Below are 115,343 nucleotides of genomic sequence, written 5' to 3'. Positions count from 1 at the left end.
AGAACTGCTCGCCGCCTCCCCAAAGCAACTGGTCTTTCTTGATTTTGGAGGTTTGCTCACCAATTCGTTCCCACTGATGCTCATCCCGACAGCTGCGGAATTTGCCGATGGAAGCATGCAGCTTCTCTACCTCGACCTCCTCAAGCGGCTAGGCAAGCTGACTCCGCCGAAGTACCCTGAGCGAGAGCAAGACGTGAAAAAGCGTCGCGGCCTCGAGAAAGAGTACTGGGCATTCTATGCCGAGCACTTTTCCGAGATTGACGCCATTGAAGTCGTTGAATCGGCCTCAACCAAACTTGGTAGGATCCAGTGGATCGACTACAGGCTCCCGCTCGATGCCGATGGCAACACGCTCCACATCCATGTCGTCCCGGATGGTTCGTACGACACGGGCACGTTCGCTTACCAGTTCATCCGACGCGGGTACAAGCATGGCATCCGTCTCGTGGGCACGCTAAAGTCTGGGCCAGCTATGGACGTGTTGGCAATATTCGAGAAGTGAACGGTTGCCCCCCCAAATGGGGGGTACAACATTGTGGCGCAGTGGAAACGCTATTGCAAGGTACACTGTATCCGACCGCAACGGAGGCCCAACGTGCGGCGACTCGTGGTGCTCGGATGCTCGGCGACCAAGCGTGAGACCGGCGGGAAGCTGCCGGCGATCGACTTGTATGACGGGCCGATGTATCGCGTGATGCGTTCGTTCCTGCGGACGCACGCTTGGCCCAAGGACTTGTCGGTCGCCGTGCTGTCAGCCGAGCACGGGCTCATAGGCGGGCTCACGCCGATCGAGACCTACGACAATCGAATGACACGTGCTCGGGCTACTCAGTTGAGCCAAGGCGTCGGTAAGACGCTAACCCAATGGCAGCCCGAGCACGGCCGTATCGAGCTGGTCCTCGGCAAGAATTACATGGGTGCCATCCGTCCGTCCGTGGATCGCCTCTGGCCTAACGTCAAGACCGTGCAGGTCGCCGAAGGTCCCATCGGCATGAAGCTCAGCTACTTGAGCAAGACGCTTCGGACCTCGGCCATCGAAACAGGTCCCCGTACTGTTGACTCGCCAAGCTATCCGGGCCGCCCGGCCTACTTCCTTCCAGACTGGGACGACTTCGTCGATGCGGAGTTCGACTTCAACCGAGACGAGTTCTCCACGAAGAACCGAGCGGAGCGCAACGAGGTCCACTGCTCGCAACTCGTCGCCCCCCACCGCCTTGCCGATGGCATCCTTGTCAGCCTCGCACAGAGCTTCGGCACGAAAGGCATTCTTCGTGCGCTCGAACCCGATTCGGCCGAGACGCTCTCGCCCAAGCAGGTCCGCGAGCACTTCGGCTTGGCCGAGGACCAGTGGGCGTTCGGCGATTGCGGGGCCTTCAGCTATGTCAATGAGGACAACCCGACCATGTCCGTCGAGCGGGCCGTGGCCACCTACGAGCTCTACGGCTTCGACCTCGGAGCAAGCGTGGACCACATCCCCGTGCCGTTCATCATGCGAGACGGCAAACGCGTCGAGCTGAGCGAGAGCCAACGCCGCCGCCGCGTCCGGATCACCAAAGAGAACGCCGAGGCATTCCTCGCCGCGTGGCGCGTGCGAGAGTGCCGCTTCCATCCCGTTGGCATTGTCCAAGCACTCTCGCCTCGCGGATACGCCGAAACGGTGGCCGAGTATGCCGAGATGGGATACCGCCGCGTCGCCCTTGGTGGGCTGGTGCCAAAGTCGGATGCGGAGATCGAGGCCGTGGTCAAAGCTGTCGCCAAGAAGATGGGAGAACTGCGCGATCCACCTTGGTGGCACCTCATGGGCATCTACCGACCCAAGCTCCAAGCCACGTTCCGCGAGTGCAACGTCAACAGCTTCGATAGCGCGACGTACTTCCGTAAGGCTTGGCTTCGCTCGGATCAGAACTACATGGGTGCCGATGGCAACTGGTACGCCGCTATCCGCGTACCGCCCTCGCACGATCCACGGACCGCCAAGCGCCTCGAAGCGTCGGGCGTGCCGATGGACGAGGTCCGCCGGCTGGAGAAACGGGCACTCACGGCCCTGAAGCAGTACCAATCGCGGCGGGTCGGTGTGGACAAGTGCCTTGACGCCGTGCTGGAGTACGACGAGCTGTTGTCAAGGGGGGAATACTCGGCTGGCTCAATGGAGCCAGCGTATCGCAAGACCCTCTTGGCACGGCCGTGGGAGATGTGCAACTGCGGCGTTTGCACAGACATTGGCGTCCATGGGCTGGTGTTCCGGGGGCTGAACCGGAACAAGCGGCGAGGAGCGCACAATACATTTGCCCTCTATCAGAACATTGCTATCTGCTCCTGCCGACCATGACTATACCTTTAACATCAACAACCGCTACGTCGCCGATGCACCACAGTGCAAAGAACACTGTGTCACGCTCCAACTTCTTCTCGCTGCTTGATTCCGTGCTAGTCGAAGCCGGTCGCACTCCGCTTCCCGATGATTCACCTCAACGTCGCATCATTCACATTGACGAGGACGACCGCGTACTGCAAATACTGGCGGGCCCTGGATCGGGAAAAACGGAGATGCTGGCTTGGCGTGTGCTGTACGACCTTTTTGTTCGCGGCACTCCTGCAAACACGCTCTTAGTCACAACCTTCACGAAGCGGGCAGCTACCGAACTCCAGGTTCGGCTCGTTGAACGATGTGATCAACTTTTAAAGCATGCTCACGCGAAGTCAATTCCGGCAGCCGATCCAAGAGTACACGACTTACAGATTGGCACATTGCACAGCCTGTGTCATCGTTTGCTCGCAGAGTATGACGCGGCTTACATGGCCTCTGGCACTGAGTTGATGACCGACCTTGAAACAAAGTCTCGCTTGATCAAAGACCACCGACACAGTCTCGGCTTCAGCGGAGGGAAAGGCCCACCTCGTGTGTGCGACCGCCTCATTGCTTCGGAACCCTTGCTCTCGCTATTCCGCCCGCATTACCTGTCGCCGAAGCAATGGCCAGCACAAACGATTCAGAAGGCTAGGTTTCTGCAAGAACTACTAGCTCAACACACCGAAACTTGGATTCCACGCTGTTCGACTACTGGTTCATTGAACGGAGTCGAGCAGACCGCCGGTCCTAATGGGTTGACGCACGATCTATCACAATTGCAGAAGCGATGGGAACAATATCTCGACCAACAGGATGTTCTAGACTTTCCCACCATTCAGAAACGGTTCCTAGAACGACAGGCTTCACTTGCTCCTCACTTCACACACGTATTTGTCGACGAGTTTCAAGACAACAATCCCATCCAATTTGCCATCCATACTGGATGGCTTCAAAGTCCATCGACTCTACTCACTGTCGTTGGCGATGACGACCAAGCTGTTTACCGTTTTCGAGGCTCTGATCTTTCTTGCTTTCAAGACCTTGAGCCGCACTGTAGAGCCCGGAATGTACCATTTCGACAGGAGAAGCTCCAAACCAATTATCGTAGCAGCGCCACCATAGTTGACTTTAGCGAGCAGTATCGTAACTCGGCCAAACTAGGCGCGTTATCACTCTCGAAGACCATTGTCGCGGAAACGTCCGCGCCAAAGGGAGCACCAGTACGCCTGCTCACCGGCCCATGGCCCGAATTGGCGGCCGTAGTAGCAAGTGAGGCAGTTGCACTTGCTGATGATAACGGCCATTTATGCGGAAGTGCCGCAATGCTCATGTTTAGCACGAGCGAACTTGGGTCGTCAGATAACCCTCGCCCCGCATCCATGATACGGGACGCTATTAACAACCGTGGTTTGCGCCTCTACAATCCGCGCAGCAAGGTCGCTGGTCAACCAGATAGCCCTTTTGGCATGCTCTTTGGTATCTTGTCGTACTTGATTGACCCGATTACCAAGGCACCGGCAGGAAAAGATGGGAGGTCCGTGATGGTATGGGCGTCCCACGACAACTCCGGACACGCCACTCACGCCTTGTCTGCGCCTCCACCTTTTCCCATTGCAAATGGTCATCAGGATTATCAGAAAAAATTTCGTAATAATGGCGGCGCCGGCATCGGACCTACGCCGCCAGATCGACAAGCGGTACTTGATTACGTCGATAGCATACGGAACAATTTGATTGCGCAAGGTTCAAAGGCTCGGCTCTCGCTTCACAGCCTCGTGTCACGACTGCTGACTCTGCCTTTTTTCCGTGCCAGCGGGTTTACCATTGATTTGTTCCGTCAGGCGCTCTTTACGCAGTTATTAGAGGACTACACAGCACCTACTAGGCGGACAAGATCGCCACTTGATGGCGCCATCGACCTCAAGCTTCAGCATGGCAAGTATCTTTGGCCGGGTCAGTATTGGAATTTCCTGGGCACGTTCGGCGCAATCTTGAAAAATACGACCCTTGATGACCCGGAGGTAGAAGCCTTTGAGGACGGTTCACTTCCGCTGCTTACATTTCACCAAGCTAAGGGATTAGAATGGGATTCGGTCTATGTCGCTGCGACGGGGCGTGATGTTGACGTAGGGCCCGTCCTCAGAACCGAGGTTTTTAGCGGAAGGGTACAGCCCTTCACAGTCATTGACGGGCACGCCATGACGACAACGCAGGCGACACTTGATCTTGCGGAGGCTGATCGTGATCGCGAGGTGTACGTGGCAATCACGAGGGCCAAACGACAGCTTACGATTCTTCTGGACCCCGCAAGCGAGAGGGACGGCAAGCTGCATCCTGCCATTCACCGATTATTTTCTGGTCTACAGGGTGTTCGCTACCCAGATTTTCCAAAGATCATCGTTAAGGAGTACTCGAATGAATGAAGTACTCCAGATCTCGTACACCGGAGATTTACTGGCTCATCGACGTTGCCCCCGGTCATGGGCTTATGAGAAATACGCAGGATTTCATCCGTATGAGCAGTCTCAGGCGATGGAGGGAAGACTAGTTCATCATGCCATGGAGTGGCTTGCTGCGTTCTATGACACTGAGGGACGTCACGCTACTGCAACTGAGCTCGATGCGCAATTGCGTCGACACTTTAGAGTGCTGTGGGCTCGTGGCATCAGAACAGCCTTTGCTAGCAAGGACACGATTGTCGGCCGTGCACTGTCGAACATCTATCCAAGCGGACAGATCCATGCTACCGTTAAAGCCGCAATTGAAGGGGCTCAACATACGGAGTATGAGCTTAGGGCGATCAGAAAACTAGTAGCAGCTGACTTCGCTGGAAAGACCAAGATGCTGCTAACCGGCGTACTTGACCTTGTTGTTCAGCAGCAACAGCCGCTCACCTACGATAACACCTGGAAGTGGACTGATCTGAATGCTTTCAGCGGACATGCTGAAGAACGCACCGTAAGGGCTGCGCCGGGCGACCTCGAGGTCTGGGATTATAAGGGTAGCCGGGCTGCATCCCAATATTCGGAAGCATTTGTTCTTCAGCTCTTGACATATGCTGGCCTCTACGCTGAACGCGCCGGGACCCTTCCAAAACGCTGTGTCATTTTCTTTGTCAACGAGCCAAAGCCATCCAGACAGTTGTTGGCGATTGAAATCACTGAGGCATTGGTGCGCCGTGCCCATGATTGGACGCTTGCCCAAGCTCGCGCAGTTCGTTCGACTATGCTGGCCTTTGAGGCCGATCCTCAGAGTTTAGAAGGTGGCGACGCACGAAAGCAAAGTCTCCCTCTGGCGAAGCGAGTCGACAAGGAGCTTGCGAAACAGTGCCTAGGGTGTGGGCAGCGATTTGATTGCCCTTCTTACCGTGCGCACTTGCACGGCGAGGAACGTGATATAGACCGTACCAACGTCCGAACTAATTAGCGTAATCGACCGGTATACTCGCACCCTGAAGTCGCATTCTCCCACAACCGAAGCCGACTTAGGTGCGGCAGGTCCGGCTTGAGACGGTCCCAGATCCACACGATGACGCTTTCGGTCGTTGGCTGCTCCAGCCCGGGTACGTCGTTCAGCATCCGGTGATCGAGCTGGCCGACGACGCCCTGGGTGATCCGCTTTAGGTCGGCGAAGTCCACGATCCAGCCCATGACGGGGTCGACCTCGCCCGCCACGTACACCGTCAGCCGATACGTGTGCCCATGCACGCGGGCGCACTTGTGCCCCTCGGGCAGGTTCTCGAGCCTGTGGGCGGCGTCGAAATGGAACTCGCGGAAGACTTCCAGCATCGTTAACGTATCGGACATTGCGCACAGAACAATCAAAAGTGGGCAGAGGCAATTCTACTCTCCCACAACTGCAAACCGTTTGGGCATTGCCTTGCTTCTGAAAATACTTGACCGGTGGTTTGTAGTCATGTGTTCTAGTTGTCGGAACTGCCGGAGCGGGATCGCCGTCGGGGCCTCACCCCCGCGTGGGCCCCGATGCGATCACGCGCAGGCGGCATCGAGTGTCTCATCCCCATTCGATCACCCCGTCGATCGCGGAGCCTGACCGCCACCTGCCGGACGGGCTGAGCCCGAGGGGCCTCTTTTCCATAGATGGCATTCCGAATCCACACGATCGAGCCGCCAATCGAGTTCGGTGTGCTATCGCATGTAACCTGATTCCATATCCCCCCTAAATAGGGGGTATTGGCCTATTATTATGATCCCATGAAGAGGAGCGACCGCTTGCCCAAGACCAAAAAGAAGACCCGACGCCAATCGAGCCTGAAGGCCGCGACGACTTCGAGCCTGCTGGGCGAACTCGATCGCCGCCGCGAGGTCCTCCAGCACGAACGCGACGACCTCCTGGCCCAGCTCGAGGAGATCGATGCCCATCTGGCCGACCTCGAAGCCTCACCCGCAACGCCACGCAAGGCCCGCCAACCAAAACGTAAGACCTCCAAGAAGCGGGCACGCCGCGGCCGTCCCGTCCTGGCCGATGTCCTGCAGGATGTCCTCGGCGGCCGGGAGATGTCAGTCACCGACGCGACCGAGGCCGTGCTGAAGAGCGGGTACAAGACCAAGTCCACGCCGCAGAACTTCCGCGTCATGGTGAACCAGACGCTGACCAAGGACAAACGCTTCAAGCGGGTCGCCCGCGGCGTCTACACCGCCGGGTAGCACCACCCGCACGCTTTCTTACGCCCCCACTCTCCCTGCCGCATCGGGTTGGCAACGCCCGGTTGAGTGCAACCGCGAGTTGCGGTATCTCGCGGGTATGAAACTCGCAGACTATCTCTACCAGAGATCCATGACGCCGTCGCAGCTCCGACGGATGCTCGGCGTCCAACGCCGCTCGACGGTCTGGCGATACCTGACCGGCGAGCGGATCCCCCAACCCCAAACCCTCCAGCGCATCCAGGACCTGACGGACCAGGAGGTTGTCCTGGAAGACTTCCTGGATCCGTCCCCGCCCAGGTGCGCCCGGACCATCACCGGTGCCGATGGGTGCCACCGGATGGTGCTGCCCTGGTCGCCGGACTATCCGGACGAGGATCCCACCGCCGCGAACGACCAGGGGCCGCTGAGCCTGCCGGTGCTGCGGGCCCTCGATGTGCTGGGTGCCCGGGCCCAGTTCACACGCACGGGCGTGTTCCTGCTCGATGGCCGATCGAGCGACGTCCGCCGCATTGTCCGAACAGCGAATGAGGTCCTCCGCCGGCGTGGCGAGCCGACTATCGCTTACCCCGGCGTGGAGGACCCATCATGAGGTGGCGCGATGTGAGCCGGAGCGCGGACTTCGCGCAACAAAAGAACACAACCGAACCTGATACGGCACGGTTGCGATTGACTCCGGGCCACGAACATGCGCGTCATGGCGAAAACGAAAGGACACACGACCATGACGAACAAAAGCTACAAGGCCGAGCAGGAGTTCGACTTCCTAATCGGCCAACGCCTGATCCAGGCGAGGGAACTGCTCGATCTCGACCAGCACCAGGTCGCCTCCATGCTGGATATCACGACGGACCAGCTCGACGGCCACGAGACGGGGATGGACCCGATGACGGCGGGACGGATGGTGAGGCTCGCCGAGGCCCTTCGGATCAAGCCGGAGATGCTGGTGGCCGGGCTGATCCCACACGCGGGGGCCCATCCGAGCCGAACAAGCCGGGCCTTCCCGAACTCCTGACGGCCACCGAAGCGGCGAAGGTGCTCCGAGTCCACCGCAGCACGATCGACCGCGAACGCCAGAGCGGCCGCCTGGGCTGCCTCCGGATCGGCTCTCGGGTTTTCTTCACCGAGGCCATCCTGAACCGCTACCTCGAACAACAGCAGGAAACTCCGACATGTTCTACGAGCCCGTCTGGGAGTACCAGGGCCACAAGCTGGTCAAGCGACCGGACTCCAAGAGCCTCTACATCACCTGGTGCCGGCCGGGGTCACGCAAGTGGCATAGGCGGAGCACCAAGACGAACGACCTCGACCTGGCCAAGGAACGACTGGTCGAGTTCACCCGGGCCCGGATCTCGCTCGGGCCGACGCCACCCGAGCGGCTCGACCTGATCGGGCTGCTCACGTCCTACGTCAAACGCACGAACCGCGGCAAGCGTCGGGGGACCGCCGAAGCAACGGCCCTCAAGCACTGGACGGCCTTCCTCACGAGCCACGACATCGCCTCGGTGGCCGAGCTCACCCGTGCGGCCCAGGATCGCTACATCGAGTGGCGGCGACGCGACCTGCGGTCCCGGGGGTACGCGGCCTCCAACGGCACCCTGTCCCGCGAGCTCCGCGTGATGCGGGCCGCACTGAACGACGCCTGGCGGGAGGGGCTGCTCACCCATCCGCCGTACGTCCAATCCGTGATCGAGCCACCGCCGAGGCAGCACTTCCTCTTCCCGGGGCAGGTCGACCGCCTGATCGGGGCGTGCGAGAAGGACCACCTCTTGCGGTTCGTCATGGTCGCGTTGCACACGCTCCAGCGGCCCGGGGCGATCCTTACGCTGCACGCCAACCAGATCGACTTCGAGAGCAACAGGATCGATTTCCTCGCGACCGGCGGGCTCCAGACTCGCAAGCACCGGCCCGTGGTCCCGATCACGCGGACGCTGCGGCCCGTGCTGGAGGAGGCGATCGCTGACTCCTACACCGGGCACGTGATCGAATACCTCGGGCGGCCAGTAACACACGTCAGACGGTCATTCGCCGCGGCGTGCAAGGCGGCGGGGCTCGAGGACGTCAGCCCGTACACGCTCCGTCATACCGGTGCGACGCTCATGCTGGCCATCGGCGTGCCGATCCGCCAGGTCGCGGGCATGCTGGGGCACTCCGAGCAGCGGACCACCGAGTTCTATGGCAAGCACCACGTCGCTTTCCTCAAGGACGCGACGGACGCCCTCGACACGCTGTTCGGTCCCGATCGGGATGTACCCGCAGGGTGGGATGACCCGAAACACGATCACTGATGGGGCTTGCAGTCTGAGCGGCTACATTTTCGCCGCCCCACTCCTTCGCGTCCGAGGCACCGATCATCTCCAACGCTCATCCAGAACGAACCCCGGCACCATCGTGATCTGTCTTGCCGATGATCTGGTACGGGCAAGTGTGCTCGTATTGCCACACTACACCAACTGGCAACACCCGAACGAGGCTGGAAACGCACGTTCCCAGCGAGGTCGAATACCTGGAGACGTGATCGGCGTCGCGTCTCCGGGACACCCCTGCGCGCCAAACGCGCGCCAGAACACGATCGAAGGCTCTGTGGGCACCGCTGCGGGTAATCGCACGGAGTCCTTGCAATCCGTAGTGTTGCCGTGTATACCTAGCCGTTTCCAGCCGCCGTAGCTCAGTGGTAGAGCGCACCCTTGGTAAGGGGAGGAGCGGCGTGCATAGCTAGGTTTTGAGCCCTTTCTCTTGTCACCATGACGCCCAATTCCGCAGTATTCGGCATGCTTTGTGCGCCAATGCGCGCCAAGATCAGCTGGCATGCTCAGCGGTGTATCAATCTGCCAAATCTCGGGCACGATGGGATACCCCGAACACCACGCTATTGATTTCTACAAGAAGCACCACAATAGACTCCCTGGGCAAAGCCAGGACCAAGTTGGACGAGTTGTTCGCATCAACAAGCTCTCGGAAGTGCAGGGGCCTCGGCTCAAACCAAACGATACCACTCTGTTCTGAACATGGCCCAGCTTCGGCTGGTCCACACTGCTAACTAGGTCGCGCACAGTCCGATACGCAAGATATGATTCCCACCGCAGATTTTTCCAACAATCCTCTGATCAAGGACCATCAATGGGCGCCAATGACTTTGCTCACAAGCAGCTCGAACAGCTCAACACGCATCTGCGAACTGTACTCACCACGTATTTCACGTGGTATGCGTTCTTCTGGACGCTGAACGCTGGCCTGTTGGCAGTAGGCTATTTCGAGAAGAGTGATTCAGCCGGAATCACGGCTTTGCTCGCTGGCACTACCGTGCTCTTTGCTGTGCTTAGTGCTTTTGGTGTTGCCGTGACCATGTTTGTGTTTGACGATCTGTGCTAACATACCACTCGAATACAGAAGCTCTCAGATGCTCTCACGAAATCTCTCTCTGTCTCTGATGCCCTGTCTGCGCCAATCGCGGCTTCTGTTGCCAAAGAGACACATACAAGCGAAGCGTACAAAGGGGGATTAAAACTCTGCGGTGTGAGCCTGGGTCTTCTGTGCCTCCTGTGGTTCTTCCTCTTCGTGATTGTGCTGCGGTACTAATGTTTGCCGAGCGTCTGCGTTGCCAAAATCTCTCTACATCAAATGAGAAGTGGATTCGTCCTCCTCCGCGATGAGCCTGCGCTCGAGCAACGGGATATCGTGCAAATCTGGGTTGTCCTTGTGCAGCTCATCCACGATCTCACGAGCGATCGGAAGCACATCGCCCAGCACCGAAAGCAAATACTGAGCAAACTCCTCGCTGTAGGTGCGAGACGCCGAATAAATCGCATACGCAGCGTCGGCCGCATACCGCAACTCCGGGTGGCCGAGCACAATCTGCTCGATCGTCGTGACCCAAGCCGTCATCCGCTCTCCCAGTGATGCGGAACGTGTGTTCGCCTGGTTGACATAGCAGCGGACAGCGTGTTCTGCTGTAACACCAATCTCAACGGCAGCAAAGAACAATCCTCCGGAAAGCAACGTGAGCGTATCGTCGGGTTCGTCGGTGCCCTTCAAGCTCCTTGCGGATCCGGGGCAGCCCCAGAGAGCGTTCATCGCAAGCCGATCGGCATGCACCTCGGTGTCCTCTCCTTCAAGCGATGGAAACACCTCGCTCAGATGATGCCCGACCTCGTGCGCGATCGAGAATAGCATCGCAAGCGAACACCTCGACAACTGGACATCGATAACATCAACACGATTTCGCATGGAACTCGCACGCTGGAGCTGTGGTACCTCTGCAACGAATCTCTGTACACAGAGCGGGGTCAAGAGCTCATGGCAACCGAGTTCGGTCGCGAGGGCCCTCGCGAGGAGGGCATTCCATGACGGGATCGCATCTTCGGGCGAGAATGCTGGATCGGCGACTGATCGGACCACAACCACGTCTTCGGGCATCAAAGAGGGCGAGAACGCCATTAGTCCGTCGAGGGCGATGTGGAGGTGCTGGTCCCAGCCGAACGGGACAATCACGAATCGCACGCCATCCTCATTTCTGGCCTTCGGCGACGTGCTGCCGACTCCGCCCCAGAGGCGCGAATAGCGAGCCATCAAGTCGCTGAACGCTTCCGACTCACGATTCTCGGGCGGACACGCGTCCCAGAGCGTGGCCGCACAGTCGATGACATGCAACTGGTACAGAGACTCCGCCGCTGGATGGTAGAGGTCTGGGTGCGGTTCGATTATCCAGGAGTAGTCGAACGCTTGGGCAAAGTCCGTGTGAATCTCAGAGAGTGCCCGGCCCAAAGCATCGACGAGTCGCTGGAGCGACTCCGGGTCATGGATCTCGCGCTTGTAGAACTCGTTTGCGGCGTGGATCGCCAGCGAACGATCCGCATCCGGAGCGATACGTCGCCATACCGACAGCAAGTAGCTTGCCGTTGTTCGCTCGCTCAAGGCATGTAGGTCTCAGAGCAGAGGCGGATGACTCCGATCTTCGCGACCAAAACGGCGATCACTGCGACCTGGGTGCCAGGATACTGCTGGTGGAGGAGCACGCCGGCCAGCACGGTCGCTAGGTCAATCTCCTTGTCGAGGGCCGGATTATGAACGATCGCACGGATGCTCGGGTTCGCGCAGAAGATCGCTCGTAGCTCTTGCAGCCTTCGCACAAATGTCCGCTTGCCTGTGTCAACGGGATCTTCACCCGTCGCCGAAGCACCCTGCGTGAGGCCGTACAGGTGCCAGACGTCGTCAAGCGTCTCGGTATCCGCCAGCATCTGAGAGACGCTCTGGGCCGTCTCGTGATCGACCGCGGCCCGAAAGGTGTTCTCGCTGATCTCAGTCATTGGCAAGCCATCATACGTCGGCTTCAAAGGGCTGGACATCACGGACGATGTGTGTTCGTGTGGTTTCGCGTCTAACCACGGATCTCGGCCAGCCCGACGACGAAGCCTTTGCTCAACATGTCTATTTCCCTCGACCCTAAACCCGGCTCAAATGATCGGATGGCACGGAATTCAGGAGGCCGGACACAGCCACGACGCGTCATTGGGGAGAGGAACCTGCATGGGTATCAGGGATCAGGCGGGAAGGCACGGTCTCGGCGGCCACATCCGGTCAGTTACATGCCAGCCCCAATTCCGGCAGGAAACGCTCGACCGGCTCCCCCAGAGTGACCGCCAGCAGCACGAGCCGCTCGGCGGCGATGCGGCTCTGTCCAGATTCGTACCTGTGGATCGTCTGGCGGCTCACACCCACGCATTTGGCCAGTTGGGCACGTGTGATCCAGTGGGATTGCCTGACCTCTCGCAAGCGTCTACCGATCGTCTTGCGGACCTCATCCTCGAATGATGCGTGGTCGTAGATAGCGTCTTGCCGATCCGCCATGCGTCTGGTTTCCTCACTCCGGTGGCCGGACGCTTCAATCCCCATACTGAACGCGGGGCGCAGTGCCTTTAGACGAAACGTCCTGGACATAGCGACTGCCGCCCGGCCTCAACGGCGGGTTCAGTATGGGGATTGAAGCCCCCGAATGCTGAAGTGCATAGCACAACCAGCTACGCCGTGCCAAGCACAAAGTGCATCGCAACTCTCGAGCGATCTCTTCCTCCAAAGCCCCGCTTCGGAGAGACGCCTGCAGGATTTACTCTTCTCATGCGGAGAATCTCGTGGGACTCAGAGCACGGTCAGATTGCAGAGCCTTGGGTACGGATGCATGTGTTTCTCTCGGAATATGAAGAGAATCTGGCGGAACCCACTTGCTGCTGAGATGGCGACTTGGCCTTGATCGGGTGGCAGTCTTCGGTGATGATCTGGCGAACCGAATCTTGTTCTCCATCAACGCTTGAGACATCTCGACATGCTGCGGATGACCACCATCGTCTCCGCCGAGGGAGCGAAGTCGTACTTTCGTGAGGCTTTGTCCCGCGGCGAGTACTACGCCGACGAGAAGGTCCTCGACCAGGAGGTCGTGGGCGAATGGGGCGGCCTGGCCGCCGAGCGGTTTGGGCTCTCGGGCCTGGTCACCCGGGACGCCTTCGAGTCGCTCTGTGATAACCGCATCCCCCAAACGGGGGAGCCGCTCACGCCCCGCACCAAGGACCAGCGACGCGTCGGCTACGACCTCACATGGAGCGTTCCGAAGTCGGTGAGCCTCGCGATGGATCTCGGCGGCGACCGACGGATCGCCGAGGCCTTCCGCGAGTCGGTGCGGGAGACCATGCGGGAGCTGGAGGCGGACGCCGAGACGCGGGTGCGTCGCGGCGGCGCCGACCACAACCGCCCCACTTCCAACCTCCTCTGGGCCGAGTTCACCCACTTCACCGCACGACCGGTCGGTGGCATCCCCGACCCCCAGGCCCACGTGCACTGCGTGGTGTTCAACGCGACGTGGGATCAGGAGGAATCCCGCTGGAAGGCGGCCGACCTCGGGAGGATCAAGACCGACGCCCCGTACTTCCAGGCCGCCCAGCAGGCCCGTTTGAAGGAGAAGCTGGTTGGCCTTGGCTACGACGTCGAGCGTCGCGGCGGCGGCTGGGAAATCGCGGGGATCCCCGAGGCGGCCATCCGGGCCTTCAGCCGGCGGACCGACGAGATCGAGAAACTGGCCAAGGAGCGTGGCATCACCAACGCCGAGCAGAAGGCCGAGCTCGGGGCCCAGACGCGGCAGCACAAGCTGGCGGTCGCGTCGATGGAAGATCTCCGGCAAGCGTGGCGGGAACGATTGCCCGGTGAGATCCGGGAGCAACTGGAACACACGAGCGATACGGCGAAGGACCAACCAACCGATCGTGACCGACCAGTCGAACTCGACACCGCGTTCCGCTCAGCGACCGAGCACCTGCTTGCTCGCCAATCGACCGTCACCGAGCGGGCGTTGCTCGCGGCGACGATGGAGCGATCAACCGGCGGGATGACGCCCGAATCGGCCCGGGCCCACCTGGAGGCCCGCGTCGCCGAGGGCGAGGTGCTGCGTGGCAGCATCGATGGCACGGCGATGGTGACCACACCCCGAGTGCTCGAGGAAGAGCGGGCGATGCTGGAGACCGTCCGCGAGGGCCGGGGACGCTTCGATCCGCTCGCGAAGCATCACGAGTGCCAGGACACCGAGCTGAGCGAGGAACAACAACTCGCCGTGCGTCACGTCCTTGAGTCGACCGACGGCGTCGTCGCCATCCGCGGCCGGGCCGGCGTCGGCAAGACCCGGCTGATGCAAGAGGTCGTCTCGGCGATCGAGGCGCTCGGGCTGCGTGTCCAGCCGGCGGCCCCCACCGCCATGGCGACGCACGAGGTCCTGCGTGGCGACGGATTCGACACCGCCCAGACCGTCGCCAGCGTCCTGCAGAACACCGACCTGCAGCACCGCCTCAAGGGCCAGGTCGTCTGGGTCGATGAGGCGGGCCTCCTGAGCACGCCGGACATGGCGAAGCTGGTGAGGATGGCCGATCGCCTGGACGCACGGCTCCTGCTCACCGGGGACACCGCCCAGCACAGCAGCGTCGCCCGCGGCGACGCGATGAGGCTGCTGGAAGTCCATGGCGGAATTACACCGGCCGAGGTCAGGACCGTGCGTCGCCAGCAGCACGAGGCGTACCGCGAGGCGTGCTCACGGCTGAACGCCGGGGATCTCGAACGAGGATTCGCGGCTCTGAAAGACATGGGGGCCATCCGCGAGGTCGGCGACGACACTCGGGCCACCGAGCTCGCCGGCACCTACCTGGACACGGTCACCAGCGGCCGCACGGCCCTGGTGGTCTCCCCCACGCACGGCGAGGGACGGGCGGTCACCGATCAGATCCGCGAGCGTCTCCGGGACGAGAAGCTCATCGGGCAACGCGACTCCGTGATCGAGCAACTCCGCCCCCGGCAGCTCACCGAGGCCGAGAAGGCCGACGCGACCGTGTACCGGCCCGGCGACGTGGTGGAGTTCCACCAAAACATCCCTGGCGGGACGCGGCGATCGGATCGGGTGATGGTGACGGGCGTCTCCGCCCGGACGGTGACGGCGACACGGCAGCGTGATAGCCAGGAGATCACGCTGCCGCTGAAGCTCGCCAAGCGCTTCGAGGTGTACGAGAAGCGATCGCTGGGCATCACCAGGGGCGACCAGGTCAGGATCACGAAGAACGGCCGCACCCACGATGGCAAGCACCGCCTGAACAACGGGACCATCTACGGGGTCACCGGTCTGACAAGAGATGGCAAGATCAAGCTTACCAACGGCTGGACGCTGCCCAAGGGCTTCGGCCACATCGCCCACGGCTACTGCGTCACCAGCTTCGGCTCCCAGGGCCGGACCATCGACCACCTCATACTGGCCCAGTCCAGCGATTCGGCCGGGGCGGCGGACAAGAAGCAGTTCTACACGTCGGTGACCAGGGGCCGCAAGGCGGTCACCGTCTTCACCGATGATGCGAACCGACTGCTGAAGTCCGTCTCGCGTGATCGATCGCGTGTGAGTGCGACCGAGCTGGTCGGCGGCCCCCCACCCCCACTCACACCCCCACTGCCGGACCGACAGCTCTCGCACTCGCAGAACCAACAGCGATCCCTGGCCCTGTTCGCCAGCGTGCGGCGGGGCACGAAGATCCGGGCCGCGTTGAACGCACGGATTGAACGCGTCCGCAGCCGCCGCCGGGCACGCTCGCGTCAACGCCAGGGACCCGGTCAGGGACTGAGCCGTGGGCGATAGCCGTGACCTGATCGAGCGGTACGCGGGAGCATCATCCCGCGTCGCCGTCGAGGACGAGCAGCCGTCGTTCGACGCCGGCGAGCGGTACGCCGCCATGCTCGACTGCGTGCTGGCGGGCGGGGATCGGGCCGCGTTCCCGTACTCGATGCTCCTGAGGGCCATGTTCGATCCATCTAGTGGAATCGAATTGGTGTTCTCCGGAGCCGTTGTCACGATCAAGGGACGCAAGCTCGGTGAGCTGTACCGGGCCATCATCCAACACCGGGCGACGAGCGTCCAGGCGAAGGGTGAGCACGGGATGTTTGCGAGTGACTGCACGGTCGACGCGATCGAGATCGAGATCTTGGAAGGATGAAGGGCCGCCCGCAGCTGAACCGCGGGCGGCAAGGGACTCCTAGAACTCGTGCAGGAGCTTGAGTGCGAAGAGCATGTCGGATACACGCCGTGATGCTTGCTCCGGGTGCTCGTGATCTCGGTCGGCCTCGGGCACATCGGTCAGCACGACGTGGAATTCTTCCGTATCGGTCACGCGGTGGACGACGCACGTGAAGACGCCCGACCGAAGGACGAGCCATGGTGGCTCATGCCATGCTTCATGGCGGAGATCGTTGTCCCAGTTGATCGAGTACTCGTTCGGTATGACCGTCTTCGAGGGATCGATCAGCTCGAACTCTGCGTTCTCCAATAGACGCTGCTGCACCTCGTGATCCGAGAGGTCGAATCTGCCGGTGCCACGGCCAGCGAGTTCCAGAAGCACCGACACGCCATAGATCTCGGGCTGGCCGGGTTGCAAGGGCGTTGGGATGTAGTGCCACTCGGCGCAGTAGAACGGCAGAATCTCAACGGCGTCGGCCTCGCTCGAAACAAGCACGATCTCGGGGTACTTGGATACATTGCTGGTCATGGCTACCTCCCATCGCGTGCGTGTGGAAGCGAGACGTCGAGGAGTTCGAGCAAGTCCCAGTGGCTGAGCGATTCCTGGTGCTCTTCCCGCAGCGTCGTGCCCTCGTAGTGGGAGCACAGCTCGTCCTCGAAGATGTCGATCGAGTCGCCCTTGAGGTAGCACTCGAAGGCTTGATTGTCGTCGATCGCCTCGACCACATGGGTCTCTCGAGTGGTGCGGACCACGCTGACCTCCCAGGTCAGCAGGTCGTCGGGTGAAGGTCTGGTTCGGAGAGTCATATCGAAGTCCTTTCGTTGGTGTGTTGAACATGCTCGCCGCCACGGCACCGCCAACGAGCCGGGCGGGCAAGGGCCGCAGAGGGGCGCAGCCCCGGCGGGGCACGGCTCGACCCTTGACCGCACGGCGGGCGGTGCCAGGATTCGCGAGCGTTGGATCACACCGGCGTATGGACGCGAACGATCGCGTGCAGAACGCCACACGATCGCGTGTGACAACGAGGATCATCGCGTGCGCTGCCTCGACTCGATGGTCGCTCGTGCGATCGACGGGGCGGCGTTGCTCTCGATCGACGACCGATCACCGGGGCCGATGCCCTCGATGATCGAGCACGCCGCCCGCTGGATGCGGTCGAGCGAATCGGCCAGCGTCCGCGAGTCACCGCGATACAGGCGGATGTAGTCCGACGAGGATGTGCGGGTCTCGAGCCCGATCGCCCTTCCCACGACGTGTGCCACCGCCTCGGCTTCGGTCTCCCTTACCGTCTTGTCTGGGCGCTCCACGCCCTCGCCTTGGTGCAGGATCTCATGGGCCATCTCATGCACCAGCACGGAGAACCGCTCGGCCGGCGGCAGGCCACGCTTGATGCGGATCATGCCACCGCTGGAAGTTCCCTCGGCAGATCCAAGATCATCGGCGTACTCCAGCTCGATTCCCGCCTGGACAACAAAGGTCTCCAAACGATTGAGGTGTTCGCGTGGATCGCCGCTGACTCGCTCGGGCTCGGGCAACGGCTCCCCCTCGGTCTGGCTCATATCGAACACGTGCACCACGCGGAACCGCAGGATCCGCTCGGGATCGTCACCGTCGTCGGTTTCCTTCGCGTGCCCCGTCTTGCGAACGAGCATGGGTGCGAGGATCGCGATCCCCTTCTCGCCCTTCTTCACCTGACGGCCCAGCGTCTGCCAGGTGCGAAAGCCCGCGACACGGGTCGCGTCGGGTTTCTGGCTCAGGATGAGGAGGATGTTCCGGCTGCTGTAGGCGTGGAACCTCGCCATCGCGGCCAGGAACGCGTCGAGTTGCTCGGAGTTGCCAGCTTCGAGTGCGTTGGCCAGTTCATCCAACGCGTCCTTGGCAACCTGTTTGGTCCGCTCGGCCTTGCTGGGCGTCGCGGACGAAGCGAGACCGCCGGCCTGAGCCGGCGGTCCGCCAAGGGTTGGTCCCTCGGTCATCGGCTCGCGGTGCGTTGGGTCGCGGCGGCCCGAGCCACGTCCTGTTGCTCGGTACCCTCGCCAGAGTGGTCCGCGTGCTCACGGTCCTCGGTCTGGATCTCGTGGATCCGGGTGTTGGCCAGGTCGGCGACCTTGGCCAGCGTCAGCAGGTCGTCGCGGCCGTAGGACGTGCTCGACTGCCAGTCGCCCTTCTGATTGACGTAGCCACGCTCGAAGGTCACGTTGTACCGGCTTCGGCCTTGCGAGTCGGTGTTCCGCCAGATCGCGGCGCGGATGGCCCCGAGCCGGACGTGGTCGATGGGTGGGTTGGTTTCGTTGGTCATGGATCGATTCCTTTCGTTGGTGTTGAACATGAACCCCGGGAACCACCGCGTCGTTGGCGGGTCAAGCGATAGCCGCCCGGCTTAGCCGGGAAACCGGCTGCACAAGGCGAGCGAGCGCAGCTCGATAACGCCGCGGAAGCCGGCGGCCGCTTGCACCCGTCCAAGGGCGCGGTGGCAGGGTTCGGGTCAGTTCAACAGCAGCGAGAGGAAGAGTCCAGGGGGCGTTGCCAGAGCGACACAAACCACGGACGCGATCACGGCATGGATCGGCATCTGGGGAGCGGAACACCCATGATCAGACGATATGCACTGAATGAACGCTGGGCTCCTCGGCCCCACATAGCCAGGAGGGGCCCGGCCGTTCTCGTGCGCAATACGCAGCTTGGAGGTCAGATTCTTGTCCAATTCCTCACCCCACAGATGGATCAGGAAACGGGTACGAGCGCACTTGTTCGGTCCCTCACCCTACGTATAGACCAGGAAGCGGTTACGAGCGCAGTAGATTCGAATCCAGGGGATATCTGGATGGGCCTTTGAAGTTCTGCAAACGCGGCATGTGCTTTCGCAGCAAGTGCTTGCACATTCTGGACGGTTACTGTTGTTTGCTGATCTTGAGCCGCGCATTTGGAACTCACCTTGGAACTCAGGGCGAGGCGTAGTTACCCGCATGCGACAAGATCCGTTGAATCCTGGTATACCCGTCTTTTCACTTCAAAATCCAGGCTGGGGGTCGGATTTGAGCTCGAAATTCCGCTCTATCAAGATGGTTGTGAAACGGGTATGAGTGCCCCCTATTTAGGGGGTATCATTCTGCCGGTGATGGCACCCGAGGTGTGTTAGCCCTTTGGCCATCGCATCGGCGGCTAGGCTTCGGCCGGGCCGCCGTTTCTTGTTCCTTGAGTACCAATCCGCTGCCATCTACTTTGGGGCCTGATTACGCCTAGATGGTGTCGATATTTACGCGCACAAAGCTCATTTTCACACGGCGAGCGACCGAACGAACCCCTTGTTCGGAGCTATACATGTCACGCGCGGCACCATTCCAACCGGATCTCAAGTTTCCAACCGGCTCGGCCGTATGGCCCGATGGCTCGATCTCGTTCGAGCAAGCGGTCGCGGTCTGTGTGTCTATGACCCAGATCCCGCTGGTTCCTTCGCTTGGCATCACCAATGTCCTGGCGTCAACACTGAGCGAGTTGTCACCTCACGCGCCAAGTACGATCGCAGTAATCGGAACACTGACGGACGAAAATTCATGGTGCCCGATGTGCGCGGGCGCATCAAAGCCCGAGGGTGATAGTAATCCCGAGCGAATCGAGTTTGCTCGATCGACAGTCATCCCGCTGCGTGCCGCAGGTGCGATCCAAGCCGGAGGTACTGCTGCATATGCTCCGGCAGGATCTTCAACGGACAGGGCCAAATTCCTTGAGCTCATTGCGAGTACGGAGGGTTCATTCGAATCCTCGATGTCGATGGCGGTGGTGTCATCCGGGGCTGCTGGCCATGTGCTTGCGGTCTTATGGGACGGAGAAGCTAGTTCACTGACTCCATTGGCAATGTCCTATCTGCGATGCGTGATGTTCAAAGCGATCGGAGTCGTTGATGCCGCCTTCCCACTTGGAATCACAAACACATCTATGTTCACGACGAGAGAGCTGCGCACCATGCGGTTGTTGCTGATGGGCAAGACAGTGCCGCAAATTGCTCGTCATTTCGATTGCAGCAAGTACACTGTGCATGACCACGCGAAGAACATCTACCGCAAGCTCGGTGTCCATTCTCGGGGCGAAATGTTCTATCGAGTCGGGCTACTCGACACGGAGATGCTCATATAACAAGGCTGTCGCGATCAGCAGTTCGTTCACAACGTAGCATCATCCCCATACGCCAGGGACACGCCCACGATGGCAATGGTGATACCGCCGATCACGATGTCGGGCGACACCGTCGCGGTTCCAGAGGGATCGGTCAACGCGAAGTCTTCGTAGCACACGCGTACCCATTTGCCGGTGTTGCTGTCATACTCCCATTCGTAGTACGCTCCGGCCGCGCCGTACGGGATGGCTTGGAGGGATGTTGATCCCCAGCCGCCTGGCACGGGATGCGGCAGCCCCGTGCCATTTGATGTATCCCAGCCGTTTCCAGTGTCCACGCCGTACAGAAAAAAGACTTCCGAAGCCGCTAACGCGTACGCGGTCTGGAACGTCGCCGGGTCGTACTGCCCGCCGCCATTGGCCTGGGCGACCGCCCAGTCGTGGTGGGCCTTGAACGGTACATCCAGCCAGAGCGGTCCCTTGGTCAGGTTCGGGTCGAACGCGAGAATAAACTGGCGGAAGTTCTCCATCACCGTGTCCGAGTGCTCGGCCATTGCTTCGGGGTCGAGGACCCGGAGACAGAACGACAGACTGGCCTTATCGACTTGGGGGATCGGCATGGTACAACTCCGCGATGTTTGGGTTAGGGCACGATACTCTTGGCACAACGAAACCCGAGGCCGACGATGCGGTCGGACACGGGCTGTTCGGGGATTGAAATACTGGTCAATTCCGTGGACCGGCGGATCGGCATCTCCCAGGCGTAACCGCACGTCAGTCGCGCGGTGTAGTTGGGTTCCTCACCCCAGGGCGCGACAGACTCGGTCCACTCACGCACGTTCCCGTACATGAAGTGCAGCCCCTCTGGGGTCAGGTCGTCCCGGTGCGCCTCGGAAAGGGCGCCTCTGGTAGGTGCCGCAAACTGCAGGTAGTACGACTTCGCGAGGGGTGACGTCGCCAGCATGTAGCCCGCGGTTTCGGAACCACGAGCGTCAACAAATCGCACGCCGAGCCGTGGTGGTTCGGCTGCGGCTGCTCCGGCTGGGTAGGCGCGTCCGGCAGGCCCACGAGCCGCGTACATCCATTCGCTGGCCGTCGGCAGCCGCTTGCCCCTCCATTGCGCGTAGGCCTGCGCTTCGGCATAGGTAACACCAACAACAGGCAGCTCTCGCAAGGCCAGAGGGCATCGTGGCCCTTCCCACAGCGGGGGTGGTGCGACCGGCGTATCGGACGCCAGGACGAACGCTTCGTACTCGGCATTCGAGACCTCGTAGCGATCGATGAGGAACGGACCGAGCGGTTGGGTTGCTGACACCAGGCTCGCTTCGGCTGAGCCTGGTTGGAATGGGTTTGCGACCGGGTCGAAGCGAACCATGTCCTGCTCGACGTCGGCTGGGCGAGAGGCTCTGGCCGTCAACCGCTCCGTAGAATTGTGTTCGAGCAATAGCGTGAATTCTGCGGTTTCGCCTCCGGTCCCAATTACGATGATCCTGTAGAATCCTGGTTCGATTCGAAAGTTCCCATCGACCAGACGCCGCTCGGTATCAACAGCGCCCGATCGGCGATCAATCGCACTGATGTACACCCTGGCACCATCCGGGAGGTTGCCGATTCGAACCTGTGGCCGCGTGTCGGCAAGGTGCGATGCGAGCGATGCAGCACCACCCGCGGCGAGGACCACCGCTACGACTGCCGTTGCGACAGTTCGACGCCGACGAAAATGGCGTTTGGCTTTGTCGAGCAGCGGTTCGGAGCGGGCCAGAATTGGGACCCCGTTCAGCCAGCACCGCAGGTCGGCCCCAAGATGGGCGGCGCTCTGGTAGCGCTCTTCGGGATCCTTTTCGAGGGCCTTCTGGCAGATAACTTCGAGATCGTGCGGTGTTCCCGGAGCGAGCCGTCGCACCGGTGTCGGATTGGATCCGCGAATCGCATCGATCACAGCCTCGTGGTCCTTACCCTTGAATGGCAGGGTCAGTGCCAGAGCTTCATACAGCACGACCCCGAGCGAGAAGACGTCGCTGCGTCCATCGATCGTGGTGCCCTCGACCTGGATGTGCTCGGGGCTCATGTAGGACACGCTGCCGGCACCGAGCGGCGAAGCCAGCAACGGGCTGGCCGAGCTGCGAACGGCGATGCCGAAGTCGAGCAGCCTGGCTGAGCCCTCCGTGGCCTGCATGATGTTGGAGGGCTTGATGTCGCGGTGGACGATGCCCACGCCGTGGGCCTCGGCGATGGTCGCGAGCGTTCCGGCGACCTGTCGCCGCCACGATCGATCATCTTCGGGCTGGAGATCGGATTCCTTCTGGCTCTGGATGCGTCTATCGATGAGTTCCCGGAGCGTCTGACCTTCGACGTATTGGGACACGATGAAGTGCAGGCCCGCATCCCGGCCGAACCTGTACACAGGCACGATCGCGGGGTGCTTCAGGCGGGAGACGTGGACCGCTTCCTGTTGGAAGCCAGCGAGCAGCCTCGCCGACTTGGCCATGTTTGGGGCGAGGGTCTTGATCGCCACCTCGCGTTTGAGGACTGTGTCCTCCGCAAGGTACACGATGCTCATCCCTCCGCGACCGAGTTCTTTCGTGATCTTGAACTCATCGAGCTCGAAGGGCGGCTCAGGTTCGACGGCCTCGTGGTCTAAGTCGCTCTCGCGTTCCTGGAGGAAATCGATGGTTCCCTCGTCGTGCCGGGCGAGCAGGGCGTCGATGCGTCGTCGCAGCTCAGGGGATTGGCAAGCCCCGTCGAGGAAGGCCTCGCGATCGTCCCTGGGCAGAGCCAGGGCGGCCAGAAATATCCCGCGTTCGTCGTCGTGCTGTGCCATTTAGCGCTGTGAACTCCTCCGCCTTCAGATACACACGCCACCCCGCCGCGGGGTTTGGATGGTTGTGCGCGATGGATTCCCAAAATCAGGGGATTAGGAATCAAGCGAACCGTTCACCCGTTCTCCGAGCCAGGCCTTGGCATAGCTCCAGTGAGCCCGCACGGATGCAAGGGTGATCCCTAAATCTGAGGCTGTCTGTCGCATCGATCGGCCCGCAAAGTACCGCAGTCGCACGACTTGGGCCGCATCTGGGTCCACTTCGTGGAACTCACGGAGGAGGTCCGCGAGCTTGGCGAGCGTCAGGGTGGTGCGGTCGAAGTGGACGGTCTGGGACGATGGGAGGAGCTGTCCGGGAGTGGGCGTACGTTTCTTCGCCGTTGCGCGGCGGGCTTCCTCGACGACCACGTCGTGCATCGCGCGTCCGAAGATGAAGAAGAAGTGCCGCCGGTCCTCGGCGTTGAGCTTTTCGGTTGCCAGAAGCCGTTCGCAGGCCGCGTTGACGAGCGTGGCCGGGTTGAGATCAGCCCTCGCGGGTACGTCCAGAGTCAGCCGTCGCGCGATCTGCTGGAGTTCCTCGTAGACCCGATCGAAGAGATCGTCCATCGCGGCAACATCGCCACGCTTGGAGGCGTCCAGGAGGCGGGTGATGGTGCCAGAATGGATGAGCAAGTCCGTGGACATCCAGTTCGCAATACGCCCATGGCCGGCCTTGGGTTACGCCTTGGCTGGTCTTCAACATCACCCATAGATCGCATCATTCGTGCGGAACGCGACTACGGCAGATCCTCGTGTAGCGCGAGTTGCTCCTGAGCCCATGCTCGCCACTTCGTGTTCTCGCCCTCCAGGCTCAGCACACGGAGCCGATCGAGCGTCTCGTCGGTGGTGCGGCCAGCCCGGACCTCCAGTCGGGTCAGCGCCTGGACCGTCGGACGATGCCCGGGATGGACTTCCAGTGCTCGTCGATACTGGGTGATGGCGTCGTCGGTCCGGCCGGCCTTCTCAAGGGTCAACGCCAGGTTCATGCGGGGGTCGGGATGGCCGGGCATGAGCCGCCGGGCCCACTCGAACTCGTTGGCGGCCTCGTAGAGTTTGCCGCGTTCGAGCAAAAGGACACCCAGGTTGTTGTGGGACGGGCCGTGGTAGAGATCGGCGGCAAGAGCGTCACGGAAGAGTTCCTCGGCGGCCTCGGGATCGTCCTCCATTCGTTCCACCGCACGAGCGGCGAGTTGCTGGGCCCGTTCGGTGTTCCGTTGGATGGGGGGCTGCTCGACATACGGGCTCGGTGACGCGTTCTTGCAACCCACAAGCCCGGTGCCGAGCACCACAAGCAACAGAACCGTCCAGATCACTCGGTATGCGTTGCTCATGGCGAGCCCTCCACTGGTTCGGGGCGACGTTGGCGGGGTTGGTACGTGCGCACCATCAGCACCGTCGTGTCGTACGAGTTCCCTTCGGCTCGACTCGGCCTGTTCAATTCGACCCGGGTGACGGTCCAGTGCGGCCGATCGGCGTGCAGGCGAGCGAAGAACACGCCCAACTCTCCCGGTGTGATCGAGGCCAGCTCGAGCCTGAGCGTCTGGCGGCGCAGGCCCGCCTCGGCCAGGTCCACATCATTCTGCTCATCCAGGGACCGAAGCGCGTCTTCCGGTAGGCCCGAGGCCGCGATCGTGTCGGCGACCTCGGCCAGGGCGTTGGCCCGGCGTCCGGCGGCCGAGATGCGGTTGCGGCGGAGTTCGGCCCGCAGGGCTTCGAGCTCGGACGCTTGTTCTCCAACGCGCACGAATGTCGCTTCGGCCCGGTCGCGGACGGTCGTGGCCGCCCCCCATCCCACGAGGAACCACACCGCGATCCCGATGGATGCGAGGAGCACGAGCCCTGTTGTGATCCGTAGCTTGCCGGTTCTCATCGCGCACCCCGGGCTTTTCGTTGCAGCGCCAATTCGAGGCGCGTGACGTCGATGCCTCGGCGTGTTTCTGTTCTCACACGTGGCAACTCGGCCTGGAACCCCGTGAGTTCGGTCAGCACGCCGGCCAGTTCCAGCGCCCGCCTCCGGGTGGCCAGGTTGGCATGCAGGTTGACACGGCCCCCGGCGACCTCGATCGACTCGACCTGCATGGTGATGTCCCCGGGCCATTGCTCGAACAGGGCGGTCATGGTGTACCGGCCATCGACGGGGACGGTGATGCGGTCGGCGTCGGCGATCGCGGTCAAACGGCGGATCTCCCCGGTCAGGGCGAGCTGCGGGTCCATGCCCGGGGTCATGCTGGGCAGGGCCTGCTTGACCAACGCCGATGACGCCGCGTCGAAACCCTTCGCCTCGGCCACCATCGCCTCGCTCCGCCGGTGCGCGCCCCATGCGACCAGGCCCGCAAGGCCGACCGCGACCATCATTACCAAGACACGCCTGAGCCGGCGTTGCGCGACGATCTGGGATGGCAGGTGCCGGCCTCGGAGAAACTCGAACCGGGTGTTCTGTACGCTCGGGTCATGCTCCAGCACCGATGGGGGCAGCGTGGCCGGTTGGGCGCTCGCGGCACCCTGAGCAAGCCATGCCTGGGCGTGCTCGCGATCGATCGCGAGGACGATGAGCGAGTTCCCGGCTGGCTTCCACGCCAATGCCAGTTCGTCCAGCGGGCGGGGCAGCAGGCCCTCGGCCGCGTAGATCACCACTCGGTGGGTGAGTCGTCCCGGTGGACGCGGCAGGGTGGCGGTGTACAGCATCGTGGCCGGCACGCTCACATGGGATTGGGTCGGTTGTGCTGTTGGGGGAGCGGGGCTTGTGGCGGTATCGCTCATGGCGCTTCTTCCACGAGCGCAAGCCGCCGGGTGCGGCCAGCCAGTTCCAGCAGGACGGATCGGTCGGTGACCTCGCGGACGAGCACGCCGGCGACGCGATCCCCGGCGGCCGCGAGCACGAGTTCCTGCTCCCCCGGATCGTACAGAGCCACGTGCCACTCGTCCCCGTTCTGGACCATCGCGATGAGCGTGAGCGCGATGTTCGCCGGGGCAGGCGGTGGCGGAGGAGGTGGCGGAGTCGTCCTTGTCGGTTGCTCGGGTTGCGCGGTGGTAACCCTCGGCGCATGCCACAGCCCCTGGTCGAAGACGGAAGCGTCCAGCGGGATGCGCGGCGGGAGATCGGCGTGCGGCGCATCGGCCAGCAGCTGCGCCGTGGGTGTTCGTGGCGGTATCGGCCGCGTCGACCACCACCCTCCGGCGAGGAGGATGCCGATGCCACCCACCGCGATGATGGCCGTGCCGGTGCGCTCGCGGAGTGGGCGGCTCATTGCATGTCCCTCGGATGCGGCTCCCACAGGATTGGTGTGTGGCGTTGGAGCATCCAGTCGCCGCTGATCCTCGTCCACTGGGTCCACCACGAGCGGCGGGTGGCGCCCGAGGTGATGTCGACCCTTATACCCCACGCACTGCTCGTCGAGGTCAGCTCGACGCGTTGGCCGCGCTGGGGTTCGGAGTCGCCCAACTGGGGTACCCCGGAGCGTTCCCCGCTGGTCCGCTTCTGGATGAGCTGGTCGAGTCCGCCCCGCCCGGCCAACCGCATCGCCTGTGTCAGCAGCGGGATCGGCGTTGTGTTGACATTGAGCCGCGCTACAGGCTGGCTTCTGGTGCGACGGCCGGCGTGGACCAGAGCGCCAAGTGCGGGATCGGATGAGCCCGGTGTCGGGAAGACCAATCGCTCCCGGGAAACGCGGGGGATCGCGTCGAGGCCGCTCGGATGATCCGGCAGCGCGTCGATCCGCTGTCGGGCGTCCTCGGGGAGTGTCAGGCTCATGGGTGAGCCGGTGCGTGCCACATCGATCGGAAGCATGCCCCGCAGATCCCATGCCGTCAGGCGTACCCGAACCAGTGTCTGGTCGATGAGTATCGTGTCGTCGAGCAGGGCCACCCGTGGCTGCGCTGCTTCGGGTGGCAGTACGACCTGGGCGCTCTCTCGTCGCAACCAATCAAGGATGGGGAGCATCGACGCGTCCATGAGATCGTTGGCCAGGGCAGCGTCGTGGTGCGAGTTGTGCCGCTGCGCCGCAATCGACACGCGCGTGGCGGCCAGCGTGACCAGGGGAACAACCGCCACGACGAATGCCAGGACGAAGAGCAGGGCTGCCGCCCGCCGGGATGGCGCGGTCACGATCATCGCAGCACGTACTCCTGGTGGACGTGGGTCGCGCTCGATCCTGGATCGCGTGCGCGGAGCACGAATCGGACCGACAGCACGCGGCCATCCGCTTCCAGGGAGGCCGTGAAATCCTCGATGGCGTCGATGCGGATCGAACCGCCATCCTGCCCGATGACCAGGCCCCGGGGTTCCTGATGGTAGAAGCGTTCGGTCCGAGTGCCGTGCTCGCGGGTGACGATCGTGAGCGTCTTGCGTTCGATCGAGACCCGCCGGCGTGGCATCGACTCGTGCTCGGCCTGGAGTTCCCGGCCAATCTGCTCCAGGACGCGGCCGGCAATCAGATCATCCTGGGCCTGCTGGGCCATCCTGGGCACGCTCGATGCGAGCGGGAGCATGAAGGCCACGCCGCCCCCGAGTGCGAGCGTTGTCAACGCGAGCGCGAAGAGGATCTCGAGGAGCGTGAATCCACGGGTGGTCCTCATGGCTGGGCCTCGGGGAGCCGGATCCATCGTGCGGTCGTTTGGCCGTCGAACGAGAAGGCGAGCCACGCGCCGTGACCGCTGCGCTGGAGGAAGGTGATTTCGAGTCGGATTGGCTCGCCGGTCTCGTCGATGGCGATGGTGCCCGACCCATCCGCTGCAATCTTGATTGGATCGAAGCGGAACACGGCGGGGTTGCTCAGGACGCGGTCGGCCACGCGGGCGACTCCCGAAGGGGGTTGTGTAACCCCGAGGTCCGAGTTGGACCTGGTGATTCCAGCCATCGCGGTGGCGATGCCCGATGCGGCGATGGCCAAGAGGGCCGTCGCCATCACGACTTCGAGCAGTGTCATCGCGCGGCGGTTCATGGCGTGCCTTCCACGCGCTTCGCGATGCCGGTCGCGCCCTGGATCGTGATGGCAATCGAGCGCCCATCGCTCACGAACTCAACCTCATGATCGAGCGAGCGGCCCAGCCGGTCGATGTGGAGCCCATCGGGCATGCCCTTGATCGCAACCGACTCGGGCCAGGAACGGCTGACGGCAAGGGTGCCGTGGCCGTCGAGCACGTCCAACCGGGTACCGCGACGGACCATCATCGCGGGGCCGTTGGTCAGGGCGGTCAGGCGTGCCATGCCGTGCGCTTCGAGGAACGTCTGCTCGGCCCTTGGCAGCGGATCGCCGGCACCGCTGAGCATCGTGGCACCCAGGGCCATCGCGAGCGCCGCCAAAGCGCACGTAGCCAACATCTCGATGAGCGTGAAGCCCTTGGGCCGTGCGGCCGATCCGCTTATTGCCATCACCATCGCTCTACCCTTGCCCTTCGCGCAGATCGAGCGAGCTGAGGTCGGCGTCCTCGCCATTGCCACCGACGCGGCCGTCGGCACCCAGACTAATAATCTCGAACGGATGGCCGCTCGGACCGGGCACGACCAGTTGCATCATGGTGCCCCAGGGGTCGCGGGCCGCGTCCACGGGCAGGTAATGCCCGGCCGAGGGCTGGGCGTCGACCAGTTCCTGCAAACTCTCGGGCCAGCGCCCCGTTGAGACGTGGAAGAGCTCGACCTTGGCCTTGGCACCGGCGACTGAGGTGCGCGCGAGCTCGCGCTTGCCCTGGCCGAAGGCCGAGGTCAGGCCGACAGTGAGCGTCGCCGCCAGGATACCGAGCAAGACAACGACCGCCAGGACTTCGACGAGTGTCATGCCGTGCCTGGCAGGTTGACCTTGAGCATGTTCACGGATGCCTGTAGTTCTTCCGCCCATTACAACACCTCTCTCAGCTTGAGCAGCGGCAGCACCGCCGCGAGCACGACCACGCCGATCATCGCCGCCAGCATGATGATGGCCGCCGGCTCGATGAGCCCGGCCAGCCGATCAGTCAACCGCCGCGCCTTCCGCTCGGCACGATCGGCTAAGCGTTCGAGCAGGTCGGGAAGTTCACCGGCGCTCTCTCCCGCTTCGATCAGGCGGCGCATGTCGTCCTCGAACCAGTACGGATCGTCGAGTGTCTTAAAGAGCGGCTCGCCCGCTTCGACACGTTGGGCGGCGCGTTCGAGGCCGCGCTTCAGGCTGGCCGTCAGCGGTCCGCCGAAGGTCTGGGCCGTGGCGCGCAGGGCATCGGTGAGCGGCACGCCAAGGCGGGTCATGGACTGGAGTTCGCCAGAGAACCTTGCCAGGGCCATGCCTCGGATCGCCGAGGGCACCAAGCGACGCACCGGGCCGGGCCAGCCACGCTCGCTTGCCGAGACGGTGGTAACGAGCCAGCCAAGAACCACAACACCCGAGATGCCAACCGCGATCCCGATGGGCCACCAACGAGCGATCAGTTCGCCGAGCGTGATGATCGCGCTCGTCAACGCCGGGGGGCGAACGCCCGCCTGGTCGAGGATGCTCACGAGCTTGGGGAGCGGCCCGAGCGCGAGGAACACGACGACCGCCACGCCCGCGACCGACACGATCGCCGGATATGCCAATGCGGAAGCCAGCTTACCGGTCAGTTCACCGGCGCGGGTGTATCGGTCCGAGAGCGACCGCAGCGCGTGGGCCAACTCTCCTCGGGCTTGTCCGGTCCGGACCACGGCGACCTCGGTCGCGTCGAACCAGCCCGCGTGCTGCTCGAACGCATCGGCTAATGGTTCACCCGAGCGCACGGCGTCTTCGAGCTGGAGCAGCAGGCGTCTGAGGGCCGTTCGCCGCCCACGCGAGCCGGCGAGTGTTTGCAAGCCATCGGTCAGCGGCACGCCCGAAGCCAGAAGGGTGGCGAGTGCGTCGAGGAGCTCTGCTTTGGTCTCGCGCCGCCTGCCGCGGAGTGCTCCGTGGACGGAACCCGCGACCGATGCGGGGATAACAAAACCCTCGCCCGTGACGGGGCGGACATCGAGAACCGTCAGGCCCACACGCCGCAGGGATGCGCGCGCGGATACGGCCGAGTCGGCGGTCAATTCACCGCGCCGTGACGTTCCGCCGGTGGTCACCGCCCTGTAGCGCCACAGCGTCACGACACTGCCCCTTCTTTCTCAGTATCCAGCCCGCTATTTGGCCCAGGTACTGTATCAAAATCTTCATCACCCACCGATGCCACGCGCGCCACTTCGAGCGGTGTGGTGATCCCAGCTTCGATGAATCGACGCCCCTCGTCCTGGAGCGTGCGCATGCCGGCGGCCCTGGCCTCGCTTCGGAGAGCACTGGCGGTGATGCCCGCCGCGATGCGCTCGCGCAGGGTTTCGTTCACAACCAGCAACTCGAATAGTCCCACCCGACCCAGCAGGCCGCTGCCAAAGCACGCCTCGCAGCCCTTGCCATCGCACTCTTGATGCACGCGGCGCACTAAGCGCTGCGCGAGCGCCGCCGAGAGCGAGGCCGAGACGAGGTAGGGCTCGACGCCCAGGTCCACGAGCCTCGTCACCGCCGTAGACGCGTCCGAGGTATGCAGCGTCGAGAGCACCAAGTGCCCGGTGAGGCTGGCCTGGATGGCCACCTGCGCCGTTTCGAGATCGCGGATCTCGCCGACCATGACGATGTCGGGGTCTTGCCGCAAAATATGTCGCAGCCCGCTGGCAAAGGTGACGCCCTTCTTGGTGTTGATCTGGGCCTGGCTGATGGCCACGTGCGGGCCCGAGAGGTCGTACTCGATCGGATCCTCGATGGTCATGACGTTCAGGTCGCGGGCCGAACGCTTGGCGGTCCAGCTCAGCGTGCCGTACAGCGTGGTCGTCTTGCCGCTGCCCGTCGGACCGGTCGAGAGCACGATGCCGCTTGAGTGAGAGCACGCCGCCAGCCACCGGCGTTCGACATCCGGTGGCATGCCCAGGCCCGAGAAGTTCTCCAGGTCGAGCGCACCATCGGGTTCGAGCAGACGAACCACCACGCGCTCGCCGAAGGCCGTGGGCAGCGAACTCAATCGCAGGTCGATCGTGCGGGCGGATTCGCCCGTGCCGATGGTCACCGTGGCCCGCCCGTCTTGGGGCACGCGCCGCTCGGCCACGTCCATGCGGCCGATGACCTTCAACCGGCTCGCCACGGGCCCGCTCAGTTCGCCGGGCAGGGCCCGGACTTCGCGCAAGGCTCCATCGATGCGCATTCGGACAAGGACTCGATCTTCTAAGGGTTGCACGTGGACATCGCTCGCACCATGCGTCGCCGCGTGGAAGAGCATCCAGTCGACCATGCGGACCACCGGTGCCTTGCCCGACGTGGCCAGCAGATCGCGATCCGCCTCGGCGAGGGCCTGTTCGAGCTCGGCCTCAGGCCCTTCGATTACGATGGCGTCGTCGAGTTCATCATCGCTCGCTTCGGATCGATCGGCACTGGCGTACGCCGTATCGATGGCCTGGGCGATCGACTCCGCGTCGCCGGGTTTGAGGCTGGCGGTTTCACCGAGGCGGACTTGGACGTTGTGCAGCACGCAGGCGGGCGTGTCCGGCCCGTGGCGAACCACGAGGCCCTGGACATCGGGCTGCTCGAGAACGCGCTCGCCAAGCACCAGATGCTCACGCGCATAGTCGCGCGGGATCAGCTCCACGAACTGCTCGCACACCGTTCGAGTGATGGTGGTCATCGGATCACCTGCGGCTCAACGACCGGCCACCCGTCATCGAGTTCGAGTTCCTGGAGCATGCCCGCGCTGACGTGCTTGAGGAACGCGAACCCATCGCCACGAGAGATCGTCGGGCGGATGAACACGTAGAACTTCGTGCTGCCGGCCGAGCGCGAGCGGTTCTTGAAGAGCTCGCCGAGCCACGGGATACTGCCCAAGAGCGGTATGCGACTCTCGGCCTCTCCCGTCGTGAGTGTTTCAAGACCGCCCAGCACGATGGCGTGGCCATCGGGGATCGTGGCTATGGATGTGATGCTGCTCTCCTGGCGGGGCGGCGGCACCGCCGGGCTGGCCGACTCACCCACAAATTGGCTCAGGCTGACGGCGTATTCGAGCAACAGGTGGTCGCCCTCGGAGATCCGGGGCGTGACGGTGATCTGCGTGCCCGCCGAGGCCGAGCCTCCAAAACTGGTAGTCGCCACGGTGTCGCTCGCGTTGGTCGAGACGAAGGGTTCTTCCCGAACCGCGTCCAGGGTCGCGGTGGCGGCGTTGTCGACCAGGACCCGGGGTAGGCTCAGCGAACGCCCCTCGTTGACCGTTTCGAGCGCGCGGACCACCACAGCGAAATCACCGGGGTCGAGCACCACACCCGTGAAGCCCGCGCCATCCCCGGCGGACCGCCCGCCGTCACTCGAACTCGACGACAAGCCAAACAGCGACGCGAGGCGGATGCGGATGTCGCCGGAGATCTCGATCTTCTCCAACTCGACGCCCAGGTCGAACGTCTCGCTCTCGGTGAGGCTGACGAGCGTCACGTCGAGCATGACCTGGGGCTGACGCAGGTCGAGCTCATGGACCAGGGCGGCGACCTTGTCGAGCACGCCTGGTGGGCCGATCGCCAGGATGCGGCTGGTCGCCGTATCGGCCACGAGCGAGACGATCATGCCATCGATCTGGATGGTGTCGTTCCCACCACCAACCGGCGCGCTGGCTTGTCGTGCCCGTTCGGCGGCGGTGGGGGTGGTCAGGGTCGTGGGGGCGAGTTGTTGACGTGTTGAGGTCGTGTCGCGTGATGCATCGGGCATGCCCGCCGCTCCGGCCCCCAGCAGCCTGGTCACTAATGAAACTATCTCCTCGACCGGCCGATGCCGCACGAGAATAGTCCGCGTCGAGAGCCGGGCGGCCGACGTCTCGGCATCCAATCGCTCGACGATGGCCGCGATGGATTCGTGCTGCGACGCAGTAGCCTCTACCAGCAGCGTCCCCGTGAGTTCGTCGGGCACGACGCGTAGCTCCTTTCCCAGCAAACGCTGGACGGCCTTGCCGACCTCGGCCGGCGAGAAGAGCTGGGGCTCGTAGGACCGAAGCTCGGTCGTGCGCACGTCCAGGGTCTGGAGCAATCCAGCCACACGAGCGACATGCTCGCGGAGATCCGCGATGACCATCTGGTCGCTCTGGCCCAAGCGTGTGACTAGGCCTCCGCTGCTGAGCAGCGGTTCGAGAGACTCGCCGAGCGTGTCGTGGTCCACGTGCTGGATTGTGTAGAGAATGGCGACGTATCCGGCATAATCATCGCCCGGGCTCGTGATCTCAAGGCGTTGACCAGACGGTTCCTCCACGAGCGACCATCGTTCTGTGGGGCGGGCTCGCTTGGCCGCTTCACGAAGTTGTACCACGGCCAAGCCGCCCGATTCGGAGCCGCCGCCGATAGCAACAGTCGTGAGGTCCTGCTGGACCAACAGCTCGTTGGTGAGCTTCCAGAGCCCTTCATCGTCGAGGTTGTGGCTCCCGCGCACCATGAACGAACCGGCGAGTTGCCGGGGCTCGTACAGGATGCTCAACCCGATCCGCTCGGCCGAGAGGTCGACCAAGCGAGCGAGCTCGACTTCCGCTGGCAGGACGATCTGGTCTTGGGCTCTGGCGGGAGCCAGAATCACCAAGTACATGCAGGCCAGCCATAGCAGGAGCAGGGCCAACCGTTTCGGATTCGCGCACAATCGCTCACCGCGCATGGCGGGCCTCATTTCATCTTGCTTTCCGGCGTCTTTATGCCGGGTCGAGTACGAGCTGCCATGCGGTGACGATGGCGTCGAGGTTGGTGTCGAAGCTCGTCTTTGCCGCGGCGACGTCGATCTTGGCGAGCTCGTCGCTGATGATGGTCTGGTGGTGGTCTAAGGGATCCTGCCCGAGCTTGGCGTCGATTCGGACGCCGTTGAGGGCGTCGCGGAGGGCGATGGCCTGGGCGTGGGTCCGATCGGCGACCTTGTAGTACTCGGGATAGCGAAGATCCCGTTCGGACTTGATGTCGGCCAGATCGGCGAGGATGTTCCCGCCCAGCCCGTCGGTGGCGGCGTCGAACAGGTCGCCCTGGCGTGCTTCCATCGTGGCCCGTGTCGAGGCTTCGAGCGCGATGGCGTCGTCGAGGTGCTGCTGTGTGGCCTCGCCGGGCGTGCCGGCCCGGAAGGCGCGCTGGAGCCGCTGCATCTCGGCTTTGGCCGAGCCATGAGCGGCCATCGCCTGGCGGAGGCTGGTGTAGTTGGTCACGTCCAGGTGGGTAACGGCCTTGGTCGTGATCCCGGTCGTTCCCACCGCGTCGACACCAACCACCGCAAGTGCTTCTGGCGTGATCCCGACACGGCGCAGCTCGCGATCGACGTCGTGCAGCTCGGGCGTGACCATCTGGAGGATGGCCCGCGCGGTGAAGGCCCCGGCGGCTGTGGGCTTTGGTGTCGAGCTGATGAATCCCGCGATGAGCATGGCACCCGCTGCTGCGGTGACGCTGCCGACGGGGAGCCAGAGCTTGGTTGGATTGATGGTCATGGCATTCTCCTATTTGGCCCGCGATTCCATTGCATTGCGTGCGGGCGTGGATACGGGGTTCTCGAATTGGTGCATGTGATGCTCTACTTTGGCATCGCGTGGCACGTCTTGAACACATCCGGGATTGGTCCGTCGCGAGAACACCGGCGGCGAACATCTCTGTTATACCCGGAACGGTTCACGTTGCAAGCGCATTTACGCGCAAAACGCATGAGGACTTCCGGCTGCGTTGAAGTGCCTAGCCCGTTCGGGGGGGTGTGCAAGTTTTTCTTCAAAACTAGGGTTTGTCCGCTTGCATGGACTCGGATTCGGCGTTCCAATGGTGGGTGAGCGATCATTGCCCCCCGTCGAGTTGTTCCGGTGCGTGCGCGTGGTCGTGACAATACGAATCTGTTCGAATCAGTTTGTGCAGATGTGTACCGGATCGAGTTGTTTCGGGAAACCCAGTGTGAACGAGAACCCCCCGCGAGCGAATGGCTCAAGGGGCGGGGCGCGATCCCCGTAGCTATCGTCGGAGGCGACACAATGCGTCAAGCGAATACCAACGGTCGGGCAATCGGTCTGCGTGGCATGCCGCGGATGGCTGGGAGGGCGAATGGCCCTGCTGTCGACACCCGGGGGGGTGTGCGATCTCGCGGCCGTTGGAAGGGATCCGGCGCGTTCGCTTGCGCGGTAGTCGCGGGGCTTGCGCTCTCATCTTCTTCGTTGGCCGATGACGTCTTGAACCTCTACGACGCGCAGCTGGTGACCTACCAGGCCTCGCCCACAAGCGTACAGGATCTCGCGCCCCGCGCGGGCCAGCGTGGCGTGCATCTGGACGGATCGATGCGCGCGGGCGGCCTGATGGGCGGGGTCATTCCCGGCCACTCGGGCTCGGACCTTGGCTTCAACAGCAAACGCACGCTGGGCGGGTACGTGGACCTGTTCAACGGCGCGGTGCAGGTGACGGACGTGGATCTGGCGTTTCCGGCGGATCCTGGTGGGGGCTGGGTGATCGGGCGGACGTACAACACGCGCCAGGACGACTCGGGCCACCACGTGAGCCAGGGCCCGCAGGGCAACAACTGGGCGATGGCGAACCCCGAGATCTCGTTGTTTGAGGGAGCGACGGACGATCTGGACGTGCTGTATCTGGTGGCCGGTGCGGACCGCTACGCGGCGTTCAAGCGGATCGGCGTGAGTGATGACGAGTTCCAGGGGGTTAATGGGGCCACGGGCGTGGTGCAGTACGCGGCCGGTGCGGGGAGCGAGCCGGACACGTACACGCTCACGCAGCCCGATGGGACGCGCTTGGTCTTCTTCGGGTTCGACGGTGACGCTGGCGTCGCTGCGGGCCAATTGTGGAAGAAGATCGGGCCGGATGGTGATACCGCGTTTGTGGGCGACGACACCACGGGTTCGACGGCGATCACGAACGGCTTCGACGGGAGTGGGCGGGTCTTAGAGGCCTTCGACTCGATCTCCAACGGCGGGCGGCGGTACAGCTACACGTATACGGGTGGCATGCTGACGAGCGTGGAGGTGGACATCTGTTCGAGCGGCGATTGGTCTTCTCCTGGAACAGTCACCGAGGTGGGCTTGGTCGAGTACACATACTACGGGATCTCCGAGAGCTACGGCAGCGAGGACGACCTGAAGACGGTGACGGTGACGGTGCCGACCAACGAGAGCGGGCAGAGCCTGGTGACCAAGAAATACTACCGGTACTGGTCGGGCGCCTTCAGCGACAACTCGAACCCTGGGCACCCGAGCGCGTTGCAGTACATCGTGGAGTCCGAGGGGTACCGGGCGGCGGACTACGACGACAGCACCTTTAATGACACCCCGCTGGGGATGAGCGAGACCCTGCTGAAGCCGTACGCGGCGGCGTACTTCGAGTACAACTCGTCCCGCCAGGTGGACAAGGCGTGGTTCAACGGCCGGTGCGGCTGCTCGGGCGGGGCCAACGGCGAGCACGAGATCACGTACGGGACCAATGGGAGCGAGGCGTCGCCGTACGACGACGCGTGGAAGCGTCGCGCGATCGTGGAGCAGCCCGACGGGCTTTGGGTGAGCACGCTGTTTGACGAGGGCGGGCAGGTCTTCGGCGAGGTGAAGACCGACGCGGATCCCTCGGCCTCGCCAACGAACACGTGGGCGACGCTGGCGGTGCGCGGGAGCGACGCGCTGGTGGACGAGATCGCCACGCCAGCGAATATCACGGCGTACACGCACTCGACGGGGGCCTTCACGCGGTCGAACGGCGCGGGGCTGGTGCGGGTGGTCGATCGCGTGTCGAGCGGGTCGCTGACCGGCTTCGTCGAGGGCTACGAATTCAAGGATGGCGCGACGGGGACGGCGTATGTCGAGCGTCAGATGGACTACGAGACGCGGAGCCTGACGATCGGGAGCGCGACGCTTGATGTGCCGTTCGTTGATGCGCAGCGCGCGGTCTTCGCCGATGATGAAACGTCCGCGTCGCTCGTGGCGGCGGACTACGACGAGACGACGGTCGGCCGGACCTGGTGGAGCGGGACGGCGACGGACATCGGGTATATCCGCCCGAAGGTCATTACGACGACGCTGCCGGCGGTGGTCACCGCCGAGAACGGCGAGAACACGACGCACACCCTGATCGCGTACGTGCGTCAGAACGGGCACACGGCGTTCCGGAAAGCCGAGGACGGCATCTACGACTACACAGAATACGTGGATGGTCTGATGGTCGAGTCGATCCGCGACGCGACGCTGAACGCGGCGAGCACGTACGACGCGGACCCCAATGGGGTCTTTGGTATCACCGAGACCGGCGATGGCTGGGGCGTCACGACGACGTACGCCTACGACGACCAGGGGCGGCGCACGCAGGTAACCGCACCCGATGGCGACGTGAGCGAGGTGTACCGGACGGTCCTGGTCGATCGGCGACCGGTGACGGTGAGCATCCCGCTGGTGACCAGCGGGCCGACGACCTACTACGGGCCTGTGGGCGTTTCGGTCGCGGACCACGCGGGCAACGGCGTGGCCTCGATGCAAGTGGCCATGAGCGGCGGCAGCACGACGACCGGGCTGTCGAGCTGGATCGACGAGACCGATACCGATCCGCTGCTGGCGGTGAGCCACGGCACGGTGTCGCGGTACTCGACCGCGCTCTACACTGAGTCGGGCGCCTTGCTCGAGGAGAGCCGGAGCTACTTTGTGATCCCCGCGAGCGGGGCCGGGGTTACCGGGACGAACTTTGACGAGACGACATTCGCGTACGACGGGATGGGTCGTCGGATCCGGACCAAGGACGCGACGGGCACGGTGAGCCGTGCGGTGTACGACGTGCTGGGCCGGATGGAGTCCAGCGAGGTCGGGACGAACGACAACGGCGACGAGGGCGGTGACACCTCGGGCACGAACAACATGGTCAAGGTGTCCGAGACCGTGTACGACGCCGGCAGCGATGGCGGAAACAGCTACGTCACCAAGACGACCGCGTTTGTCGAGGACGGCACAACGGATCGTCGTGACACGCTGTTTACGCACGACGTGCGTGGCCGGACGATCCTGACCCAGAGCGCGGCGGCCCCGCACTCGCTCGTGAAATTGGACAACCTGGGCCGGACGCTGGCGGCTGGCACGTACAGCTCGGTGAGCGGGCTGACCGTTTCCAGTGATCCGACGAGCGTGACAAGTAATCGTGTCGCCCTGAGCGAGATGGACTACGACTCGCGTGGGCGGGTGTGGCAGAGCGAGCGGCACGAGATTAATCAATCGACCGGTGCCAGCAGCGACACCTTGGAGAGCCTGACGTGGTATGACGAGGTGGGCCGGACGATCAAGGTGCAGGGCGGGCAGCTAGCCAAGACCGAGTACGACCGGCTGGGCCGGGCGACCGACCGGTTTGTGCTGGGCAAGACCGACGATACCTTGTATGCGCACGCGGACGACGTCACCGGCGACCACGTGATGGAGCAGACGGTCACCGCGTATGAGTCGAACGACTCGAATCTGGTCTTCGCCTCGGCGGCTATCCAGCGTGACCACGACGACACGAGCTCGACCGGAAAATTGGACAGCGGGGCGGACACCGACCTGCTGGCCTTCACCAGTGGAAACATTACCGGGCGGATCCAGATCAGCGCGATGTGGTACGACGTGCTGGACCGGCCGGTGACCAGCGCCTTCTACGGCACCAACGGCGGGGCGACCTTCGATCGCGACGCGCTGGCGGCACCCGCGCAGGGCGTGTCGACCGTCATCGTGAGCGACACGGTGTACAACGACGAGGGCGAGGTGGAGGATTCGGTCGACCCCGAGAACATCACGACGCGGTTCACCTACGACGACCTGGGCCGGCAGACCCAGGTGACGCGGAACTACGTCAACGGCACGCCCAGCTCGGCCACGGGCGACGATGACCTGATCACGTGGTTTGAGTATGTCGATGGGCTGCGGACTCGCATGATCGTGGACCAGGACGCCGACGGGACCAAGGACGTGGCGGCGAACCCGAGCACGGCCGATGACCAGATCACCCGGTGGGTGTACGGCGTGGCCAAGGGCACGGTGAGCACCGGCAAGAGCGAGGTGGCGTCCGGTCGGATGCTGCGCGCGGTGGTCTATCCCGACTCGACCAACACGGCCGACGAGGGCTCGGATATCGATACGAGCGACGCGGACGTGGTCTCGTTCGGGTACAACGCGCAGGGCCAGGTGGTGCGGCGCGAGGACCAGGCCGGCAACGTCATCGAGACGACCTACGACGTGCTGGGCCGGTCGACGGCCTCGGCCGTCGAAACTCTAGCGGGTGGCTTCGACGGCGCGGTGCGCCGCGTGGAGCAGGCCTACCTGGATCGCGGTCTCTTGGACACGGTGACCCAGTACGACGCGGCGACGAGCGGCACGGTGACCGACGAGGTCAAGTACAGCTATGACGGCTGGGGCAACGCGACCAAGATCGCCCAGGACCACGATTCGGTGATCAGCGGCAACGCGCACGACGTGGAGTTCACCTACGCGAAGGCTGTTCCTTCTGGCGGCCGCAAGGCGATCCGCCGCGTCACAATGGTCTTCCCCACGGGGTACAAGGCCAACTACATCGTGCCCGGCAGCGGCTTGGACCAGACGCTGGTGCGCGTGTCGCAGGTGAACCTGGTCAAGGGATTTAGTGCGGTGACGGTGGCGACGTACGACTACCTGGGCACGAGCGGGCTGGTGGGGACGACGCTTCCCGAGCCGGACGTGTACGGCGAGCGGTTCGATTCGTTGGGTGATTACACGCAGCTGGATCGGTTCAACCGGCCGACGACGTGGACCTGGACGAAGGACGACCCGGCGACCGGTAGCGATTTCGACTTCTACGACGTGGACCTGACCTACAACGAGCGTGGCGACATCGAGGCCACGGTGGACAATGTGATGGCCAACACGAGCGGCACCCGGTACTACGACCGGGCGTACACGCTCGACGACCTCGGCCGCGTGCTCGGCGAGGATCGCGGGAATTGGAACGGCTCGTCGATCACCGGCACACAGCGTGAGGAACGAGATTGGACGCTTGGCATCACCGGCAACTGGGCGACGCGTGTGATCGACCGCGACGACGACGGCACGAACGACGTCAACGACCTGAACGTGCTCAGCGGTGCCAGTGCCCACTTCAACAACGCCAACGAGTGGATCAAGCGGGACACGAACGGCGACGGGACGGACGACCTGACGCTGGACTACGACGAGAACGGGAACCTGATCGACGATGGCGCCGATTACGACTACGAGTACGACGCGTGGAACCGGCTGGCGACGATCCTCGAGCGTGGCACGGCGAACGTGGTGGCCGAGTATCGGTACAACGGGCTGGGCCAGCGGATCACCGAGGGTGATGGCACCGATACCGAACATCTTGTGTACGACGACCGCTGGCGGCTCGTCAGCCGGCACGACGGGTCCGATTACTTGGAGGAGACCCTGTACCACCAGGCGGGCCTGGACGGCTACGGCGGGGCGAGCAACCTAGACTCAGTCGTCATGCGTCGGACCTTCCTCACATCCGGAAGCCCCCAGACCGAGGACGAGCGGTGGTACGTGCTGCAGAACTGGCGGCAGGATCCGGTCGTGACGATCGACGAAGCCGCCGTGCAGCGTGAGCGTGCGCACTTCAGCCCGTACGGGAGAGTGTTTGGCATGGTGGCCGGCGACACCGACTTCGACGGCGACTTCGATGGCTCGGACGACACGGCCATCACCGGCTGGTCGACGTCCCACCAGGCGCTGGCCGATGTGGACCTCGACGGTGACGTCGACTCCACGGACGCGGGCTACACCACCAACGCCAGCATGGGGTGGGATGTGCTCAGTAGGGATGCGTCGACCGTGGGCGCGACGGGTGCGACGTTTAGCAAGGACATCGTGACCGTCGGCCTCCTGCGCAGTGGTGTCTATCACACCGAGCTCGGGAGAATGATCCACCGCAGTGGGAATGCGAGTGGTGTCGGTGTGGGCCTTGGACAGACACAGCAGGGCGGGCTCACGAAACAAGATTGCAGCAAGAAAGACACTTTTACTAGCTGCATGGAATGTTGCTTTCAACAAGGTGGAAAGGGAGAATGTCTGCGTGATTGTCTCCCTATTATCGATCCGGACGAGGGCATATTGCCGGTGTCGCCAGGACAAGATCCTACGCCTGAGCAAGCAACATGCCAACAAGTCTGTTCCGACGGTAAGGGCGCCGGGATAGTTACATGCCATGACGAAGAAGTGATCGCCTGTGTATGCACTGGTCCGCTAGCACCTGGTACCTTGCCGAATCTTGATAAATGTACTGCAATACACGAATTGATAAACACAGAGATTTATGATTGCGCAGGTGTTGAAGACGGGGGTGTTCCTAACCAAACCAGCAGCAATCAGATGGCTTTCTGTAATGAAGCTTGGGCATACCAAGCGACTGCTGCATGTATAACTTCGACACCATGTACTGGAGAAGGAAGAGAAAAATGCCTGTGTGAGGCAGGGAAGGTCGCTGCGGCTGCGGAGATGATTTGCCGTGCAAGCGCAAACCTAGGTGGTTGCTTTGGAAGTCCTCCAGCAAGCTTGCGCGCTGAGTACTCGAAGTGTCGCGTTTCGTCCGAAAGTGCGCGCATAGCTGCCGAAGCTGAATGCCCAGATGAATAATCTAAAAAAAACGACTACTACTGCACTTGGGTTGTATATCCTCGCCGTCATTTGCGTGTTGGGTGTTACAGCAATAGCCAGATGGGCGCACCTCCAAGGTTTGTTGGAGCCGAAGGTGGCGCGATCGGAAAAAGAAGTTCATGGTGGCCCAGTGTCGCAACTTAATACTGATGACGGCTCTGCCGGTGTTACCATGTCACTCAAATATGGGTATCCATTTGTTTGGTACGGCCACTCGATTCGCTCTTCATGGCGACCCATGTCCCTCAGAGAAGCAGAGATACTTCAGGATTATCTAGAACGAGGCGAAGAACTCCCCAGTGTGTACGATAGTTTGAGAGGTGTAAATGCGTCCAAGGCGGCATCTCGCTCAGTTGCTCCAACTGCATTTGCCCTCAACACAGTAGCAGCTACATTTGTGGTATGCGTAACGTATGTAGCGATAAGATGCTCTGTCAGGCGAAGTCGCAGGCGTGCCAAGTGTTGTATGGAGTGTGGATACTGCTTGGTTGATCTAACTGCCTTGGTTTGTCCAGAGTGCGGAACAAAATTCAATAAATGACACTTCTTGCCGAAATGGAGAACGACAATATAGTTAGGTCGTGCGCTCGTACCCATTTTCTGGTCCATCCGTAGTGTGAGGGATTCGGCAAGAATCCGGCCTCTGTTTGGAGGCCAGGACGATGAAGAAGAGCAGATTTACCGAGGAGCAGATCGCGTTCGCGCTCAGGCAAGCCGAGGGTGGCACGCCCGTGCGAGAGGTCTGCCGGAAGCTGGGTGTTTCTGAGCAGACCTTCTATCGGTGGAAGAAGAAGTTCGCCGGGATGGGCGTGGCCGAGGTGCGTCGGCTGAAGGCACTCGAGGAAGAGAATCGCAAGCTGAAACAGCTCGTCGCGGATCTCAGTCTCGACAAGCACATCCTCCAGGACGCCCTCAAGGGAAAGCTCTGAGGCCTGGTCGTCGCCGCGAGATGGTGAAGCGGACGCGGTCGGCGTATGGCGTAAGCGAACGTCGTGCGTGCGAGGTGCTCCGCCATCCCCGCGCCACACAACGCTACGAGAGCGTCAAGGACGATCAGGCCACACTGCGGAGCCGCATCCGCGAGATCGCGGGTGTGCATGTCACGTGGGGCTACCAACGGATCTGGATCAAGCTTCGTCGGGAGGGCTGGTGTGTGAATCGCAAGCGGATCTACAGGCTCTATCGGGAAGAGGGCCTCTGTGTTGGCCGGCACAAGCCGCGTCGGCATCGGAGCGGCGTGACACGGCCCGAATTGACCAAGGCGACTCACGCCAATGAGAGCTGGAGCATGGATTTCATGTCGGATCAGCTCTTCGATGGCCGCCGCTTCCGCCTGCTGACGATAGTGGATGACTTCACACGCGAGAGCCTGGCGATCGAGGTGGCCAGCGGCTTGCGTGGCGACGATGTCGCCCGCGTGCTGGATCGGATCAAGGCCAAACGAGGTGCACTACCAGTGAAGATTCGCGTGGACAATGGCAGCGAGTTTACCAGCAAACGCCTGGACCAGTGGGCGTACCTGAACGGCGTGCGCTTGGACTTCAGCCGGCCCGGAAAGCCTACAGACAACGGGCTGATCGAGGCCTTCAACGGGCGGATCCGCGCCGAGTGCCTCAACGAGAACTGGTTTCTTTCACTTGACGATGCCAGGGAGAAGATCGCAGCCTGGCGGCTACATTACAATCGGGACAGACCACACAGCGCCTTGGGAAGCCTGGCCCCCGAGGAATTCGCTGTATCATCCGGCCAGGCGGACCCGGCCGGATGATGCAGATCCCTAACCCTCGAGCTGGTACAAGAACGGGGACAAGCGCACCTGCGTAAGTCTTCAACCTGCGATTGGACCAAGAAATGGGTTTGAGCGCAGTACAACAAGCGGGGGCAGGTCACCGGGAGCAGTTTGAAGCAAAACTAACCGCCATAGCCCGGCGGGTTTGTGTGTGTCCCGCGGGGTGGGATCCTGTGATTCCGGAATGTGATTGGGCCGTATCACGCGCTGCCTACGAACAACCCGTTGCGAACAGATTCTGAAACGCAAGAAAATCGAAGATGGTTAGCTCACCGTCGCCATCGAAATCAGCGGCTACATCGCCGGTACCGAAGAGATTCTGGAACGCGAGGAAGTCGAAGAGCGTAAGCTCGCCGTCACCGTCCAGATCGGCCTTGCACGGCTCGCTCGCCGTGGTCAACCACCCGGCCACGGCGGTGCCACGTTGCTCGAGCGCGTCGGTGGGGCTGGGTGAGGGGGTAAAGACCGACCAGCCCCCGCCAGCGCTGAGCGTGCCTTGGTACGAGTCTTCGCCCGACAAGCCCAACAGAGTGAGGTCGTCGCCCCAGACGGCCAGCGCGAGTTCGCACCCGCTGCACGGCGCGCTGGCCACCAGGGTGATCTCTTCGGTGGCCATGTCGATGCTGTACACGCCCTCGGGCTGGGTAGTCGAGGGATCGTCGTTGTAGGCGTAGAAGGTCTCGTCGGCGGGGTTGTAGCTGAGGTCTCTGAAGCGGTAGTCCGTCCCAAGATAATTGAACAACTGGGTCGTCTCGAATCCGTCCGGATCGATCCGCAGGACCTTGGGGACCAACGGGTTGCGGTCGATGCCGTAGAGCATGCCGTTGGCGCCGTTGAATGCCATCGCCGTGAGTGACAGGGGGAGCACCACGGTGGAGGCCTCGAACGAGCCATCGCTGCTGTCCCACCAGCCGATCTGGCTGCCCGCGCCGTCCGTGAAGTAGACCCGCCGGGCGTCTTGGTCGACCGCCAGCGCCGTCGGCCCGCACCCGCACAAGGGATCGCCATCGGGAACCGGTACGCAGAAGGGCCGGCTGTACAGCGTCTGCCAGGCGCCGTCCTGGTAGACGATCGTGTCGGCGTCTTCCTGTAAGAAGCAATTCACGATGTCCGAGGTGAGGTGCAGCACGCCGTCCTGGGCCAGGGCGGTGCCAGCGGATCCGAGGGTGATCGCGGCGGCTGCCAAGAGGGTTGTTGGGCGTATCGGAGCATGGTTCGTTTCGTTATGCACTTGGAAGTCCTTTCGTGTGATGTGATTGAAAAGAAAGTCTGGTCGATCAGGCGCAACCACCCGCGAACGCGTTCTGGAACGCAAGGAAGTCGAAGATGGTCAGCTCGCCATCGCCGTCGCAATCGGCTGCCATGTCTTCGGCGCTAAACAGGTTCTGAAACGCGAGGAAGTCGAAGAGCGTGAGCTCGCCGTCACCATCAACGTCGGCCTTGCAACTGGAAATCCGGGCCGTTGCGGCCGTCACCAGCGCCCGCTGGAAGTCGCGCCGACCGGTGTCGGTCACGATGATCCGCTCGAGCGTCTGATCGGCGAACGCGGCGGGAAGATCAAACCGCTGCATGTCGATGCGGACGTCGCCCCACGTGGGGTGGGAGCCGGACCAGGCGTTCTCGGTGATGCCATCGGGGTCGAGGAAGTTCGTCCACGACGTCATCCGCCAGTCTCGAACGTCGACGTTGCCCACGAGGTCGTGCCGGTGGTAGGCACCACCATCGCCAAAGAACTCGACCGAGATGTAGCTGGTCGGCCCGGCTTGGCCCCAGGCGGTGTTGATGAGCATGAACACGGTTTCGGCACGAGCCAGATCGGTGTCGATCGAGAGCTCGGCAACGGCGCAGCACGTCGTGCGATCGGTCCAGTCGCCGCTCCACATGAATAGGGCCGGGTTGGTGCCCAGCTCAAACGGGACGCCCTGGGGTGATTCGAATGCACCCAAGGGGCCGATCGGGTCGTACGGCGAGTTGATGTTGAACTGGCTCGAGAGGTCCAGCGGCACATCGATCGTCCCAGCTTGGGCCAAGGCGAGAGGCGCAGCTGTGGTCAGGGCGAGCGCGGCGTAGCGACAAGACATTTGGTGAGGCACGGTGGATTCCTTCTGGCATATGTGTGGCCTCAAGGCCGCTGGGTGGCCTCGGTAGAGATTAGAGCGTGGGGACACACCCCTCACGCGAGACGACCCATGCCGATACAACCGGCCGGTCGCTTCAGGAAGCGATGTCCGTCGTTGCATGGGGCCACATTATGAAGAATTAAATTGAATCGACCGCACTGAGCCCGTGTCGGCCATCCACGCACTCGAACGACCGGCCATCGCCCTCGCGGCTCAGCCGCCCGCGTTTCGCCGCTCGAGCTCGGCAATGCGCTCGGACTGTGTTCGCAACTGGGACTGCTGGAGCTCGATCTGACGCTGTTGCAGTTCAAGCCGCTCGATCAGCCCCTGGATCGCAGCCAGGGCCACGCCGTCCAGGTCAGCGCTCGTGACGTGACCGTCGGGGATGCCCAGGCCGAACGCAGCATGGAAGGCCTCGCCCCCCGGGGCAAGGTGCCGGATGGGCTCGCCGTCGGCGAGCGTGGCGTCCTGCTGGTGGTAGCGGAAGGTCTCCAACTGGAGTGCCGCCAGCGCATCGAGAACAGTTTCTGAATCGACCGGCTCACGATCAACCCGGGATTCGTCGGCGAGGTTGTGGCTCCAGGATCCCTCGCCATGGCGGAGCAGGGCCTTGGTGCCGTACTGGGTAAAGAGGTGGAAGCCACCCAGGGCCCGCGCTGTAAATGAACGACTGCCCTGCGACGGCTGAGACTCATCCCCATCGGAGTAGCGTTCGTTGGGATCCCCCTTGTCGGACCACACGAACGAACCAAAGTCCGATGCAACCGCGCCCGCACCCGCCGCGAAGGTGGCGTACCCGCTCGCCTCGTTGAGCATCCCGCCGGGGACGACCGACGCGTACGCCGAGGCGGTATTGCTCTCGCCACCGCCGACGGTTGCCGACGATCCTCTGGTCAGGTTCTTGAAACCTCCCGAGATCGAGTTGTGGCGATCCAACGCGTGGTTCTGGAATCCGCCGCCGACGGTGGCAGCGTCTCCCGCCGCGATATTGCCCCGCCCGCCTCCAACCACGGCATGGTCGGCCCCGGCACGGTTGTCCCGGCCACCGCCGACCAGCGAGTACACCCCACCCGCTCGGTTGACGCTCATGCCGTTCACCCACGCGCCGCGGGGCAATCCGTATCGCTGCCCGCTGGAGTAGGTCTCGACGCTGCGCTGCATGAGTTCCCGAACCCCCGGAACTCCGGGCACCCATCCGGCACCCCACACGAATCCGAGCGCCAGGACTGCGGCGATCCCGCCCGTCCAGCGTAACCGAGTTGCGTTGCGTATCGCCAGGCGCCGTGCCCGGGCTACCCGCTGTCGCTTGGGTGCCGCGGTGATGTGCCGCCCGTCGAGCCATCGCTCCAGATCGTCGGCGAGCGCGCCGGCGGTGGCGTAGCGATTCTGAGACTCTCGATCGAGCGCGCACGCGCAGATCCAGTCGAGCTCGCCACGGAGCAAACGCCCGATACCGGACGACTCAACGTTGCGCAGCCGTGCGATGGCACGCACGCCGTCGCCCATCGCCTGCATGCGATCGCTCGGCAGCGTGAGCGTGCGCTCGGCGATCGCCCGATGCAGGTCGCCTTGGGGCGCCCCGCGGAGTTCCGATGCCTCCAGGGGCGTGGTGCCGGTGAGCAGTTCGTACAACACGCAGCCCAACGAATAAACATCTGCGCGTGAGTCCACATCGGCCCCGCCGCGCGCCTGCTCGGGGCTCATGTATGCGGGCGTGCCCAAGACCTGGCCGTGCAAGGTCTGGTTGGTTGCGTCGATGCTGGAACGCACCGCCCGAGCGATGCCAAAGTCGATCACCCGGGCGATCGCACGGTCATCGCGAACTTCGACCAGGATGTTGGCCGGCTTCAGATCGCGGTGGATCAGGCCCGCCTCGTGGGCGTGCTGCACGCCCCGGCAGGCCCCGATCAGCAGGCGCACGCGCTCGCGGAGGTTCAAGCGGTTCGCGTCGGCGTGCTCGGTGATCCGCGTACCGCGAACGAGGTCCATCGCGAAGAAGGGCCGCCCGTCATCGCTGGTGCCGGCGTCGAGGAGCCGAGCGATGTTCGGATGGTCGAGCATCGCCAGGGCCTGACGCTCGGCCTCGAACCTCGAGACCACGTACCGTGAATCGAGGCCCTCACGCAACAACTTGACAGCCACATCGCGCCTGATGGGCTCCAACTGGTTCGCCAGATAGACCTCACCGAACGCCCCCTCGCCAATCCGCCGCACCAACTCGAACGAGCCAACCCGCCGGCGAATTGACGATGAGCGGTCTGCGCCTACCGGCTGGTCGCTCCCTGTGCCGGCCGGGGGGTGGCCGCCGCCGGTGGGGGTGTGCATGAACCTACCTGCCTGGTCGTTGGCGGCCAGCAAACGCTCGACAAAGGACCGCAGATCCGACCGATCACCGCAGGCGCGCGCGATGTAGGCCTCGCGCTGGTCGTCGGGCAATTCCATCGCTTCGGCAAAAATGAGCTTCGCGTCGACCGTCAACCTGCGCTCGTCCATCGTCATGACTCCTGTTCTTCGGCCGGAACACTCAGCAGGTCGAACAGCCGGGCACGGGCGAAGGCCCACTCCCGTTTGATCGTCCGATCACTCACGCCCAGCACGACCGCGCTCTGTTCCACGCTCAGGCCGGCATAGAAGCGCAGCCGCACCACGGCCGCTCCGCGGGGATCCTCTTGTTCGAGGCGTGAAAATGCCTCATCAAGGGCCAAGATCGCCTCCGGCCCGGCTTCGGCGGCCACGCAGGAGACGTTTTCGAGCGTCGAGGGGTCCAGCTTTCGCGCGGCGGCCATCCCATCGCCACCGCGCTTGATTCGCATGCGGCCACGCGCGTGGTCCACGAGCACCCGCCGCATCGCTTCGGCCGCGGCCACGAAGAAGTGCGCTTCGTTGGCCCAACCACCGGCTTGCTGGGGTCGCCCGGCCAACCGCAGATAAGCCTCATGCACCAAGGCCGTCGCCCCGAGCGTGTGGTCGGCCCGCTCACCGTTCATCGATCGTCGGGCGATCGCCCGAAGGCGGGCATAGACATCCGGCAGAAGGTCTTCAGCTCGGTGGTCTTGCTGTACTGGCATAGATAGGGATTATTGCGAGGTCCAGGCCCCAGTGCCTCTATCCTCGAAAAGCAGGATGGTTGTCCGCATCTGCGAACATTCGCTTGCCAATTGATCAAACAGGACCCAAACTGCGAGGCCGGATTCTTGCCCGAGACCTCACCCTACGAATGGGTCAGGAAGCAGGTCAGAGCGCAGCGCTGAGTTCCAGCATGAGTTCCAAATCTGCGCCTCAAGACCGACAAGAACCGGCAAAGCATCGCATTCACACGGACTCGGAACTCTTTGTCTGTTATGGACATAGGGCATCTACAGGCCTCTCAGGCCGATCTGCGAGGATTGGCCGTTTCGAATCCCCCTTCTCCTGCAATGTGTATGGTACTAACGCGTTGGTTCTCGCAAAGAGGGAGACACGCGATGCATTCTCGGCACTTCACACACTGGACTCTTTCGTCGACAGCGCTTGCGCTATCGGTTTTCGCGAGTACGGCGCAAGCCCAAGGCCAACCGCTGGTCACACTCCAGGGCGCTCAGCGAATCGACGGTACCGTTGGCGCGTTGTTGGGAGTCTTGGATGGTGGCGATCGATTCGGACGTTCCGCGATCGGGATCGGTGACCTCGACCGCGATGGCGTGCCGGACATGGCCGTCGGAGCACGCTCTGACGATGACGGGGGTGTTGATGCCGGGGCGGTGTACATCCTGTTCATGCGCACCGACGGCACGGTGCGCAGCTATACCAAAATATCGAACTTCTCCGGCGATCTGGGCGTGACGCTCGAGCCGGGGGATTTCTTTGGTTATTCTCTCGCACTCCTCGGGGATGTCGACGGTGATGGCGTGCGGGATCTTGCGATTGGTGCCCCGAACGATGACGACGGGGGATCCAACGCAGGGGCGATCTATGTGCTATTCATGCAGCCGGATGGGACGGTCAAGATCACAAGTAAGATCTCAAATTCCGCCGGCGGACTCGGCGATATCCTCTCGGCCGGTGACCAGTTCGGACAGGCCGCTGGATGCAGCGGCGATCTCGATGGCGACGGGTTGGTCGAACTTCTCGTCGGCGCTCCCAATGATGGCACCACCGGCACCCGAGCAGGGGCTGCCTACGTGATCTCGCTCACCGCGGCGGGTACAGCCTCGGCGGTCCGCAAGATCGACGGCGACGACGTCCCGGTCCTTCCTGGTGATTCGTTCGGCGGGCGTCATATCTGCTCGCTCGGGGACGTGAACGGCGACGGCCATCCAGACCTCGCGGTCGGCGCTTTCCTCGATGACGGGAGTGGCCGTGATCGTGGCGCGTTCTGGGTCGTCATGCTCGATGAGACACTCGCACCGATCGCGGCCACCGAGATCGGTGATGGTGCAGGCGGATTCGACGGCGAACTCAACGATGATGATATTTTCGGAATGGCACTCGCGCCCCTCGGCGATTGGGATGGTGACGGAGTGCCCGACATCATCGTCGGAAGCAACCGTGATGACGACGGTGGTGAGGACCGTGGCGCAGTATTCGTTTGTTTCCTCCAGACCGACGGCAGCGTGCGAGAATGGTTTAAGATCAGCGAACTAACGCATCCCGACGAACTCCCGATCGTTGATGGCGACCGATTCGGTCGGGCGATGGGTTTCGTCGGCGACTTGCGTGGCGACGGATCGATGAGTGTCGTGGCTGGTGCAGGTGCCGGTCCGGTCACAGGAGGGGCAGTTGTATTGCTGCATCTCACAAAGTCCTGCCAGAGCTTGGCCGACCTCGATGGTGACGGCGAGCTGACGCTGTTCGACTTCCTTGCGTTCCAGAATGCGTTCGATGCTGGCGATCCGATCGCCGACTTCGACGGCAACGGAGTCCTGAACATCTTCGATTTCCTCAATTTCCAGAACCAGTTCGCTGACGGCTGCTGATCCAACGCTCCAAGTCTCACACGCCCCCATCCGCCGACCAGCACCGGTCGGCGGATGGGGTGTGGTTTGCGCTCGTACCCATTTCCTGATCCATCCGTAGGGTGAGGTTTCGCGCAAGAATCCTGCCTTTGTTTGGAGTCTGAGTTGAAAACCGAGTGTACGAGAACCAATGGATCTTGTCGCGTGGAGGGCAACTGCGCCTCGCCCTGAGTTCCAGGGTGAGTTCCAAATGCGCGCCTCAAGACCGGCAAGAATCGGCAACGAAAAGCAACTGCCCGGAATGCACAAATGCTTGTAACGACAGCACATACCGCGTTTGCAGAGTCTCAAGGCCGATCCGAACATCCCCCCGTTTCGAATCCCCCCCTCTCCGCTTTCGCATTTTGTATGGCTACAGAGCGTCCGCTGAATTCGCGCGAAACCCCCGAATATCGCGGGAATTCGGCGATCTCGTGGCGTTGTAGAGACGCTCGGTACTTGCCAGACCATCCCGATTTGGGCTTGATTCGAGCAAGCGTCTCTCGTGGCGATATGAGCAGTGTCCTCGCGCTGAATTAGCCGGCGACCTGTTGGCCGAGGCCAAGCGCACGCGCCTGATGTGCCCAGTCTGGATGCTTGGCAGCTTCGAGCAGGTCATTCAGAGTGATGCTCGGCGCAAGGGTGCCAGTAAGTGCATTGCGGAGGACCTCGGGGCCGAGGTTCACGAGCGGGAGCAGCTTCAGGATTCGTGTGCGAGCAATACCGCTCGAGTGTGCGAACTCGCGAATCTGCTGGCCGCTCTTTACCAGTTCGTTGTGCCAGCGGTACGCGAGGCCTATGGCGTTCACGATGTGTTGCTTGGGTTCGGGATTCGACGACATGACCAAGTGACGTCCATCGAGCGAGAGAAGCACGCGTCGACCGTCGAGCTTTTTGATCCGGATGTTGAGGCTCAGGCGGATCGAGTGCCCGTGATTGTCCGTCTCCGGCTTGTAAGAGCAGGTCGGACGAGATGGCGCAGCATCGATCGTGGTACCGAAGTCGTATTCTCGCAGGTAGTGGATCTGGTTGTTGTCAATGTAGATCGATAGCGTGGTCTCGGTAAGCGTCACCAGACTGATGATCGTACGGATCCAGTGGTCGCGGACCTCGACCTGTTGGGCGTCGAGTGGTCCGTGGTCGAGGTGGTCTAAGACGATTCCGCGGACGAGCTCGTCTAGGTGCTCCGCGTTGATGGACTTGATGGGGCAGGTCTTGAATCCATGCTTGATGGCCTTTTGGCTCACGTAGTAGCGGATGATGCGCTTCTGGCCGTTGCTGGGGTTGGCAGTGCCGCACTTGGCCAGTGGCCGGTGGATGCTCGTCGGGCTAATAGCGAAGCCGTCTTCGGTACGGAGCTTGCCCTTGAGCAGGTGCGGATGGGTCCACCGCTGAAGAGTGTTCTTATCCCTGGCGCTGATGCAGCCGCGTGCGTGATCCCATGTCGCTTGATCGATGATGGGCTTGTGGCGGCGTCATGGATCTCGGTGTGACCGTTCCGGGTGTGGGTAACCTTGCCGATATAGGTCGGGTTCGTGAGGATCTTGTGGATGTACTTCTGCGTCAACGGCTTACCACCGTGAACGCGACCGGTACTGCTGGTCCACTGCTTCGTGGTGTGGCCGGCATTGTTGAGCTCTTCAGCGACCGCGATCGGTGATCTCAGCTTGATGAAACGGTTGAAGATTACACGAACAAGTTTCGCTTCGTCGGGAATGACGTAGAGCCCTCGCGGCTCGTCGTCTCGTTGGAGGCGGTAGCCAAGCGGTGGCTGGCCGCAGACCCAATAGCCCTTCTTCTTGGTCGCAGCGATCTTGTCGCGGATGCGCTCGCCCGCCACGTCGCGCTCGAACTGGGCGAAGCTCAGTAGCATGTTCAGCGTGAGCCGACCCATCGAGGTCGTTGTGTTGAACTGCTGCGTCACCGAGACGAACGAGACTTGCTTCTCGTCGAACAGCTGCATCATCTGGGCGAAGTCGCCAAGCGAGCGGCTGAGACGATCGACCTTGTACACCACAACAACATCAACACCTCCCTTGTCGATGTCATCCATGAGTTGCGCAAGTCCGGGTCGCTTCATAGTGCCGCCCGAGAATCCACCATCATCGTAGTGCGCCGGGACTGCCTTCCAGCCCTCGTGCTTCTGGCTCTTGATGTAATCCAGCCCGGCCTCGCGCTGGGCATCGAGCGAGTTGAACGCTTGGTCGAGCCCCTCCTCGGTGGACTTGCGGGTGTAGATCGCGCAACGGATGGTCTTCATGGCTGAATCCTCACGCGATGTTCTTAAGCTTCTTGAGGCCAAAGAAGCGCGGCCCCGACCAGCGAGCGCCCGTGATCTCGCGGGCGATCTCGGAGAGGCTGCGGTACTCGGTGTCGCGGTAACGAAAACGCTCGCCATCTTCGAGGACCGTGACCTTGTGCTCACGGCCGCGCCAGGTTCGAATCAGAACGCTGCCAGTCCGGAGCTGGGCGGTTACTCGCCGCTTTCGGGCACGGGTCTCCTGTTTCTGGGCGGGATCGGGAGCGTGCCGGATCGCCGATTTCAGCAAGCGGCGGGTCTCCGCGTTAAGGCCGCCGTGTTGTCGTTCCTGGATGTGCCAGGTGATGCCGCGGACCAGCGCTTGCTTGAACCGCGGTGGATCGCCTCGGGCGCGAATGGCAACCCATCGCTCGCGGCGACTCGGACCAACAACGGCTCGGCCTCATCGTGCTGGATCGCTTCGACGCGCTCGAGCCACTGGTGGTACGGACCCCCAGGTCCCAAACCATGTTCCTTAAACGATGCCGTGAAGCGAAACTCGTCCAAATCTTCGAGCAAGGCGACGATTCGTGCATCGGGCTTCGCCGTTCCTTCGTCGTCGTCCAGCGCGATGGCATCAATTAGACGATGCATCGATCGGTCCACCGTTGGATCGGGGGCTTCCACTGGCTGCTGGTAGGCGGTGATCCGGCCGACTGCCACGAGCACTGCCCCACCGATCACGATGGCACCGACAACCGCGAGCAGGATCGTCCCGCAGCCCATCCTCTTTTTGCGTCGCGCCCCGCATCTGGGGCACGCCTTGGCCTTCGTGCTGACTGTCGCACCGCAATCTCGACACGGCTTCATGGCCATTGCTTGGCTCCAAGAGGGACGCTCGGCGGCGGGTTCGAACAAAAAGGGAGCGTCGAACCAAGGCCGCTCCCAGGACCCCCGCCAAGGGGCACAAGAACACAGCACATGGCCGACGCCCCCGTCTGGGGCGTGGCACAAGTGCCGCCGTTCTTGTTCAAGAGCGGCCGGGCGGACCGGCTCGCTCAGGTTGGCGGTTTCCTGGGAAACAGCAGCTTGACGCCTACGCGTCGCTCGGTTGTCGGCCGCCTTGGGCGGCCAGGATCTCTGGGTAGCGCTCCTCAACCCACGGAGGGCAGCCCCGGCGACCATCGCCGGGACACCTCGTGGCTTAGCGTATGTGCTACCAGCAAGTCAAGGTGAAACCCGGGTAGCCGAGGCAGAAATCTCGCATCGTGGCATCCGGGGCTACAGCACCCGCGTCTGGCCCCCGCTCACCCGATGCTTGCGAGCCATTTCGACGGCCATCTCCAGGGCGTCCGGCCCATCATCGTGGGCCGCCAGGCGGAACTGCCGCAGTTGTTCGAGCAAGAGTTGGTGGCGACGACTGAACCGGAGTTGCCCGCTCACCACGAGCGGTTCGAGGCTCTCGATCCGTGTCTGCTTGTGGGTCGTGTTGGTCACCGACTTGGGGTAGAGCGACACGCCGGCCTCGCGGGCCCGCTTGCGGAGCTGCTCGGCGAGCACCTCCTGGAACTGGTTCGACTCGAACGCGAAGCCGCGGTACTTGTACGCCTGGGACAACGCCACGATCCGGGCAATCGTCTGATCGGGCGTACGCCGCGCGATGTCGGCATCGATCACGTAGAGCGTCTTGGTCTCGGCGCTCTGGGCCAGCGTGACTATGGCAGTGAAATCACCCCGGTTCGCGCTCCTCCCGAGGCTCGGATCGCACGCGCCGTAGAACTTTACGCCCGGACCCAGCCGACGCAGCAGCCGCGCGACGTCGGGGTAATCGTCGTCCCAATACCGCAGGCTCGCCTGGCTAAAGAGGCACTCTTCGGGATCGACCGGCTCGTTCTGCTTCTCGCATTGGAAGCTCACTCGCCCCTCGTCGGCTCGCATCTGGATCAGCTCGAGGTAGGTCTCGCGCTCGCCCCAGAGTACCTTTGTGCCACGGAGCATCTGCTGGCGGTTGGCCCTGAAGTACGCGCCCGAGGCCTCCGGCCCGGTCTGGTCATCATGCTCCTCCTCACCGTAGCGGATCGCTTCCCAGCGATCCCATAGATCACTACGCGCGGCGAACTCTTCCACGGCGCGATAGAGCCGGCGGTCCCAGCCCACGCCCTTGCCACGCTCGAGCGTGGGCGCGGTGAGCTTGGCCAGCAGCGAGTCGTAGTGGACGATCGTCCCGACCACGATGACATTGGTGCGGCCGGTCCCAGCCTTGAGGAGGGTGTTGTGGAACCAGTCCCACAGCTTGTGCCGCTGCTCGGCCGAGGCGCACTCTTCCTGGTTCTCAAGATCGTCGACTGGGATGAGCGTCGGCCGGTCATGCCGGTGCTTGAGTCCGCGCACGCCCTGACCGGCACCCAAGGCCCGGATCATCGTGCCGTTCGGCATGAGCAACGCTCCGCCACGGGCTGGTCTTGCCGGTGCCACGCCCGGGGAAGAGCTCCGGGAAGTCCTCGCGGATCCGCTCGTTGGATTGCAGCTCCTGGCGTACGTTGCGCAGGTGCTGCTTGGCCTGCTCGCGTGTGGCCGAGATCAACAGCACGTGCGGCTCATGCCCGTAGAGGACCGACCACAGCAGGTACGCCACGCTGACGACCGTGCTCTTGGCGTGGCCACGGGGTGCCGCCACCGCGATCCGCTGGCCGCGCGTTTCGGTGGCCTTGCCCACCATCTCGAACATCTCGGTGTGCATCCGCGAGGCCGGCAGCGCGAAGTGGGCGTCCAGGTAGACCCTCGCGAAGACCGCCGGCGACCGACCGCCCAGATCCCGGCGATTCGCAGACAACCCTCGACGCACCTTGAACACCTGATCGTCGATGCTGGCGATCAAGCCACGTCCTGACGATCAGCTTGAGAACCGTCGCTACCCGTGTCGGAATCATCCGCCTGCCCTGCGATCTCCCTGACGCGTCGCAGTTCGGCTTCCAGATCTGCCAGGGCCCGGAGGTCCCCACCCGTGTGATTCAGATCCGCCGAGATCTTCTGCGTGGCCGAGGGCAGGAAGCCCATCGATTGCATCCGCTGCAGCATGCGGTCAAGCATGTCGAAGCACGCCTTCGCGCCGTCGACCCTGACGCCGGGAGGGGTCTTCTTGTCCCGCGTCACCTGCAGGATGCGGGCGTGGGCCGCTTCCATCTCACCCACAAGGCGCCCGGCCAGCACCGCCGCGAGCTACGAGTTGGGCTGGATCGCGTTCTCTTCGGCGATCGCCCCACGATCCCGACGGACGGTGCGCTCGCAGACATTCAGGATCTCGGCCGTCTGTGGCACTCCGATGCCCTCGAAATGGAGGTGCGCGACGCACTGGCGACGCTCGGGAATCGTCAATTGGCTGGCATTAACCTCGCCCGATTTGAGGTCTGCCAGCAGGCGGAGGACCCCCTGCTCACGAGTCTTCGTGCTGTGATCATTGGCTTCGCTCATGCCGCCTCGCCTTCCCCGGGCTCGACATCCGGTTGGTTCGATACATGCTCCACTCGATACCGCTCGGCGACTTCTGGCTCCACAGCGTCCTCGCCGGCCAGCTTGATATAGCGTCGCACGATCAGATCGCAGTACGCCGGGCTGATCTCTATTGCAAAGCACCGCCGGCCAAGCTTCTGCGCGGCGATCACCTGCTGGCCGCTGCCCGCGAACGGCTCGTAGCAGATCTCGCCCCGACGCGTGTGCTGCCGCATCGGCCACTCGAAGACCTCGAGGGGTTTTGGTGTTGGGTGGTCCGGCCGGTCGGCACCGTTGGGGATCGTGTCGATCTCCCACACCGTCGGGAGTCTTGTTTCATCGCGTCGCGCGGGCGGGCTACCCCTGAGCCAGCCCATGAAGCACGGCTCGTGCCGCCAGAGGTACCAGGTCCGGGTGGGCACGCCCTTGTTCTTCGTCCAGATGATCTGGCAATGCACGAAGGCACCGGCCTTCTCCCAAGCGGCCTCCAGCATCGCCTGCCGCCGGCTGGCGTGCCAGCAGTACCACGCGGCGTTTGGAGCAACCGCCTCTTCCACTGCGGCCCGGACGAACTTCTCGTACAGTTCGGGGTTGGCCGATGCGTCGTCCCAGGTCTTCCCGTAAGAGTCCGACCAGTCCTTTGGCGCGTTCCGCTTCCCCTTCTTGGACCGGCCGCCGGGGTGGTTTGTGCCGTTGTAATCGACGAGGTAGGGCGGATCGGTCGCGAACAACACCGCACGCTGGCCATCCATCAGCATGCGCACCTGCTCGGGATCGGTCGAATCCCCGCAGAGCAGGCGGTGCTGGCTGGCAGGGTCTCGGCCGAGCAGGATCAGATCGCCGGGCCTAGTGACCGGCTCGCTCGACGTATTCGGTACATGATCAACATCCTGCTCATCTTCGACGCCCGTGATGCCGTCCAGCAGCCGATCGATGAGATCTTGTGCTTCATCGACCTCGAAGCCAGTAAGATCGAGATCGACTTCCTCGGAGTCGATGAGCCCATCCAGTAACTCCGCCAGCTTGGTGTCGTCCCAACCGCCCTGGATCTTGTTGAGCGCAAGATTGAGGGCTTTCTCCTTGTCGGGCGTGAGGTCCACCACGACGACGGGATCCTGCGTCTCGCCATTAGCGATCAGGACCTTGAGCCGCTGATGGCCGCCGACAAGATTGCCGGTTTGCGAGTTCCACACGAGGCCGAACTCCTCGACGCTCTGCTGGAGCTTCTGGAATCGTGGATCTTCAGGCTGCAGATCCTCGCGTGGGTTGTACGGGGCGGGGTTGATCGACTCGATGGTGATACTCTTCATGTTCATGTGCGCCTCCTTTTGGCTACATATGAACTAACGCTCGTCATCGCTCGAATGTGCGTGAGCCCGCCGTGACTCACGCGAGATCACGGACCCGATTGCGCGGTGAGCCGCAGATCATCGGGTGGTGAATCCGGCCGGTAGTAGCCCCGGCCCGGCTTGTTTGCAATCTGCTGGCCGGATCGCTTGATCTCGCGAACCCGCTGACGAACGGCCTCTTCGCTTGGCCTGCCAGGGAGCTGTGCCGCAAGTTCCTTGGCTGTCATTGCCTGCCCGTCGAGGAGCTCCCAGACCTCACACTGGCCGTCGGTCATCAGCGTGTCGGTGGTCGGTCGGTCGGGATCCTGATCGCCCGTGGACTCTTCCCGAGAGATCCAGGCAACCAGATCCTCTGGTGGCTCGAGCCCCAATCGCTCAAGCCATCGCATCGCCGTCCCAGCAGAGATCCGGATGGCATGGGAATTGACGTCCACGCCATCCTGCCCCTCGGGTGCCGCCCCCTCGATCTGGGGGGCATCACTGGAGAAGATCAGAAACCAGCAACCGTCTTCGATCGGATTCCCGAAGCCGCTCGCGTCGATCAGCGATTCCGTGCAGCCTGCGCAAGGGCGACCGGGCCATACGCGGCAATTCAGGGCGTTGTCCGTGTCTAGATCCAGCTGGCCGCCGCGATAGATCCCATCTTCGTTGTAGATCTGAATCTTCGTCATCCAGAAGGGTGTCAAGTCGCCTACTTCGAGAGTCGCCATGCCGAGGAAACCGTGTTCCGTATGCTCATGGATGAGGCTGCCTAGCGTGTCGAGCGGCGTGGCAATACACATCGTACTAATACGCCGCAAAGGAGAGAATCACAGCCTAGCTGTTGCATTGCGCCCAAGCAGACCACACAGCTCATTGGGTAACCTGGCCTGCTAGGGATCCTCAGGTTGGTAGAGAAACGGCGACAAGCGCACGATGTCAGTCCACACGATTGATGTGATAATCTCGACGCAGTTGCTTTGACGTGGATACCTGAGCTCGCCGTTTCGAAATCTCCAGTCTTGCGTTCTGAGGGAGCTATGGTCTGGCTGGCCTCACTCAAACGCATAGCTCAATGCGCCAGAGTCGATTCCGATCCGCACGGCTTTCAGGGGCATGCCGTTCATCATCCGCTCGAGGATCTCGCGGCCAACGGTCGGGACTACATGGTTGGTGAGGATGGCATCAATCAGACGGCCGCCGCTCTCGAGCTCGGTGCATCGTGACACCACGTGCTCGAGCACGGCGTCGTCGTAAGTCAATTCGATGTCGTGGGCACCCTCGATACGCTTCTGGATGCGGCGTAGGTGCAGCTTGGTGATCTCGTGCATCATCTCTTCGTTCAGCGGGTAGTACGGGATGACGGCGATGCGGCCGAGCAGCGCGGCTGGGAAGACCTTCAGCAGCGGATCGCGCAACGCATTGGCCAAGCTCTCAGAATCTGGCATGAGCGCCGGATCCTTGCACATGTTCATGATCAGGTCGGAGCCGACGTTTGAAGTCAGCAGGATGATCGTGTTCTTGAAGTCGATCTTGCGGCCCTCGCCGTCTTCCATGACGCCCTTGTCAAAGACCTGGAAGAACAGCTCGTGGACGTCAGAGTGTGCCTTCTCGATCTCGTCGAGCAAGACAACGCTGTAGGGCCGGCGCCGGACCGCCTCGGTCAGCACACCGCCTTCGCCATACCCCACATAGCCGGGAGGGCTGCCTTTCAGCGTGCTGACGGTATGGGCCTCCTGGAACTCGCTCATGTTGATGGTGATGACATTGTCCTCGCCACCGTAGAGCGCGTCGGCCAGGGCGAGTGCCGACTCGGTCTTCCCTACACCACTGGGGCCAGCGAGCATGAAGACGCCGATGGGCTTGGTCGGATTCTCCAAGCCCGCTCGCGAGGTCTGGATGCGCGTGGCGATCAGCTCGAGCGCGTGGTCCTGGCCGATGACCCGCTGGCTCAGCGTGCCCGCAAGGTTGAGGACAGCCTGGATCTGGTCGCTGACCATCTTGCCAACGGGCACGCCTGTCCAGTCCTGGACCACGGCGGCGACGGCTCGTTCGTCCACGCTGGGCAGGATGAGAGGCTGCTCGCCTTGGGCAACGTCTAGCTTCGTACGCGCCTCAGCGAGTTGGGCAACAAGAGCCTCGCGATGGGCGGGGTTGGTAGTCGGGGTCTCGTTCTGAGCCTGCTCGCCTTCGCCTGGCTCGACTTCTTGGGGTTCGTCGAACGTTCTCAGCTCTCCACGGAGCCGGAGGACCTCATCGACAAGGGCTTTCTCCAACTCCCACTCGCGTTCGAGATCGCCGAGCTTGGCACCATCCACCTCAATGCGTTCAGCCAGCTTCTTGGCCCGTTCTCCATGATCGGCTCCGACCGATTGCTCCCGGCCCAGGATCTCCAACTCGTCCTTGAGCGCTTCGATCCGGCGACGGGTGTCTTCAACGCGCGCCGGGATGGCGTGCTGCGCCGTGGCTACCCGCGCAGCTGCGGTATCCAGGAGGCTCACCGCCTTGTCGGGCAACTGCCGGGCGGGGATGTATCTGTGGCTGAGCGTCACGGCGGCACCGATCGCTTCGTCGAGCAATTCCACTCGGTGGTGTCGTTCGAGGGCTCCGGCCATCCGCCGGAGCATCACCGTGCAGGACTCTTCCGAGGGTTCCAGCACCTGCACGACCTGGAACCGCCGGGTGAGTGCGGGGTCTTTCTCGAAGTACTTCTTGTACTCGGCCCACGTGGTCGCCGCGATGGTGCGCAGCGTGCCACGGGCGAGCGCTGGCTTCAGGATGTTGGCCGCGTCTCCCGTACCGGCAGCCCCGCCCGCACCGACAAGGGTGTGGGCCTCATCGATGAACAGGATGATGCGCGTGGGCGAGGCTTGCACTTCCTCGACAACTTGCTTGAGCCGCTCTTCGAACTCGCCCTTCATGCTCGCACCTGCTTGGAGCAGCGTGACGTCGAGGGCGAGGAGCCTTACGTCCTTGAGCGCGGGCGGCACGTCGCCCTTGGCCAAGCGATGGGCGAACCCCTCGACAACGGCGGTCTTCCCCACGCCCGCCTCACCGGTGAGGATGGGGTTATTCTGGCGGCGGCGCATGAGGATATCGACGACCTGGCGCGTCTCGTAGTCGCGTCCGACGATGTCATCGATGTCACCGGTGCGAGCCCGTTCGGTGAGATCGACTGTGAAGCGCTCGAGGGCTTCCTGCTTGCCCATCTGGGCGGGAGCCATTGCGCCGCTGGATTCGCCCGGCAATCCGGCTGCCCCGGGGCCGGAATCCGTGCCGTCTTCGGGGGAACCCGCGATGATGTTCGAGAACGAATCGCCCAAGTCCTCGCCACTAATCTTCGAGAACTCGGAAGAGATGGCAGCGATGACGTTCCGTAGCGATCTGGTTTTCAGCAGACCAAGCACGATGTGGCCACTACGCACCTTTTCTGCCTTGAACATCAGCGACCCGTACACCCACGCCCGCTCGACCGATTCCTCGAGGTGGGCCGAGAAGTCCGAGATCGACGTTGCGCCTCGTGGGAGCCGGTCCAAGGCTGCGGTCAGGTCAGCGGCGACCCGGGACGGATCGACTTCGTAGTGCCGCAGGATACGGTGGATGTCGGTGTCTTGCTGGTTCAGCAGTTGGCTCAGCCAATGCTCAAGCTCAACGTACGGATTGCCGCGCAGCTTGCAGAACACCGTGGCACCCTCGACGGCCTCGTAGCATGTCTTGTTGAGCTTTCCGAAGAGCGCGGTACGACTAATCTCGGCCATCGGTCTGACTCCTGTCGGCTTTCGAAACGGTTAGAAATGGGTGGACGTGCCGTCCACGATGAGGTCATCCAGTTCTCGATCGGGGAGTGTGGCACCGACCCAACAATTGTGCCCGAGCGAGCACGATCCGCCTAGAGACGCGGGCTCGAACGCGTCGGGGGCCAGCACAACCTGTAGACTCCACGTCAAGTGCGATCCGCCGAGCAACCGAACCCAGGCTTGGATACGCTCGTGCAAGGAACCGCCGGGCAAGAGCCCGATCAATTGCTCACGCTTCACTGGTCCGACGCGTATCCGGAACGAGCCGGCGGGATCCCACACCCGGGATCCCAAGACTCCGGAACGTCCCAGTTGGGCCATGCCGAGACTTGCCTGCGCGGAACAATCGATCGAGAGCCAGCCGCCAGCAAATGGCCTTACCTGAACATCAACTCCAAGATCCTCGGCAAGCACTGCACGCAGCACTTCCGAAGAACCGGTGCCCCGAGATAGCAACCTCGCGAAGTGAGCGCGCGCGGTTGTCGATGGTCCACTCGGGCAAGCCCCGGCATCGACCCTGCCGAGTACGCCGGCCATGCTGGCGTAGCGGTGCTGTAGCGAGTCATCGTCTTGGTCAGCGGCATACCCGGGCGCGGCCTGTTGCCACGCGCGGAAGAAGAGCGCAATGAGCCGATCTTGTAACACGTTGAGAAAAGGCAGCAGGGCCGAGTCGTCGTCATCATCACGATGCACCCGATCCGTGAGGTGCAGCGGGAGCGGGCCGTTAGGTCCTAGGAGACCCATGAACTGAACCGCAACTACGGTAGTACCTGCTTGTTGGCTGACCACCTCCGCGGTCGAGCGTGCGAATGCCAACGATGCCGGTTGCGTGAAACGAGCGACATCTTCGTTCACAACCGCGGCTTCACCGATCGACGGCTTCGTTGGGTGCTGCCGCGCAATGGCACGGATCAACGCGTAGGGATCATCGTGATGACCAGCCAGGTTCGCCATTACCGATGTGCCTCTAGTCCTGGGTCGGCAAGGTCGATCGGATCCTGGCCGTTCGTGGAGAGTCGCAGATCGACGAACGAGTTCATTGGCGCATGGCAGGACAGATACCGAGACATCACCCGTGCAAAGAGCAGTATGCTGGCTCCCTCGAACGGCACCGGGTCAACCTGGACCACCGCCCTGCTCCCCGAGACCAGGGCACTCCGGGTCTTCGCGCCGAACGCCCGTGTCCAGGGTTCAACTGTGAGTTTTTGCAGGCCGGCTATGAGACCCTCGACCGTGCGATCGTCGCTCGGTGCGAGCGATCGCCAGCGAGACTGTAGGATCGCGCGGCCGGTGGGCCCGGATATCGGCGTTCTCGACGCCGATACCGCAGCCGACGACGCGAGCGCACTCATGCCGAAGCTGCGCGGCGGGCGCGGCGGCGTGGGCCCGTGGACGAATCGCATGGATGACAGCGGGGCCATGTCACTGACATCGATGTCGCTGCCGTGAGCGTTGCGTCGGATGAGTAGCGGCAGGTCCCGGTTGGTCGCGAGCGTGCGGATCGAGAGCAAATGAGGAGCACTAGTGCTACCACTCTCTCCAATGACAGGACTGACCACAGCAAGAAATACATCACTACCGCAATAACTCGTTCGGGCCCCGCGTCGCCGTTCGGCTTCGCTACGAACCCTGGTAGTTCGACGCAGCACATGACCCGGTACCCGGACCGGATACCGGGCGAGGTTCGCAAAGATGGAGTCCATCGCTACTGATTCGAGCCCGGGACCGGCTCCCGAAACCTCAAGCACGGTGTGGATCTCATAGTCCTGGGGTCGGACACGGTCGGCCTGCACGTGATACTCGTGCCGCCGATCGGAGCACAAGATCGGGTCCGCCCGACGCGGGAATAGATTGATGCACGCGGCGCAATTGATAGCGACCGACTCGGCGTTGATTGAGCGAGCGAGTTGGGCGTCGTCGTCGGGCAACTCGAGCACGAGCCGGGTGGTCCCGCTGGCCTTCTGAATGGCTTCCCGCCACCCGTGGATCGAGACACCCAGGAACCGCTGCGGAAAACTCAGGTATTCCTGAACCAGGCGGTCGCCTTCATGCCCACCGGCATCGCTTGGCAGCATCGATTCCGAAGCATCCAAGCCGATTGGGGTTACACTCAATGGACAACGAACACCACCAGCATCAGTTTCCGCGAATGCCCGAGTTCTTGGATTGGTCAGGAGGTCGTAGAGCCGCCACGACGACTCGCCGGCTTCGGTCATGTAGAGTCTGAGCGACTCGGGAGCATGCGTGGCGACTCCGGACCAAGCGTGACCGTTCGTGGTTTCGATCGAGATCTCAAGGACCGCATCGGAATGTCCCGTCGATCGCATGGCACAATCCAAAACGCGGATCGGCTGCACCTGGACTGGCTCGACTACGCTAAACGTCACGCTCTGGTCGAGCCCGACAACGGGGGCTCGCAACCGGGTACCGCGGTCGATGTGCAGGCCGCCTGCGGGCAGGTTAGCGTCCGAGTCGAGGTCGAAGCGAACAACGGCTGCGGAGGGCGTCTGCTTGTCGCACCCAGGGACGAGTGTCGCGAGTAGATCGTGCGCGATTCGTTCTTCTTGAGCCTCCAGCTTCATGTCTACCCGGGCGGCTAGAAAGGCCACGCCCTCGATGAGCCTCTCGACATGCGGATCGATGGTTCCCGGCACGAGCTGCGCGAGTTGCGGTGCAAGTTGCGGATACGCTGTGCCTAACTGCGCCGAGACGGCGTCAAGCCACGAGAGCCGTGCCGCATAGCTTTCAAGCATCGCTTCACGCATCGGTACGTTCCCGGGTCTGTCGGTGCTCCCCGATCGCACACCGGCCGGTTTCCAGATCGAACGTCGTCCGTAGGAACAGTGGCTCGGACACCGGCCCGACCCAGAGTTCGCCGCTGATCTCCACGATGAGCGCGTTGCCCGCCGAGTTCTCATCCCTGCTCGCTCGCAAGGAGAGCGACCCAGAGACAATCCTGGGCTCGAACCTGCGGATGGCCTGGAGCATGCGCCGCTCGATCTCGACGAGCGACACGCTCGACAGGGTTGTGCCAACGAGATCGGGCGTGCCGAGGTTCAGCACCGAATTCACGACCCGTGGCCACTTGTGCTCATCGGCTTCTTGGAACATCGCCGGCGTGTTGAGCAATACTTCCAGGTCTTGTAGCACCGCTTGCCGGTATGCCAGGATCGAGACATCGCCGCGAGACTGCACGCGATCGAGAAGACAGGGCAACGCGACATCGCGATGGGAACGCCGCACCTTGTCACGGCCCCGATCTTGTGCATCAGGTCGTGCCATGATGGAGCGTGAGGGTGCGAATCGCCAATAGCGGATACTCGCCTGCGTCGGTCACCAGGATGCGCTGGCCGAGACCCGTGTAGCAGTCGTCTGAACCGGCCTGCCATTCGGTCTTCCGGCCAAGGAGCATGGGCCCATCGTCGTGGGCGACCGTGCCGGCATACCGCGTCGGCACGAGGGCAACCGCTTCGCCGCCGTTGGACCATGTTATTGAGGCCGGCTGCCAGACTACGTCTCGCAAGTCCGTGGCTTCTTCGAACTCGATCGAACCGATGGCGGTGAAAGGAACCCAGAAATACCGCCCATCAACAACCAACTCGAGCATTGGGCCGAGGCGGCTATCCGCATCGGCGATCCACTCGAACGCTTCTCCGTTTACCTCGCCTGCGGCGGTGGGAGCGGCCTCCAGTGCTTTCCCACGCAGTTCCGCGGCGCGGCTCGATTCTCCAGTCGCATCGAGGCGGCTGGCTTCGATGAGTTGGGCAACCCATTCCTCGGGTTCGCCGAGCACGAGTGGCTTTCGCTCCCCCTTGAACACTGCTTCCCGCAGGGCTTCGCACTGTAGAGCGGGGAGGTAGATCTTGGCCAAGGCGTCGTTGGCTCGGTCCATTTCACCGGCGACCCGAAGCTGCGTCAATGCCCGATCCCACTGACCGAGGACCGACAGCAGTTGGAAGAGAAACACCCGATGCTTAGCCGAGGCCGGATGCGAACGCACCTCTTGCTCTAGGGCGTTGAGCGCTTCGCGCGGCTTGCCTTCTTTGATAAGTTGCTCGGCTTGCACGGATCAACCCATTTCTGTAGATGTCCACGCTGCTGGGATGCAACAAGGCCGATAAAACGGGCTACGCCGATGCGTTCTCAAGCGTGCTCCAACCAGATTGCATCGCAGCGCCAGTCTTGCCGCCACCCTTCGGATCCGTGGGTGTGTACTCCCAGTGGATCTCGCCGTAGCGGAAGCAGACCTCTTCAACGGGGATCGAGTCGTCACCGGCGGCACGCCCTATGGGCGAAACCTCGCTAATAATGGCGTCTTTCAGGGTGAACTGCATGAACTTGGTCTTGTCGCCCATGGCACGGCACAACTCGATCTTGACTTCCGGGATCGGCTTGCCGTTGCAGCAGTGCAAGGCCAAGCCTGGGGTAGCGCTGTCGAGGCGTTTGGTGATCTTGAAGTCGGCGTGGTCGGCCCGGCCGCCTGCGTGCGTGCCCTGGGCGCTCCCAGTGCCGCCGGTGGGCTGGTGGATGCGATGCTGGAAGCCGAGGATCTCGATCCACTCCTTGTGCGCCTTGTCGGTGCTGTCGCCCTTGATGCCTTCCACTTCCATGAAACCGTCGAACGGCATGGTGAATCTCCTGCTGCCCTATGACCAGTGGCCGCGAGGCGTGCGTATGTGTTTCCTACCGCCCTGCCGGGCATCAGCTCTTGATGGACGGCAGCTTGGAGACCAGTCGCAACGAGACCGTGAGACCCTCGAGTTGGTAGTGGGGTCTCAGGAAGAACTTCGACGAGTAGTACCCCGGGTTACCCTCCACCTCCTGCACCGCGACCTCGGCCGCAGCCAGGGGGCGACGGGCCTTGGCTTCCTCGGAAGCGTTCCCCGGATCCGGCTCGACATACTGCATGATCCAGTTGTTGAGCCACTTTTCCATGTCTTCTCGTTCCTTGAAGGAACCGATCTTGTCTCGCACGATGCACTTCAAGAAGTGCGCGAATCGGCAGGTCGAGAAGAGATACGGGAGCCGTGCGCCAAGGCTGGCGTTCGCCGAAGCATCTGAATCGTCGTACTCGGCGGGCTTGTGCAGGGTCTGGGCCCCGATGAATGCGGCGTAGTCGGTGTTTTTCCAGTGCGAGAGGGGGAGCAAGCCGTTTTGGCCCAGCTCGGCCTCGCGGCGGTCGGTGATCGCGATCTCGGTCGGGCACTTGGAATCGACGCCGCCGTCGTCGGTCGGGAAGGTGTGGCACGGCAGGCCCTCGACCATGCCGCCGCTCTCGACGCCGCGGATTCTCGAACACCAGCCGTATTGCTTAAAGGCTCGCGTGATGTTCGCGCCCATCGCGTACGCGGAGTTCGACCACACGTATTTTTCGTGCTGGTCGGCTTCGGTGTCTTCCTCGAAGGAGAAGTCCTCGACCGGGTTGGTCTTGGCGCCGTACGGCAGACGGGACAAGAACCGCGGCATGGTCATCGCGATGTAGCGTGAATCGTCGGACTCGCGAAGGGAACGCCATGCGGCGTACTCGGCGGTCCCGAAGATCTTCGTGAGATCGCGGGGGTTCGCCAGTTCCTGCCACGAGTCCATGTTCATCAGGCGCGGGCCGGAAGCCGTGATGAAGGGGGCATGGGCCGCCGCCGCGATCTGGGCGATGCCACCAAGCATCTCGACGTCCGGAGGCGAGTGGTCGAACTCGTAGTCACCGATGAGCATGCCATACGGCTCGCCACCGGGCGAACCGAACTCCTGCTCGTAGATCTGCTTGAACAGGGGGCTCTGGTCCCAGGCAGCGCCCTTGAATTTCTTGAGCGTCTTGCCGGCTTCCTTCTTGGAGACGTTCATCACCCGGATCTTGAGCGTCTCGTCGGTCTCGGTGTTGCTCACCAGGTGGTTCAGCCCGCGCCAGGTGCCCTCGAGCCTGGCGAAATCGGGATGGTGCATGATCAGGTTGAGCTGCTCGCTGAGCTTCGCGTCGATCTGGGCGATCATCGCCTCGATCGTCTTGATCACGTCGTCGCTGATGACCACCGAATCGGACAGGGCCTGCTCGGCCAGGGTCCGGACGGCGGCGTCAATAGCCGACTTGGCGCCATCGCTCTTCGGCTTGAACTCTTTCTGGAGCAGTTGCTCGAACTCGGAGGGTGCGAGAGTCTCGCCTGCGGCTTCTTGTGGTTGGGCCTGGGGATCGGTCTCAGCCATCGTTCGAGCCCTCCTGCGCATCATCGGGTTTTGGTGCCGACGTCAATGCACTCAAGAGTGCCGGGTCGTTCAGGGCCTTGGCGACCAGTTCCTCCGCTCCGCCCTTGCCATCCATGTATGTCAGGAGGTTGGCGAGTTCGGTGCGAGCGGTGAGCATCTTGTTGAGTGCCCCGACCTTCCGGGCCACCGCAGCGGGCGAGAAATCGTCGAGGCTCTCGAACGTGATGTCGACCGCGACGTTGCCCTCGCCAGTGAGCGAGTTGTCGACTTGGAAGGCCACCCGGGGCTTGGCCGCCTTCATCCGATCATCGAAGTTATCGATATCGATTTCCTGGAACGACCTCTGGTCGACGCTCGGAAGTGGTTCTTCGGGCTTGCCGCTCAGGTCGGCCATCACGCCCACGATGAACGGGAGGTTGATCTTCTTTTCCGCGCCGTACAATTCGAGGTCGTACTCGATCTGCACACGCGGGGCCCGGTTGCGAGCAACGAACTTTTGACTGCTTGCTTTCGCCACAGCTTACCCCCTTTGCCAACTGGGCCGTACAACGTAGGACCACACAAGCCTGCAAGAATATCCACTGTAGCCTCCTACGGCAACGGGTAAAGCCTAGCCTGCGGCGGGCGGTAAGCGGGATTGAAAGTCCCCAGATCTGGATCCTTGACTCGCGGATTCGGCATGGAACGGCAACTACTGGAACGATACAAACAGGAGTTGCGTTGGCTGCGGAGCCGCGCCGGCCTCTTCGCCGCCGAGCACCCCGACGCGGCGGCCCGGCTCGGCATATCGGACGATGCCTGCTCGGACCCGCACACCGAGCGACTGCTCGAATCCACCGCTTTGCTTGCTGCCGGGGTACAGCGCCGGATCGACGGGGCCTGCCCGGCGGTATCTTGCGGCATACTCGATGCCTTCGGTCTCGCGGCGAGTCCGGTGACGCCGTCTTTGGTCCTGGCGCGAATGACACCCACGCCCGATCTCGACCCCGGTGGCTTCGTGGTTCCGAGAGCGGCGGCATTCCAGGCCACGGTTGCGGCTTCTTCCGAGAGTTGTATTCTCACTACTTGCCAGGACATGACGCTCAGACCGATTACGATCACCCGGTCGACCGAGCATGAGCAGGATATTGCCCGCCTGTCGCTGCCGATACGGGCACGCGGGGCCCTGAAGCTGGAGTTCAAGCGCATCGGTGAAGCCACACTCGCTGATCTCGGAGTCGAGGAACTCACACTCCACGCAATCGGACCTGCTGGGGGGGCGGTCCACGCCGCGCTGCTCTCGCCGAATACGCGACTCTTCGCCAGAAGCGCTCCCGACCCGGCGTGGGTTGAAGTCTCGATCGGCCTGGCTGACATGACTCCGTCCATAGCCGCAGGCGATGCACACTCACGATCAGCCCAGGATGCTCTAGCCAGGGAGTGCCTTGCATTGCCGGAACGCTTCCGAGGCGTTTGCATCGGCGGCCTCGCCAAGGTATGCCAGCACGCCAAAGGGAGCACCCTTGAGATCGTGGCGGCGTTCGGCGCCCCACCTCGAGATCTGGCGATTTCTGCCCCCATCGAACTGGCGTTGCATTGCGTGCCGCTCGCCAACGTGTACCGAAAGCGATTCGAACTCCGCGTCACGTCGAACACGAACGAGTTGTGGGTCGATAAAGCTCGCCCTGATCGATACGACATCGTCGCGATTGACGAGGTCAGGACACTCGACGAGAAACGAAGCGAGATCCCCCGCTTCGGAGCGGCTGTTGATGGAGGGCGTGCCATGTTCATGGACCGCCGGGTTGCCCGTTGGGATGGGGCAGGCGAGCGCGGCGCCTCGGCCTACCACCTCGACTTCGTGCTCGCCGACGGGTCGGCCGCACACACGGGCTCCCAGAAGCTCTCAGTGAGCGCTCTGGTCACCGATGGCGCGGTGATGGCCGCTTCGGCAGGCAGACTCGTCATCGAACCGGCAGAATCATTTCCAATTGCAAGCATCGAATCGGTCAGTGATTCCAGTCCAGCATCCGCGGTGCTCACCGACGGGGAAGAAGCCTGGCTGCGGAACGCACGAGCGACCGCCCAGCCGCTCGCCGACGGCGCGACCAGTCTCGCGCACTGGTTCCGCGGCCTTGATGCCACCGAAGCCGCCAATACATCACTCCTCGCCCGGGGAATCCTCGGCACTCGCGTCCGCCCGGCACGATCGGTGTCCGCCCGTGGCATCTCCCATGGCATCGAGGTCGAACTCCAGCTCGGGGCCCCGATCTCAAATACCGATGGATCGGCCACCCTCGTTGGGTCGTTGCTCCATCGCGCGATCGCCTGGCGATTGTCATGGAATGCCTTCATCCGCACGGTGGTGACGTTGGATAGCGAAGAAGTCGCCCGGTTCTGCAGCGAGCGTGGGCACGATCCCGTGATCTGATCCAAGCCGAGGGCGGGTGTAGAATGGTCGGACTCTAGGGGGTGAATCATGATCTACGATGACGCGGACTTCGTCACTCTCCATGAGGCTCCCGATGCTCTCGATGGGCTCTACGTCCACCTCGTGCGGGGCAGTGAGTCGCTCGGGCGCGCGTTCTCGTACACCATTGGCCTGTTTGGTACACCGATCGCTGCAGATGTGACTCTGGGCGAGATCCTCGGACGACGGTTGACGCTTGCGATCAAAACAAGCGAGAACGGTGTTGATCTTGATGGCAATCCCCTCCCCAAGGTACGCTACCTTGGTGGCATGATCCGGCGGTTCTGGCAGCTCGACGCCGAGACACACGGCATAGAGGACCACGTCGTGTATGAGCTCGAGTTGGTGCCGACGATCGGGACTCTGGAGACCCGGACGAACTGCCGTATATTCCAGGATCGCACCACCCTCCAGATCGTGGATCTGGTGCTCGCAGACCACGGTATCGAGTCGGATCGAGACGCGTCCAGGCTCGGAGATACCTGGCCATGGAAGCAACGCGACTACTGCGTGCAGTTCAACGAGACCGACCTTGCGTTTGTGCAGCGGTTGCTCGAGGAAGAGGGCATCGCCTACTTCTTCGAGCACACCAAGGACGGCGACAAGCTCGTCCTGGCAAGCGAAGAGGCTCACTACACCGCGTTCAATGAGCCCTACGAGGATCGGCAGGCGCGGATCGACGACGATACGCTCGACTCGTTCGCCGGGAAGTATGACACGCTGGAACTCAACCGGGCCGCATCGCTGTCTGGCGAATCTCTCTCGAGTTGGTGCCGCCAGTGGAATCGCCGCCCATCGCGCTACGAGTCGATGGACTTCGATGGGAAGCGAACCCCGGCGGCGTCCCAGGTCATCCGGCTCCAAAGCCCCGACGATGACTCCACGAACGGCCCGGGGACCCAATACGAGGCGTACGCCGGTCTGGCCCGAGAGGAGGGCGAGACCGATACGAGCGATACAAGCTATCTCGACACGATGGCCAGCATCAGGCTCACCGAGCTTACCAGCAAGGGCGAGAGCTGGATGGGCAAGACACGCTCGCGCGGGGTTGCCACCGGGTACCGTTATGAGATCCAAACCGCTACGGAACTAGGGACGTACCTCGTCGTCAGGGCCGAGTTGCTTATTCAGCGTGTGCGGAGCACTGGGACGAGCTTCCAGTCTGCCGAAGTACAGCCGACCGCCATGGTGCCAGAACCGGGTACAAACAACACCTCGTGGATCCACGAAGCCACACTCGAAGCCATACATGCCACGGTCCGTTACGTGCCCGACCGCGTCACGCCTCGCCCAACGATGCACGGACCCCATACGGCGTTCGTCGTCGATGACAACGGCGAGTTGCCCCCATCAGACCAGGACAAGACCGAACCCGCGAGCATGGACAACCACGCCCGCGTGCGGGTTCGGATGCACTGGAATCTCGATCCCGAACTCGACGAGCAAGACTCTCCGGTCATGGTCGGCTCGAACAACCCCAGATCGCATCCGTGGCCGACGTGCTGGCTCCGGGTCGCACAGCCGACGGCAAGCAAGGGATGGGGCTCATGGAATGTACCACACATCGGCGACGAGGTGCTGGTGTCGTTCATCAATGGCGACCCGGACCGACCCGTGATCACGGGACGGCTCTATAACGCCGCACGGATGCCCGGCGCAGAGATGCCGAGCGAGCCGGTCCCCGATCCTAGAAACCAACCCCGCAGCAACCACATGCAGGTGATGAGCGATGTCGGGGGCAACCACCTGGTGATGAACAGCGAGTCTGGGAAGGAACAGATCCTACTCCACTCGCCCCAACCCAGCGGCAGCGGTTCGCAAGTATGGATCGGTGGCGAACGCAAGATCAACCTGACGTATGTTAGCGACATCTTCGGAGGCTCCGGAGCAACGCCAAAGGACCGTGGCGGCATCGGCCTGTATAGCGATGGCGACTACACGGTCAAGATCAAGGGCAACGATGTCCAACAGATCGACGGCAACTCCTTCGATATCGTGACGGGCATCGACTATGGACTCGCGATTGGCGGGTCTATCGAGGCCACCATTGGGCTGGACATGAGCGCGTTTGTGGGCATCCAGGTCGAATATGTTCTTGGGCTGCTCTCGTACGAGCAGAATGCCAGCCTGAAGTATTCGGTGACAGCCGAGAAGGGGTACGGCTTCAACCTCAAGGACGCTGGCGAGGAAACGCGCGGCGCGCACGAGATCTTCGGCGGCGAAAAGGTCGTCATGGGTGGCGGCGGCACCGTGCCCCCGTTCCCCACGCCCGCAAAGGCCGCGATGATGGCTATTCCGCTGGCCCCACTCATCGCCAGCGCGCGATCAAAGCTCACAGGTAATACCGTGATGCCAAAGGCGTACAAGTCGGCGATCGTCCTTGATGCGGATGGGGCGACGCTTCGCTCGAATCTCAGTGGAGCAGACGGGGCCGATTACTTCAAGACAAAGGCGGCCTCGCACGATGGCTTTGGGCGCGTCACAGTGCTAGCCGACGGCTCGATCACGATCCAGACCGATGGCGGGACCATCAAGATCTCGAAGAGCAAGGGCGTCGAGATCACCGCCGCGGATCCGATCACCCTCTGGTCGAGTAAAGTCATCGAGCTAAAGGCGAAGGAGATTAAACTCACAGGCAAGGTCACCGCGAACGGCATGCAGATCGGTGCGCCGCCCGCACCACCACCGCCCACCGAGGCCCAATTGGCCAATACACCGACCGCGCTAGCAGACGATGCTCTCCAAGCAGTTCGTGGCCTGTTTAACCCGTAAGTGTTTGTACGGCGTTCTTGGAGTGGCGCCGTGTTCCGGAATCTAGCATGGAGATCCAAAATCTCACCCCGATGCCCTTCGCCATGATGCATGGCCGGCTGGGGTTCCCTGCGCATTCGCTGAGCCTGATCGTCCGGGGCACGTTCAAGCTTGTCGAGGGCAAGCCCGCCGAAGCGCTCGAAGAACAACCGGCCATTGGCGGCGACGTACTCGACGACCAGGATCGGCTGCGATACGAGGGCGAGTTCGTGCCCTTCAAGCCCAAGGCCGACCTCCTGCTCGTCGGCCACTGCCATACGCCCAGCGGCCAGGCGTTGCAGTCCTGCCCGGTCCTGTTCCGCGTCGGACAGACCGAGCGTCTGCTAGGCGTGTTCGGCGATCGCCGGTGGCAGAAGAAGATGTTGGGCCTCGTGCCGATCCGGTCCGACCCCGAGCCCTTCACCACGATGTCTATCACCTACGACCGAGCATTCGGTGGAGCAAACTCAAAGGCCAATCCCATCGGCATCGGCGCAAACAGCGAGCGGGAGCATCGCCTGCCGAACATCGAAGATCCGCACGACCTCATCGGCAGCCCGACTCACTCCCCCACCCCCGCCGGCTTCGGCCCTTTGCCCCGCGACTGGGCCCTCCGCTCGGGCAAACTTGGCACGTATCGCAAGGACTACCTGCAAACACGCTGGCCCTGGTTCCCCGAGGACTTCGACCCAACGTATTGGAACGCCGCCCCACCGCCGATGCAGGTGGACTACCTGAAGGGCGACGAGCGCGTCTACCTCCAGAACCTCGTGGCCGACAAACCCGAGTTCGATGGGACACTGCCCGGCCTACGGGTGCGGTGCTTCGTGACGCGCAAACCCACCGAAGAGAGTGACGAAGAGGGTTCGCAGGAGGTGCCAATGCACCTCGACACGCTCTGGGTCGACACCGACGAGATGGTTGTGACGCTCGTCTGGCGTGGCCATACCACCGTCACCGACGAGGAGCACGAGGAAATCGACCACGTCCTCATCGGCAGCGAGCCACTGGCCCAACCGCCGAAAGCCGAAGCCGAATGGATGGCTGCATCAGATACCCAGGTCGCCGCCGAAGAGGCACCGTTCGTGCCCGAGCAGCCACCCGCCGAAACTGCCCCACCGCCCGAAGCACCGAGCCAGAGCGGCCTTACCGAACAGCAGGCCAAGGAGATTGCCGAACAGGTCGAGGAACACATGGCCCAGTCTGGCATCGATGTGGAGGCACTGGCCGCCAAGCCACCTTCCTTTGAATCTCAAGTACCCGCGATGCAACACGCTGGCCTCGACGACCAGACCATCGAAGAGTTGCGTGAACTTCTGGCCGAACTCAGCAACACGTCCGCCGACGCAGCCCCTGAAGCGAGCCCGGCCACTATTCCCCTTGCCGAGCAGTTGGGTGCCCACGCCGCCAAAGGATCGAGTTTGGCCGGCGTCGATCTGAGCTCGCAGTCCCTTCCCGGCGTGAAACTGCCAGCCGCGGACTTGTCGGGCGCGCGCCTGCAGGAGGCGGATCTCTCCGGCGCAAAGATGCCTGAGGCGAAGCTACCCGCCGCACAGGCGTCGCAAGCCAAGTTCACTGGTGCCGACCTTTCCGGGGCCGACCTCACCGGTGCCGATCTAAGCGGCGCTGACCTTTCCGGAGCCAATCTGTCCGGAACATGCCTCGACTATGCCGACCTGAGCAGAGCCAACCTCGCCGACGCCAATCTTTCGGGAGCCTCCGCCGTCAGTGCGATCTGCCCCGAAGCGAATCTTGACAACGCGAACATGTCAAAGGCAAATCTGACCTCGGCGGATCTCGCCGACACCTCATGCCAGAATACGAACTTCCGCGGCGCAACGATGATCGATGCCTGCATTGAAAGAGCGAACGCAACTCGATCTTGCTTCTGTGAGGTGCTCGGTGATCGACTGCGGGCAAACGGTGCCGTGTATACTCAGGCAGACATCAGCCTGGCACAGCTCTCCGAAAGCCAATGGGAAGGTGCCGACCTGAGCAACGCGAAACTCGACGGCACCAAGTTCGTGCGCGGCAACTTCGCCAAGATAAAGGGCCAGGATTCGACATGGATCGCCGCCGACCTTCGTGGACTCCGCTTCTACAAGGCCAAACTCGTCGCCGCCGATCTGTCGAGATCCAACCTTATGGAAGCCTCGCTCGAGCGTGCGATCGCCACCAATGCCAAACTCGACGGCGCAAGCCTGTACGGAGCCGATCTGTTCGAGACCAAACTCAATGGCGCTTCACACACTGGCACCGATTTTTCGGGCACGAGCCTTGCCTCGGGGAGGGCCTGAGTGGACACCCCCGTGCAGAACCAGGGTTTTAACGCGGCGGAGTTCAAGGAACGCACTGAAGCCGTGTGCCCACGCACCCGCGAGGAGGTCGAACGGTTCGCGGGTGAATCGGCGTTGCATCCGGGTGCGATTGTCGCCGACCTCGATCTGTCAGGCATCGACATGTCCGGCTGGTCTCTCGATACAGTACGATTCGAGCGTGTGAGGCTCACCGGATCTCACGCGGCCGGAGCGAATCTGATTGGTTGCGAGTTTGTAGAGTGCGATCTCCAAGAATCGGACTTCTCGAATGCCGTCTTGATAGGTTCGAGATTCATCGATTGTCACGGTGCCCAGAGCAATTTCTCCGGCGCGGTCCTTGTACAGGCAATTTTTCGGTCGCGCCCGCCCGCAGAACAATCACCGACGCCACTACCCGAGCCGGTCCAAAGTAGCGTCGTAGCTGCCGCCGCCGAACATGCGAAAAGCAGCCGAATGAACTTTCTTCCTGAAGCTCCGACCTTCGAGAGTGCGAGCTTCGTCGGCGCAGATCTATCCGGAGCCGTGGTCGATCACATGCGATTGGGGTCGATAGATGGAACGAATTCGGCACTCGTAGCCACCGTATTCTCAAACTGTGAATTAGCCCGGGCAAACCTGACGTCGGCACGCGCGACCAGAACTCGCTGGGATTCGTGCGATCTCACTGACGTTGTTTTCAATGACGCCAGCGTCCAAGACGCAGATTTTGCCCAAAGTACTCTAGCCGGAACCAATTTGTCGAAGGCTGAACTTCAAGGCGCACGGTTTGATTGTTGTGCCATCAGCCGAACTGTCTTCCCAAGCAGCTTAGAGCGCTGCTCGTTCCCAGGCACCGATGTCCGAGGCCACAACATGGAGGGCTGCGATCTTTCCCACTGCGACCTCAGCGATGCGATACTCGGCGGCAACTCGCTTCGTGGGGCAACGCTTGTGGGAGCGCAGTTAACCAGAGCCCAACTTGCCGGAGCCGACCTCTCACAGACCAACCTGTCACATGCCGACCTCTCTGACGCTGATCTATCTGGTGCCATCCTGGCCGGGTGCACGCTCGAATCGACCAATGCGGACGCCGCCGACCTATCCGGAGCGGTCCTTACCGACTCGTTCATCACCATGAGTACCTTTGTTGGGGCGAGTTTAAAGGGCACATCACTCGCCAATGCCTCGATCACCCGATCGGTCTTCACGGATGCCCTATGGTCGAACGCTAATTTGAGTGGCACCCGCATAACCGAATCCGACTTGTCGGGAGGCAACCTCGACGACGTGCGATTCCGCGGCACCGAGATCACGCTGTCTAACCTCGAACATGTTTCGCTCAAGACAGTCGCGATGCGAGGGGGAAGCCTCGCGAACTGCAATCTGTGTGCCGCCGACGCAAGCGGGAGTGATCTCTCGGGAGTCGACCTCAGCGGCGTGCGAGCACTGAGTGCCAACTTCGCCGGAGCCGTGCTCACCTCGGCCAACCTGACCAACGCCCAGTTTCTGGACGCCAACCTTGCGCGAATCAAACTCGACAATGCCATCTTGGATGGCTGGAACGCGACGGGAGCAGTTGCAGCTTCGGCGTCGCTCCTTGGTGCTCGTGGCCAAGGGATCCAATTTGTGGGGTGTAATCTTGGCAATGCGAAACTCGACAACGCCCAGATTCCGTACGCCAACTTCGCCCACGCGAATATTCGAGCCGCAACGTTCGCCGGCACCGACATCTCTGGCTCTAACCTGCATCGCGTCGAGGCGGACGGTGCCGTGTGGGCGGGCACGAGTCGTGATAGCGTCCGCGAAACCGACCCCGCGCTGGCCCAGGCCGAAGACTTTTCAACGGATTCATGATTTTGGAGCATGCCCCGATGAACCCTACCCAGACGTACCCAGCCACACCCACACCGATGGCCGTGCTCTCAACAGCCGAGAACGGGCGTCGCATCCGTGTTCAGGACCCCGATGGCAAAGCTTTGTGGGCAGTGAATGCCGCGTCAACTACGTGTGTTCGGGGCGACTCGGCGTTGGTCGTGACCGCGTCGAACGGCGAGGGATACGTAATCGGAATCATCCCCGGAGAGTCACGCACCCGAGTTGAGTTCGATGGCAGCACGATCCGAGTACTGGATATCAATGGCCAAGCCGTACTCGAGTACGACGAGCATTCCTCCAAGGTACGACTCGTTGGCATTGGCGACTTGGAAGTCGCAACGCCTGCGGGCGATCTGACGCTGGCGTCCGGAAAGCGTGTACACATCTCTGGAGGCACTGGCATCGATCTCGTCAGCGCTGGCATGGTGCGCACGATGACGCCTCGTGCTTCGACAATTCTTGGCTCCGGGGAGTATCGTGTTGGAACAGAACGGCTCGACATCGCTGCCACAACCACGAACGCCAGCGTTGGCCAGTTCTCGATCGCCGGCACCAGAGCTTCCGTGGTGTTTGGCTCGGTACGTGCCTCTGTCGATCGGCTGGAGAGTATTTCAAGTACGGTCATCTGCCGTACGCAAGACTTTTTCTCCGATGTATCACGCCTCGCCCAGGCAACGGCTTCTCGTATGCGTCTGGTGGTCCAAGAGGGCTTCTATCTTCGGAGTGGACGCACCCACATGCGTTCGCAGCAAACCACGCGTATTGATGGTGCCAAGATCCATCTCGGCTGAGTTTGAGCTAACCCATACTCAACGCCTGGGAGTGATCAACCGATGTTCCCCGCTTCAACAACCATGGCCGGACAAGTCATCGCCATGCCGAACGTGTGCCTCACGCCCACGCCAGTAGGCCCAGTCCCGATCCCCTACCCAAGCATCGCGATGCTGCCGCAGGCGACCCAAGTATCCACGAAAGTGACTTTCGGCAACAAGCCCGTCGTACTGCTGCAATCGCAGACACCCTCGACCACCGGCGACTCTGCCGGCAGCAACGGCGGCGTGATGTCGGGCGTGTTCATGGGACCAGCGGTCTACAAGAAGGTCAGCGCCAAGGTGCAAGTTGAAGGGAAAGGCGTTGGCTACCAGACCGGAATGATGGGCCTCAACGGGAGCAACCCCAACGTGCCTGCGTTTGCCCAGAGCGTCCCCAGTCAGTCACTAATCCTCGTCAGCCCATAACCGAAACTATCAAGAATCCTCGTCGGCCACAGACCGGTCTCCGGCGAGTAACTCGATCTGCCCCACCGCATCGGGCGTCAGGTCACGCACGATATCGACGAACGACATCGTGACCAACCGCCGTGCCCGAACCAAGAGCACCGGCACAGGGCTCGAAGGCTCGCTGGAAACGTAATACGCGCAGATCCGGTCGAGTGCGTCCAGTACATCCTGTCGAGACTGGATCGCGCCAGTAGGTGCGGTTGGTGCCGCAATGGCTGCGGCGCCTCCAGCGGAATCCGCTGGCAACTCGCCATCAGCTTCGCCCCCTAAGTCCGCCGAATAGCCGCGCTCTCCGAGACCAGAACGGATGTGCTCGGCGATCGTCTCAAGCAGCTTCTGAAACGCGCTCAGGTCCGGTGCGTTACCGGCTCCGACACGCTCGGTCAGCGTCCGATCGATCTCGTCAACGCCCTCGATTGCCTCTTGGAGACACTGGAGCGAGTGCTGGAGCTGCTCGGCGGGTGTATCGGCCAATGCAGCCTTAATCGTCGAGATACTCGGAGACTCCTCATCGGCCTGGGTCGAAATCTCACCGCTGGCCAACTGGAGGTCCCGCAGCCCGTATCGACCCAGGCTGGCCGACGCCGTAAAAGGGCACGCTCGTATCCGGGCCTGGATGCGCATCGAGTCATCGCCGAAGGCGTCCGGCGGGGCCGCGAGCGAAGCGACGATGTTCATGCGTTCGGTCGGATCGTTGTTGTCCTCGGGATCGAGTTTCGGGTGAACACCATCCCAATGCTGCGTGACCATGCCCCGAATCAACGCCACACCAATGCGCAATCCCTCGAAGCCCTCGGTCTCGATCAGCGAAGCCAGGACCTGCATCCCGACACGCAGGTCGAGCGTGCGCCCGAGCAGCGCCGTGGCCTTGTTCTTGACCTCGCCCCAGTTGGGCTCCTCGGCCGGCACTACGACATCGCCAATCTGCCGCTCGGGTGTTCCGGCGGCCAGATCGAACAACGCCACAGCGTCCGCGTCGTAGGCTAAGTCTTCGCCGCATGGATTTTCTACTGACACACCGGCGAGAATCACATCCAGGTCGAGCGTACTCATGGGCTGGTTTCCTGTTCAAGGCTCACGGGGCGATCAAGATAGGCTAGCAACGCTTCGAACTCCGAGGTGAGCATGAACTCGGGCCGGACCTGCCCCAACACCACACCCCATGCGTCCTGACGCTCCTTCGGGCTCAGTCCGAGCGCTTCGAGTTCGCGGCGGAGCCCGCTGAGCCGACGCAAATCATCCACGAGCGTGCCTTGCTGCTGCACATGCTCTGCAAAGGCTGCGCCGAGCGTGGCTGCAACATCCTGCTCGGTCAGATACATTTCGACCTCGTCAGTCAGCATCTCACGCAGCATCGCCGCGTTGCTTGCCTCGCCCTCGGCGGATGCAAACATCGCGTCGTACGCATCCAAGGCCCGCTGGACACGGTCGCCCGAGAGCCGATCGACGGTAACCTCGTTGACCTCGGCCCGGGCAAACTCGCCCACACGATGGAAGCTGCCGTAGTCCTCATACAGCGCACGGCCAGCGAGTGCCTGCCAACGTGTCGTACCCGGCGTTTCACGGGCGAAGATACCCAGTCGCTGCAACTTCGCACGCTGGGCCGCATCAACGAACGCATCACGTTCCACCGCGTCGCCACCGGCGACCCGCGGTGCGGCGCCGGCCAGGGCCTCGGCCACATTCGTGTTCGACGGCCCCAGGGATCGAAGATCGAGCCGTGTGGAACCGGCCTGCATGTCTTCCAGCGCGACCTCACCGTACAAACGCTGCTGGTAGGATCGCAGCGTGCCCAGGCGATCATCGCCGCCTGTAGGTGAAGCGAAGCTTGGTGCGGGCCCGCCGCCAACTACCACCGGCTCGGTCGAAAACGTGAACCCGCTTCCAGACACGAAGTCGACACCGGAATCCTCATCGAGGAAGTCGAACCTGGTGAGCACAAAACCGCTTGGCCTTGAGAGCAGGCGGATCTCTGGTGCAGTCACCCGGACTTCGCCAAGCGCCGTGATGTCACCCAGCGTCACCGACCCCTCGGCGCTGAGCGCCACGTCACCAAGCACCGAGAGCTTCTCGAACTCACCGAACTCGATGTCGCCAAGCGAGACGATGCGGAGGTCACCCGAGCCCGGAACCACCTGGCCGTCCACAACCTCGGCAGTCCGCAGAATCGTGGGAACCACGGGCACCGAGTCTCGGCCGCCAGCATTCACGCTGAGGCTGCCAATCGGCACCACCGCTCCAACATCCCCCCCAAACTCGACGATCGGCAACGGTGCTCCGTCCGAACCATCACCGGAGACATCGGTCGCGAGTACCAAGTCGGCCGGGTTGCCCGCCACGCCATCGATGGCTCCCGCAAAGCTGATAGTCTCGCCCGCACGGATCGAGGTATCGCCCACGAGCACGACGGGATCGCCAAATGTCACGGCCCCGAGCACAACGACGTCGGCACCAAGCCGAGTCGCTCCGCCGGCATCCGTCTCCAGAGATGCGAGTGTCGAATCCAGCCCGATGGGCCCGAGGAGCGAAACATCGCCCTGGCTCAAAAGGGACAGAGATCGTGCGGTGCCGTCCGAATCAACGGCCCCTCGAAACTCGATGCTCTGCGCGTCGATCCGACGATCTTCCAATAACGACACCGGCCCGAGGAACGACACAGACCCATCGGGCATCAAAATGTCGGTCCCGAGTCGGACGCCGCCAGAGCCGACCTGTGACAAGACCGACACGCCCGCCAGGTCCAAGTTCTCGTTCAGCTCAAGCATGCCCGCGTTGTTGATAACCAAAGGGCCCATCGGTGCGGCGATGCTCGCGTCGATAGCGATGTTCTGCCCAGTGAGTTCGATGCCCCCCGTCCCCGTTGCCACCAGCGAGCCATTGAGCACCACCGAACCGAGCCCGTCGAGGACTCGGACCGAATCCGCCCGGACGGATCCATCGATCCGAGTCCGCATGGACTCTACGATCGTCAGCATGCCCAACTCGGCTTCTTCACCAAGGCGACCAAGCAGCGCCACGCCTGCGTTCGGTGCCCTGAGCGTGAGTGATCCCGGCCCATCGGCGCCTTGGAGGAGTTCAATGCCAACGCCGCCGTCGACATGTGACGAAACAGAAGCGTCACCTGGCAGCACTACGCGACCTTGGAAACGGACCGGCCCAACCGCCTCCAGGTTTCCGAGAAGTTCGGTCGCTCCGTTGTACGTCTGTTCACCCGCGGTAAACACGTCTCCGATCCTGTTGGTCTCGCCGGATAAAGACAAGCGAGCCAGCGGCACAGTCGTTCCGACTGGGCCCTCCAGTTGCACAATGCCTTGGTCGGCATCGATATCGAGGGCGAACGCTCCGTCCACAGTCGACAGCAGGTGAACACCACCCGAGCCTGTGCCAAGCAGACTCGTATCGCCGACAAGGGTGATACCCCGTTCAAACGCGATCTCGGATCCGGTTAGTGTGCCCGACACGTGTGCCCCAGCGTCGTATCGTTGCATTCCGCTCGTGGCAACGTCTGAGACCCTGATCGAGTTCGCACCAACATCAAAGGTTCGTAGGGCTTGTTCCGAGCCAACGGAGGAGGCCAGAGCAATGTCGCCGTTGGGTGCCCGCAGGCGCAGGTCACTTTCACCATCCACTCTGCCGGTGAACACGATGGCATCCGCCCCAGTGGCATTGCTCCGAATCGTCACGGCACCGTCCACGTCGACACTGCCATCGAGCAAGATCGACCCAGTACCCTGAGCCAGCAGATTGTCACCAACAGAAATATCGCCCGCTCGGACGCGGACGTTGCCGGATGTGCGGACCGACTCCAGAAACGCGCTTGCGGCTTCGATGTCGAGCGATCGGAGCGCCGTTGTGCCACCGATGGGTCCTGCTTGGGCTCGATCGCCCGCGCGGATCACGAGCGCCGCATTCCCGTCAACCGCGCCGAGCTCGACGTCTCCGCTCGATTCAATACGGGTGTCACCAGTGAGTTGCATCGGCCCCAGCACGATGATCGAACCGCCGACGAGTCGCTCGCCCGGACGAAGCACCCCAGCGAATCGCTGCGAGCCGCTCGTTCGAGTCTCGTTCCCGAGATCAATAGCCGCCGCCGAGAGATCGAGCGAGGCGACCGACACGTCGTCGCCAATGTCAATCGCCCCAGAGCCCACATCGGCGTTGAGCGCAAACGCGCCCTCAATGCCATCTGCCGTGCTCCAGTCCCCACCCTGGCTCACGAGCGAAGAGTCCGCGAACAGAAGCACCGGGGCCTCGAATAGGATGGCACCTCCCTGAGTCGTAATGCTACCACCGAATTCAATCAAGCTACCACGAACCGTGAGGATTGCGTTGCCCACGCCGGCAAGCGACCCGCTGACGCGAACCGAACCGAGCCCGCCGTCGAGAACGAGCGGGGCTCGCAAAGTCCCTCCGAGAACATCGATGCCACCCGTCCCGTCCGGCCGGCCGATCACGATCGAGCGGAATCCATCCGACAATCGCGCGAGTTCTGCCGCAGAGAGTTCGAGGCCCGCCGAACCACCCGGCCCGCCAAGCACGATTGGCCTCGCCGCGTTGGAGGGTTGCAGCGAAAACTCGTCCGCTTCAATGGAACCAGTCAAGTCGACGTCCCGAGCGACGATCGTGATTCGTTCGAGCCCGGATGCGCCGCCCAATTCGATGGTGCCGGCACCCGCGAATGCGTCAAGCGATCCCTGCGATACCGATGACAGGCCCGACACGACTATGTTGCCACCGGAAGAGGCCAGCGTGAGCACGGGACTGGCACCGAGTTCTATGTCTGGTAGCCTGAGTACACCACCAGTCGTTCGAAGCTCGCGCGCCGCTGCCCCCAAGATAACCAACCGCGAACCAGTGATATCGATCGAACCCGCAACCACATCCGAGCCAACAAACGAGACGTCCCCGGCGGCATCGACAACCAGCGCTCCGTCGAGCAGGACATCTCCAAATCTCGCGGACGCCCCTCCGATCTGAAGGCTCGACAAGGCCGTGGTACCACCAACCGGTGAACGCAATTCCGCCGCATCACCTCGCCCATCGATGGCAAGCTCGTGATCCCCATTGATCGTACCGAAGAACTGAACGCCTTCACCGCGCACCTCCGTATCGGTCAGTAAGGTCAAACGATTGTTGACGCGCACACTCGAGCCAGCGTCGATGTCTCCACCAAGGTGCAGCGGCCCATCAAGTTCGACCGAGCCTGTGGCCACGAGCCCACCCCCGAGCAGGAGATCCGCACCGTTGAGCGACACGTCGCCCGCCGATCGGATGGACTGCGCCGAAACTGTGCCACCGCTGTCAATCACCACATCGCCCACACCGCCAGCCGCGCCGACGCTACCGAGCAACTCAACATCACCGTTGCTCGCCTCGATAGTCAAGTAGCGCGGTGATGCCGACGAATCACCCTCGATCGGCCCGTCGACACGTACGGCCCCACTCCCGCTGCGGAGTATCGAATCGCCCGAAAGCACAACGCTGCCGGCGATCACAAGATCCTGGTTCGCTTCAAATGTACCTGTGATAATGACATCCGACGTAATCGTCGCGTCTCCACCAGCAGTTACGCTCTCACGGAACATCGTATCCGCCGCTGTGATGGCTAGGTCGCCGTTGACCACCAGACCACCCAGCGAAGCCGCACCGGTCGTTCCAAGCGAGAACGAGGCCAGCGACCGCGTCCTTCCCGTGTCACCAAGCGTGACATCGCCGCTACCTGCCGTGATCGCCAGGCTTCGCGGCATCGTAGCGTCGGCCGAATCAACGTCGCCAATGATCGTGACGGCACCGCCCGCACCGCCGTTGGTCGTGTCGAGCACGCCGTCGACTTGCAGCGTAACGCCCCCGCCGGTGAGCAGCAGATCGCCACCGCCCGTCAGGATCGTGTTGCCCAGAAGCGTCGAGCCGGTGAGTGTGAGATCCGAGCCACTGGAATCGACGATGCCCGAAACCGCCAACTGGCCATTTGGCGATCGAAGCACGGTGGAGTTGCGAAACGTCGTGTCGCCGATCTGGATCGAATGCGAGCCCGCTGCCCGACCGACCGTCACCGAATCGAACCCGAGGGCGAGCGCATCAAGGTCGTCCTGCCCGAGATCAAGGCCACTTCCCACCCCGGCCGCCGACCCCAATGCAATGGCTGTCCCATCACTTGCCGGCTCGATCAAAAGGGCTCCCCCACCCCCCACGCTCGAGGCTCCGCCAGCCAGATCAATCTCACCGGCGCGCAATCCCAGATCGTTCCCATCGGTATCGACAGCCGAGAGTTGCAGTGTCCCCGCCAGAGCACGCACCGAAACCGTCGATCCGAGCAATGTCGAACCGGTTAGTGTGACGTCGCCCGAGACACTCTCTACATCACCACGCAATTCGACGGGGCCGGCCACCGTGATATCCCCGCCCGCGTCCATCGACGCGAAGAGCGTGGCTCCACCGGGCGTGGCAATCACGATCTCGTTGGTACTCGACAATGCGTCAGCAAAACTCACCGTAGCGGCCGACACGTCCAATCGAGCGACATCCACTGCACCCCCGAAGGCCATATCTCCGGTAAGCGATGCCGTCGTTTCCAGCGTGCCCGTGAGCGTGACCGACTGCAATGAAGCGTTCCGAGCCGACAAGAACGACAGATCTGACAAACCGGACACCACACCATCAATAGTGACGTCGCCGGCACCGGCATCGAACGCAAGCGACTCGGCTGCTCCTCCTGCCGTCCCGAGCAGCGGGCCATCGATCAGGATATGACCACCCGCCGAACTGAACGCAGCGCCGATCCCGTCAGCCAGACGTACGCCTCCGGCCGTGATCGAGCCACCATCGGTGGAAACACCGAGAGCCGTAGCGACAACCAACTCGCCTGCGTCGAACTCCACGCCCGCAAGATCGGTCATGGTAAGCCCGGCATCAAGCGAAGCCGTACCAGTGGGTGCTCTGTACAAGACCGGGTCAGAGAAACTCACCGCCCCAATGGCGATGTCGTGCGCGCCGCTCCCGCGACCGACAATAATTCTCGAGAACCCGTCATCCAACGCGGCCAGGGTCGAGCCAGAGATCGACAAGTCTCCTGCCGACACGATGCCGATGGAATCGCCGTTCCCAATTGGCTGGAACGTGATGTTTCCGGTGCCACCGACCGAACCAACCCCACCCGAGAGGTTGATTCCGTTCGCGGACAATGCCAGATCGTTCGCCCCGGCTTGAAGCGTCGAGTTTACTTCGATGTTGCCGACCGAAGACTCGAAAACCGCTGCCTGGGTGAGTTGCAACGGGACATCGAACACAATGTCTCCGTTGGAGCTGACGTCCGAACCGATCCTCGCGGACCCGGCCCCACCAAAGAGAAACGAGGCAGCATCGAACGACGATCCGGACACGGTTGCGACACCACCTGAGACCACGTCAACGTCTCCGGCAACATCAAGCGACCCCGCCAGGTCTATGTCGCCCGACGCCGATATCGACAGCCCGCCGGTCGCAGCATCGATCGCGCCCAGATCGAACGCCGCGCCACTAAGCGTCGCACCCGAAGCTCCGGATACATTGAGCGTCGAGATCGAAGTCGTTCCAGTGCCGCTCACTTGCTGCAGCGAGGACGAGCGAATCGCGGTCGCATTCACGTCGTTTGCCGAGTTGATCGTGAACCCGCCGAGGCGTGTCGTGCCACCCACATCATCGCCAAGCGTGATCGACCCCGTACCGGCCGACAGATCAAGATCGTTCGCGCCGGCCACAGCACCATCAACTACGCCCGAGAATTCGATATCCCCGCCACCCGTAGTAGATACACCGACATCATTACTGACAGCTGTCGCTCCGGTGATGCGTACACCCCCAGTTCCAGCGGACAGATCCGCGGACAGCACGGCGTCACCGTCAAGCACGACACCGTTACCCGCCGCAAGCGTGCCCGCGACAGTTACCGTCGGGGCCGTTATGTCGAAGGTATCGTCGGTGCTCGATGCTGCGAGGTTCGTATCCAAGGTATTCCGCAGAGTGACGTTGCCATCAAAGTCGAACGCCAATGCCGAGGCCGCAATTGTGTGCGTTTGACCCGCAATGAACGCCCCGGCACCGCTGGCCGTGAACACACCGCCGTTCAGATCGATCGAGATACCGTCGGCCAGCCCGACATCGCCGACCGAATCGGGTAACACGCCAGTGCCCGACTCCAACACCAGATCAAGAGCCGCCCCGGTCGCCGTAATGTCCGATTGGAGATCGATCGAACCGTTGGCGTCCAGAGTCAGCGTCTGAACACCCACAAGCGATGCCACAAGCGGGTTGCCGGCGAGCCAGGTAATGTTCCCGGTTTCGGGTCCAGCGACGTCGGTCGTCACGAGAACGTTCGTTCCAGATTCGAGCACGTCGCGAATATCCGTGGCCGACACCGTGGCACCGCTGGCTCCGGGGCTGAACACTCCGCCGACCGGAGGCGTCGTCGTTGCGTCAGAAATCACAACATCGAGCGGGTCGAGCAACCAAAGGCCCCCCTTCCCTCGCGGCGCGCTCGCATCGACAAGGCCCGCCGCCCGCAACCGAACCTTGCCCGAGGTCTCGACGAGGCCGCCGTCGCCGCCCTCAGGTCCACCCCGGGCCGTAGCAAGGCCGTCATACGTCGTTGAATGATCGGCCCAGGTGATCACACGGCCGCCATCACCGAACGCGGTCGCATCGGCGCGCAACGTGGTGCCAGATCCGATGGAGACGCGGCGCGCACGATGCTCGCCCGCACCTCGATACCCGCCTCCGATCTCGATAGTCCCTCCACCACCCGGGCCGCTCGCATCAAGGGTCGCGTCATCCACGGCCACACGCTGGCCAACCACCGTGATCGCTCCACCGTGTTGGCCAGTTTCGCTCGTGCTGGCATCAATGTCACCTGCGACATCAATGCGAGAGCCACGGCCGGCACGGATCTCAACCTGCCGCGCCTGAATACTCGAACTGCTCCGTAGGGCCACGCTGAACAGATCACCCGCACCGATGGCCACCCGCTCGGCCTGGATGTTGCCACTGTTCTCAACACTCCCGTGGGGTTTGTTGCTCGGCCCGACTTGCGGCTTCGCGTAGATCCGCGTCCGCGGCGCACCCATCAGCACCTCGTCGCCCGAGCCGAGCGCGACGATGCCCTCGTCGGCGATGATCGTCCCGTGGTTCGCGACCTCACGCCCAAGGAGGTGGATGGCCGAGCCCTGGATCAGGCCGTGATTGGACACCACCCCTGAAAGCGTGAAGGTGTCGACATTGGCCAGGAAGTCCTGGTTGGTCATGTTGCCCGCAGCGGCATACAACCCGCCCACATCAACGATCGAAGTCCCAGTGAAGTAGATGCCCGCCGGGTTCACGATGTAGACCTGGCCGTTGGCGAGCAATGAACCGGCGATGATCGACGGATCGTTCCCGGTGATGCGATTCAGCACCCGCGAATTCACTGTCGGCTGGAGGAAGCGCACCGTCTCGTGGGCCGAGATATCGAATCGATCAAACGCCAGGATCGCGTTGTTCTGGGCACGAATCGTGGTTATAGGGCCGGCCCGTTCGATGGATGCCCCACCATGCACCACGCGGCCGCCCTCGGGGCCAGCCAAAGCAACGGCTTGCACTGTCAGCGTCGTCCCCGCGAGCACGAGAAGACGACCGATCCGATCCGACGTAGGACGAGATTGGCGAGCATCCATGACATTCCCCCTATAGAACCCGCGCAAACGCGGATGCCCCACCTCTAATAGACCACGGTGAGCGAAAAATGCACGCGGCCATCCCAACTCTTTACGCCAGCCGACTCGAGATCGCGGAGTGGGAACGCCAGATCGACCCGTGCGCCCACACTCCGGCCAAACCTCAGCTCGGCACCGACTCCAGCCCCGATAAGTGTATCGTTCCCCTCAAACGAGAGTGCCCTTGTGTCGGTCACGAACCCGACGTCCGTAAACGCCCGGAGGATCAGGTCCCAATCGGCCTGGCCATAGGGCTGGGGCGGAGCGAACCGGAACTTCTGCCCCATCGCACGACGTGGCTCCGGCTCAACCGGGAGTGATCGAGCAAAGTAATACCGATATTCGGCGCTCCCGATCACCCCGCTGTCGCCCGAAACAGCTGACTCGGGATAGCCACGAACGGAATAGAACCCGCCGGACTGGAACTGCGACGACGGGATCAGCCGAGAGTCGATAGCGTACTGCCAACGAAGCGATGCTGCGATTTCATGCGCGAGCGTCGAGGTCTCTGGGGTCGATACGTCCCTCCACCCCAGCGGATCAAGCAGCGGTTCGAGGAACGTTGATCCTTCCACTTGGCCCCGAAGAACATACCAATCGCGCGAGACATCGATCCGGCCGAGCCGTTCAACGCCGGCGGCGCTGGTCGCAGAAATGCCCGGCAGCGAGAATTCCAGATGGGCATCAGCGAATAGCGATGAGGTATCCCGCCTCCGCTCGACCGACACGCCCACACGCGGCAGGAGGAAGTTCTCATCTCCCGTAATGTCGATCACGTCGTTTCGGATGCGCTCGCCTGACCAACGAACTCCGCCGTACACATCAACGAAGAGTTCGCGGCGTTGGAACACGTTGACGCGCACGTCGCCGCCGACCGAGACACTCTCGCCGCTGAAGGTCTCGTCTGCGGCTCCTACGTCGCTCGCCTGGAACTCGCTATACGAAGCACTCCCCCGGAAACGCACCCGATCGCTCCCCAAGGGCGTGTCATAGCTCGCAACGACCGCTTGGGCACCATCGAACGACGCGGTGATGTAGTCGAGTTGGAAGATGTCATCGCGGCCGGTCAGCTGAGTGTGGCTGAATCCCAACCTCTGGCGCCACTCTCCGGTCTGTGACGTGCCCGTGTTCGAGACCTGGGCGAAGAGCGACCACGGCCTGTTCTCACGCACGAGGTATTGCAACTCCGCCTCGTTGGGCTCCGCCCCCGCCGCCACCGCCACATCAACCCGACGATTCGGATGGCGGCTGAAGCGGAGCACGTAGTCATCCAATTCGCGGGCTCTTAGAAGATCCCGACGCTCCCCACTACCTTCCCAGGGTTGGATAGGCGAGTTCTCGATGATTGGCTCGTGCTGCGGTAGATTTACAGTACTGCCCTCGGCCGTGCGTTGGAACCGTGAGCCCGAGCCAATCGTGGCAATCGACGTGACGCGGCCGACGCGAATCACCAGTCGGAGGCTCTGCCGGTCCGCAGGACGCAGATCCTCTCGCGTGAACGGGTCAACATCACTGCCCTCTGTCGTGACATAGACACCGATGATGTCCTGCGCGTTGAACCACCGAACCAGTGCCGAAGCGATCACGTCGATCGCGCTCGCCCTCAAGACGACCTGCTGATCATCGCGTAGGTCGATGAGCAGCAGCGTGACGGTCTGGAGGCCTTCGTGCGGCGAGGCAAGCGATCCGTCAGGGGCAACACCCAACTCGATCGGAATCTGGCGGGCACCAAGCAGCAAGGGCAGGCCAGAGTGGTCGTCGGCGTACTGGAGGAGGATCCGTGTGATCGGGTAGGCGGGCTCGGCGAGAACGCTCGGAATAGGGCCGGGTCCTGTATCGAGCTCGCGATCGGAATCGCCGGCCTCGACCTGAGTTTGCACATCGGGCACCTCCTCGGGTACCGGCTCAACGGGTACTTGAGCGGCATGCACCCGACAAGACGCCACAACGCAGACCAACACCATCAGTGTGACCAATTGCTGGCGTATGACGATGGAAACGGTCATTGGCCCACCTGCGTCAGTGCGTGATCGGCCCAACTCAGGAAGGAGGGTTCGAGGGAATACGGAACCTCACTCGTCAGCGGCAGGCTAAGCGGCGACCGAAGGAGGCACGAGAGTGCCGCGGGCCGCGCCGCGCCCAGGATCGTGTCGATCCAGCCGCCCTCGAACCCATGGATCAAGAGCCGCGACGGCGAGCCACCCCACAGCGAGAGGAACGTCACCCACGCCGCCAACGCATTAGCATCACGGCCAATCGATGGCACACGCACCTCGGGATACGCGTCGTCGAGCAGGCCGGTCCGGTTCGGGTCAAGGCGGTACATCACACGCTGGAGCCCCTGTTCCGGGAACACTCCAGACGTTCGGAGCGCCGCGATCGCCTCTTCGGGGCGAAGCAACGTCTCGAGATGTTGGGCAACCGCACGTTGGAGGCTCTGGCCCGCGTCGACTGTGAGTTGCCGCACAGCGCCCGCATCAGTTGTTGCGGCGCAGCCCGATTCCAGCCGCTCAAGCTCGGGCCATGCAACCTTGATCGCGACAGCAGGCGGCAGCCCCTCTATCTGAGCGCACGCCACCATCGGATACTTCGTCCGGCCCTTCCCGTCGGAGGTTGGCCACAGCCGACCAACGAGCGACACTCGGCCAACCTGCCATAGAAACACATGTCCGAACTTCGCGATCCGATCATCTGGTTCGAGCTTTCCCCAATAGCCCGAATCGATGTTTGAAGCGATGCCGCCGGTATACAACATGCGCCGAACCATAATGAGTTCGTCCGTGTCGAGCCCGATGTCGTCGATGTGGTCATCCCAACCGGGATGCTTGCCAAAGACCGCAAGCCGGGCGGTCGGCGGGCGATCGTCTGGCGAACCCCGTAGCCAGTCTCGCACAGATCCAAACACGCCGGGCATTACAGCAATCCTTTAGATTGTGTTTCACACACTACCATGTTCATCACGGGCGAGGCCACGCGCTCACATCGAGCCAGGCCGAACGTTCCGGTACCGGATGGCTGAAACGAACCCCTATCCAGTAGTTCGTACGATCGCCGCTGGGCTCCACGATCGTAACCGGTACGCGCCAGACACCCTCGAACCCTTGCTCATCCTCCACAGGCGACGCCCCAGAGTCGAGCAAGAGCCCGACCATCGCCCACGGACCATCCAGCAATGCAACGCTGACAAAGTCCTCGCTCGGCACCGTTCGGAAACGCAGCTCAACATCTCCGGCTTTGCCCACGGGTACCGAAATCCCCGTTTGAGGCTTCGCAAGGTTGGTTGGGATCTCCGAGATACCGTCGGAAGTCGAGAGCGCGCCTCCGCCTCGATCGATCTGCATGTGGCGAAAGCGATCCACCCCAGCCGTCGCCGGCTGCTGGTCATACGGCAGGATAACCAGTTCAGCCATCAAGCCCTGCCCGCCGGGTGCCAGCCATTGCGTGATTTGCTCGATGCCATCGAACCATGCTCGCTCGCTCGATGTGTTGAGCACCTGGCCGCCTGTCATCCGCTGCAGCAGGGCGTTGACATCCGCGAAGATGGTCTCGGCACCCTCGCCAATCGTCTCCGCAGCCGTGCTGGAAGAAGGTGAGGCCGACTGCAACCGGGCGAGGGTCCGAACATCTCCGGCCGCCGTCAGCAACTGCTCGGGCCCGAGTTGAGTCTCCACGCCTGTGCAGAACGGAATGGCGCGATACTCGCCTGCCAGCCTTGAAAAGGCCGCATGCGCCTCATTCTCGCTGCCTCCGGCAAGCACACGAATGCCAGCTTTCACAACACTCTCAAAGTACGGTGCCCCCCCACCCTGGGACCCCTTATACGCTGCACCCAAGTAACGGCTTCGGAACTGGGTCGGCGTGAGCCCGAGGAGGCGCTCACGCGCCCGAGTGCCGTCTTCGCCCATCTCAATCCACGTGTTGATCGCGTTGGTCCATTGGGTCTCCGCAGCGGCATTGCCCAGGCTACCCGACTCGGCAGTCAAGGCATTACGTACGTTCTTAACGCGGCCCGCCAACACCGTGTCGAGTTCCGACGGCAATACATCCATCGCGCGCCGAACACGCTGCGCATAGGTCCCAAGCGTACCGATCACTTCGAACACGGTCATCAGCCGAAGATCGTCGCGATACTCGTTCCAAGTGTCATACGACTTGGCCGACGCCATCTCGGGCACGGTTCGGGTCCAGTACTCGACATAGAGCCGCAGATATCCATCCATGACTGCCTGTTCCGATCGCAACCGCCGGAGCACCGCCTCGCGATCAAGCATTCCGGCAGGTGTTCCTTCACCTTCCAGGCTCGTCGTAGACAACGCCGTTTCCCAGGCCCGAAAAAGCCCGTTGGCCGCGTCGGGGTGATAGCGACGATCGATGGCCCCACCCTGCATCTTCGTCATGGGCAAGACGGGCATCTGGATCGGTTCCAGCAGCTCGGCTTGCTTGGCCACTTCGAGTGCGATCTCTTGCGAACTCTCGGGCAACGAGTCAAACAACGCGTCGAGTGCATCAGACTGCAACGCCCGCTGCGCTGTTGCCATTGCAACCCTCAACGACTCCCGAACGCGAACAAACGACGCATCGTCGGGTCGAGCGACACGAAGCCGATCCAGTTCCTTGATCGTATCTCGAACACGTTCACGAGCATCAACCACGCCACCGCTGCCAACCGTCAGGTCGCCTCGCTCGGCCTGACTTGTAAGCAAGCCATGGGCAGCCTCGAACATCTTGAAGCGAACTGCAAACGATCGATCCTGAATGAGTGCCGACTGAGACGGAGCCAGGACAGCCCCCGAGCTACCAGCCAAAGACGACTCGGCCTGAGCAAGCTGATCTTCCACGGAAGATCGGATGGCCTCGCGGGCCGACTCCAGGCGTTTCACGATGATCGCGATATCAGGATCGATGTCAAGAGCCACCGAACCAGGCAATGAGCCCGGCTCGATATCGGCACCAACTCGCGAGCCGCTGTCTTCAACAAGTTCGTCTGCCTTGCGCTGGAACGGCCCGAGATCGCTGGGCAGCCCGACTTGGGTCTTCGGTAACTGCTCGCGCAGCGTCACGAAGTCCAGCTCGAACGCATCCAAGGCATCGGAGCTCACCCTGCTTACCATTTCCTTCGGCGTTGCGTCTAGATCCAAACCGGCGCTTATTGCGGCCTCCACAGCCAAAGTTAGCCTGTCTCGGGCACCCTTCAGCACGTCATACCGTGCGAGCCAGAGCTTCACCGCCTGGTCGTACTCTTCCCGCGTCTCGGCCGAGCTAAGTCCGACGTCGACGAGCAGCGCAGCCTCGCTCTGCTCGAACGTACGGCTCGCATCAACTAACTCGATGAGGGCCCCAGCCGAACCCGCCAACTGCCCCCCCCCGGACCACGCTGCCTCAAACCGCTCGATACCTGTAGCGATCGCCCGCCGTGACGCGAGTGTCGCCGCTTCCATCGTTTCGGGTGGCCAGCTCGCGCTATCTGCATAAGCAAAATCGGTCGCAGTTTGCGCATCGGTGATTACGCCTTCGCTGACCTCGGAATCATCCGAGACCACGTACCCCAAGAGCGGCTCAAGCGCGATCACACTGCGGCGAGACGCGCTTGGCGTATGGCCAGCCGCGAGCGTTTCCAACCTCATAAGCTCGGCAAGCGCCAGCGATGCGTGCTCGCTCCAGGGCTCGTCGGTTTCTTCGGCCATCTTTCGCCTGGCTGCCTCGATGGTTGGAATGAGCCAAGTACGATCGATGACGCGCCGGAAGGCTCCGAACCGTTCAGCTTCCAAGTCAGCCGAGAACGCGGCGACAACACTGAACATCGCCGGCACCTTTAGCGGTCGCTGCATACGCGGGAGCAGGTCGGCACCGGCGGTCCCAACCGTGCTGTCGAACCTCGCGGTCGAGAACGGATCGGACGCCCTGGACACAAAGTTCGTGCTACGCGGCGGGTCCGAGGCCAGCGCCGAGACTTCCTGATCGCTCGCGTCGCGGGTTACACCGGCCAACTCGGTCCAAAATAGCTTGGGTTCCCCAAGAACCTTCCTGAATCCAAGCCCCCCGATCCAAGTCAGCGTCAGCAACACAACCACAACCGCGCACGCGCTGCCAAGCACGACCGTACGTCGGCGTCGCTTGAGCTTCTCGGCGCTATCGGCCCGTGTCACGAGCCCCCGCTCGCGGAACGCCTTCTCGGTAAACACATCGCGCAGAAAGTACGAACGATCCCGTTCCCACGCCCGGCCCTCGGGGAGCGAGTCCACCGGCACGCCGAGTACATCAGCCAACTGAGCATCCAAGGCCTCGCCGTCGCGCATCGACGAGGTGAAGTAAATCCCGCGCAGGAACAATGGCTTGTTCGACCACTCCCCGGTCACGAAGACGAGTTCGAGATATCGTCTCAAGCGGGGCAACATCGACGCCACACTCTGCGGGAACGCATACAACGCGTCAACCTCGTCGATCCGCTTCGCGTCCGGGCCCAGCCGAGGAGCCGGGTCGGCGAGTTGTGTCGTCCGCCGCTGCTCCAGCCGCTCGATCACCTCGACAAAATGCTCGTCCACCTTGGCCGGGTCAAACGGTTGGTCGAGTGGAGCCGGATTCGACCACCCAAGCATCTGGTGCTGCTGGCGAGGATCGGAAAGGTCCTCGAACGTCTCTCGGAACCCGTTGAGCAGATCACACTTGGTGACGAGTACGAATACCGGGAACCGCACGCCCAAGACCCGCTGGATCGAATCGAGCTGGGTCGCGATGCGCCGGGCCTTGCCCTCCAGTTCCTCGGCCGTGTCCTTAATCAGGCTGTCGACCGGCAGGATCAGGAACATGCCATTAATCGGGCAGTTTGCACGGTTTGCACGGAGCAGCTTGAGGAACTCCTGCCACTCGCTCGTCTCGCCAGCATGGACTTCCTCGAACATCAGGCGGCCCGCGGTGTCCAGCAACACGGCTTGGTTGGCGAACCACCAGTTCATGTTCAGCGTGCCACCCGAACCCTGCAACTCGTCCTGCATACCGGGCGGGAATCCAATGTTGCTGTGCCGTATGGCCTCGGTCTTCCCCGAACCAGGCTCGCCCACGACCATGTACCACGGCAGGGCATACAAATCTTTGCCCGCCGCCTTGAACCGCTCGAGCCCGGCGCCAAACGAACGATTGAGATCGTCCAACCGCGCTCGGCGAGATGGATCGCTAATGCCCTGGGGTGTCGTACCGCTGTTGGCGGCCAGCCCCACAAGGAACGGGTTGGACTTCTTGCTATCAATGCGCGCCAGCACTAAGCGGTAGCCCACCAGCAGCAGCGCGATGAACACGAAGCCGGCCAGGAAGATCAGCATCACTCCCAAGCCACCAAGCAGGAACGCGGCAACAAGGACGACGGCGAGAACGACGCCCACTAGCGCAAGCTTGGCCGCCATCGGAAGTTCGGCGATCTTGGCCAGACTCATTGCCCATCCTCCATCGCCGTGCCCGCTCCCGAAATGTCACGGAACGTATCGACGAGCGAACTCGCCGACGACTGATACAAGTACGTGTTCGCGCCAAAGAGGACGACGATCAGGCCCACCAGGACGAGGCCAATCATCACCAGGAGCCTTCCAGGAGGCTGGATCAGGTCGCTCGAATCCGTATGCTGGTAGGCCGGCGGGCAGAGTTGCTCATCGACCGATAGGTTCGAGCGATCGGGCAATCTGACGCGGAGCTCGGCCATCTTCGCGCGCACCTTTTCGGGTTGTCCCATGTAGAGCCCAGAAAAGCCTAATCCAAGGCAAACGTAATACACCTCGAGTTCTTGCGCCACGTCCGCCCCAGTCTCGCCCAGGGCTTCTTCAACCAAGTCAAAGAACTCCTCGTCACCGGCCATCTTGCCGCGATCGTGGGCGATCTCTTTCCATTCCTGGGCCCACGGCAGGCTGCTCTCCTTGACCATGAAGTCAACGAAGTAGATCAGCGCGAGCTCTACCCGGTCGAAGCGACGCGACAAGGCCGGATCCGAAGCGCACTTCGCTCGGGCTTCGGCAAGCTTGCCGAGCACCTCGGCGCGAACCGCGGACGCGTCGAACATTGCCCCCTTACGGACCGATCGATTCAGACCGCACATGTAGAGCAGTAGAGGTTCGCAAGCAGACAATAGCTTCACAGGGATCGACCTCCCATTGGGATCTACGACGGGACCGTCATGAACAGTGTGGCCTTCGTGATCTCAAGTTCATCCATCCGGGGCGAGACGATCGACATTGCCCCCTCACCAACGATTCGCTCCCACATCGTCTCGCTCTCGGCCCGAAGCAGCCGGAAGTACCGGTGGTCCGAGCGAGCAGGAAGCTGCGTGGGCGGATGGCGTTCCTCGGAAAGCCGAACCCCCCGGATACGCAACTGGGCCGAATCTTGTGACATGAGCTTGAACGTCGCCGCGTCCTGCACTAATTCGGTGACGAGGCCCGGATCGACCGACGTCTGCAAGCACAAGAAGTACTCGTTGGGTCGTTCCAGGTGGTCTTTGGTAAGTGTCGCGACCCAGGCTCCATCCTGCTCGGCAAACTTCGTGGACAGGTACGAACGGGCCGCTCCGGGCGCGAGCAGCGAGCGCGCGTACGCATTGAGCGTCGAAAACACCTCGCCAATCCGGTCATGGTCGTATGCCGGAAGCTCGCGCCGCTCGGACTCAGGCAGCAGGGCCGCAAGATCGGCAATGAAAGCGCTCAACTCGATGTAGGCGTGCCGCGGAGAGAACCCCCACGGAGCGGCCGCGATGCCAGAGAGTCGGGCGCTGCCCCGGCCGATGGCCTGGAGCTTCAGGAGTTGGGCGATCTCGGCCCCGCGCAGGGTTTCGACCGACATCCCGGTCCGCGTCAGCTGCGCGGAGAGTTCGCGGGATGCGGCCTGGGCTTGATACGACAGCTCCCGCAACAAGTGCCCAAGCCACACGGAACCACCCACCACCAACACCGGCGCCGTTGCCCCCGGCACGGGCTGGACAACAGCCTCCTCGGCACTCCGACGCAGCCGAACAAGCGGGATCACCTCCAAGTTCGGATCGGCCTCGGGTGAAAGAACAAGCCGTGCGTTCAGCTTGCGCACCATCATGGGCCGGGCACTATCACCGGTATTCTCATCCGTCCGCTCGGTCTCATGAACCACGAAGCGGTGGTCTGACGATCCATCTGTACCTTCACCGACATTTGCGCCGTGCTCGTGGTGCAGCGGAAGCCCCAGATACACCGTTACGCCATCAGGATTGCCATCAAACGCATCGCCGAGTTGCAGCGGCGATAAGTCCGCGTTGCCTGGATAGTCAACGAACACGCCGCTGGGCATCACAGCCCGCAGTCTGTCGTACCGAACGACCAGGCTGCGCAACCCATCCTCGGAAAGCTCCGATGAAACCAGCCCATAGGCATCGGATCGGGCCATTCCACGCTCTTCGGCGGCGACGTCATAGATCTGACGTTGCAGCGCCTGCAGGTGCTGGGGAAGCAGGAACAACCCTTCATGCCAATGCACACGCTCAGCCATCGTCGCCCACTCTCTCACGAGTTTCGGAGTCACCCATCAGTTGTTCCACATACTTCGAAAGGTCAGCAAGCACGCGTGCCTCGACGCTTGTTTGATCGAGAGAACCAACGTGCGCCCGATAGGAACGCCAATTCGCCGCAGGAAGGCCCTCATGCCAACGCTTCTCGAGCTTCGCGTGCGACTCGATCTCGTCAGGGTCGAATCGCCCGATCTGCTGGTACGCGGAGAACCCCGCCTGGCTGAGCGAGGAAATCAGTGCGGTGGCCAGTCGGCGTGTCCGCTGGACCTCGACCTCGAACTCGGACGCGTCGACCTCGCCGTCCAGGAACTGCCTGACGATTCCGCCCAGTGTTCGCTCGGCCTGCTGGGCTCGCGCCGAGGGTGAGATCTGCTGCCACGCCGCCGTCGAAACCCGATCCAGGGTGTCGCCAAGATCGATCAGGCGCTCAAGCGTAATCCCCATGCGCTCCGGATCAGCGGAGGCGGGCGTGAAGTGTGGCTCCGATGGCACGAATACGGCCCCCACTCGAATGGCAATAACTCTACCAACACTCGATTGATTACCTAGTGTAATCCGAACGAATAAATTCGAGTCCACGTGCAAGAACCTCTAGGGCTCCCCCGTCACGTTCGGCAGAATATAGGCTCCGGCTTCGAGCAGGTCGGCCAACGCCTCCCTAATAGGTTGGCGAGAGATTACCCCGGGCGCATCGAACGCCAACCGCACCCCAACATCACTGAACCCGGTTCGTGCCCGCGCCATCGGCAATGGCCACATCTCAAATGACCGGTCGGCCGCATCACCCGAAAGGCTCGATCCGCCCACGACACCAAACCCACCCCCATTGGCCTCAACAAACTCCGCCACATTCCCTACGAGGTGCCGGAAAGGCTCACCGTCACCATCATCAACGGGCAGGAACCACACCGTGCTGTCATCGGCACCACTTGTTGCTGGCTGGGCATCAAAAGCAGACTCGTCCGGGTTCGAGATCCGAACGCCCTGCGCTCGCAACGTACTCACGTGCTCGTTTTGAGCCGCGAGGGCGGAATCTCGCAGGTTCCAGGTAACACCTGTAGCATCGCGCAACTCGCGATACGCGTCGCGATACTCCTCCCGCCGGGGCAGCCGGCAGCCCGAGAGTTCCGCCACACGAGCAGCCGCCAGAACGGAGACATCCTGCATCGGGTGCGCGATCGTCGGCGAGGGATTCGTGGCAGCATCCAGACCGCCAGCAAGCACCGCTCGACCACTCATCGTCGGATCCTGGACCATCCAACTGCCGTTGCCGAGCAGCCGGCCGCCTCTCCACGCCCAGCCTCGCGCACCGGTCCATCGCGTATCGCCTTGCCGAGCACCGGCCAATTCGAGCCACTCGGTTGCGAGTTCTTCCCAGGCATCGCTCCGGCTCGCGATGGCCGAGAACAGCCCGATCGACAGCTCTTCGGTCGCGAGATACACCGGGTCACCGCCCGCAACGGGAACAAATGCGAATTCGAGCCGACGCTCGATGCCATCGATGCTGCGAGTGAACACGATCCGAGCGTTATCTGGCGAAGCTACGCCCCTCCACCCGACGGTCGCCGGCCCCAGTGTTGTCGGGTCCGCGGACACCCCTGTATCCGTGAGTATTTCCTGAGCGCGATTCAGTGTCTCACGAGCTTGCACCAATGATTGCGCCATATCCAAAGCCGTAATCCGATCCACAAACGCCCGAGCGGCCTGCCTGGCCATCGCATCATCGTCGGCGCCCGCCAACAACAGTGAGAAGTCACGCACCGCGATGTTGTACGCTACTTCCCCAGGAAGCACAGTTCCATCATCGAAGAACTCCGAAGATGCGCCAAGAACTTCCTCAAGCTCCGCGACAGTCGATACAACACTGTGCGCGCGGAGCCATCGTTCGAGCCCGAGAGTCGCCATCCGCGTTCGCATCGGCTCACCCGCTACTTGGCTAGCAGCAGCTAGAATCCCGCGAAGTTCTTGCTCGCGACGAAACTCGGTGATCTCAGCGGGCCAGTTTGGTGTTGCCTCTGACATCCGAGCCCACGCATCCACCACAACCTCGAACGGATCGTCCAACTGGATGGCAGCGAGCGACTCTCGCGCACCAAGGGATCGCAGCTCACGAATCCGCGTGATGATGGTGCCAAATTCCGGCATCGCCTCGGGCACCAGCATATCAGTGAACTCGGGTCTGGCCGCCCAAGCATCCCACGTCGAAAGTGGTGCCGCTCCAGCGCCGCCCTGCACGTGGCCCAGCAACCCTCGTGACAAGTCCTGCCGAGCCGAAGCGAGTTCTCTAAACATCAACACGACCGTGCCGAACCTCGCTTCGTTCATGCGTTGTGATACCGCAAGGCGAGCAGCAGCCTCCGGATCATCAAGTCCACCACTCGAAGCCCAATCCAACTCTGCCAGCATGGTTCCAATTGACTGATTAGTAGCTACCCGATACGCATCGGACACTACCTCGCCTCGAACCCCTTCGGGCAGTTGCTGGGCCAGGTCGTCCACAGCCGAGGCACCTGAGGACGATTCCACCAACGTCAGAGTATCACGTATCTCACGCACAGAACGCGCAAGCTGGCGAACGTCTGCATCGCCGGCGTGCGTTGTAATGAGCATGTCCCTCTGGCGACGCCACACCGCATTAATCTGTGGGGAACCCGATATAGACGATTCCCTCGCGAGCGTATCCGCAAACTCACTCATTGTCGTCTTAGCGACAAACTCCAACGCGGCCAGCGCCGGCTCAATCTCACCAACGGTTCGCGACAATGACACCGCGTCCGCAGACACCGATTCCTGCGTCCGGCGATTCCACGATCGGGCTGCGAATAACTCAAGTTCTCCGGCAGCCGATACCAGTTGATCCAGTAACGCCTCGGCCTCTTCGTCTCCGGGCAATGCAGCCTCTACACCAGACGCACGCACTGCGAGCGCATCGATGCGGGCCCGAATCGCCATCGCTGGATGCGGATCGGCCGACAAGTCGATCCGCTGATAAATTGGATCCTCGGCCAGGACAAGAAGTGTCTCGAACGCTTCGAGAGACAAACCATCAGCACCAGCAGGCACACGCGTCTCCGAGTTGAGCAGTTGCGCATCCAGCCCTTCCCAGCGATCGCGCACCATGGCAACGAGCCGCTGGTACGTACTAGACCAGGTCAGTATCATGGCCTCCAGCCCCCCCAGTGGATCGCCAGCGCGATCGACCTCACGAGCAGCCGAAGCCAATGCCTCATAAAACTGATCGAGCAACGGATTACCAGTCGCCTCAAACAAGCTGGCACCGGTTGCCAAGTTCTGCCACTCATCCTCGATTCTTGTGAGCCGCTGCCCACGCGCAATCGCATCCTCAACAACCGCGGCCAGCCCCTGCGGAGCATCGAGGTTTACGCCGGATCGTAACTCTGCAGCAATAAATGCCAATCCGTTCCAACCACGATCCTTGAACAACACCTCAAGATCCGCGAGGCGATCGAGCAATGGCCACCGGTCTTCGGTTAGTGCCCGCTCGATCGAAACAGCCACCCCAGCGGCCCGCCGAACGGTCGCCTCATCCGGAGATTCTCCACCCAGCGCGTTCCATTGTTGGGCAAGATCCGCGTACGTCGGCATCCCCTCGACCCCAGCAATAGCTCGTGGATCCACCACAAGCGAGCCATCACGCACCCCCCGAATGCTCGAAACGACCTCCCGGTCCAGATGCTCGTCACGCTCTAATACGTCGGTCGAGACCTCCTGAACAAATCGCAGCAACCAACGATCGCTCGCCGAACACAATGCCTCCCACTGCTTCTGACTCTGCGCATCCCACGTCATGGCTTCCGGCTTGGGATCGGGCTCGTTCTGAAACACCAGGATGCCGCCAGCCACCGAGACCACTACCAGTGGCACCGCAACTGCGGCAACCACTCGTGATCGTGGCGCGGCTCCGCGCGTCGAACCGCGTATTTGAGTGATCGCCTCTTCTGGGCCAACGTCCCCATCGACCAGGCCATGGACCACGCGACACCAGACCTCAGCACTCGATCCCAAGTGGCTCCATCGTTCGAACGACGCCACTCCGTCCTCACAACTCGCTTGCCCCGTGGCAAAGAAGTGCAGGAACGCCCCCACACTCCGGACATCCTCGTCCGCCGAGACGTTGACATCAGACCCGGGATCTGTCAGTAGAACTCCGGCAGACCGCAACGAGAGCCGTGGCAGCAGGATGTTGCCCGCTTTCACGTTCCCGTGTGTACCACCTGATGCGTGAAGCACACGAAGGCTCTCAAGAGCGGCGATCGCGATCACTCGCAAGAGTTCGGGTGACGGCTTCATGCAATGGCGAAGCAGAGTCTCGCCCGAGAACGGACAATACGGAGTAACAACCTCGCCCGTGCCCGACGCGACTACGCGAGCGACTGCCGGACACGACTCGGCCAACTCAGCTTGGCGTTCCGCCATCGCCGCAAACCGGTCGGACTCGATGCGCCACCGCCGCTCACCCACGACCTCACGATCGACCACGAGCCGCTTGCGGACGGCCACACCATCCGGCCCACGCTCGATCGCGCACGCCCTGATCGCCCCTCGCGATATCTCACGGCGGGCATCAGAGCCACCGCTCGAAGTCCGCATCATGCCAGCCCCACGCTAGTTTTCAGCCGGACGAACGCGTGTCAATGGAACCAGGCCGCTGCGTTGCACCTCGATCAGGATCTGCTTGCTCGACCAGCGGTTCTTCGCCAACGGCAGGATCAGCCGACGCGGGTCTTGGTCGCCAGCCCGGTCCTCTCGCACGCCCGGGAGGTTGATGATCACGAATACGTGCGTCGCCGACCGCTGTTTCCAAGTATCCCAAATCGGGTCCTTGGCATCGAGCGTCTTTGGATCGGGGCTCTCGTTCGAGAACTGCACCGTGTGCTTGGGAGCCTCGGCTCGCAACGTGTCCTGCCCACTAAAGTACTCCGTCATGGAGTGGTTCGACCATCGCTCCATGTCGAAGTCGCTCACGCCAACGAGGTCGGCTTCCAATGACGGGATGGCCTGGCCGTCTGCTCCGCGAACGCTTGTACCCAATTGCATGGTCACGTCATACCGGCCGGCGGTCTTCCCGCCACCACAGCCGACGCACATTGCCAAGAAAGCGATCAAGGACACCAAGGCCAACACCCGCGACATAATGGACGCCTCCTATTTTCGATTCATCTGATCGGCCGGCGAACCATAGGCGTTCTCGCCCACACCCCGCCTGTCGGCCTCGCCGCTCGCAGACCAAACCAAAGCACAGCACAGACACAACCACAGATCGAGCGGTTCCGATTCAAGCGATCGTCGTGTACCGCACATCAGCCCTGGTACAGCCAGATCGCTTCGTCTGACCACGCTGGTCCGCCTATCCCGATTCAGTCCTAAAAGGGGCCCGGCTAACAACACGCCCGGTCGTTCAGTCGATGGTCACCATCGAATCTCTCACCCCAGTTGCCAGAATGCACTGGCCACACCAAATGCACACCCGCGTTATCTCAAACGAGCAATCTCGGGTGACCAGATTGTTCCTGCATGGCGTATCGATGAACCACCGTAGGTGATCTCGGCGTGTGGCGAACCAGTGGTAGGCGTCATAGGCTATGCCTCGAAACTGCTGTGGAACGTTGCTAATAGTGTTTTATTCGGTTTGGTTACCTCGTGTATCGTATGGGATCCGGCAGTATCCATCGGGACCAACTCTAGACCCTGCAACCTGCTTCAACATCCAGCCTCTTCAATGTCCGGAGTGTTGAAGGCGGACTGCGGTAAGATGTGGAATATCAAACACTTAGTGCTGGTATCATACCTTGATTTTGGACAGAACGGACACTTGCAATCTGCCCGGAACCCGTGCCTGTCTGCAGCCCGCACAGTTGACTCTCGGACTGGCGACCTCGCGGCTCTCGATGCAATGCTCAATTTGATACCTCCAAACACAAGCCACACAGTGCCCAGCTCTGGATGGCGCAAGAGACGTCAAGGCATATCCCGGATCACACCCCGCTTGTCTTCAAATAGCCCGTCTGAGCGCCTGCTAGGGCCGTTTCTTCGAGACGAAACACCCGCTGAGTTCCAGATGAGTTCCCAAAACGGGCGTTTTCGCGCCTCGGGGTGAGTTCCGCTGAATTCTCCTCTAGAGGTCAACAGATTACTCACGGCGAGTATCTGCGGTATTCGCTTAGCAACTAGTAGCAAGGTATCTGTAGCCAAGAGATTGTGGTCAAGCCCATAGCAAAGGCAGCGCTATGGCCGTTGCCTCAAGAAACTAGTCTACACACCGCATCTTCGCAGGTGATGACCTGACTTCTGGGAGGGTAGGCCACATACTTCATAGCGTACCTTACCTTTTGTACTTACGCATTCGACTGGGCACGTTGTTCGTCGAGCACCCTGTGAACATCCTGCACGCACACCGAGCCCTCGCCAACAGCACTTGCCACACGTTTGACACTCCCCGCGCGAACGTCGCCGGCGGCGAACACGCCCGGCAGACTCGTTTCGAGGGGGTGCGGGGGACGATCGGATCGCCATGCCAGACCGTCCTCCGTATCGCGCCGGTGAACTGCCCCACCGGTACAGATAAAGCCTTTCCCATCAAGTTGCACACTGTTCCTCAACCACTGGGTATTCGCAATCGCACCAATCAGCAAAAAGATGTGCCTGACAGGCTTCGAGACAGTCTCAGAACCCACCTTCCACTCTGCGCCCTCTAGCCACGAGTCTCCATGGAGCCCAGTCAGTGAGGAGTTGGTCGTGAGCTTGATACGATCCGACGCCTCTATCCGGCGTAGTAAGTAATCGCTCATGCTCCGCGCTGGGCTAGTACCTCGGATCAACATATGCACGCAGCGAGCGTACCGGCTCAAGTATACAGCCGCTTGCCCAGCCGAGTTCCCCCCGCCAACAACCACCACTTCGCTCCCACTACACAATTCGGCTTCCACGGATGTTGCTGCAAAGTGCAAGCCATTGTTCTCGAATCTTGATGCGTCATCGAGATCGAGCCGCCTCCACGTGGCACCGCAAGCGACGACCACGCTCCGAGATCGAACCGGACGGCCCTCGTCAAGATGCAAGGAATAGCCGTGGCCTTGACGCTCACAAACCTCAAGCTGGGTGACCCGGCGCGGGACCGTGAGCCGTGCTCCGAATTTTTGCGCCTGGACTTGCGCCCGACCCGCGAGTTCCAACCCACTTAGACCAACCGGGAAACCAAGATAGTTCTCGATCCGGCTACTGCTACCCGCTTGCCCACCCGGCGCTTCTGATTCGAGTACGAGAGTCGAAAGACCCTCGCTCGCGGCATACACAGCAGCCGCTAAGCCCGCAGGGCCAGCCCCAACCACTGCAACGTCATAGATATGCCCGTCAGCAGGCAACTCGGTCAACCCCAGGCAATCAGCCAACTTTGCTCTGGTCGGGTTATGCAACACAGCACCACCAGGGCACATCGCCAGTGGCAGGTTCTTCGGTTCGAGGTCGGTCTTCGACAAGCCGACGTCGAGCATGTCGGCATCGCGACCATCGATGCCGACTACCCGGACTGGATGTGAGTTTCGATGCAGGAACCGCTCCAGTTCGAGCATGCCACCGGTTAATTTGTCACCAACAAGCGTCACTGCGCCCTGGCTATTGTCAACGAGGCCGAGCCGCCGAAGGATGAACGCCCGAATGACGATGTTCCCGATGTCAGGCTCAGCAGTTAACAACCTGGCAAACCGATCTCTCGGTACACGAATCACACTCGGTTGGGGGCCGTCTGGGTCTGTTGGCATCACGCGGCCGCTCACGAGGATCTTGCGATCACTAAATAGATCGAGCTCACCGGTAAACCCCCGCTCGTGGTGAACATGCACGACGTCGGGTACTGAATCAGAATCGGCCGAGTCGTAGAAGATCTCTACACGACCGCGAAGCACGACAAAGAAGTCGACCGAACGCTGGCCTTGGGTGAACAGCAAGGCGCCCTCGTCGAGATGCTCAACCTGCCCGAATTGTCGAATCCGATCGATGTGTTCCTCACTCAATCGGGGGAACGCGTGCCGATCATCACGGGTGGCCGGAGCCGCCTCGGTCCCGTGTGTCTGATCATTGTGTGGCATCGACGATCATAGAGAACCCAGAACTGCTTGGTCTAGCCGACGTGGCTCTGCACTGACAAATCCGGCTGCTGGTAGTTCATCATGCGACTATTCGAGCTATTAAATCGGTGTTCGCGCTAGAGCTGATAGCCCAGGGCGGTAACGCGGTGGGACCACAGGCGCCGACTGTTTGTCTCCTTGCCGAACGAGAACGTGGTCGGTTTCAGCAGCGACAGCGGCTTCACCAACCTTGACATCCTAGCGTTCCAGACAGTGTTCGAGGTGGGGTGCGAGGAAGCGTGGTACCGGGCTGATCAATACGAATCCTAAACCAGCTTGTAGATCGCTAGCCCCAGCGCTGGCACAGGAATTGAGACCAGCGAACACGGCATGTGGTAATTCTTATCGCCGACAGAGTTGAGGCTCTCGTGCGAAGTCTGTTGGCCATTGCTGCGCACCCGCAGAATAGCGCCCGGGCATTCCCTCGCAATCCGAGATTATCCCTGATACCCCTAATTTTACCTGGGTATCCATGCATGATTCGCCATCCGAGCCACACCTCCGGTGCTCGCGTGCCTGAGCTATATTGTACGACATTCATTGGTTTGTAGTTGCACTATGCAACGGGTATCGGTGCGTGTGACAGACAGCGAGTCTGGGGGCATCATGCAAGTGGTATTCCGATTGCGTTCGTTCCCGCACGCTTTGATTCGTGTGTTTTGTCTTTTTAGCTGTTCCGCGTTGCTACTCGCGTGCTCGGATGAGCCCGAGCCGCCCCCGCCGCCGCCTCCGTCGGTCACCGTTGTCCCTGCCACAGACCGGACCGTCCGCGAGTGGGATGAGTACACGGGCCGACTCGAACCGGTCGACTCGGTCGAGATCCGAGCTCGTGTGGATGGCTATCTGGAATCGGTCCACTTCACCGATGGGCAGATCGTGGAGGTCGGTGACCTGCTCTTCGTGATCGATCCCAGGCCGTACCAAGCGATCCACGACGTGGCCAAGGCCGAGCAGGCCAGGGCTTCTGCCGCTCTCGAACTGGCTCGCAATGATCTCAAGCGTGCCGAGCAAGCCCGAGATGCCGGAGGCATGACAACCGAGGAGTTCGAGACTCGTAGCACGGGAGTGATGCAGGCCGAAGCCGAGTTCCAGGCCACGATCGCTCGCGTTCGATCGGCCGAGCTCGATCTCGGATTCACGCAGATCCGCAGCCCCATCCGTGGGCGCGTAAGCAGCGACCTTGTCAACGTGGGTAACCTGATCAGCGGTGGCGCGTCCAACGCCACACTGCTCACCACCGTCGTCTCGCTCGACCCCATTCATTGTGTGTTCACCGCGAGCGAGCAGGACTTCTTGCGGTATTCCCGCCTAGCACGACGCGGCGATCGTCCGAGTTCTCGCGAGACGGCCAACCCCGTCGAGGTCTCGCTGCTCGACGAAGAAGGCTTCCCCCACAAGGGCACGATGGACTTCGTTGACAACCGGCTCGACCCCTCAACTGGCACGATCGAGGGCCGGGCCATCCTGCCCAATCCAGATGGCCTGCTCACACCGGGCCTCTTCGTCCGGCTCCGCCTTCTCGGCAGCGGCGAGTATCAAGCGGTGCTCATCCCCGACCAGGCCATCGGAACCGACCAGACTCGCAAGTTCGTGTTCGTGATCGACTCGGAGGGCGTCGCTGCCATCCGTTACGTCACGCCGGGCCCCATCATCGATGGGCTGCGAGTCATTCGATCGGGGCTGGAGGGAGGCGAAGCCGTTGTCGTCGAGGGCGTGCAGCGCGTGCGCGCCGGCGAACGGGTCACGCCCGATCAACAAGAACTCCAGGCTTGGCTGAGCCGCGGGCTTATGCCGCAACCCACCACAACGCAAGGCGAACCATCGCCAACCGAGTCGGAAACCCCCAGTGAAGCCCCGGCCGCCGGGGACGAGGGATGAACCTCCCAAAGTTCTTCATCGATCGCCCGAGGTTCGCCATCGTGCTTTCGCTGGTGGCCATGATCGTGGGTGCGCTCTCGTATCTGGGCCTGCCGGTGGCTCAGTTCCCCGATGTGGCACCGCCCACGATCGTCGTGACCGCCAGCTATCCTGGCGCTAACGCCGCAACCATCGCCGAAACGGTCGCGACCCCAATCGAACAAGAGGTCAACGGCGTCGAGGGCATGCTGTACATGTCCTCGCAGTCGACCGGCGACGGCCAGATGCAACTCACCGTGACGTTTGCGACGGGGACCGACCTGGACCGCGCCCAGGTGCTGGTGCAGAATCGCGTGTCGGTCGCCGAACCCAGGCTGCCGGAAGAAGTTCGCCGCCTTGGAATCACGACCAACAAGAGCTCTCCGGACCTGCTTCTGGTCGTCCACCTGGTTTCGCCCGACGACTCGCGCGATCAGTTGTATATCAGCAACTACGCGTTCCTGCAGATTCGGGACGTAATCTCGCGCATCGATGGCGTCGGCCAGGTGCAATTCTTCGGGGCTCGCGAGTACAGCATGCGTGTGTGGCTCGATCCCGATCGCATGGCGTCGTTCTCGCTAACGACCCAGGACGTCGTAGCAGCGCTCCGCGAGCAGAACGTCCAGATCGCCGCGGGCACGCTGGGGCAGCCGCCGGTGCCCGAAGGCCAGGCCTTCCAGGTGACCATCAACGCCCAGGGCCGCTTCGCCGATGCCGAGCAGTTCTCCAACGTCGTCGTCAAGACCGGCGAAGACGGACGCCTGCTCCGTGTTCGCGACATCGCCCGAGTCGAACTCGGCGCGCGTGAGTACGCCACCAACAGCTACCTCGACGGCGACCCGGCGGTCGCGATGGTGGTGTTCCAGAGGCCCGGATCGAACGCGCTCGACACGGCCGAGTCCGTCCTCCAAACGATGGACGAGCTCTCGCAAGACTTCCCCGACGGGCTTGAGCACACGGTCGTGTACAACCCCACCAAGTTCATTGAGGACTCGGTGAACGCGGTCATCCACACGCTTTTTGAGGCGGTGGTGCTTGTCGTCTTGGTGATCGTCGTCTTCCTCCAGAGCTGGCGCGCCGCGATCATCCCGCTCGCAGCCATCCCTGTTTCGCTCATTGGTACGTTCGCCATCATGGCGCCGTTGGGCTTCTCGCTGAACAACCTCTCGCTGTTCGGGCTGGTGCTCGCCATCGGCATCGTCGTCGACGACGCGATCGTCGTGGTCGAGAACGTCCAGCGGAACATCGAGGAGGGCCTGGAGCCCCGCGAAGCAACCCGTAAGGCCATGGATGAGGTTGCCGGGCCGATCATCGCCATGTCACTCGTGCTCGTGGCAGTGTTCATTCCCACGGCATTCATCAGTGGTATCACCGGGCAGTTCTACCGGCAGTTCGCCCTCACGATCGCGGGCGCCACGGTCATCTCGATGATCAACTCGCTCACGCTAAGCCCGGCGCTATGCGCCATCCTGCTCAAGAAGGAAGCCAGCGATCGAGGCATCATCGGCAAGGTCTGGTGGTTCCTCACCGGCTGGTTCTTCTGGCTCTTCAACAAGGCCTTCGATGCGGGATCCTCGCTCTACGCGAGTGCCGTACGAAGGCTGGTCCGGCTATCGGTTGTCGCTCTCGTCGTGTACGTCGCGCTACTCGGCGGTACGGGCTACATGTTCAACAAGGTGCCCGCCGGCTTCGTGCCCGAGCAGGATCAAGGGTATCTCATCGTCGCGATCCAGTTGCCCGAGGGTGCCTCCCTGGAGCGGACCGATCGCGTAGTGCAGCAGGTGTCCCAGATCGCCCTCGACACGCCGGGCATTCGCAACGCCGTTGCCTTCGCCGGCTTCTCCGGTGCCACGCGAACGAACTCACCCAGCGCCGCGGCCGTATTCACCGCGTTCGAGCCCTTCGAGGAGCGGGGCGGCCTGACCGCGTTCGACATTCTGCCCGACCTCCAAGTACGACTCGGTGATGTCCGAGACGCTGCCATCATCGTGCTCAACCCTCCCGCCATCCGCGGCATTGGCACCGGCGGAGGCTTCCGCATGCAGGTGCAGGATCGTGGTGGCCGCGGCTACGAGATGCTCCAGGCCGCTACAGGCGAACTCGTCAACGCCGCCCGGGGCGATCCACGCCTGGCCGGCGCGTTCTCCACGTTTCGTGCCGACACACCACAACTCTTCGCCGACATCGACCGAACCAAGGCCCAGATGCTCGATGTGCCAGTCGAGAACGTCTTCCAGACGCTGAGCGTGTACTTGGGATCGTCCTACGTCAACGATTTCAACCTGCTTGGTCGCACCTATCGGGTCACCGCCCAGGGCGACGCCGAGTTCCGCCTCACGCCCGAAGACGTGATGCGGCTGCGAACACGCAACACGAACGGCGACATGGTCCCGCTCGGCTCAGTGATCTCGCTCGAGTCGGTCACCGGTCCGGACCGTGTGCAGCGGCACAACCTGTATCCTGCCGCGAGCCTCGATGGTCGTGCCAATGTTGGCATCAGCTCGGGCCAGGCGCTCGATATCATGGATCAACTAGCCGCCGACGTGCTGCCCCGCGGCATGAACTACGAGTGGACCGATCTGGCCTACCAGCAGCAACTCGCCGGCAATACCGCGATCTACGTCTTTCCGCTTGCCGTCCTGTTCGTATTCCTACTGCTGGCGGCCCAGTACGAGAGCTGGTCGTTGCCACTGGCGATCATCCTGATCGTTCCCATGTGCCTGTTGTGCGCCATCCTTGGTGTCTGGCTACGCGGCATGGACAACAATATTCTGACCCAGATCGGCTTCGTCGTGCTCGTCGCGCTGGCGACCAAGAACGCGATCCTCATCGTTGAGTTTGCCAAGGTCCAAGAAGACAGCGGCAAGAATCGCTTCGACGCCGTGGTCGAGGCCTGCCGGCTGCGGCTACGCCCCATCCTGATGACCGCCTTCGCGTTCATCTTGGGCGTAGTGCCGCTGCTGATCGCTTCGGGGCCGGCTTCAGAGATGCGGCAGGCCCTCGGTACAGCCGTGTTCAGCGGCATGCTGGGCGTTACGCTGTTTGGCCTGCTGTTGACACCCGTATTCTACGTGGTGATTCGTGGCATCGTGAGTCGCAAGCGACCCGCGGGATGACTCGTCGAGTCGTTGAGGAAGGATCATGCAGTGAAAGCGTCCGATCTATTTGTTCGATGCCTCGAAGAAGAGGCCATCCCGTTCCTGATTGGCGTACCGGGCGAAGAAAACGCCGACATGATGCTGTCGCTCGAAGGCTCCTCGATCGACATCTACATCACCCGGCACGAGCAGGGAGCCGTCTTCGCCGCTTCGACTTATGGCAAGCTAACAGGCCAGCCCGCCGGCTGCATCGGTACGCTCGGCCCTGGGGCCACCAACATGGTCACCGGCATCGCCGACGCCAATATGGACCATGCCCCACTGCTGGCGATCACGGGTCAGGGCTCCACCGATCGTCTGCACAAGGAATCGCACCAGATCATGGACGCCATCGCGATGTTCGATCCGGTGACGAAATGGGCCACGAGTATTCGCACGGCCGAGTCGATACCCGAGGTCATCCGCAAGTCCATCCGGCTCGCCCGTGGTGAGAAGCCCGGCGCGGTGCTTGTCGAGCTACCCGAAGACATCGCAAAGCGTGACTCCGACGCCAAGCCGCTCACGCCGCGACGCTACCGGCGACCGACACCCAATGCCGATGCCTTGCAAGCCGCCGCAGATATGCTGGCCAGCGCCGACCGGCCCATGATCCTCAGCGGCAACGGTGGGATTCGCACTCGCGCTTCGGACGAAATCCGGTCGCTCGCCGAGGCGTTCGGCCTGCCAGTCGTCACGACCTTCATGGGCAAGGGTGCCGTCTCGATGGACTCCGAGCACTGCCTATTCACGGTCGGCATCCAGCAGCGTGATGAGATCGCCCAGGAACTCATCGAGGCCGACACCGTGCTCGCGATCGGCTACGACCTCGTTGAATACCCGCCTCGCAACTGGGTGGGGCCCAGGACCCGTATCATCCACCTCGACTTCACACCCGCCGAGATCGATACGTCGTACCACCCCGAGGTCGAGCTGGTTGGTGACGTTGCTGCGGGTCTGATCGAGTTGCGGCGGTTGCTCGAATCAAAGAGGGGTCCGAACCGGCACGCCAATCGCCTGGCCCAGGTCCGACAATCGATGCTCGAGGAGTTTGCCGAGCATGCCAACGACGACACGAAAGGCGTCATCAAACCCCAGAAATTGCTGTGGGACACGCGCCAGGCCCTTGGCCCAAGCGATGTCGTGCTCAGCGGTGTGGGCGCGCACAAAATGTGGATCGGCCGACATTATCAGTGCATCGAGCCCAACACCTGCCTCATCCCCAACGGTTTCTGCTCGATGGGCCAAGCTCTGCCTGGGCTCATCGGCGCCAAGCTGGCACGCCCGGACCACCACTGTGTCGCGATCTGTGGCGATGGCGACTTCCTGATGAACGTGCAGGAGATGGAAACCATCGCACGCATGAAGCTCGACGTCGTCGCCATAGTCTGGGAGGACCAGGCGTACGGCCTTATTGAGTGGAAACAACAAGCCGAGTTTGGTAGGCACACCGACCTCTCGTTCGGGAATCCGAACTGGATCGGCCTGGGTGAGGCCTTCGGCTGGCGGAGCGAGCGCGTCGAGAACAGCACCGAGTTCCTGCCGGCATTGAAGCGATCACTCGACCATCCAGGCCCATCGCTGCTCGTCGCGCGGGTCGATTATCGCGAGAACATGAAGCTCACCGAACGCCTGGGCCAGCAGGTCTGCCGCATCTGAGAGGAACTGCCATGCTCAAGGACACCTACCCGTTCTACCTTGCGAACAAGCCCGAAGCGCCCAACAACGACCTCGACGTGCTCGACAAGTACACGGGTGAGGTCGCGGCGCGCGTGGCCAACGCCGGACCCGAGCACATTGAGACCGCGATCCAGGCGTGCGCCGACGCGACCGAACCGATGCGGCGTCTGCCCTCCTTCGTTCGCAAGCGGATCCTCTCGCACTGTGTCGACCGGTTCCGCAAACGCGCCGACGAACTCGCAATGGCCTTGTGCATCGAAGCCGGCAAGCCCATCAAAGACAGCGAGGGCGAGGTTGCCCGCCTCATCGATACGTTCGAGGTTGCCGCGGAAGAATCCACCCGAATCGGCGGCGAGGTGATGCCTATGGATATCTCCCAGCGGGCCGAAGGCTATCGCGGCATGACCCAGCGGGTCCCGATCGGTGCCTGCTCGTTCATCACGCCGTTCAATTTCCCTCTCAATCTCGTGGCCCATAAGGTCGCCCCAGCAATCGCATGTGGCTGCCCATTCGTCCTCAAGCCCGCCGAGAAGACGCCTATCGGGGCGCTCATCCTGGGCGAGGTGCTGGCCGAGACGGAACTACCGCCAGGTGCCTTCAGCGTCCTCCCATGCGACGTCAAGCACGCGGGCCCCTTCACCACCGACCAGCGGCTGCGCCTGCTCAGCTTCACCGGTTCGGACAAGGTTGGCAAGATGCTGCTCGCACAAGCCGGCATGAAACGTGTCGTGCTCGAGCTTGGAGGCAACGCCGCATGCGTCGTCGACCGTGGCGTGGACCTCGAAGATTGCGTCAAGCGCATCATCTTTGGCGGTTATTACCAGTCGGGCCAGAGCTGCGTGAGCGTGCAGCGGGTAATCGCGCACGACGATGTGTACGACGAATTGCGATCGCGACTGATCGAGGCTGTGAAGGGCCTGCGCAGCGGAGATCCGAAAGACCGCGACGTGTCCATCGGCCCGCTCATCAACGAAGAATCCGCGGCACGGGTCGAGTCGTGGGTTCGAGAAGCCGCCGATGGCGGGGCCAACATCCTCGCTCACGGCGCTCGGCGCGGCTCGATGCTCGAGGCCACGCTCTTGGAGGGCGTTCCTCGATCGGCCAAGCTGTATCGGGAAGAGGCTTTTGGCCCTGTCGTCATCCTGTCTAGGTTCTCGACCTTTGACGACGCGATCGAAGAGGTGAACGACAGCCGCTACGGGCTCCAGGCGGGTGTCTTCACGAATGACGTTCGCCACATGCACGACGCCTGGGACAGGATCGAAGCCGGCGGCGTCATCATCAACGATGTGCCCTCCTTCCGTGTCGATCACATGCCCTACGGCGGCCTAAAAGACTCGGGCATCGGTCGCGAGGGTATCCGATCCGCCATCGACGACATGACCGAGGTCCGGCTGATGGTCGTTCGTAAGGTCTAAGCGAGCATTTCTGGTAACACGACCTCCACCGATACCCACACGGTGCCTGTCTCAGGGTCGCCATCGCAGGCGACTGCCCGTTCATGGTCGCATTTATCTGACAACATCTCGCCAGAAATCAGCGGTAGCGGCTATGCAAACTTGCCCATACGAGCAAACCGATGCGTAGCGCGATCGCGTTAGTTCTGGCACTTGTTGTATGTCTCCTCACCGGATGCATCCGCGAGGTCCGAGTCTACTCTGCCGATCCGAGTCGGATGCTCCGCGACCAGCAACGCAGCCGGCTCACTTCGGACACGCTCAGCGAATGCACCCAAGAAGCCCTGAACCAGTTCGGCCTGGCATATCTCGCAAGATATCACCCCATGGCGGCGATCGAACTTCCCGCATTCAGCGTCAGTCTCGCTGTAGCTCTCTGAATCACAACGAACTCTAGGGTGAGCTCGACACGACAAGTAGCTCGTTCGTTGACGGTGCCTCTGTTGACGGTGCCTCTATCGAGACAATTCGAGATCCGATTTCGCCAACAGTGGGGCCGACACTCACGCGGATCCCGGGTATCGCATCAACCACATATCGGTACCAACCTCGCGAAACTCGGCCTTCAGGTACATCGATTGGGCCACCGAATCTGCTTCTGCGCTCAACGCCAGCCCCGAAGATCCACGCCGGAGAGCCTCGCCGATCGCGTAGTTGACCAGTGCGCTGCCGAGGCCCCGGCCTCGGAACGATTTCAACGTCCCGACAGCTTGGAGCCGGCAGATCCCTTGGTACTCGAAGATCCCAAGCCGGGCCAGGATGCGGCGGTCGCCGCAGTGGCTCAACCGATACCATCGAACGCCGATGCGATCGGTGACCTCGCGACGGGATCGGATATACGCTCTGACCTCATCCCGGTTCGTGAACCACGGTTCCTCGGTGGACTCTTCGACCCCGAATTCGATGAGGTCCCGGTAGTCGTCTTCTAATTCTACTCGGCATACTTCCATGCCTTCAGGGAGCGCGGTTTTTCGCGACTCGTTCGCAAACATCCATACAATCCGTTCGACAACAAGCGGCGGCGCACCCAGTTGATCCGCAGATGTCATCTCGTCGACCTCATCGCACAAGGC

At 62.4% G+C, this 115,343-nt stretch carries 83 protein-coding genes (2 of these 83 running past the window's edge); 25 read left to right on the top strand and 58 right to left on the bottom strand.

Features of this window, described 5'->3' with window-relative positions; genetic code table 11:
- The 4 genes from NCW75_04185 to NCW75_04170 form a co-directional block, all read left to right on the top strand.
- Window positions 1-502 carry the 3' portion of a hypothetical protein gene (locus NCW75_04185; GenBank protein ID UYV13488.1) on the top strand. 452 nt of this gene lie to the left of the window's left edge, so the window shows 502 of its 954 coding nt (coding positions 453-954); its start codon lies beyond the left edge, outside the window; its stop codon occupies window positions 500-502.
- Between the two features lie 93 nt (window positions 503-595).
- Window positions 596-2,329 (top strand): hypothetical protein, encoded by a 1,734-nt coding sequence (locus tag NCW75_04180; GenBank protein ID UYV13487.1) that lies wholly within the window; start codon window positions 596-598, stop codon window positions 2,327-2,329.
- Between the two features lie 35 nt (window positions 2,330-2,364).
- The gene (locus tag NCW75_04175) at window positions 2,365-4,773 is read left to right on the top strand and encodes an ATP-dependent helicase (GenBank protein UYV13486.1); all 2,409 of its coding nucleotides are present in this window, start codon (window positions 2,365-2,367) and stop codon (window positions 4,771-4,773) included.
- Window positions 4,766-5,776 carry a PD-(D/E)XK nuclease family protein gene (locus tag NCW75_04170; protein UYV13485.1) on the top strand — a complete coding sequence of 337 codons (1,011 nt, stop codon included), beginning with the start codon at window positions 4,766-4,768 and terminating at the stop codon, window positions 5,774-5,776. Before NCW75_04175 ends, NCW75_04170 begins: the two co-directional genes overlap by 8 nt.
- On the opposite strand, the gene queD is transcribed toward NCW75_04170, so the two are convergent.
- Complete coding sequence (gene queD, locus NCW75_04165) at window positions 5,773-6,156, bottom strand: 6-carboxytetrahydropterin synthase QueD (GenBank protein UYV13484.1); 384 nt, start codon at window positions 6,154-6,156, stop codon at window positions 5,773-5,775. The genes NCW75_04170 and queD overlap by 4 nt on opposite strands.
- Before the next feature lie 408 nt (window positions 6,157-6,564).
- Between queD and NCW75_04160 the strand changes: the two genes are divergently transcribed.
- The 5 genes from NCW75_04160 (at window position 6,565) to NCW75_04140 (ending at window position 10,386) form a co-directional block, all read left to right on the top strand.
- Window positions 6,565-7,017, top strand: a complete 453-nt coding sequence (locus NCW75_04160) for a hypothetical protein (GenBank protein ID UYV13483.1) — start codon at window positions 6,565-6,567, stop codon at window positions 7,015-7,017.
- Between the two features lie 130 nt (window positions 7,018-7,147).
- Window positions 7,148-7,606 carry a hypothetical protein gene (locus tag NCW75_04155; GenBank protein UYV13482.1) on the top strand — a complete coding sequence of 153 codons (459 nt, stop codon included), beginning with the start codon at window positions 7,148-7,150 and terminating at the stop codon, window positions 7,604-7,606.
- Window positions 7,607-7,738: 132 nt separating this feature from the next.
- Window positions 7,739-8,029 (top strand): helix-turn-helix domain-containing protein, encoded by a 291-nt coding sequence (locus tag NCW75_04150; protein ID UYV13481.1) that lies wholly within the window; start codon window positions 7,739-7,741, stop codon window positions 8,027-8,029.
- A gap of 157 nt (window positions 8,030-8,186) precedes the next feature.
- On the top strand, window positions 8,187-9,302 hold the full coding sequence (locus NCW75_04145) for a tyrosine-type recombinase/integrase (GenBank protein UYV13480.1): 1,116 nt from the start codon (window positions 8,187-8,189) through the stop codon (window positions 9,300-9,302).
- 832 nt (window positions 9,303-10,134) lie between these two features.
- Window positions 10,135-10,386: a hypothetical protein gene (locus tag NCW75_04140; protein UYV13479.1), complete on the top strand. Its 252-nt coding sequence runs from the start codon at window positions 10,135-10,137 to the stop codon at window positions 10,384-10,386.
- Between the two features lie 240 nt (window positions 10,387-10,626).
- Here NCW75_04140 and NCW75_04135 read toward each other — a convergent pair whose 3' ends face one another.
- From NCW75_04135 to NCW75_04125, 3 genes are all read right to left on the bottom strand, one after another.
- Window positions 10,627-11,928, bottom strand: a complete 1,302-nt coding sequence (locus tag NCW75_04135; GenBank protein UYV13478.1) for a hypothetical protein — start codon at window positions 11,926-11,928, stop codon at window positions 10,627-10,629.
- Window positions 11,925-12,320: a hypothetical protein gene (locus NCW75_04130; protein ID UYV13477.1), complete on the bottom strand. Its 396-nt coding sequence runs from the start codon at window positions 12,318-12,320 to the stop codon at window positions 11,925-11,927. Before NCW75_04130 ends, NCW75_04135 begins: the two co-directional genes overlap by 4 nt.
- A 271-nt stretch (window positions 12,321-12,591) precedes the next feature.
- Window positions 12,592-12,861 carry a helix-turn-helix domain-containing protein gene (locus tag NCW75_04125; GenBank protein ID UYV13476.1) on the bottom strand — a complete coding sequence of 90 codons (270 nt, stop codon included), beginning with the start codon at window positions 12,859-12,861 and terminating at the stop codon, window positions 12,592-12,594.
- Window positions 12,862-13,333: 472 nt separating this feature from the next.
- Here NCW75_04125 and NCW75_04120 point away from each other — a divergent pair, with 472 nt between their 5' ends.
- Window positions 13,334-16,165 carry a relaxase domain-containing protein gene (locus tag NCW75_04120; protein ID UYV13475.1) on the top strand — a complete coding sequence of 944 codons (2,832 nt, stop codon included), beginning with the start codon at window positions 13,334-13,336 and terminating at the stop codon, window positions 16,163-16,165.
- Window positions 16,155-16,520: a hypothetical protein gene (locus NCW75_04115; protein ID UYV13474.1), complete on the top strand. Its 366-nt coding sequence runs from the start codon at window positions 16,155-16,157 to the stop codon at window positions 16,518-16,520. The genes NCW75_04120 and NCW75_04115 overlap by 11 nt, the downstream gene beginning before the upstream one ends.
- Window positions 16,521-16,559: 39 nt before the next feature.
- On the opposite strand, the gene NCW75_04110 is transcribed toward NCW75_04115, so the two are convergent.
- The 4 genes from NCW75_04110 to NCW75_04095 all read right to left on the bottom strand — a co-directional run bounded on the left by NCW75_04110 (window position 16,560) and on the right by NCW75_04095 (window position 18,840).
- Window positions 16,560-17,069: a hypothetical protein gene (locus NCW75_04110; protein UYV13473.1), complete on the bottom strand. Its 510-nt coding sequence runs from the start codon at window positions 17,067-17,069 to the stop codon at window positions 16,560-16,562.
- A 2-nt stretch (window positions 17,070-17,071) separates the two neighbouring features.
- Entirely contained in the window at window positions 17,072-17,347 is a 276-nt protein-coding gene (locus NCW75_04105) for a hypothetical protein (protein UYV13472.1), read from the bottom strand.
- A gap of 222 nt (window positions 17,348-17,569) precedes the next feature.
- Complete coding sequence (locus NCW75_04100; GenBank protein ID UYV13471.1) at window positions 17,570-18,517, bottom strand: ArdC-like ssDNA-binding domain-containing protein; 948 nt, start codon at window positions 18,515-18,517, stop codon at window positions 17,570-17,572.
- Window positions 18,514-18,840, bottom strand: coding sequence for a hypothetical protein (locus NCW75_04095; protein UYV13470.1), 327 nt, complete (start codon window positions 18,838-18,840; stop codon window positions 18,514-18,516). The genes NCW75_04100 and NCW75_04095 overlap by 4 nt, the downstream gene beginning before the upstream one ends.
- Window positions 18,841-19,862: 1,022 nt before the next feature.
- Here NCW75_04095 and NCW75_04090 point away from each other — a divergent pair.
- Window positions 19,863-20,675, top strand: coding sequence for a helix-turn-helix transcriptional regulator (locus tag NCW75_04090; GenBank protein ID UYV13469.1), 813 nt, complete (start codon window positions 19,863-19,865; stop codon window positions 20,673-20,675).
- A 26-nt stretch (window positions 20,676-20,701) separates the two neighbouring features.
- Here NCW75_04090 and NCW75_04085 read toward each other — a convergent pair whose 3' ends face one another.
- The 16 genes from NCW75_04085 to NCW75_04010 all read right to left on the bottom strand — a co-directional run bounded on the left by NCW75_04085 (window position 20,702) and on the right by NCW75_04010 (window position 34,938).
- Window positions 20,702-21,274 (bottom strand): hypothetical protein, encoded by a 573-nt coding sequence (locus NCW75_04085; protein ID UYV13468.1) that lies wholly within the window; start codon window positions 21,272-21,274, stop codon window positions 20,702-20,704.
- Window positions 21,275-21,297: 23 nt separating this feature from the next.
- Window positions 21,298-23,475 (bottom strand): bifunctional serine/threonine-protein kinase/formylglycine-generating enzyme family protein, encoded by a 2,178-nt coding sequence (locus NCW75_04080; protein UYV13467.1) that lies wholly within the window; start codon window positions 23,473-23,475, stop codon window positions 21,298-21,300.
- Window positions 23,476-23,568: 93 nt separating this feature from the next.
- Window positions 23,569-24,156 carry an ECF-type sigma factor gene (locus tag NCW75_04075; protein ID UYV13466.1) on the bottom strand — a complete coding sequence of 196 codons (588 nt, stop codon included), beginning with the start codon at window positions 24,154-24,156 and terminating at the stop codon, window positions 23,569-23,571.
- 92 nt (window positions 24,157-24,248) lie between these two features.
- A complete protein-coding gene (locus NCW75_04070; protein UYV13465.1) occupies window positions 24,249-24,842 on the bottom strand; it encodes a tetratricopeptide repeat protein in 594 nt (197 codons plus the stop codon).
- On the bottom strand, window positions 24,839-25,381 hold the full coding sequence (locus NCW75_04065) for a hypothetical protein (GenBank protein UYV13464.1): 543 nt from the start codon (window positions 25,379-25,381) through the stop codon (window positions 24,839-24,841). Before NCW75_04065 ends, NCW75_04070 begins: the two co-directional genes overlap by 4 nt.
- The gene (locus NCW75_04060; GenBank protein UYV13463.1) at window positions 25,378-26,208 is read right to left on the bottom strand and encodes a hypothetical protein; all 831 of its coding nucleotides are present in this window, start codon (window positions 26,206-26,208) and stop codon (window positions 25,378-25,380) included. The genes NCW75_04065 and NCW75_04060 overlap by 4 nt, the downstream gene beginning before the upstream one ends.
- A gap of 59 nt (window positions 26,209-26,267) precedes the next feature.
- Window positions 26,268-26,759 (bottom strand): hypothetical protein, encoded by a 492-nt coding sequence (locus NCW75_04055; protein ID UYV13462.1) that lies wholly within the window; start codon window positions 26,757-26,759, stop codon window positions 26,268-26,270.
- Window positions 26,756-27,622 (bottom strand): hypothetical protein, encoded by an 867-nt coding sequence (locus NCW75_04050; GenBank protein ID UYV13461.1) that lies wholly within the window; start codon window positions 27,620-27,622, stop codon window positions 26,756-26,758. Before NCW75_04050 ends, NCW75_04055 begins: the two co-directional genes overlap by 4 nt.
- Window positions 27,619-28,086 carry a type II secretion system GspH family protein gene (locus tag NCW75_04045; GenBank protein UYV13460.1) on the bottom strand — a complete coding sequence of 156 codons (468 nt, stop codon included), beginning with the start codon at window positions 28,084-28,086 and terminating at the stop codon, window positions 27,619-27,621. The genes NCW75_04050 and NCW75_04045 overlap by 4 nt, the downstream gene beginning before the upstream one ends.
- Window positions 28,083-28,451, bottom strand: coding sequence for a prepilin-type N-terminal cleavage/methylation domain-containing protein (locus tag NCW75_04040; GenBank protein UYV13459.1), 369 nt, complete (start codon window positions 28,449-28,451; stop codon window positions 28,083-28,085). The genes NCW75_04045 and NCW75_04040 overlap by 4 nt, the downstream gene beginning before the upstream one ends.
- Complete coding sequence (locus NCW75_04035) at window positions 28,448-28,888, bottom strand: prepilin-type N-terminal cleavage/methylation domain-containing protein (protein UYV13458.1); 441 nt, start codon at window positions 28,886-28,888, stop codon at window positions 28,448-28,450. Before NCW75_04035 ends, NCW75_04040 begins: the two co-directional genes overlap by 4 nt.
- A 4-nt stretch (window positions 28,889-28,892) precedes the next feature.
- On the bottom strand, window positions 28,893-29,285 hold the full coding sequence (locus NCW75_04030) for a type II secretion system protein GspG (GenBank protein UYV13457.1): 393 nt from the start codon (window positions 29,283-29,285) through the stop codon (window positions 28,893-28,895).
- A gap of 59 nt (window positions 29,286-29,344) precedes the next feature.
- Window positions 29,345-30,580 carry a type II secretion system F family protein gene (locus tag NCW75_04025; GenBank protein UYV13456.1) on the bottom strand — a complete coding sequence of 412 codons (1,236 nt, stop codon included), beginning with the start codon at window positions 30,578-30,580 and terminating at the stop codon, window positions 29,345-29,347.
- Window positions 30,577-32,139, bottom strand: coding sequence for a Flp pilus assembly complex ATPase component TadA (gene tadA / locus NCW75_04020; protein ID UYV13455.1), 1,563 nt, complete (start codon window positions 32,137-32,139; stop codon window positions 30,577-30,579). The genes NCW75_04025 and tadA overlap by 4 nt, the downstream gene beginning before the upstream one ends.
- Complete coding sequence (locus NCW75_04015) at window positions 32,136-34,130, bottom strand: hypothetical protein (GenBank protein UYV13454.1); 1,995 nt, start codon at window positions 34,128-34,130, stop codon at window positions 32,136-32,138. The genes tadA and NCW75_04015 overlap by 4 nt, the downstream gene beginning before the upstream one ends.
- 34 nt (window positions 34,131-34,164) lie before the next feature.
- Window positions 34,165-34,938 carry a hypothetical protein gene (locus NCW75_04010; protein ID UYV13453.1) on the bottom strand — a complete coding sequence of 258 codons (774 nt, stop codon included), beginning with the start codon at window positions 34,936-34,938 and terminating at the stop codon, window positions 34,165-34,167.
- A 705-nt stretch (window positions 34,939-35,643) separates the two neighbouring features.
- Here NCW75_04010 and NCW75_04005 point away from each other — a divergent pair.
- Together NCW75_04005 and NCW75_04000 are read left to right on the top strand one after the other, a co-directional pair.
- Window positions 35,644-42,078 carry a hypothetical protein gene (locus NCW75_04005; protein UYV13452.1) on the top strand — a complete coding sequence of 2,145 codons (6,435 nt, stop codon included), beginning with the start codon at window positions 35,644-35,646 and terminating at the stop codon, window positions 42,076-42,078.
- Between the two features lie 683 nt (window positions 42,079-42,761).
- A protein-coding gene (locus NCW75_04000; GenBank protein UYV13451.1) for an IS3 family transposase occupies window positions 42,762-43,867 on the top strand; the annotation gives its coding sequence in 2 pieces (ribosomal slippage) (window positions 42,762-43,017 and window positions 43,017-43,867; 1,107 coding nt in all).
- Between the two features lie 232 nt (window positions 43,868-44,099).
- Here the strand turns inward: NCW75_04000 and NCW75_03995 are convergent.
- The 4 genes from NCW75_03995 to NCW75_03980 all read right to left on the bottom strand — a co-directional run bounded on the left by NCW75_03995 (window position 44,100) and on the right by NCW75_03980 (window position 49,076).
- On the bottom strand, window positions 44,100-45,074 hold the full coding sequence (locus NCW75_03995; GenBank protein ID UYV13450.1) for a hypothetical protein: 975 nt from the start codon (window positions 45,072-45,074) through the stop codon (window positions 44,100-44,102).
- A gap of 91 nt (window positions 45,075-45,165) precedes the next feature.
- Entirely contained in the window at window positions 45,166-45,981 is an 816-nt protein-coding gene (locus NCW75_03990; protein ID UYV13449.1) for a hypothetical protein, read from the bottom strand.
- Between the two features lie 240 nt (window positions 45,982-46,221).
- The gene (locus NCW75_03985; protein ID UYV13448.1) at window positions 46,222-48,501 is read right to left on the bottom strand and encodes a protein kinase; all 2,280 of its coding nucleotides are present in this window, start codon (window positions 48,499-48,501) and stop codon (window positions 46,222-46,224) included.
- A gap of 2 nt (window positions 48,502-48,503) precedes the next feature.
- Window positions 48,504-49,076, bottom strand: a complete 573-nt coding sequence (locus tag NCW75_03980) for an ECF-type sigma factor (GenBank protein ID UYV13447.1) — start codon at window positions 49,074-49,076, stop codon at window positions 48,504-48,506.
- Window positions 49,077-49,763: 687 nt separating this feature from the next.
- Between NCW75_03980 and NCW75_03975 the strand changes: the two genes are divergently transcribed.
- Entirely contained in the window at window positions 49,764-50,963 is a 1,200-nt protein-coding gene (locus tag NCW75_03975; protein UYV13446.1) for an integrin alpha, read from the top strand.
- Window positions 50,964-51,517: 554 nt separating this feature from the next.
- Here NCW75_03975 and NCW75_03970 read toward each other — a convergent pair.
- From NCW75_03970 to tssB, 18 genes are all read right to left on the bottom strand, one after another.
- Entirely contained in the window at window positions 51,518-52,228 is a 711-nt protein-coding gene (locus tag NCW75_03970) for a hypothetical protein (GenBank protein ID UYV13445.1), read from the bottom strand.
- Complete coding sequence (locus tag NCW75_03965; GenBank protein UYV13444.1) at window positions 52,225-53,241, bottom strand: recombinase family protein; 1,017 nt, start codon at window positions 53,239-53,241, stop codon at window positions 52,225-52,227. Before NCW75_03965 ends, NCW75_03970 begins: the two co-directional genes overlap by 4 nt.
- Before the next feature lie 10 nt (window positions 53,242-53,251).
- Window positions 53,252-53,599 (bottom strand): DUF2924 domain-containing protein, encoded by a 348-nt coding sequence (locus tag NCW75_03960; protein UYV14223.1) that lies wholly within the window; start codon window positions 53,597-53,599, stop codon window positions 53,252-53,254.
- Entirely contained in the window at window positions 53,524-54,096 is a 573-nt protein-coding gene (locus NCW75_03955) for a hypothetical protein (GenBank protein UYV13443.1), read from the bottom strand. Before NCW75_03955 ends, NCW75_03960 begins: the two co-directional genes overlap by 76 nt.
- Before the next feature lie 405 nt (window positions 54,097-54,501).
- Complete coding sequence (gene terL, locus NCW75_03950; GenBank protein ID UYV13442.1) at window positions 54,502-55,656, bottom strand: phage terminase large subunit; 1,155 nt, start codon at window positions 55,654-55,656, stop codon at window positions 54,502-54,504.
- On the bottom strand, window positions 55,586-56,098 hold the full coding sequence (locus NCW75_03945) for a hypothetical protein (protein ID UYV13441.1): 513 nt from the start codon (window positions 56,096-56,098) through the stop codon (window positions 55,586-55,588). The genes terL and NCW75_03945 overlap by 71 nt, the downstream gene beginning before the upstream one ends.
- Window positions 56,095-56,430 carry a hypothetical protein gene (locus NCW75_03940; GenBank protein UYV13440.1) on the bottom strand — a complete coding sequence of 112 codons (336 nt, stop codon included), beginning with the start codon at window positions 56,428-56,430 and terminating at the stop codon, window positions 56,095-56,097. The genes NCW75_03945 and NCW75_03940 overlap by 4 nt, the downstream gene beginning before the upstream one ends.
- Before the next feature lie 9 nt (window positions 56,431-56,439).
- Window positions 56,440-56,691 carry a helix-turn-helix domain-containing protein gene (locus tag NCW75_03935; protein ID UYV13439.1) on the bottom strand — a complete coding sequence of 84 codons (252 nt, stop codon included), beginning with the start codon at window positions 56,689-56,691 and terminating at the stop codon, window positions 56,440-56,442.
- Window positions 56,688-58,025, bottom strand: coding sequence for a hypothetical protein (locus tag NCW75_03930; protein ID UYV13438.1), 1,338 nt, complete (start codon window positions 58,023-58,025; stop codon window positions 56,688-56,690). Before NCW75_03930 ends, NCW75_03935 begins: the two co-directional genes overlap by 4 nt.
- Window positions 58,026-58,105: 80 nt before the next feature.
- Complete coding sequence (locus tag NCW75_03925; protein ID UYV13437.1) at window positions 58,106-58,840, bottom strand: hypothetical protein; 735 nt, start codon at window positions 58,838-58,840, stop codon at window positions 58,106-58,108.
- 252 nt (window positions 58,841-59,092) lie between these two features.
- Complete coding sequence (gene tssH, locus NCW75_03920) at window positions 59,093-61,795, bottom strand: type VI secretion system ATPase TssH (protein UYV13436.1); 2,703 nt, start codon at window positions 61,793-61,795, stop codon at window positions 59,093-59,095.
- Between the two features lie 30 nt (window positions 61,796-61,825).
- On the bottom strand, window positions 61,826-62,788 hold the full coding sequence (gene tssG / locus NCW75_03915; GenBank protein ID UYV13435.1) for a type VI secretion system baseplate subunit TssG: 963 nt from the start codon (window positions 62,786-62,788) through the stop codon (window positions 61,826-61,828).
- Window positions 62,788-64,599, bottom strand: coding sequence for a type VI secretion system baseplate subunit TssF (gene tssF / locus NCW75_03910; GenBank protein ID UYV13434.1), 1,812 nt, complete (start codon window positions 64,597-64,599; stop codon window positions 62,788-62,790). The genes tssG and tssF overlap by 1 nt, the downstream gene beginning before the upstream one ends.
- A complete protein-coding gene (tssE, locus tag NCW75_03905; GenBank protein ID UYV13433.1) occupies window positions 64,592-65,116 on the bottom strand; it encodes a type VI secretion system baseplate subunit TssE in 525 nt (174 codons plus the stop codon). The genes tssF and tssE overlap by 8 nt, the downstream gene beginning before the upstream one ends.
- On the bottom strand, window positions 65,103-65,900 hold the full coding sequence (locus tag NCW75_03900; GenBank protein ID UYV13432.1) for a hypothetical protein: 798 nt from the start codon (window positions 65,898-65,900) through the stop codon (window positions 65,103-65,105). The genes tssE and NCW75_03900 overlap by 14 nt, the downstream gene beginning before the upstream one ends.
- Before the next feature lie 61 nt (window positions 65,901-65,961).
- Window positions 65,962-66,462 carry a type VI secretion system tube protein Hcp gene (locus NCW75_03895; protein UYV13431.1) on the bottom strand — a complete coding sequence of 167 codons (501 nt, stop codon included), beginning with the start codon at window positions 66,460-66,462 and terminating at the stop codon, window positions 65,962-65,964.
- Between the two features lie 73 nt (window positions 66,463-66,535).
- Window positions 66,536-68,032 (bottom strand): type VI secretion system contractile sheath large subunit, encoded by a 1,497-nt coding sequence (tssC, locus tag NCW75_03890; protein UYV13430.1) that lies wholly within the window; start codon window positions 68,030-68,032, stop codon window positions 66,536-66,538.
- On the bottom strand, window positions 68,025-68,549 hold the full coding sequence (gene tssB / locus NCW75_03885) for a type VI secretion system contractile sheath small subunit (protein ID UYV13429.1): 525 nt from the start codon (window positions 68,547-68,549) through the stop codon (window positions 68,025-68,027). The genes tssC and tssB overlap by 8 nt, the downstream gene beginning before the upstream one ends.
- Before the next feature lie 162 nt (window positions 68,550-68,711).
- Here tssB and NCW75_03880 point away from each other — a divergent pair, with 162 nt between their 5' ends.
- The 6 genes from NCW75_03880 (at window position 68,712) to NCW75_03855 (ending at window position 78,681) form a co-directional block, all read left to right on the top strand.
- Entirely contained in the window at window positions 68,712-70,442 is a 1,731-nt protein-coding gene (locus tag NCW75_03880) for a type VI secretion system baseplate subunit TssF (protein UYV13428.1), read from the top strand.
- A gap of 48 nt (window positions 70,443-70,490) precedes the next feature.
- Window positions 70,491-73,253: a type VI secretion system tip protein VgrG gene (vgrG, locus tag NCW75_03875; protein UYV13427.1), complete on the top strand. Its 2,763-nt coding sequence runs from the start codon at window positions 70,491-70,493 to the stop codon at window positions 73,251-73,253.
- 47 nt (window positions 73,254-73,300) lie between these two features.
- A complete protein-coding gene (locus NCW75_03870) occupies window positions 73,301-75,568 on the top strand; it encodes a DUF2169 domain-containing protein (GenBank protein ID UYV13426.1) in 2,268 nt (755 codons plus the stop codon).
- Window positions 75,569-77,422 carry a pentapeptide repeat-containing protein gene (locus tag NCW75_03865; protein ID UYV13425.1) on the top strand — a complete coding sequence of 618 codons (1,854 nt, stop codon included), beginning with the start codon at window positions 75,569-75,571 and terminating at the stop codon, window positions 77,420-77,422.
- Between the two features lie 179 nt (window positions 77,423-77,601).
- The gene (locus tag NCW75_03860) at window positions 77,602-78,234 is read left to right on the top strand and encodes a DUF3540 domain-containing protein (protein ID UYV13424.1); all 633 of its coding nucleotides are present in this window, start codon (window positions 77,602-77,604) and stop codon (window positions 78,232-78,234) included.
- A 42-nt stretch (window positions 78,235-78,276) separates the two neighbouring features.
- Window positions 78,277-78,681 carry a DUF4150 domain-containing protein gene (locus NCW75_03855; GenBank protein UYV13423.1) on the top strand — a complete coding sequence of 135 codons (405 nt, stop codon included), beginning with the start codon at window positions 78,277-78,279 and terminating at the stop codon, window positions 78,679-78,681.
- A 9-nt stretch (window positions 78,682-78,690) separates the two neighbouring features.
- Here the strand turns inward: NCW75_03855 and tssA are convergent, their stop codons facing one another.
- The 11 genes from tssA to NCW75_03800 form a co-directional block, all read right to left on the bottom strand.
- Complete coding sequence (tssA, locus tag NCW75_03850) at window positions 78,691-79,776, bottom strand: type VI secretion system protein TssA (protein ID UYV13422.1); 1,086 nt, start codon at window positions 79,774-79,776, stop codon at window positions 78,691-78,693.
- Entirely contained in the window at window positions 79,773-88,406 is an 8,634-nt protein-coding gene (locus tag NCW75_03845; GenBank protein UYV13421.1) for a filamentous hemagglutinin N-terminal domain-containing protein, read from the bottom strand. The genes tssA and NCW75_03845 overlap by 4 nt, the downstream gene beginning before the upstream one ends.
- Window positions 88,407-88,450: 44 nt before the next feature.
- The gene (locus NCW75_03840; GenBank protein ID UYV13420.1) at window positions 88,451-90,451 is read right to left on the bottom strand and encodes a hypothetical protein; all 2,001 of its coding nucleotides are present in this window, start codon (window positions 90,449-90,451) and stop codon (window positions 88,451-88,453) included.
- Entirely contained in the window at window positions 90,448-91,359 is a 912-nt protein-coding gene (locus tag NCW75_03835) for a hypothetical protein (GenBank protein UYV13419.1), read from the bottom strand. The genes NCW75_03840 and NCW75_03835 overlap by 4 nt, the downstream gene beginning before the upstream one ends.
- Window positions 91,360-91,402: 43 nt before the next feature.
- The gene (locus NCW75_03830; GenBank protein ID UYV13418.1) at window positions 91,403-95,872 is read right to left on the bottom strand and encodes a hypothetical protein; all 4,470 of its coding nucleotides are present in this window, start codon (window positions 95,870-95,872) and stop codon (window positions 91,403-91,405) included.
- A complete protein-coding gene (locus NCW75_03825; protein UYV13417.1) occupies window positions 95,869-96,525 on the bottom strand; it encodes a DotU family type IV/VI secretion system protein in 657 nt (218 codons plus the stop codon). The genes NCW75_03830 and NCW75_03825 overlap by 4 nt, the downstream gene beginning before the upstream one ends.
- A 62-nt stretch (window positions 96,526-96,587) precedes the next feature.
- Window positions 96,588-97,940: a type VI secretion system baseplate subunit TssK gene (gene tssK, locus NCW75_03820; protein UYV13416.1), complete on the bottom strand. Its 1,353-nt coding sequence runs from the start codon at window positions 97,938-97,940 to the stop codon at window positions 96,588-96,590.
- Window positions 97,933-98,451 carry a hypothetical protein gene (locus NCW75_03815; GenBank protein ID UYV13415.1) on the bottom strand — a complete coding sequence of 173 codons (519 nt, stop codon included), beginning with the start codon at window positions 98,449-98,451 and terminating at the stop codon, window positions 97,933-97,935. The genes tssK and NCW75_03815 overlap by 8 nt, the downstream gene beginning before the upstream one ends.
- 99 nt (window positions 98,452-98,550) lie before the next feature.
- A complete protein-coding gene (locus tag NCW75_03810; protein UYV13414.1) occupies window positions 98,551-102,243 on the bottom strand; it encodes a hypothetical protein in 3,693 nt (1,230 codons plus the stop codon).
- 342 nt (window positions 102,244-102,585) lie between these two features.
- Window positions 102,586-103,017, bottom strand: coding sequence for a hypothetical protein (locus tag NCW75_03805; GenBank protein UYV13413.1), 432 nt, complete (start codon window positions 103,015-103,017; stop codon window positions 102,586-102,588).
- 1,298 nt (window positions 103,018-104,315) lie between these two features.
- Window positions 104,316-106,064, bottom strand: a complete 1,749-nt coding sequence (locus tag NCW75_03800; protein UYV13412.1) for an FAD-dependent oxidoreductase — start codon at window positions 106,062-106,064, stop codon at window positions 104,316-104,318.
- A 720-nt stretch (window positions 106,065-106,784) separates the two neighbouring features.
- Here NCW75_03800 and NCW75_03795 point away from each other — a divergent pair.
- Genes NCW75_03795 through NCW75_03780 form a run of 4 tightly spaced genes read left to right on the top strand, consistent with a single transcriptional unit; the run spans window position 106,785 to window position 114,231 of the window.
- Window positions 106,785-107,981, top strand: a complete 1,197-nt coding sequence (locus NCW75_03795; protein ID UYV13411.1) for an efflux RND transporter periplasmic adaptor subunit — start codon at window positions 106,785-106,787, stop codon at window positions 107,979-107,981.
- Entirely contained in the window at window positions 107,978-111,115 is a 3,138-nt protein-coding gene (locus NCW75_03790) for a multidrug efflux RND transporter permease subunit (protein ID UYV13410.1), read from the top strand. The genes NCW75_03795 and NCW75_03790 overlap by 4 nt, the downstream gene beginning before the upstream one ends.
- Before the next feature lie 30 nt (window positions 111,116-111,145).
- Window positions 111,146-112,792, top strand: a complete 1,647-nt coding sequence (locus NCW75_03785) for an acetolactate synthase large subunit (GenBank protein ID UYV13409.1) — start codon at window positions 111,146-111,148, stop codon at window positions 112,790-112,792.
- Between the two features lie 11 nt (window positions 112,793-112,803).
- Complete coding sequence (locus tag NCW75_03780; GenBank protein ID UYV13408.1) at window positions 112,804-114,231, top strand: aldehyde dehydrogenase family protein; 1,428 nt, start codon at window positions 112,804-112,806, stop codon at window positions 114,229-114,231.
- 542 nt (window positions 114,232-114,773) lie between these two features.
- On the opposite strand, the gene NCW75_03775 is transcribed toward NCW75_03780, so the two are convergent.
- Window positions 114,774-115,343, bottom strand: partial view of a GNAT family N-acetyltransferase gene (locus tag NCW75_03775; GenBank protein UYV14222.1) — the 3' portion only. The gene runs 246 nt beyond the window's last position; only the last 570 of its 816 coding nucleotides appear in the window; its start codon lies beyond the right edge, outside the window; it ends in the stop codon at window positions 114,774-114,776.

It is taken from the genome of Phycisphaera sp. (genome assembly GCA_025916675.1).
GTDB lineage: Bacteria > Planctomycetota > Phycisphaerae > Phycisphaerales > UBA1924 > JAHCJI01.
This window is presented reverse-complemented; position numbering and strand designations above follow the sequence as displayed.

Bases quoted from the DNA above. Each gene is read 5' to 3' on its own strand.
- NCW75_04175 (UYV13486.1), top strand. From the start codon at position 2,365: ATGCACCACAGTGCAAAGAACACTGTGTCACGCTCCAACTTCTTCTCG.
- NCW75_04170 (UYV13485.1), top strand. From the start codon at position 4,766: ATGAATGAAGTACTCCAGATCTCGTACACCGGAGATTTACTGGCTCAT.
- queD (UYV13484.1), bottom strand. From the start codon at position 6,156: ATGTCCGATACGTTAACGATGCTGGAAGTCTTCCGCGAGTTCCATTTC.
- NCW75_04160 (UYV13483.1), top strand. From the start codon at position 6,565: ATGAAGAGGAGCGACCGCTTGCCCAAGACCAAAAAGAAGACCCGACGC.
- NCW75_04155 (UYV13482.1), top strand. From the start codon at position 7,148: ATGACGCCGTCGCAGCTCCGACGGATGCTCGGCGTCCAACGCCGCTCG.
- NCW75_04150 (UYV13481.1), top strand. From the start codon at position 7,739: ATGACGAACAAAAGCTACAAGGCCGAGCAGGAGTTCGACTTCCTAATC.
- NCW75_04145 (UYV13480.1), top strand. From the start codon at position 8,187: ATGTTCTACGAGCCCGTCTGGGAGTACCAGGGCCACAAGCTGGTCAAG.
- NCW75_04140 (UYV13479.1), top strand. From the start codon at position 10,135: ATGGGCGCCAATGACTTTGCTCACAAGCAGCTCGAACAGCTCAACACG.
- NCW75_04130 (UYV13477.1), bottom strand. From the start codon at position 12,320: ATGACTGAGATCAGCGAGAACACCTTTCGGGCCGCGGTCGATCACGAG.
- NCW75_04125 (UYV13476.1), bottom strand. From the start codon at position 12,861: ATGGCGGATCGGCAAGACGCTATCTACGACCACGCATCATTCGAGGAT.
- NCW75_04120 (UYV13475.1), top strand. From the start codon at position 13,334: ATGCTGCGGATGACCACCATCGTCTCCGCCGAGGGAGCGAAGTCGTAC.
- NCW75_04110 (UYV13473.1), bottom strand. From the start codon at position 17,069: ATGACCAGCAATGTATCCAAGTACCCCGAGATCGTGCTTGTTTCGAGC.
- NCW75_04105 (UYV13472.1), bottom strand. From the start codon at position 17,347: ATGACTCTCCGAACCAGACCTTCACCCGACGACCTGCTGACCTGGGAG.
- NCW75_04100 (UYV13471.1), bottom strand. From the start codon at position 18,517: ATGACCGAGGGACCAACCCTTGGCGGACCGCCGGCTCAGGCCGGCGGT.
- NCW75_04095 (UYV13470.1), bottom strand. From the start codon at position 18,840: ATGACCAACGAAACCAACCCACCCATCGACCACGTCCGGCTCGGGGCC.
- NCW75_04090 (UYV13469.1), top strand. From the start codon at position 19,863: ATGTCACGCGCGGCACCATTCCAACCGGATCTCAAGTTTCCAACCGGC.
- NCW75_04085 (UYV13468.1), bottom strand. From the start codon at position 21,274: ATGCCGATCCCCCAAGTCGATAAGGCCAGTCTGTCGTTCTGTCTCCGG.
- NCW75_04080 (UYV13467.1), bottom strand. From the start codon at position 23,475: ATGGCACAGCACGACGACGAACGCGGGATATTTCTGGCCGCCCTGGCT.
- NCW75_04075 (UYV13466.1), bottom strand. From the start codon at position 24,156: ATGTCCACGGACTTGCTCATCCATTCTGGCACCATCACCCGCCTCCTG.
- NCW75_04070 (UYV13465.1), bottom strand. From the start codon at position 24,842: ATGAGCAACGCATACCGAGTGATCTGGACGGTTCTGTTGCTTGTGGTG.
- NCW75_04065 (UYV13464.1), bottom strand. From the start codon at position 25,381: ATGAGAACCGGCAAGCTACGGATCACAACAGGGCTCGTGCTCCTCGCA.
- NCW75_04055 (UYV13462.1), bottom strand. From the start codon at position 26,759: ATGAGCCGCCCACTCCGCGAGCGCACCGGCACGGCCATCATCGCGGTG.
- NCW75_04050 (UYV13461.1), bottom strand. From the start codon at position 27,622: ATGATCGTGACCGCGCCATCCCGGCGGGCGGCAGCCCTGCTCTTCGTC.
- NCW75_04045 (UYV13460.1), bottom strand. From the start codon at position 28,086: ATGAGGACCACCCGTGGATTCACGCTCCTCGAGATCCTCTTCGCGCTC.
- NCW75_04040 (UYV13459.1), bottom strand. From the start codon at position 28,451: ATGAACCGCCGCGCGATGACACTGCTCGAAGTCGTGATGGCGACGGCC.
- NCW75_04035 (UYV13458.1), bottom strand. From the start codon at position 28,888: ATGGTGATGGCAATAAGCGGATCGGCCGCACGGCCCAAGGGCTTCACG.
- NCW75_04030 (UYV13457.1), bottom strand. From the start codon at position 29,285: ATGACACTCGTCGAAGTCCTGGCGGTCGTTGTCTTGCTCGGTATCCTG.
- tadA (UYV13455.1), bottom strand. From the start codon at position 32,139: ATGACCACCATCACTCGAACGGTGTGCGAGCAGTTCGTGGAGCTGATC.
- NCW75_04015 (UYV13454.1), bottom strand. From the start codon at position 34,130: ATGCGCGGTGAGCGATTGTGCGCGAATCCGAAACGGTTGGCCCTGCTC.
- NCW75_04010 (UYV13453.1), bottom strand. From the start codon at position 34,938: ATGACCATCAATCCAACCAAGCTCTGGCTCCCCGTCGGCAGCGTCACC.
- NCW75_03985 (UYV13448.1), bottom strand. From the start codon at position 48,501: ATGGACGAGCGCAGGTTGACGGTCGACGCGAAGCTCATTTTTGCCGAA.
- NCW75_03980 (UYV13447.1), bottom strand. From the start codon at position 49,076: ATGCCAGTACAGCAAGACCACCGAGCTGAAGACCTTCTGCCGGATGTC.
- NCW75_03975 (UYV13446.1), top strand. From the start codon at position 49,764: ATGCGCACCGACGGCACGGTGCGCAGCTATACCAAAATATCGAACTTC.
- NCW75_03965 (UYV13444.1), bottom strand. From the start codon at position 53,241: ATGAAGACCATCCGTTGCGCGATCTACACCCGCAAGTCCACCGAGGAG.
- NCW75_03955 (UYV13443.1), bottom strand. From the start codon at position 54,096: ATGGCCATGAAGCCGTGTCGAGATTGCGGTGCGACAGTCAGCACGAAG.
- terL (UYV13442.1), bottom strand. From the start codon at position 55,656: ATGCCGAACGGCACGATGATCCGGGCCTTGGGTGCCGGTCAGGGCGTG.
- NCW75_03935 (UYV13439.1), bottom strand. From the start codon at position 56,691: ATGAGCGAAGCCAATGATCACAGCACGAAGACTCGTGAGCAGGGGGTC.
- NCW75_03930 (UYV13438.1), bottom strand. From the start codon at position 58,025: ATGAACATGAAGAGTATCACCATCGAGTCGATCAACCCCGCCCCGTAC.
- NCW75_03925 (UYV13437.1), bottom strand. From the start codon at position 58,840: ATGTGTATTGCCACGCCGCTCGACACGCTAGGCAGCCTCATCCATGAG.
- tssH (UYV13436.1), bottom strand. From the start codon at position 61,795: ATGGCCGAGATTAGTCGTACCGCGCTCTTCGGAAAGCTCAACAAGACA.
- tssG (UYV13435.1), bottom strand. From the start codon at position 62,788: ATGGCGAACCTGGCTGGTCATCACGATGATCCCTACGCGTTGATCCGT.
- tssF (UYV13434.1), bottom strand. From the start codon at position 64,599: ATGCGTGAAGCGATGCTTGAAAGCTATGCGGCACGGCTCTCGTGGCTT.
- tssE (UYV13433.1), bottom strand. From the start codon at position 65,116: ATGGCACGACCTGATGCACAAGATCGGGGCCGTGACAAGGTGCGGCGT.
- NCW75_03895 (UYV13431.1), bottom strand. From the start codon at position 66,462: ATGCCGTTCGACGGTTTCATGGAAGTGGAAGGCATCAAGGGCGACAGC.
- tssC (UYV13430.1), bottom strand. From the start codon at position 68,032: ATGGCTGAGACCGATCCCCAGGCCCAACCACAAGAAGCCGCAGGCGAG.
- NCW75_03880 (UYV13428.1), top strand. From the start codon at position 68,712: ATGGAACGGCAACTACTGGAACGATACAAACAGGAGTTGCGTTGGCTG.
- vgrG (UYV13427.1), top strand. From the start codon at position 70,491: ATGATCTACGATGACGCGGACTTCGTCACTCTCCATGAGGCTCCCGAT.
- NCW75_03870 (UYV13426.1), top strand. From the start codon at position 73,301: ATGGAGATCCAAAATCTCACCCCGATGCCCTTCGCCATGATGCATGGC.
- NCW75_03855 (UYV13423.1), top strand. From the start codon at position 78,277: ATGTTCCCCGCTTCAACAACCATGGCCGGACAAGTCATCGCCATGCCG.
- tssA (UYV13422.1), bottom strand. From the start codon at position 79,776: ATGAGTACGCTCGACCTGGATGTGATTCTCGCCGGTGTGTCAGTAGAA.
- NCW75_03845 (UYV13421.1), bottom strand. From the start codon at position 88,406: ATGGATGCTCGCCAATCTCGTCCTACGTCGGATCGGATCGGTCGTCTT.
- NCW75_03840 (UYV13420.1), bottom strand. From the start codon at position 90,451: ATGACCGTTTCCATCGTCATACGCCAGCAATTGGTCACACTGATGGTG.
- NCW75_03835 (UYV13419.1), bottom strand. From the start codon at position 91,359: ATGCCCGGCGTGTTTGGATCTGTGCGAGACTGGCTACGGGGTTCGCCA.
- NCW75_03830 (UYV13418.1), bottom strand. From the start codon at position 95,872: ATGAGTCTGGCCAAGATCGCCGAACTTCCGATGGCGGCCAAGCTTGCG.
- NCW75_03825 (UYV13417.1), bottom strand. From the start codon at position 96,525: ATGTGCGGTCTGAATCGATCGGTCCGTAAGGGGGCAATGTTCGACGCG.
- tssK (UYV13416.1), bottom strand. From the start codon at position 97,940: ATGGCTGAGCGTGTGCATTGGCATGAAGGGTTGTTCCTGCTTCCCCAG.
- NCW75_03805 (UYV13413.1), bottom strand. From the start codon at position 103,017: ATGCAATTGGGTACAAGCGTTCGCGGAGCAGACGGCCAGGCCATCCCG.
- NCW75_03800 (UYV13412.1), bottom strand. From the start codon at position 106,064: ATGCCACACAATGATCAGACACACGGGACCGAGGCGGCTCCGGCCACC.
- NCW75_03790 (UYV13410.1), top strand. From the start codon at position 107,978: ATGAACCTCCCAAAGTTCTTCATCGATCGCCCGAGGTTCGCCATCGTG.
- NCW75_03780 (UYV13408.1), top strand. From the start codon at position 112,804: ATGCTCAAGGACACCTACCCGTTCTACCTTGCGAACAAGCCCGAAGCG.